Below are 111,898 nucleotides of genomic sequence, written 5' to 3'. Positions count from 1 at the left end.
GGAGCAGCTTGCTGGTGCGCGCCGCCTCCGCCGGGTCCGACAGATGCTCGTCCTCGTACGCCGTCAGCTCGCCGCCGGTGTAGCCGAATCGGCGGCGCAGCGCGATGTCCATCGGGTCCTTCTTGGACGCCCGGTAGAACGGCTGCGACACCGGTGCGCGCCAGTCGATGACCATCGGATCGCCCTTGGCGTCGTGGACATGCCGTCGCCCGATGTAGAACCGCTCGCCCGCCGCGCTCTCGGCCCGGTCCGCGCCCGGCGGGTGCAGGTGGTCGAGCCGGCCGAAGAACAGCGGGGTGTCGCTGAGGTCGGCCAGCGCCTTGATGCGCTCGTCGATCTGCCGGGTCAGCACCTCGGCGTTGACCCAGTTCGCGGTGACGTCCCTGATGTCGAGGGACTCGACGTCCTCGCGCATGGCGCGCAGCGCGGCGCGGGACCCGGCGAGGTGGGAGCGTTCCCGCGCGAGCGGGTCGGCCAGGGGGTCGTCCAACGGGTCGTTCAGCGGGTCGAGGGCGGGCGTGGACAAGGCGGTGCCTCCGGGTCGGACTGCTGCGTGAGCGGGCGCACGGACAGTGCGCGCACGGGCGCGTCTGCGTGACGGGGGCCGTCCGGTTTCCGGCCGGACGGCAGCACTCCGGGAGGGAGGCGGGCAAGAGCGGAGATTCTAATGACGAGGCCCACGCGGAAGCCAATGCTTTTCCGTCCCCTAGGGGACGCCTCCACCTGGCCTAGGGGAAGCGGGTCCCTCCCGAGGGGTACGCGAGGGCGTCCGGGATTGGCTCCGTAGACCGATGACGTCCTGTGCCCGGCGTTCCACCATGGAGACATGAGCGCTGCAACCATCCACCCAGCCCCCTCCGGCCCGGCCGGTGCCACGGCCGTCGTCGGCAACCACCACCACCGCCTCGGCAACGCCCTGCGTGCCGTCAAGGTGTTCGCGGAGGCGGCGTTCGGCGTCGTCATCCTCGGCGAGTACGGCGAGGAAGCGGGCGTTCGCCGTAAGTAACCCCTAGGTTCACCTCCGTGGCACAACGGACGGTGACGCCCTACCTCCTTCTGACCCTGTCCCTCCTCTCCTTCGCCGCCCTCTGTGTCCTGCAACGCGCCCCGATGGCCGACGCGCTGGTCTACCGGGCCGAGGGCGCGGCCGTCGCCCACGGCGGCGACCTGTACGGCCTCACCGTCACCGAGTGGCGGCTCCCGGCGACCTACCCGCCGTTCGCGGCGGTCCTGTTCGTGCCGGCGACCTGGATCCCCGTCCCGGCCATGAAGGCGGCCTTCGTCGCGGGCAACGCGCTCCTGCTCGCCGCTCTCGTCGTCCTCTCGGCCCGTCTCGCGGGCCGCACGGCCCGGCCACCGCTGGTGTGCGCGGCCACCGCCCTGGCCCTGTGGCTCGAACCGGTCTTCCAGACGGTCCTGTTCGGCCAGATCAACCTGGCGCTCGTCTGCCTCGTCCTGTGGGACCTCACCCGCCCGGCGGGCGCCCGCGCCAAGGGGCTCGCCCTGGGCGTGGCGGCCGGGATCAAACTGACCCCGGCCGTCTTCGTCGTCCATCTGCTGCTGACCGGGCGCCGACGGGAGGCGGCGACGGCCACGGCAGGCTTCGCCGGGACCCTCGCCGTCGGCGCGGTCCTGCTCCCGGCGGCCAGCGTCGACTTCTGGACCGGCCGGCTCTTCGAGACCGACCGCGTGGGCAAGGTCTGGATCGTCGACAACCAGTCGCTGCCCGGCCTGATCGCACGGGCGGCCGGCGATCCGGCACCGGGTCTCGCATGGGCGCTCCCGGTCGCCGCCGTGGCCGTGGCGGGCCTGTGGGCGGCGGCCCGGGCGACGCGAGAACGGCACGGCATCCTGCTGGCGGCGGGCACCGCCCTGCTGGTCTCGCCGATCAGCTGGTCCCACCACTGGGTGTGGTGCGTCCCGCTGATCGCCGTACTCCTCGCGGAGGGCCGGATCCGTCTCGCGGCGCTGACAGCGGCCGTGTTCACCGCCCGCACCATATGGCTGCTGCCGCACGAGGGCGATCTGGATCTGCGCCTCGCCTGGTGGCAGCAGCCCCTCGCCTCGCCCTACCCGCTGCTCGCCCTCGCCCTGCTGACCGGAGCCGTCGCCCTGCGGCGGCTCAGCTCCCGGCCAGGATCTCGTCCGCGTCCATGATGCGGTAGGCGTAGCCCTGTTCCGCCAGGAAGCGCTGGCGGTGCGCGGCGAAGTCCTGGTCGATGGTGTCGCGGGCGACCACGGAGTAGAAGTGGGCCTGGTGCCCGTCCGCCTTGGGGCGCAGCACCCGCCCGAGGCGCTGGGCCTCCTCCTGCCGGGAGCCGAAGGTGCCCGACACCTGGATGGCGACCGTCGCCTCCGGCAGGTCGATGGAGAAGTTGGCGACCTTGGACACGACGAGCACGCTGATCTCACCCTCGCGGAACGCGTCGAACAGTTTCTCGCGCTGCGCGTTGGACGTCTCGCCCTTGATCACCGGCGCGTCCAAGTGTTCGCCCAGCTCGTCGAGTTGGTCGATGTACTGGCCGATGACGAGGATCTGCTGCCCGGCGAACCGGCGCACCAGCGCCTCGGTGACCCGGCGCTTGGTGTCGGTCGTCGCGCAGAAGCGGTACTTCTCCTCCGTCTCCGCGGTCGCGTACGCGAGCCGTTCGGAGTCGGTCAGGTTCACCCGCACCTCGACACAGTCGGCGGGCGCGATATAGCCCTGCGCCTCGATCTCCTTCCACGGCGCGTCGAACCGCTTGGGCCCGATCAGCGAGAACACGTCCGACTCGCGGCCGTCCTCGCGCACCAGCGTCGCGGTCAGCCCGAGCCGGCGGCGCGCCTGCAGATCGGCCGTGAACTTGAAGACGGGGGCCGGCAGCAGATGCACCTCGTCATAGACGATGAGCCCCCAGTCACGGGAGTCGAACAGCTCCAGATGCGGGTAGACGCCCTTCCGCTTCGTGGTCAGCACCTGGTACGTGGCGATGGTGACCGGCCGGATCTCCTTCTTCGTACCGCTGTACTCCCCGATCTCGTCCTCGGTCAGCGAGGTCCGCTTCACCAGCTCGTGCTTCCACTGCCGGGCCGAGACCGTGTTGGTGACCAGGATCAGGGTGGTGGACTTGGCCTGCGCCATCGACCCGGCGCCGACCAGCGTCTTGCCCGCGCCGCAGGGCAGCACCACGACCCCGCTCCCGCCGTGCCAGAAGTTCTCCACGGCCTGCTTCTGGTAGGCCCGCAGCGCCCAGCCGTCCTCGCGCAGCTCGATCGGGTGCGCCTCCCCGTCCACGTACCCGGCGAGGTCCTCGGCCGGCCAGCCCAGCTTCAGCAGCACCTGCTTGATCTGGCCGCGCTCGGAGGGGTGCACGGCGACCGTGTCCGGGTCGAGCCGGGCCCCGACCAGCGGCGCGATCCGCTTGGACCTGAGCACCTCCTCCAGGACCGGCCGGTCGCTGCTGGTGAGCACCAGACCGTGGGCCGGGTGCTTGGACAGCGTCAGCCGCCCGTAGCGGTCCATGGTCTCGGCGATGTCCACGAGCAGCGCGTGCGGCACGGGGTAGCGGCTGTACTGCACGAGCGCGTCGACGACCTGCTCCGCGTCGTGCCCGGCCGCCCGCGCGTTCCACAGCCCGAGCGGGGTCACCCGGTAGGTGTGGATGTGCTCCGGCGCCCGCTCCAGCTCGGCGAACGGCGCGATGGCCCGACGGCAGTCATCGGCCCGCTCGTGGTCGACTTCCAGGAGCAGGGTCTTGTCGGACTGGACGATCAGGCAGGACACGCATACCTCCGAAAGTAGGATCGTCCCGTGACAGACGGCACACCCGTTACGGCTCGGGCGCTGCCCCGTGCCCGACGTTCCAAGGGCGTCTCGGCCGATGCGCCGGGGATGCGAGCGGCCATCTATGTCTGCCTTTCGCGGGAAACAGGAGAGTCTACCTCGCCGGAGCGCCAGCGGGCCGCGTGCGAGGCGTTGTGCCAGGCCAGGGGCTGGGACGTCGTCGCAGTGGAAGAAGACAGCGACATCTCCGGCTATTCCCGGGGCCTGGCCGCCCAGGCCTCCAGCGGGTCCTTTCCCGTCTCGCCGAGTTCGACGTGATCGTCTTCTTCAAGATCGACTGCTTGGCCCGCTCCACGGTGGATTTCGCCGTGATCATGAAGATCGCGCAGAGCGAGAATAGAGCGGATTGCCCACCAGGGATCTCGAACCTTTTGGGTCTGCCTCGGCACCGTCCCTGCCGTCCACGGATGACCAAGTGCTGCGGCCACTTCCGCAGATAGGGCGGCGGTCACTGTCCGGGACGCTGGTGTCCGCCCTTGGCCCCGAACACTGCCATTCGGCGCCGCAGGTCAGCTTGGCCCCTCCCCGCTGTTGGATGGGAGGGGGCCCGGTTGTCGCGGGCAGTTGCCGGGTCACTGGGCCATACGGAGGGCTCCCGGACACCCAGGGCCATGACGGGCTCAGCTACGGAGCCTGCCACCGACCACCGCATTTATCGTGGTCGTGCTCACGCGACCGTTGCCGCTGTCTCCGCGCGGTCTTGTTGCAGCAGGTCCAGCAGCTGATCCATCACTCCGTCCGGGTCTTGGGTGCGGTCGATCCAGTTGAGAACGATCCCCCAGATTTTCCGCATACCTGCCTCTTGCGTCTCGTAGTAGGCGTCTCGGACACCCTCACGGATCGGGTCCTCGGTGAAGGTGTCGTAAATGCCGAGGAATTGGCGCACCGTGAGCCCGCTGGTCTGACGCGGGTCGTAGACGATGAAGTGGCCATGGCTGTCGAGCCGGTGAGTGAAGTACTCATCCGGGCCGAGTGGGGTCTGTTCGATGTGGAGGTGTTGCGTGCCGAGCCCGTCGGGCAGCTGTCCGAAGTGTTCGCACATGCGGTCCCGGAAGGCATCGAAGCCCGCGCGCGTGGTCAGCGTCCTCATGCGGTCACCTCTGCCGGCTCGCTGCGGAGGTTGCGCATCGCCGTTTCGAACTCCTCCACATCGGCGATGGCGCGTTCGGAAATGGACGGGGTCTTCATGCCGCTGCCCCCGGAAGGTATGCGGCCCGGACGTTGACCGGCTGAGAGTGGGCCTGACGCAGGGAATCGACCTGCTTCTGCCGGTGACTGATGATCAACTGCAGGGCGTCCGGGCCGAGGAGGGGCAGCTCGCCTGCTGTGCTGGGAATGCTGCAGCGGAGTCGTGCGGGTGCGTGGGCGTGTCGCTGTCTGCTTTGTGGCTGATCGTGCAGCCAGGCATGCAGGTCACGGTCCGCTGTTAGGTCTCTCATGCTGAATCTCCTCCGCTGCACGTGTCGGGCCATGGCCTTGCCCGGTGCTGACCTGTCGGCAAGGGGTCCTCTCTTTGGCGATATGCGCCCTGTCGAATGAAGGTCGAGCGAGCTGTCTCATTCGAGGGATTCAGATTCAGAGTGGGGTTATTTTGCGGTGGCTGATGAGTACAATGCGCCGTTTTGGTCGGCGGGGCATGAGCCACGCCAGGCTACGGAGGGCGTCGCGTCCCGGGCTCGCGGCTGCTTGATGAGCTACTTCGTGGCGACGACGTACACACTGCCCCAGTGGCGCTTCTGGTTGGCCATTGTGGGGTCGAACCTCCAGGGAGCGACGGTGGTGAAGCCGGCCTCGGTGAAGAGCTGGGCGAGCTTGTCGTAGTCGTAGGCCCACAGGTGCGGGGTGTACGTGGGGTCGTCGTCCTGGTCGCGGAAGACGAGATTGACGAGGTCGAGGCGGGTGTTGATGTCGCCGAGGCAGTTGCGCTTGGCGTACCAGCGCGCGAGCGTCTCGTCGTCGGCGTCCAGGGGCTTCGGATAGTTGCTCAGGACGAAGGCGGCGTCGGGGACGCCGGTGATGATCCAGCCGCCGGGTTCGAGGACGCGGTGGGCCTCGTGGACGTAGTGCTTGGCGGAGCGCGGGTAGTCGATGTGCTCCAGGAAGTGCTCGGAGAAGATCTCCGTGACGCTGCTGTCCTGGAGCGGGATGCCTTGGCGGATGTCCCAGAGCAGGTCGGCCGGCGGGACGAGGTCGATGTTGAAGAAGCCGTCGATGCGGTGGGCGCCGCCGCCGATCTGCACCTTGGCGGGCTTGTCGTCGATGCGGCCGTTGGGGCAGGCGCGGCGGCTGGCGTGGTGGTGGCGGTGGAGTTCGATCTCCTTGGCGGCGGCGCGGAGGGTGCGGGCGAGGCCGTGGGTGGTCGCGGGATCGGCCAGGACGGCGGTGATCTGGGAGCTGAGGAGGTCGAGGGAGGGCATGGCGGAGGAACTCATCGCGGTCTCCTGCGGATGAGGCTGCTGGGCGTGGGGAGCGGGCCGAGCCGGAGGCGCGCTGGTCAGGCGGGGCTGGGCGCGGGGGCGGCCCACTGGTTGTTGCGCATGAGGGTGTACTTGATGTCCACCAGGCGCGGGGCGATCGTCAGGGACAGTTCCTCGGCCGGGCGGAGGTGGCCGGTGTCGTCCTGTTCGGCGCGCCATACGCGATAGGCGAGGTCGGGGTAGGCGGGATTGATACCGGCCTCTCCCTTGGGCATCGTGCCGTTGAACGGGGCGACGATGTCCATGTGGTTCCAGTAGTTCCAGGCTTGTAAGGCCTTGTGCTGGTCGTAGTAGAAGTAGAAGTCGGGGTAGCGGCCGAAGGTGCGCAGCTCCCGGTGAATGAGGTGACCGAGGAGTGGGCCGAGCCGGGTGGCGAGGACGCCGAACTCCCAGCGGGTGTGGTGCCAGGCTTCGGGGGCGTCGCCTCCGATGAAGAGGCGGGCGGCGACGAGGTAGCTGATCCGGTCGACCAGGTAGGTGCACGCGTGGCCGGTGTCGATCGTCGGGTCGAGTTGGTGGATGAGCGTGGTGAGCTGCTCGGGGTCGAGGCGGAACCTGGCGAGGTCGAACTTGCCCGCTCCGCCGGGGAGGGAGGCGAAGAGCAGCTCCTTGTAGAGCCAGTTGTTCAGCTCGCCCAGGTCGGCCAGGTGGCGGGTGTGCGGGGAGGTCGAGTGGAGCATCAGGTACTCGGCGACGGCCTCGAAGTAGAGGTAGCCGAGGATGGGCAGGCGGGGAACTGTGTCGTCGAGCAGCCGGAGGAACGCTCCGGCCTCGACTCTGGCGCCCTGGTAGGCGACCGCGGTGGCGGTGGCGAGGAACGCGGCCGAGTTCTTCACGCGGCCGACGACGGTCTCCCGGAGCTGGTGGCGCTCGGCCTTGCTCAACAGGTATTCGAGGTGACTGTAGATCTGGAGGTGGATGAGGCCCAGCCGCAGGTAGTCCACCCCGGCGAGTCCTCGGTACGCCTGGGGAGGCATGTCGATTTCGAAGATCAGCGGCGTCGGGACGCGACCGGCGATGCCGAGCTTGGCCAGGAACGCCGGCGCTTCCTTGGTCAGGATGTAGGCGCCCAGGTTATGCATGCGCAGGCCCTGGTCGGTCGGGGTGAGCGGTGTGCAGTAGACGCTGCCGACGAGGCAGCCACCGGAGGGATAGAGCACCCCCTGTCGGCTGATCTCCTCCAGGGCGTGGGTGACGTGGAGGAGGTGGAGCTTGCCACCGCTGTTCAGCGCCTCGAAGAGGGTGTTGTGCCGGAGCAGGTGTCCGTTCGGCGTCTCCTCGGCGAGTTGCCTGTCCCAGGCGTTGGCCCGCTGGGCGAGGGCGTCGGTGTGGTCCGTCGGACCGGGGACGAGGGCGGTGCCGTAGAAGGCGTGGGCGTCGGCCCACGCGTGGTAAGCGTCGAGGAAGTCCATGCTCAGAGCACGCTCTTCTCGGCGAGCGCATAGCGAACGGCGGCAGCGCCGTCGGCTCCGGCCAGGGCGGTTCGCTCCGAGACCAGCACCAGGTCGAAGGCGAGGGCACGGGTCTGGTCGAAGGCAGGCTCGCGGACGTAGCGGGAGGCGGGCCACCACTTCAGTTTCGGCAGGCGGTAGCGGTCCAGGGCGTCGGCGGCCTTCACGATGTCGGTGACGCGTTCGGCCTGGGCATGGTCGGACTGGTCGGCGGTGGTGAAGGCGTCGTACGGGATGTCGTGCAGGCGGACGGCCGTGGCCGCCTGCACGATCCGGCGCGGGGTGGCGGTGAGGCCGTAGTGGTTGCAGACGGTGTCGGCGTTCGTGGCGAGCCAGATGGCCGCGCGGGCGCCGTGACCGGGGTCGTCCTTGTCGTCGTGGCGCCGGCAGTCGTGGACGGCTGCGGCGAGGACGGCCGTCGCTGCGTCGGTGTCGTCGAGGTTGTTCGCCTCGGCCAGTACGGCTGCCAGCGCCGCGGTCCTCATGGCGTGCCGTACGCCGTGGAGCGAGATGTGGAGGCGGGTTTCAGCCCACCAGATTGCCGGCGGCCCGTCGCACGAGAGGAGTGCCCTCAGCAGGGGCCGCAGGTGCGGCATGGGCGGGGGCTGGAGGTCGGGCCGGTTGGCACCGATCCACGTGACGGTGGCGTGGTCCATGTACTGGTGGACCGGCAGCCGCCCTTGGGCAGCCAGGTCGATCAGGCTTCCGGCTAACGGGGTCGTGCTCATCCGTGCCCACCCCCCTTGGTGGTCTCCGCGGCTTGAGGTCCCTACCGGATCTGTGTGGCCCGCTTGCGCTCCTTGCGCGCCTGCTCGGCGGTCTCGAAGGCAGCGGTGAAGTCGGCCAGTTCCTGCTCGGTCATGAGGCTGACGCCGAGGGACGCGGCGACGTCCGTGATCGCGGCCTCCGCCTCCGTGCGATCGGCGTCCGAGGCTCCGTCGGTGAGCAGGACCTCGAACTCGGCGTGGTGACCCCACGCCTCGCTCCACTTGACCGCGATCTCGACCCCGCCGAAGCGGAAGTTGTGCCGGAAGTTGACCGCCTCGTGCATCGTGGGCTCGAATCCGAGGGCGTTGAAAACCTTCACGGCGGCCGGCACGTCGTTGCGCGAGATGGGGAACTCGGTCTCCGTGAAGGCGGCTCCCTGTCCGATTTTGCTGCCCTTGAGGGTGATCTTCGCGGTGCCGGCGGTGGTGTTGTCGGTGACCTTCAGAAGCTGGTCGGGCAGCACGTAGAAGTAGATGTGTTTGTCGTCCTGGCCCAGATCCTCACCGTCGGTCCGCAGACGGGCGACGAGCTGGTCTCGGACATCCTTCGCGAAGCGGGCGCGCATCTCGATCTCGACGGCCATGAGGCCGCTCCCTTCCATTTCAGGCATGGCGAAGCCGCCCGGACCCTGCTGAAGGGGGCCTGTCCGGTGAGGGCGGTCGCGCTATGTGATGGGTGTCGGGGCTCGGGGTGATGCGGTCAGACGCTGCCTGCCGCACCACCCCAGTGGATCCGTGGGGGTCAGCCGAGGTCGCCGAAGCGTGCCTGGACGACGCCCGCGTGTAGGTAGTTCGGCAGCTGGACCCCGCCCACCGACGTACGGCGGGTGGCGACCTGCTCCTCCGCCTCGGCAGGGAAGCCTTCCAGCAAGCGCAGGCACTGCTGGACCCACTCACGCGACGCGGACCAGTCGGTCAGGTCGCGGTGGCGCGACGCCAGGGCGAAGGCGGTCTCCGCAGCCGCCCAGCGGTCGGTCACCAGCTCCCGCTGGAAGACCGCCTCCAACTCGTCGGTGGAGGCGGAGCGGGTCGGGTTGCTCATGATGTCCTCTCGGATCGGACGGACGTGCCCAGTGGTGATCAACGCCTCGGCGGCCCTGCGGTGACGCCATGCCCCGCTGTCAGTACGTGTACATCTCGGCGAGCGTCTTGTAGTCCTGCAGTTCGTCCTTGCCGAACCACAGCTCCACCTCCTGTTTGGCCTCCTCCGCATTGCCGGAGGCGTGCACCAGGTTCGCGACCGCCTTGCCGGAGGCCTTGCTGGCGGCGGCGCTGTAGTGAGAGAAATCGCCTCGCACGGTGCCGGCCGGAGCCTGGTTCGGGTAGGTGCTGCCCACGATCTTGCGAACGGTCGCGATGGCGTCGAAGCCCTCCAGTACCAGGGCGATCACCGGACCCTGCTGCATGAACGTGGCGGTGACGTCGTAGACCTCTGACCCGAGACGCTCCTCCAGGTCGAAGTAGTGCCGGCGGGTGAATTCGGAGTCCATCCATTTCATCTTGGTGCCGACGATCTTCAGCGCGGCGTCTTCGAACCGCGTGATGATCCTTCCCGCCAGGCCACGGGCCAGCGCGTCAGGCTTGAGCAGAACGAGCGTGCGCTCCGCGGACTGTGCCTGGTTCTCGACCATTGACTCCCTTTCACCTTGTCATAAAACACACATGACGACCCATCAGTCTTCTCGCGCAGAGGTTACCGGCGTTACCCAAGTGGTACGTACGTGCGGGTAACACACTGGTGACCGAGTGCGCCGTGAAGGTGATGTCAGGTTCTCGAGAGGTCTGATTCGGTCAACTTTCCTACGCCCACTATCCGAAGGTGGTATGCCTCTAGAATTTCTCCTGGCTTGCCTGGTGTTTCGCATGACACACGTCGCCCCGGGCTGGATCTTGAATGGGTCGGACGTACGCCGTTGCTGACGATTTTGATCCTTCCGGGTTTTCTGTCGCTCGGCCATGAAGCAGCAGTGCAGCGAGGATGCAGTTTCGGCGGGTGTGTTCATGCATCCGAATGACGGTGAAGGGGGCGGACTTGTGGACGTGGTCGAGCGATGGAGCGGCCGTTACGCCTGTCTGCTCCAGTCCGCCCTTCGGCTCGGGAACGAACAGTTCGCCGCTCACCTGGGCGTTGCCGTGCGGACAGTGGCCGCCTGGCATGCGGACGCCTCGGTCGTGCCGCGCAGAGAGATACAGCAACTCCTGGACACGGCCTATGAGCAGGCCCCGACGGGGGCACGACAGCGCTTCGCCCTGTTGCTGGCAAAGGAACGGATTTCTGCGGAGCCGTCCCCCGTCGGCCCACAGGTCCTACGGGTTGCCATCGCGGTGGTCGTCCGTGACAGTGATGTCCTGCTCGTGTGTCGGCGTGACGGTGACGCCGCCGGAATCACGTGGCAGTTTCCGGCAGGCGTCATCAAGCCGGGGGACAAAGCGCAGACCATAACGATCAGAGAGACCCTGGCCGAGACCGGTGTGCACTGCGCGGTACGGCAACGCCTGGGCGACCGGCTACACCCCCTGACCGGAGTGCTGTGCGAGTACTTCCTGTGCGAATACCTCGCCGGTGAAGCGACCAATAGCGACGCGGCCGAGAACATCGATGTGATGTGGGTCCCAATGAACGCGGTGTCCCGGTTCATTCCCGTCCACACGATCTTTCCAGCCGTCCTGGCCGTCCTGGAGGAGCAGACGTGACCGAACACCACAGGAACGTGCGGCCGGGCATCGCCGCCGCCATTGTCGTTCACGAGGGCCGCGTTCTGATGGTGCGCCGCCGCGTCAGCGAAGGTCAGCTCTCCTGGCAGTTCCCCGCCGGGGAAGTCGAACCCGGTGAATCCCGCGAGGACGCCGCCGTACGGGAAACCCAGGAGGAAACCGGCCTGACCGTGACCGCCGTGAAGCTGCTCGGCGAGCGGGTCCATCCGAAGACGGGGCGGCAGATGTCGTACACGGCCTGCGAGGTGCTGAGCGGCACGGCTCATGTCGCGGACACGGAGGAACTGGCTGAACTGTCCTGGGTCGCGCATTCCGAGATCCCGCAGTTCGTGCCGTACGGGCTGTTCGAGCCGGTGCAGGACTACCTCGACGCGGCTCTGTCCTCCTGACCGTTCCAGAGCCAAGCTGGTCGTCGGCTGACACTAGGGGCGTCGGCGCAGCGAAGTTGCCGGTCGGAGGGTGGCGCTCGACAGCGACCTTGGGGGTCCGCGCCGCGTGCAGCCGGGCGGCCTCGGCGATGGCGCCTGCAGTCTCGGGGCGCCGTCGCGCTGCTGGCCCAGGGGCCTTCCGGTCTTGGATCAAACGGCACACCACTGGATTCCGCCTCGTCCATGACTGCGGTGGCGAAGTGCGGTAGCGGCAACGGAACTTTCCGCCGAGCCAAACGTCCAGTGTGCCCTACCGCCCGGTGATCACGACGGGTCCCGGTTCAGTCGTCCGCCAGCTCCGCGACCCCCGTGACCCGGTGCAGCGGATAGGTCCGCACCTCGTCCGCCGTGTGGTCGTACGCCGTCACGAAGCCGCCCTCGACCCGGATGGGCGCGATGACGCGCTGGCTGGCGGCGCCCTCGGGGTTCACATACCCGATCCACAGGGTCTCGCCCGTCAGGACGGCGGCCTGCATGGTGGCCAGGGTCTCGGCGGAACTGGTGCGCGGCAGGTCGCCGGCCGGGGCGGGGACGCCCGCGGGCTTGCGCGGGGTCGTGGCGGCCAGGTCACCGGCGCGGATCGCACGGATCGCCGCGGACAGCAGGGTCGCGTCGGGGGCGGGCGGGCCGTCCGGGACCGGCTCGGGGGCCGCGCGGGGCGGGGTGCGGTGGGCGTGGGCGCGGGCGATCAGCACATCACCCTCGGCGGACTCGGCGGCGGGCGCGTAGCCCATCGCGCGCAGGCCCTCCAGGAGCGCCGCCGGGTCGGCCTGCGCCGCGAGCACGGTCGGCGCCAGCCGGCGCAGCCGCAGGGCGGCCGACCGCCGGTCGGCGAGGATCTCGTTCAGCAGCGTGTCGTCGTCGCAGCGCACGTACGCGGACGCCGCGCCCACCCGCAGCCGGCCGTGCTTGCGGGCCACGTCGTCGATCAGGTACGCCAACGGTTGCGGGACCGGGGTGCGGGAGTGCGCGGTGAGGAAGGCGTGCAGGTCGGCGGCGGTCCGGCCGGCGTCAAGGGCGCGCCGCACGGAGGCGGGCGTGAAGCGGTAGACCGTCGCGCCGCCCTTCGACTCGACGTCCGCGAGCACGCCCAGCGTCTCGGCCAGCGACCGCTCCAGCGGCCCCGGTGCCACCGCCGTCAGGTCCGCCTGGAGCAGGACGTGGTCCAGCGGCTCGGGCAGCAGCGGCGCGAGCAGCCCGGCAGCGGCGGCGGAGGCCGCCACCAGCTCGCCCGGCGAGAGGGGCGCACGGGGCGCGGGCGGACGCCGGCGGTGGTGCGCGGGCAGCTTGTCCCCCGGCCCGTCGGCCGGGCCGCCGCCGGTCCGGCGACCGCCGCCCGGCGCGGGCGCGGACGCGGCGGAGGCCGCGGGGGCGGAGGCGCCGAGCAGCGCGCGGCCGTGGGCCGACAGGGCGCCGCGGCCGGTGATGCCCAGCAGCTCCGCCTCCGTCGGCGTCCAGCGCGCGATCCGGGAGCGCAGGTCCTCGTCGCCGCCCCGCGGCCGGCCGCCCTCGCGCGCCGGGCCGCCCACCGGGGTGGCCACCGGGGTGGCCACCGGGGTGGCCACCGGGCCGCGCAGCGGACGCTCCCAGCGCAGCCGGGCCAGCAGGGAACCGAGGTCGGGCGCGGCGCCCTCCGGCAGCGCGGCCAGCAGCCCCAGCACCCGGTGCCGCACCTCGGGCGCCACGGAGCGGTCGAGTCCCGGCCCCAGCGCCGCCAACGTACGGTCCTTGGTGTCCCGCCCGCCGACGAGCCCCGCCGTCCGGGTCGCCGTCAGCCACGCCTCCGCGAGCCGCGCCCACCGCTCGGCCGGAGGCAGCTCCAGCCACGTGTCGTACGCCGGGGTCGCCGCGTACCGCTCGTCCGCCTCACCGTCGGAGGCCAGCAGGCCCGCCGCGTAGGCCAGTTCGACCCAGAACGCGGCGACCGGTTCGGACACGTCGAGGGCGACCGCCGTCCGCTTCAGGTCCCGGACGCTGAGCCCGCCGGCCCGCAGCACCGTCGGACCGCCCTCGTCCCATTCCTTCAGCAGCTCCTCCACGGCCGCCAGCGCGGTGTACGCCTGCCCGGCCGCCGTCGCGTCCACGATCTGCGCGGGATGCGTCGCCGCCGTCCCGACCGGCGGCGGCACCGCCTCGGGCGCACGGTGGGCGCGGCCCTCGCGCAGATGCAGGGCGACCTCGCGCGGGAGCACGACCGTGCCGGGCGCCGTCGGCAGCAGCAGACCGCGGTCGAGCAGCCAGCGCAGATGGGCGGCCGGCTCCGGGGTGACCTGGCCGTACGGCGGCCCCCAGACGAGCCGGGTCAGCACCTCACGGGACTCCGCCGGGGCCCCGGCGAGCAGCGCGGCCATCCGCCCGCGGTCGGTGAACAGGGCGGAGAGCGCCGCCGCGGCGGAGACCGGGTCATGGGTCGAGGGCAGGCCCGCGGCCGTGACGATCTCCTGGATCCGGCCCGGCGACATGCCCGCGGTGGTCTCCTGCACGGTCGGGCCGAGGCCGGTCGGAGACGGATGCTGCGGCGTCGGGGCGAGCACCTCGCGGGCCGTGCGGACCAGCCGCAGCCGGTCGTCGCCGCCCCACACCAGGGCCTGCTCGCGCAGGGTGGCGAGGGCGTCCGGCAGCGCGGCCACGACGGCCCGGTCGCCGGCGTCGCCCGCCAGCAGGCCGCGCAACTCGTCGTAGGACGCCGGGTCCGCGGCCACGGCCAGGGCCTGGGCCGTCTGCAGGGCGAAGAGGTCGAGGCGCTCCAGGGCGCGCAGCACCGAGGCCCGGGTGCCCGCACGGGTGGCGAGCTGGGTGAGGTCGGTGGGCACCGGGGTGATGAGGTCGGGTCGGCTGCGCAGCAGCACGGCCAGGGAGGCGTCGTCCCTGGCGCGGAGCGCCTCCGCGAGGGAACGCGGCGGTGGTGCCGGGTTGCTCATCCGACCCACGGTAGCGGGTGCGGGGTCGGCACCGGGAGGAAGTGCCCCCCGGTCCGGGGCTCCTCCGTGCCGGGGGAGCGGCGACCGCCGGGAGAACGGAACGCTGCGCATACCTCGGCGATGGTCAGGCAGTGCGAGCAGGACCGAGCCGTGGCCTGCGCTACCGTCGTCCCGACGGGGTATCGAACGCACCGGCCCCGGAGGGGACTTCGTGGGTATCGAGAGCGACCAGGTCGTCTACGAGTATCTGAGCCGCGTCGGCGACATCGCGCAGCAGCGCCAGTTGCCGTCGGCCGACCGCATGCGCCTGGTGTCCGGGCTGCGCAACGAGATCGACCGGCACCGGGCCAGGGCCGCCGTGGACAGTCCCGCCGCCGTACGCCGCATCCTCGACGGGCTGGGCACACCGGACGAGGTCGTCACGGCGGCGGGCGGGGGGAGCGGGGGGCCGCAGCCGCCGCCCGCCGCCGTGCCCGCGCAGCCCGCACCGCGCGAGCCCGAGCCGAAGGGACTGCTGGGTCCCAAGCGGTTGCTGGGGCCCAACGGGCTGCTGGGGCAGAAGGGCCCGGGGCTCCGCCGGGGCGTGCCCCGCCCGCGGCCGGCCGAGCCGGAGGCGCCCGCGCGGTCCGACGCACCGTCGCCGCCCCACCTCGCCGGGGAGGACGAACTCGGCGACAGCGCTCTGCAGCCCGACTGGTGGCGGGTGGACGACAGCCCGTTCGGGGTCGGGGACAGCGTGCCGGGGTTCGTCGGGGGCGTGGAGATCCCCGAACTCCTCAAGCCACCACCGAAGGAATCCGAGGCCGAGGAGAAAACGGCCGCGAAGGGGGAGCCGGCCAAGGGGGAGCCCGCCAAGGGCGAGGCGGAACCCGGACCGCCCCTCGGGCCCGCCGATCCGCCCCCGCGCCGCCGGCTGCCGCTGCCCCGCCCCGCCGCGGGCTGGACCAACCCGCTGCTCCTGCTCGCCGCCGCGGCCCTGGTCGCCGGGGCGGTGCTCGGCAACTGGTTCGCACTGATCGTCGGCTGGCTCATCGCCTACGGCTCCCGTCGCCTCACCGCGGCGGAGAGCAAGTGGGCCGTCATGGGCCTGCCCGGACTGGCGCTCACGGGCGGCCTGGTCTGGCTGTGGGGCCGGAGCGAGGGCCGCTGGGGCGACCCCATCGCCCAGGGCCACATGAGCGACGCCCTGACCGAAACCTGGCCCTGGGCGGTCCGAGCCGCGGCCCTGACCTCAGCCGCGTACATCCTCTGGCGCTCCCAACGCCACCACTAACCGCGCCTACTGGGTTCCGAGTGACCGACGTCGCCTTGTCCCGCCGCGCACCCAGGCGGAGCGCAGACCACGGCGGCCCGTCGGTGAGGGGGCGCGGTTTCGGCGCGAGGACGGGCGTCGACCTTCGCCATGCGCCCCGGCGCGACCCGCTCCGCTTGGGTACGTCGGTGTGGGGGCGGTTCTTGGGCTGTCTGGCCCGTCGTGGGGCCCGGGTGGAAAGCGGCGCCCTCTCTTGCCGCGTGCCCTGGAGGAGTGCCCGCGCGGGGCGGCCCGGTTGCCCCGGAGCGGGGGCGGGTCTCGGCCTGGGCCGTCCGCCGCTGGATCCCGTGGGACCCCGGGTGGACGGCGATGCCTTGTCCCGCCGTATGCCCTGGCGGCGTGCCGGGCGCGGCGGCCCGCGCAGCTGGTTGCATCGGCAGCGCCGGCGTGACCCGTTTCGCTCGGGTACGTCGGTCGTGGTGGCCCGCCCCGCCCGCTGCCGAGCCGGCGAGAGGGAGGTCGTGGTTCCGGTGTGAGGACAGGTGTTGCCCTTTGTCATGCGCTGCGGATCCCGTGGGGCCCCGGGTGGAAGGCGTCGTCTTGTGCTGCCGTGCGCCCGGGTGGGGCGGTTGGACCCTGCTGAGGCCCCGGAGGGGGGCGTGGGCACAATGGCGGATATGAGTTCTCGTGCGCTGACCGTCGGGTTCGACCTCGACATGACCCTGATCGACTCCCGGCCCGGCATCCACGCCTGCTACACGGCGCTGGCGGAGCGGACGGGGACCTACATCGACGCCGATCTGGCCATCACCCGGCTCGGGCCGCCGCTCGCCGACGAGCTGGTCAACTGGTTCCCGGCCGAGCAGGTCGCCCCGATGGCCGACCTGTACCGCGAGATGTACCCGGCGATCGCCATCGCGGCGACCCCCGCGATGCCCGGCGCCCGCGAGGCCATCGCGGCGGTGCGTGAGTCAGGCGGCCGGGCGATCGTGGTCACCGCGAAGTACGAGCCGAACGCGAAGCTGCACCTCAGCCACCTCGGCATAGAGCCCGACGCGGTCGTCGGCGACCTGTGGGCGGAGCGCAAGGCGGAGGCGCTGCGCGAACACAGCGCGAGCGTCTACGTCGGCGACCACGTCGGAGACGTACGCGGCGCCCGCACCGCCGGCGCCCTCTCCGTGGCCGTGGCCACCGGCCCGTGCGCCCCGGCGGAACTGCACACCGCGGGCGCGGACGTCGTCCTCGACGACCTGTCCGCCTTCCCGCGCTGGCTGGCCGGCTACCGCGAGGCGCCCCGCGCCTGACGCCGGCCGGCCGCGGCCGATCGCAGGACCCCCGCGCCGGCCACGAGGAATCCGACCCCCATGAGCATGCTCAGACCGAACATGTAGGTCGGAAAAGGCTTCGCGCCCAGGAACAGCGGGGCCACGGTGACGAGAGTGGCCACGGCACCGAGGAAGAAGACCACGGCACCGGCACGGATGAGTCCGTCACCGGGCGCGGCGGAATTCGCTTGGGTTTTGTCACGCACCGGACCAGGGTAGTTCCCTGCGCGAAGGAACAACCGGGCAACGTCTTGTCACCCGCCCCAAGACCATTAGCCTTGGTACCGGCGGGTCACGGACAGACCCGCCCGAGTGCTATCAAGAGCCGTTTTCAGAAGCAGTTTTCCGACGAGTACGAGGACGAGGACAGACGTGCCTACCGGCAAAGTCAAGTGGTTCAACAGTGAGAAGGGCTTCGGCTTTCTCTCCCGTGACGACGGCGGTGACGTCTTCGTCCACTCCTCGGTTCTCCCCGCCGGAGTCGATGCGCTCAAGCCGGGACAGCGCGTGGAGTTCGGCGTGGTCGCCGGTCAACGGGGCGACCAGGCCCTGTCGGTGGTCATCCTCGACCCGACCCCGTCGGTCGCCGCGGCCCAGCGCAAGAAGCCGGACGAGCTGGCCTCCATCGTGCAGGACCTGACGACCCTTCTCGAGAACATCACACCGATGCTGGAGAAGGGCCGTTACCCCGACAAGGCCTCCGGCAAGAAGATCGCCGGTCTGCTGCGCGCGGTCGCCGACCAACTGGACGTGTAGCCCACCCGCCGGGACGCGCCCGGTCAGGGGAAGTCGAGCGCGGTCGGGCCGAGGGGCGGGACGAGCCCTTCGGCCGCCGCACGGGTGAGCAGGCCGCGGACCGCCGCGTAACCGTCCTCGCCGAGGTTCGACGTGAACTCGTTGACGTACAGCCCGATGTGCTGGTCGGCGACGGCCGGGTCCATCTCCTGGGCGTGCTCCATGACGTACGGCCGGGAGGCCTCAGGGTCGTCCCAGGCGGCGTGCACGGACGTATGGATCGACTCGGCGAGCAGCCGCAGCGTGTCCGCGCCCAGCGACCGCTTGGCGACGATCGCGCCCAGCGGGATCGGCAGCCCGGTCGTGGCCTCCCAGTGCTCGCCCATGTCCGCGAGTCTGTGCAGCCCGTAGTTCTGATAGGTGAACCGCGCCTCGTGGATCACCAGCCCCGCGTCGATCTTCCCGTCCCGCACGGCCGGCATGATCTCGTGGAACGGCATGACGACGATCTCCCCGACGCCCCCCGGCAGGGTGTCCGCGGCCCACAGCCGGAACAGCAGATAGGCGGTCGACCGCTCGCTCGGCACGGCCACCGTTCGGCCGGTGAGGTCCGTGTCCGCCTCCCGGGTGAGCACGAGCGGCCCGCAGCCCCGGCCCAGCGCGCCGCCGCAGGGCAGCAGCGCGTACGCGTCGAGGACGTACGGCAGCACCGCGTACGACACCTTCAGCACGTCGAACTCGCCGCGTTCGGCCATGCCGTTGGTGATGTCGATGTCCGCGAAGGTGACGTCGAGCGCGGGCGCGCCGGGGACACGGCCGTGGGCGAGGGCGTCGAAGACGAAGGTGTCGTTCGGGCAGGGGGAGTAGGCGATCTGCAGCGGTCGGCTCTCAGGGCTCATGTGGGTTCCAACTCTCCAGTGCGGGCGCGAGCTTCCCGAAGCCCTCGGTGAGGGCCGCGAGGGCGTCGCCGACGCGCCAGGCGGCGCGGTCGCGCGGGCCGACGGGGTTGGACACCGCGCGTACTTCGAGGACGGGCACCCGGTGTGCGGCGGCGGCCTCGGCCACCCCGAAGCCTTCCATGGCCTCGGCCAGCGCCCGGGGGTGGCGGGCGCGCAGCGCGTCGGCGCGGGTCTCGGTCCCGGTCACGGTCGAGACGGTGAGCACGGTGCCGGAGGGTGCCCCGGTCGCCGCGGTGACCTCTCGTACGAGTGTTTCCGGCGGACGGTGGCTGACGGTTCCGAAGCCGAGTTCGGTGACCGGGAGAAAGCCCTCGGCGGTCTCGGCGCCCAGGTCGGCCGCGGTGATCTCGTCGGCGACGACGAGCGATCCGACGGGTGCGGCGGGCCGGAGGCCGCCGGCGATCCCGGCGCTGACGACGAGGGCGTACGGGGAGCCGTCCAGGGCCGCGGCGGTGAGGGCGGCGGCGGTGGAGGCGGCGGCGCGGGCGGGGCCGACGCCGGCGGCGAGCAGGTCGTAGGTGTGCGGGCCGGCGACCTGGTGGAGCGTGCCGCCCGGCAGGCGCACCTCGCGCGCGGTGCCGGGGAGCGCTCGTGCCACCGCGTCGCGCTCGGCGGGGACCGCGGTGGCCACGAGGAAACGCATCCCGGACGTGGTCAGGAGGCCTTCTTGAGCTTGAAGGACCACAGGCCCTTGACGGTCTTGTCGCCCTCCTTGACCGACACCAGGGTCGAGTTGCCCTGGGCGCCGTACTGGGCGTTGAAGAAGACGCTGCCGGGGATGGTGCGGTACGTCTTGGTGCTGGAGTCGGTGAGCGGCTGGCCGTTCATCAGGATCGTCCAGCCGTTGTCCGCGATCTCCGGGTCGACACCGAAGCGGACGGTCTCGTCCGGGTCCACCGTGATGGACTCGATGCCGGTGTCCTTGAGGCAGTTCGCGAGGGCGGCCGTGTCCAGGGCCTTGCCGTCGTTGTAGCAGGTGGCTTCGGAGTTGACCGAGCTGGTGCCGACGGTGACCGTCGCGATCGGGGTCGGCTTTTCGCAGGCTGTGAGGACGAGCAGTCCGGCGAGAACGACGCCGGCGGCGGCGACGGCGCGGCGGCGTCGCGAGGCGGATTGCATGGTCATGGCCGAAGGTTATCGGGCACCCCTGCCGGACCCCCCATCTGGGGGGCGGCGTGCCCGGTTCGTTACGCCACTCGCGGCCGCGTGGCCCCGCCGTGCCGGGCCGCGCTGAGCAGGCCGCGCAGGGTGGTCAGCCAGCCGGCGGCGACGAGGGCGGCGGCGACGGCCAGGCCCAGGGCGCCGTTGAGCGGCATCACGATGCCGACCGCGCCGCCGAACACCCATGCCATCTGCAGCAGCGTCTCCGACCGTGCGAACGCCGAGGTGCGGACCGGCTCCGGCACGTCCCGCTGGATCAGCGCGTCCAGGGACAGCTTGGCCAGCGCCTGCGCGAACCCGGCGACCGCGGCCAGGCACGCCACCAGGAACGCGCCGAAGAACACCGCGGCGACGACCGCCGTGCCCAGCGCCACCGCGACCACGGTCACGATGATGATCTCCGGCGCCCGGGAGCGCAGCCAGGCCCCGACCGCCGTGCCGAGCGCGTTGCCCGCGCCGGCCGCGACGCCCACTATCCCCAGCGAGACCGCCGCGCTCTCGCCGGTCAGCGGGTGCTCGCGCAGCAGAAAGGCCAGGAAGAAGATCAGGAAGCCGGAGAGGCAGCGCAGGGCGGCGTTCGCGCCCAGCGCGTAGGTGACGGCCGGGCCGACCGTGCGCAGCCCCGGGCGTCTGGCCCCGTTGCGGCGCGGGCCGCGCAGATGCTCGGCGTCGGCGGCGAGCAGCGCGACGTCCTCGCCCTTGGCGGAGTCGACCTTCCGCGGCAGCGAGAACGACAGGAACGTACCCGCCCCGAAGATCACGAAGGCGCCGTACAGCGGCCAGGGGTCGCCGATGGCGTGCAGTCCCGCCGCGATCGGGGCGGCCACCCCGGTGGCCAGCAGTCCGGCGAGGGTGACCCGGGAGTTCGCCTTCACCAGTGAGAAGCGGGGCGGCAGCAGCCGGGGCACGACCGCGCTGCGGACCACGCCGTACGCCTTCGACGCCACGAGCACGCCGAGGGCCGCGGGATACAGCTGCAGGCTGCCGCTCGCCACCGCCCCGGAGATGATCAGCGCCAGCAGGGCGCGGGCCAGCATCGCGGCAGCCATCGCGGCGCGCCGGCCGTGCGGCAGCCGGTCCAGCAGCGGGCCGATCACCGGGGCGAGGACCGTGAACGGGGCCATGGTGATCGCCAGATAGAGCGCGACCCGGCCGCGGGCCTCGTCCGTCGGCACCGAGAAGAACACGGTGGAGGCGAGCGCCACGGTGATCATCACATCGCCGGCGCCGTTGACGGCGTGCAGTTCGATCAGTTTTCCGAGCCCGGACTCCCCGGCGCCGTGCGCGTGCGTGGCCCGCCTGATCCCGCGGGCCGCGCCGGCCACCGGGAGATGCAGGGCACGGCCGACCGTGCGGACGGCCGTGCCCATCCGGCCCGCACCGCCGCCTCGACTGCTGCCCCTGACCCCGCCGGCGCGGGCGGTGCCCTGGGGCGACCTCGCGGCTGCCACGACGTTCATAGTGCCCTGAGAATCCTTTTCGTAGCGCACTTGTCGCCGCGCGAGTCGGTGACGTCACAGCGGATCGGGCCGCTTCGGGCGGGCCGGAAACGGCGCCGGGAGGCGGTGAAGCGGCCGTCGGTGTAGGCCGAGCGCACATGAACAGGTAGCGTGCGTATCTCAGCCATCCCGCAGAATGGATGGCAGAGGTGCGCCCGAGCGCGATCGGACGCGGACGTCGATGCGGCCCACAGGTCCGCTCCGTCCGCCCCACCGCCTTCAGGCATGCGCACCCGTGAGACGGCGTAGGAGAGAAGCGATACCTGTGAGCGCAGCGACAACGCGAAGCCGCACCCCCGACCGCCTGTGCGCCGAGGCCGTCGACCTCGCCCGCGCCGCAGCCGAGGAGGCGGCCGCGCCCGGTGTGGTCGGCGAGCACACCGGACTGGTATCCGAGGGCGACCGTGTTGTCACGCACTTCTTCCAGTGCAAGGAACTGGGCTACCGGGGCTGGCGCTGGGCGGTGACGGTGGCCCGCGCCTCCCGCGCCAAGGTGGTCACCCTCGACGAGGCGGTCCTGCTGCCCGGCCCCGACGCGCTGCTCGCCCCCGAGTGGGTGCCGTGGAGCGAGCGGCTGCGCCCGGGCGACCTGGGTCCCGGCGATCTCCTGCCCACCGAGTCCGAGGATCTGCGCCTGGAGCCGGGCTACTCCGCCGAGGAGGAGCCACCGGTGCACTCCGCCGTCTCCGCGGAGATGGCGGAACTGGCCGAGGCGGAGGACGCGGAGGTCACGGCGGGCGCCCCCGCGACACTCCCGACGTCGCCGTCCCGGGGCTCGATCGCCGCGGTGGCGGAGGAACTCGGCATGCGCCGCGCCCGGGTCCTGTCCCGCTACGGCCTGCATCTGGCCGCCGATCGCTGGGAGGAGGCGTTCGGCGCCGGGACGCCGATGGCCCAGGCGGCGCCCGCGCCCTGTGTCAGCTGCGGCTTCCTGCTGCCCCTCGGCGGCTCCCTCGGCCAGGCCTTCGGCGTCTGCGCGAACGAGTTCGCGCCGGCCGACGGCCGCGTGGTCTCCCTGGCCTACGGCTGCGGCGGCCACTCCGAAGCGGCTGTCATGCCCAAGCCCCCCCAGCCGGCGGCGCCGGTGATCGACGAGACGCGGGTGGATCCCTTCCCGCTGCGCCCGGCGCCGGACTCCGGTTCGGTACCGGCGATCACCGACGAGGCGACGGCGGAACTCGGCCACTCCTAGGGCCTCTCGTTTGGATCATGCCGGGCTCGCGGGCCCTGGCACCGCGCCTCGCGGCGTTGTCGTCGGTTGTCAGGGCTCCGCCCTGCCGCCCTCCTCCGCCTTGCGATCCACGGCACCAGACCCCGCTCCCTGATCCGGCCTGATCCAAACGAAAGACCCTAGGTCCTGTCGCCGGGCTCCCTCCTCGTCCGCCCGGCCGGAGGCTGGGGAGGGAGTCCGGCGACTGGGCCCAGGCCCGCTCCCGGGGCGCCGGCCCGTGCCTGTCGCGCGCTCGCGGCTCTGCGGTGCGTCCGCGGTGTCGGGACGTGCTCCTACGGCTTCGCGGCGGGCCCGCGCCGCTGCGGCGCCCCCGTGCCGGAGCGTGCCCGCGCCGCCGGGCCCGCACATCCGCTCGCCGCGCTGCCCGGACCGCCCGCGTACGCCCGCCAGGGGGCCGTGTGCGGGCGCTCGGAGCTACGTTGGCAGCACACCGCGGCGTGGGTCCCCCGTTCACCCGGACGGCCCCGGCACCCCGGTGCCGCAGGAGCGGTACCTTCGTCGTCACCCCAGACGAGGAGAGTGAACGTGAGCAAGTTCGTGCGGCCCGCGGCCGAGGGCGCCGACCCCTTCGGCACGGCCCGTCTGCGCCGCGGTGTCCTCGACGCCTGGGCCACCAGTCCCGCCCGCTTCCGCGAGGACGCCAACGCGGAGGAGGACTTGGTCCTCGGCGGCTACCGCGACCGGCTCGTGATCGAACTGGCGCAGAACGCCGCCGACGCGGCGGCCCGCGCCCAGGTGCGCGGCCGGCTCCGCCTCACCCTCCGCGACGGCGTCCTGTTCGCCGCCAACACCGGCGCCCCGCTCGACGCGGCCGGTGTCGAATCGCTCGCCACTCTCCGCGCCTCCGCCAAACGCGACGACACCGACGACACCGGAGCGGGCCACGGCGCTGTCGGCCGCTTCGGCATCGGCTTCTCCGCCGTGCTCTCCGTCACCGACGAGCCCGCCGTCGTCGGCCGGCACGGCGGCGTCCGCTGGTCGCTTGCCGAGGCCCGCGAACTCGCCGCCGACGCCGCCGGGCGCAGCCCCGGCCTCGGCGACGAGATCCGGCGCCGCGACGGGCATGTGCCGCTGCTGCGCCTGCCGTTCGCCGCCGAGGGCACCGCCCCCGACCCGTACGACACGGTCGTCATCCTGCCGCTGCGCGACGCGGCCGCCGCCGACCTCGCCGAACGCCTCCTGCACGCCGTCGACGACGCCCTGCTGCTCGCCCTGCCCGGCCTGGCGGAGGTCGTCGTCGAGATCGACGGCGCCGAGCCGCGCACCCTGCGCCGCAGCACGGACGGCGGCGGCACGGTCGTGGCGGACTCGCGGGACGGCACGACCCGCTGGCGCACCGTCGCCGCGCACGGCCCGCTCACCCCCGGTCTGCTCGCCGACCGCCCGGTCGAGGAACGCCTGCGCCCGCACTGGTCGGTCACCTGGGCGGTGCCCGTGGGCCCCGACGGCGCCCCGGCCCGCCCCCGCACCGCGCCCGTCGTGCACGCGCCGACCCCCAGCGACGAGCCCCTCGGCGTCCCCGCGCTGCTGATCGCCTCCTTCCCGCTGGACCCCACCCGCCGGCACGCCGCGCCGGGCCCGCTGACCGGCTTCCTGGTCCAGCGCGCGGCGGACGCGTACACCGAACTCCTCGCCGGCTGGCGGCCGGTGACCGAGGGCATCATCGATCTGGTGCCAGGGCCGCTCGGCAAGGGCGAACTCGACGGCGCGCTGCGCCAGGCGATCCTGGAGCGCCTCCCGCGCACCGCGTTCCTGCCCCCGGCCGTCGAGGCCAAGGAGGACGACGCCGAGGACCTTCCCGAGACGCTGCGCCCCCGGGACGCCGAGATCGCCGAGGGCGCGGGCGCCGACACCGTGCACGTGCTCGCCGAGGTGCTGCCCACGCTGCTGCCCGCGGGCCTCGAACGCCGCGTGGAGCTGCGCACGTTGGGCATCGCCCGGCTGCCGCTCGCCGACGCGATCGACCGGCTGGCCGGGCTGGAGCGGGAGCCCGGCTGGTGGCGGCGGCTGTACGACAGCCTGGCCGGGGTCGACCCGGACCGGCTCTCCGGACTGCCCGTCCCGCTCGCCGGGGGCCCCGCCCAGGGCTTCGGCGCCGGGGCAGGGGCGGGGCGTACCACGATCGGCCCCCGGCAGGTGCTGCTGCCCACGCCGGACGCCGTCCGCATCGATCCGGGGACGCTCGCCCGGCTCGGCCTGAAGGTCGCGCACCCGGACGCCGCGCATCCGATCCTGGAGAAGCTCGGCGCGCTGCCCGCGACCCCGCGCGCCGTGCTGACCACGCCCCAGGTGCGCGCCGCGGTCGCCGCCTCCCTCGACGAGGAGGGCGCCACCGGCTGGGAGGAGGACGCGCTGGACGCCGAGGAACTGGCGGACACCGTCCTCGCCCTGGTCCGGGACGCGGGCCTGGAACCCGGCGACGAGCCCTGGCTGGGCGCTCTCGCGCTGCCCGACGAGGACGGCGAACTCGCCCCCGCCGGTGAACTGGTCCTGCCCGGCAGCCCGTTCGCCCGGGTCATCCGCGAGGACGAACTGGCCGCCGTGGACGCCGAACTGGCGGAGAAGTGGGGTGAACAGCCGCTGGCCGCCTGCGGTGTGCTGGCCGACTTCGCGCTGGTGCGGGCCACCGACGTGGTCCTCGACCCGGACGAACTGGAGCCCCGCGAAGGCGACTTCGCCGAACCGGACGACGCGGGCCTGCTGGATGCCGTGGACGTGTGGTGCGAGGACGTCCTCGACCGCTTCCCGGACACCCCGGTGCCGCCGGTCGCCACCGAACTGGTCGCCGTGCGCGACCTCGACCTCGTCGACGACGACCACTGGCCCGAGGCCCTGGCCCTGCTCGCCCGCCCGCCGCTGCGCGACGCGCTCACCCAGCCGGTGCGCATCCTGCTGCCGGACGGCACCCACGAGGTGGTACGGCCCTACACGGCGTGGTGGCTGCGCGGGCACCCGGTGCTGGACGGCCGGCGGCCCGCCGGGCTGCTCGCGGCGGGCGGCGATCCGCTGCTGCGCGGGCTGTACGACGAGGCCGACGCGACCGGTTTCGCGGACGAGCAGGTGCTGCGGGCCCTCGGCGTGCGCACCTCGGTCGCCGCGCTGCTCGACGAACCGGGCGGGGCGGCCGAGCTGCTGGACCGGCTCGCCGACCCGGAGCGGTCCGTCACCCCCGCCCAGCTGCACGGGCTGTACGGCGCGCTGGCCGAGCTCGACCCGGACCAGGTGACCCTGCCGGACGAGCTGCGGGCCGTCGTGGACGGCCGGGTCGAGGTGGTGGACGCGGCCGACACCGTGGTCGTCGACTCGCCCGATCTGCTGCCCTTCACCGCGGGTGTCCCGCTGCTGCCGGTGCGGCCCGCCCGGGCCGCGGAGCTGGCGGACCTCTTCCAGGTGCGGCGGCTGAGCGAGTCCGTCACCGGGCGGGTGGACTCGGCGGGCACCGAGCACGGGGTGCCGGACGCGGTGCGGGTGCTGCTCGGCCCGCGCACCCCCGGCAGCTATGTCGAGCACGAGGAACTCGTCGTCGACGGCGTCGAGATCGACTGGCGGCTGACGGCCGACGGCGTCCTGCACGCCGCGACCCTGGAGGGCGTCGCCGCCGGACTCGCCTGGGCGGCCGGCCAGTGGCCGCGCCGCTTCGAGGTCGCGGCCCTGCTGGAGGACCCGTCCCGCACGGAGGAACTGGCCCGCGACCGCTGGTTCGACTGAACCCGCACACCGATCGCTCCACCCTGGCCTCCGGCAACCGTCCCATGCCGACGTGTGGTTGCCGGGTCGCTCTGGCTTCCGGCGGCCCGGCCCGGGCCGGATGCGGTCGGGCCGCGCGGGGCAGGGAGCCGTGTCCCTGGGTGGGCCCACCGGATGTGGCCGGGCCGTGCGTCCGCGGGTGCGTTCCGCCGTGGCCGGTGGCAGCCGTGCCGTTCGGGCGGGCCGGGCGCGGCGCCGCGACCTTGGCAAGTCGCGCACATTTTCCTCGGTTTCCGTACAACCATCGCCTGTCGTCGTGGATCAGATCATCTGAGTCAACAGACTCCACGATCACTGGGCCCCGTGGCGACGAGCCGTGTGCGACGACCGCCGGCGGGGCCCCTCTCTCCATGCAGGGGAACGCATGCGCATTCGTGCCACCGTGGCCGCCGTCACCGGTGCCCTGGCCCTGTCCGCCCTCGCCGTTCCGGCGGCGCACGCCGCCGGCGGCTCCTCGTACGACCGCGACGACGTCGTGAAGGCCGCACAGGCCGCCCACCGGGCCGCCGCCGGCAAGTCCGCGTTCAGCACCGCGGGCGCCCAGGACACCGGCGTGCCCTACGCGCTGGACCTCTCCTTCTCCAATGTGAAGATCAACAAGGGCAAGCCGATCGTCGTCGGGACCACCAACAAGGTCCGGGTGCCGGTCACCTACACCGTCACGCACGCCGCCGACATCGACCTCAACGCGCCCGACTTCGTGCTGGACGTCGAGATCTACCGCGGCTCGTACACCGACCCGAAGAACATCCTGATCGGCGACGACTGGCCGACCTGCGTCGACAGCTCGGCGACCAAGGCCACCTGCAAGGGCACCATCGACGTCTACCCGGACTTCGAGCTGACCAACGCGGACGCCACCAGCTGGAAGGCGATCGGCCACGCGCTCGACTTCAACGACCAGGACCCGACCTCCGACGACATCGACCTGAGCAAGGTCGGTTACGCCGAGCAGGACGCCCTGGCCACCACCAGGCTCCAGCGCTACTCCAAGCTGACCGTCGACGCCTCGCCGGAGCCGGTCAAGAAGGGCAAGACCCTCACGGTCACCGGCAAGCTGTCCCGGGCCAGCTGGGACGACGGCAAGTACCACGGCTACGCCGGCCAGTCGGTCAAGCTCCAGTTCCGCAAGAAGAGCTCCAGCACCTACACCACGCTGAAGACCATCAAGACGAACTCGACCGGCAACCTGAAGACCACGACCAAGGCCACGGTCGACGGCTACTACCGCTACAGCTTCGCGGGCACCTCGACCACGCCGGCGGTCAACGCCGCGGGTGACTTCGTCGACGTGAAGTAACCGGCACGGCAGTCGACACGCACTTCGGCCCCGGGAAGATCCCGGGGCCGAAACGTTTCCACCTGCCCTCCGCCAAGACGACCGGCACCCGCGCGGAAGCCGCCGGGCATCGCCGTACGTCTAGACCGGGAAGCGGCGGTCGACCCATTTCCAGAGGAGCTCCAGGGCCGCCGCTCCGATCACGGCGATGCCCACCGCCGTCCACGGCATCGTGACCCCGACCAGCTTCAGGGCGAAGAAGCTCTGCAGGGCGGGCACGGCCAGGACGAAGAGGAAGGCCACGCCCATCGCGGCGACCAGGGCCACCCGCCACCAGGTGTAGGGGCGGGCGATGATCGCCAGCACCCACATGGAGATCAGGAACAGCGTGAGGGTGGCCGCGCTCGTCTGCGCGGGCAGCGCGTCCGGGCCCGTGTACTGGTGCCGGGCGATCAGATACGTCACGAAGGTGGCGACGCCGGCCACCACCCCGCCCGGGATCGAGTAGCGCATCACCCGCCGTACGAAGTGGGGCCGCGCGCGCTCCGTGTTGGGGGCGAGCGCCAGGAAGAAGGCCGGGACGCCGATGGTCAGCGTGGACAGCAGGGTCAGATGCCGGGGCAGGAAGGGGTACTCGACCTGCCAGCACACCACCAGCAGGGCAAGCAGCACCGAGTAGACGGTCTTCACCAGGAACAGCGTGGCCACCCGGGTGATGTTGCCGATGACCCGGCGGCCCTCGGCGACCACCGACGGCAGCGTGGCGAAGCTGTTGTTGAGCAGCACGATCTGGGCGACCGCGCGGGTGGCCTCGGAGCCGGAGCCCATCGAGACGCCGATGTCGGCGTCCTTGAGGGCCAGGACGTCGTTCACACCGTCGCCGGTCATCGCGACCGTGTGCCCGCGGGACTGGAGCGCGCCGACCATGTCCCGCTTCTGCTGCGGGGTGACCCGGCCGAAGACGGTCGCCTTGTCGAGCGCGTCCGCCATCTCGGTCCGCTCGACGGGCAGCCGGCGCGCGTCCACCGCCGAGCCGTTCAGCCCCAGCTTGGCGGCGACCGCCCCGACCGACACCGCGTTGTCGCCGGAGATGACCTTGGCGCGGACGTTCTGGTCGGCGAAGTAGCGCAGGGTGTCGGCGGCGTCGGGGCGCAGCCGCTGCTCCAGGACGACCAGGGCGCTGGCGTGGGCGCCCTTGGCGACGTCGGCGTCGTCCAGGTCGCGGACGGCGCGGGCGAGCAGCAGGACCCGCAGCCCCTGTTCGTTGAGCCGCTCGGTCTCGGCCAGGGCCGGGTCGCCGTCGGTGAGCAGCACGTCCGGGGCGCCGAGCAGCCAGGTGCTGTTCTCGCCGTCGCCCTCGCTGAAGGTGGCGCCGCTGTACTTGCGGGCGGAGGAGAAGGGCAGCGACTCCACGCAGCGCCACTCCTCGCTGTCCGGGTAGGCGTCGATGATCGCCTGGAGGGAGGCGTTGGGCCGGGGGTCCGACTCGCCGAGCGCGCCGAGGACCTTGCGTACGTACGTCTCGTCGCTGCCGCCGAGCGGGCGCAGCTCGGTGATGTCCATGCCGCCCTCGGTGAGCGTGCCGGTCTTGTCGAGGCAGACGGTGTCGATGCGGGCGAGGCCCTCGATGGCCGGCAGCTCCTGGACGAGGCACTGCTTGCGGCCGAGCCGGATCACGCCGATCGCGAAGGCGACGGAGGTGAGCAGGACCAGTCCCTCCGGGACCATCGGGACGATGCCGCCGACGGTGCGGGCGACGGCGTCCTTCAGGTTGTTGTCCTTGACGACGAGCTGGGTGATCACCAGGCCGATGGCGGCCGGGACCATCATCCAGGTCACGTACTTGAGGATGGTGGAGATGCCGGTGCGCAGCTCGGAGTGGACGAGGGTGAAGCGGGACGCCTCCTCGGCGAGCTGGGCGGCGTAGGCCTCGCGGCCGACCTTGGTGGCGACGAAGGCGCCGCCGCCGGCGACGACGAAGCTGCCGGACATGACCCGGTCGCCGGGGTGCTTGACGACGGGGTCGGCCTCGCCGGTGAGCAGCGACTCGTCGATCTCCAGACCGTCGGACTCGGCGCACACGCCGTCCACGACGATCTTGTCCCCGGGCCCGGTCTCGATGAGGTCGTCGAGGACGAGTTCGGAGGTGCTGACCTCGACGGCGGCGCCGTCGCGGCGGACGGTCGGCCGGGCCTCGCCGATCACGGCGAGCGAGTCGAGGGTCTTCTTCGCGCGCCATTCCTGGATGATGCCGATGCCGGTGTTGGCGAGGATCACAAAGCCGAAGAGACTGTCCTGGATCGGCGCGACGGCCAGCATGACCAGCCACAGGACGCCGATGATCGCGTTGAAGCGGGTGAAGACGTTCGCCCGGACGATCTCGGCGAGGGATCGGCTGGAGCGGACCGGGACGTCGTTGACCTGGCCGCGGGCGACTCGCTCGGCGACGTCGGCGGCGGTCAGACCGGTCGCGGGGGTCGACGGGACGGGTACCGGCTGCACAGGGCCGACTTCGGCGCCCGCGTCGATGTGCGTCATGCCATCGACGGTACGTGCGGTTCTACCGCTTCACCCGCCGAGTGGACAGAAGATCCGACCTGGGGAGGAGACGGGTCGTGCGGTGGTAGTACGGGCCCCGCCCTCCGCGTCATTCCGTCGTCGTCGGATGCCCGGCCGTTCGGTCGGCCGCCGCCCGCTTGAGCGCCGCGTCCCGCTTGCGGACGTACCAGATGCCGATCAGGCCCAGGCCGCCGCCGGCCAGGCAGGTCCACAGCCACCAGGTGTGGCCGTGCTCGTCGAACCAGCCGTAGAAGGGGAGCTGGACGAGGAAGAGGACGAACCAGACGATCGTGCCGCCGGTGATGGTGGCGACGACGGGGCCTTCCAGGGGCTCCGGTGCCTCGTGCTTGGGGGATCCCGAAGAGAGAGCGGCCATGCGCACAGCTTACGAGGCCCGGCGCCGACGCCTGCCGCCCCGGTGGTCTACGCGCGGAGATAGCCATCTCGACCTTATACATTCATACTGAAACGGTTTGTCTCTGGCCGCTTCTGTTCGTATGAAACTCCAACGCGGGGAATCCCGTTGGTGATGAGGTCTCGCATGTCCACCTCGGCACCCGCCAAGGTTCCCGCCCCGGATCAGCCGGGCGGGGCGCCCGTCTTCGGCGCCCTCGACCGCTACTTCAAGATCTCCGAGCGCGGCAGCACCCTGGCGCGCGAGGTCCGTGGCGGCTTCGCCACGTTCTTTGCGATGGCGTACATCATCGTGCTGAACCCGATCATCCTCAGCAGCGCGAAGGACATGTACGGGCATCAGCTCGATCACGGCCAGCTGGTGACGGCCACCGCTGTGACGGCCGCCTTCACCACCCTGCTGATGGGCGTCATCGGCAATGTGCCGATCGCGCTCGCCGCCGGCCTCGGGGTGAACTCCGTCGTCGCGCTCCAGCTCGCGCCCCGGATGTCCTGGCCCGACGCCATGGGCATGGTCGTCCTGGCCGGCTTCGTCGTCATGCTGCTCGTCGCCACCGGACTGCGCGAGCGCGTCATGAACGCCGTGCCCCACGGCCTGCGCAAGTCCATCTCCATCGGCATCGGCCTGTTCATCATGCTGATCGGGCTCGTCGACTCCGGTTTCGTCAGCCGCATCCCGGACGCCGCCCACACCACCGTCCCGCTCCAGCTCGGCGGCGACGGGCACCTCGACGGCTGGCCGGTCCTCGTCTTCGTGCTCGGCGCGCTGCTCACCCTGGTGCTGCTCGTGCGCAAGGTCTCCGGGGCGATCCTCATCTCGATCGTCTCGATGACCGTGCTCGCGCTGATCATCAACGCCGTCGCCACCGTGCCCTCCTGGGGCCTGACCACCCCGAAGTGGCCCGGCAACCCGGTCGCCACCCCGGACTTCGGGCTGCTCGGCAAGGTCAGCCTCTTCGGCGGGTTCGACAAGGTCGGCGTCCTGACCGGCGTCCTCTTCGTCTTCACCGTCCTGCTGTCCTGCTTCTTCGACGCCATGGGCACGATCATGGGCGTCGGCGACGAGGCCAGGCTGACCGACGCCCAGGGGCAGCTGCCCGGCATCAACAAGGTTCTCTTCGTGGACGGCATCGCCGTCGCCGCCGGCGGCGCCAGCTCCTCCTCGGCCACCACCTGCTTCGTGGAGTCCACGGCCGGCGTCGGCGAGGGGGCCCGCACCGGCTTCGCCAACCTCGTCACCGGCGCGCTGTTCGCGCTGGCCCTGTTCCTGACGCCGGTCGCCACGATGGTGCCGTCCCAGGCGGCCACCCCGGCGCTGCTCGCGGTCGGCTTCCTGATCCTGGCGGGCTCGGTCAAGGAGATCGACTGGTCCGACTACACGATCGCGATCCCGGCCTTCGTCACCATGCTGATGATGCCGTTCACCTACTCGATCACCAACGGCATCGGCATGGGCTTCATCACCTTCGTGGTGCTGCGCCTCGCGGCCGGCCGCGCTCGGGAGATCCCCGTACCGATGTACGTCGTCTCCGCGGTCTTCGCCTTCTACTACCTGATGCCGGCCCTCGGCCTGACCTGAGCCGGGGTCGCGTGGCCCCCGCTCACGTGACCCCGTAGAACTTCTCCGTCTCCTCGACGGCGGTCTGGAACCGCTCGTCGAAGTCGTCCCGAATGAGCGTCCGGACCACATAGTCCTGGACGCTCATTCCTCTTCGGGCGGCGTGGTGCCGGAGCCGTTCGAGCAGGTCGTGGTCTATCCGCAGGCTGAGCACACTGGTCCCCATGGAGACGAGGGTCGCGGCAGCCGTCCATGTGGTGTGTCACGTTCCGCATCCACATCACCCATATGAGTGAGGTCTGGAATTCGTGGCCGGAGTCACGGGCATCCTGCGCACCCGGAGTGGTCTTTAGCGAGAGTAATGAGTTACTCTAACAAACATGTCGGACCTCACCCATGGCGACGATGCCGCCGCCGTGAACTCCCTGCGCTCCGCCGTGATGCGGCTGTCCCGTCGGCTCAAGCACCAGCGGGTCGACGAGTCGCTGAGCCCCACCGAGATGTCGGTGCTCGGCACTCTCTCCATCTGCGGTCAGGCCACCCCGGGCGAACTCGCCCGCAAGGAGCACGTCCAGCCGCCGTCGATGACCCGCATCGTGGCGCTGCTCGAAGCCAAGGGACTGGTCCGGCTGGAGCCGCACCCCGAGGACCGGCGCCAGAAGGTCGTCACCAGGACCGAGCAGGCCGAGGCGATGCTCGAGGAGAGCCGCCGCAAGCGCAACGCGTTCCTGGCCGGCCTGGTCGACGGCCTCGACGAGGACGAGTGGGCGAAACTCCGCGCCGCCGCCCCCGTACTGGAGAAGCTCGCACACCTGTGAGAAGCCGTTGTCAGAGGAGTGAGCCGTAGGGCGCGCCGGTATCGGGAGGGCGAGCACGCCCGGCCTCTCGACACCGGCTGACAGCGCCCGGAGGCGAACAACCGGAATAACCGGAATAAGAGGAGGCGAACCCCTTTGAGTACGGGATCCGGAGCAGCTTCCGCCCCCGCACCGACCACTTCCACCACCCCCCGCGCCGCCCGGTCCTCGATGTTCAGTTCGCTGAGGATCAGGAACTACCGGCTCTTCTTCCTCGGCCAGGTCGTCTCCAACACCGGCACCTGGATGCAGCGCATCGCCCAGGACTGGCTGGTGCTCAGCCTCACCGGCTCCTCCACCGCCGTCGGCGTCACGACGGCCCTCCAGTTCCTGCCGATGCTCCTGTTCGGCCTCTACGGCGGTGTCCTCGTCGACCGGCTGCCCAAGCGGCCCGCCCTCCTCGTCACCCAGACGTCGATGGCCGTCACCGGCCTCGCGCTCGCCGCACTGACCCTCACCGGCCACGTCCAGGTGTGGCACGTCTACCTCGCCGCCTTCGCCGTCGGACTCGCCACGGTCGTCGACAACCCGGCCCGCCAGTCCTTCGTCTCCGAGATGGTCGGCCCGGACCAGCTGCAGAACGCGGTCAGCCTGAACTCCGCGAACTTCCAGTCGGCCCGGCTGGTCGGCCCCGCCGTCGCGGGCGTCCTGATCACCGGCGTCGGCACCGGCTGGGCGTTCCTGTTCAACGGCCTGTCCTTCGTCGCCCCCATCGCCGGACTGCTGCTGATGCGCGGACGTGAGCTGCACGTCGTAGAGCCGACGCCACGCGGCAAGGGCCAGCTGCGCGAGGGCCTGCGCTATGTCGCCGGCCGTCCCGAGCTGACCTGGCCGATCGTCCTGGTCGGCTTCATCGGCACCTTCGGCTTCAACTTCCCGGTCTGGCTGTCGGCCTACGCGGACGACGTCTTCCACGCCGGCGCCGGCGCCTACAGCCTCTTCAACACCCTGATGGCGGTCGGCTCGGTGGCGGGCGCGCTGCTCGCCGCCCGCCGGGGTACCGCACGGCTGCGGATCCTGATCGCCGCCGCGGTGGCCTTCGGCACCCTGGAGACCGTCGCCGCGTTCGCTCCCTCCTACTGGCTGTTCGCGCTGCTCATGGTCCCGATCGGGATCTTCGGCCTGACGGTCAACGTGACCGCGAACACCGCGGTCCAGATGGCCACCGACCCGGCGATGCGCGGCCGGGTGATGGCCCTGTTCATGATGGTCTTCATGGGCGGCGCGCCGCTGGGCGCCCCCGTCGTCGGCTGGATCACCGACGCCTACGGCCCCCGGGCCGGCTTCGCCGTCGGCGGCGTCGTCTCGGCTGTGGCCGCCGCCGCCATCGGCCTGGTCCTGGCCCGCATCGGCGGACTGCGGCTGTCGGTGGGCTGGCACCACGGCCATCCGCACGTCCGGTTCGTACGGCGCGAGCCGGAACCCGAGCCGGAGCTGGCGGAGGTCTGACCTCCCGCGGGGGGTGAGCCGGGGCGGCACCCGTCCCGGGTCACACCCTGCGGGCCGGCACCTGTCCCGGCCGGGCGTGCTCGCCGACCGTGAAGGACTCGGTCGGCGTGAAGCCGTTGCGCTCGTAGCGCTCGGGCTCGTTCGCGGGCCGCAGATGGGGCGCGGGCGCGTCGGTGAGGGTGAGCGTGGCCGCCGGGACCCCCTCGTACCCGGCGATGAACGGGGCGCCCTCGGCGACGTACCGCGACGCCGGCGGTACCCGCCGCCCTGATCGTGATCTTCCCGCTCCGCTCCATGTCCGTCATGATGCCCCGGCCCGCGCCTCTGGGAAGGTGGGGTCATGAGACTCTTCGCCGCCGTGCTGCCCCCTGAGGACGTCGCCGGCGAACTCGCCGCCGAGATCGCCCGGTTGCGGCAGCTGCCCGGCGCGGACGGGCTGCGCTGGACCGGCCGCCCCGGCTGGCACCTCACCCTCGCCTTCTACAGCGAGGTCGACGACGCGCTCGTACCGGACCTGTCGGCCCGCCTGGCGCGCGCGGCCCGGCGCAGCGACCCCTTCCCGCTCGCGCTCTGCGGCGGTGGGCAGTTCGGCCACGGGCGGGCCCTGTGGACGGGCGCCGCGGGCGACCTGGAGGCGCTGCGCCGGCTGGCCGGGCGGGCGGAGGCTGCGGGGCGCAGAGCGGGCGTGCCGATGGGGGAGCACCGGCGCTACACGGCCCACCTGACCGTGGCCCGCAGCCGGGACGCGGTGGACACCCGGCCGTACGTCCAGGCTCTCGCCGCCTTCACGAGCCGCACCTGGACCGTGGCCGGCCTCGCCCTGGTGCGCAGCAACCTGCCGAGGTCCGGGGTCCCCGGCGAGCAGCCCCGTTACGAGTCGGTCGCCCGCTGGGCGCTCGGCGGCGCCGGTTAACCTCGGACACGTGGACCCGAAAACCCGGAACCGGATCATGGCCGGTGCGCTTGTGTTGATGTTTGTCGTGGTGGCGTTGGCGGCGGCGGTCGGTCGCTAGGCGCTCCGCTGGGGCTGCCGCGATGTGTCGTCGGTTGGCTGCGGCGCCGTTGTGGCTGGTCGCGCCCGCGCGGCGGAGCCGCATATCGATACAGCCCCGCGCGCCTTCAGGGCGCTGTCCGGCACGCGGCCTGCCTCGGTGGCGGCGGTCGGCTGCTGAGCGTTCTGCTGGGGCTGCCGCGATGTGTCGTCGGTTGGCTGCGGCACCATCGTGGCTGGTCGCGCAGTTCCCCGCGCCCCTTCAGGGCGCTGTCCGGCACGTTGCCTGCAACGGTGGCGGTTGGCTGCGGCGCCGTTGTGGCTGGTCGCGCCCGCGCGGCGGAGCCGCATATCGATACAGCCTCGCGCCCCTTCAGGGCGCTGCCCGGCGCGTGGGCTGCCATGGTGGCTGCGGTCGGTCGCTCCCTCAAGTTCTCGGCTTCGCTCGAACAGGGGACCCCCATCGCGGCGGAGCCGCATATTGATACAGCCTTGCGCCCCTTTAGGGCGCTGGTTCGGCGGGCGGTCGGCCGTATGGCGCGGCCGGCCGCCCGCCGTTGCCCATCCGGGGCCTGCTTCTGGTCGGCTACCAGGCGAAGGCCTCCGGGGAGGGGCCCGGGCCGGGGAAGATCTCGTCCAGCCCGTCCAGCAGCTCCTGGGACAGCTCCAGCTCCACGGCCCGCAGGGCCGACTCCAGCTGCTCGGCGGTGCGCGGGCCGACGATCGGGCCGGTCACGCCGGGCCGGGTCAGCAGCCAGGCCAGAGCGGTCTCGCCCGGGTCGACGCCGTGCTTGTCGAGCAGGTCCTCGTACGCCTGGATCTGCGCCCGCGCGGCGGTGTTGGCGAGGGTCTCCGCCGCCCGGCCCGAGGCCCGCCTGCCGCCCTCCGCCTGCTTCTTGAGCACGCCGCCGAGCAGCCCGCCCTGCAGCGGCGACCACGGGATGACGCCCAGGCCGTACTCCTGCGCGGCCGGGATGATCTCCATCTCGGCGCGGCGCTCGGCGAGGTTGTACAGACACTGCTCGCTGACCAGGCCGATGGTCCCGCCCCGCCGCTCGGCGATCTCGTTGGCCTGGGCGATCTTGTAGCCGGGGAAGTTGCTTGACCCGACGTAGAGGATCTTGCCCTGCTGGACGAGGACGTCGATCGCCTGCCAGATCTCCTCGAAGGGGGTGCTGCGGTCGACGTGGTGGAACTGGTACAGGTCGATGTGGTCGGTCTGCAGCCGCTTGAGGCTGGCGTCCACCGCCCGCCGGATGTTCACCGCGGAGAGCTTGTCGTGGTTGGGCCAGGCGTCGCCGTCCCCGGCCATGTTGCCGTACACCTTGGTGGCGAGCACCACCTTGTCGCGCCGCTCGCCGCCCTTCGCGAACCAGTTCCCGATGATCTCCTCGGTTCGGCCCTTGTTCTCACCCCACCCGTAGACGTTCGCGGTGTCGAAGAAGTTGATGCCCGCGTCCAGCGCCACGTCCATGATCGCGTGACTGTCCGCTTCATCCGTCAGCGGGCCGAAGTTCATGGTGCCGAGGACGAGTCGGCTGACCTTGAGACCCGTGCGTCCTAGCTGCGTGTACCTCATGGTCCCCCAGCCAACGACTTGGAGTGCGCTCGATGCAAGCGCATGGACAACCCGTCCTCGGCCGGATCAGCGGCCCGTCGGCCGTATCGCCCCGTAGGCTCACCGGACGTGATTGACACCGTTGTGCTCGACATCGGCGAGACCATCACCCGGGACGACCGGTACTGGGCGTCCTGGGCCGACTGGCTCGGGGTCCCCCGGCATACCCTGTCCGCGCTCGTCGGAGCCGTCGTGGCCCAGGGCCTGGACAACACCGAGGCGCTGCGACTCGTCCGCCCCGGCATCGACGTGGCCGCGGAGCACCGGGCGCGCGAAGCGGCCGGCCGTGGCGAGTTCCTCGGTGAGTCGGACCTCTACGAGGAGGTGCGCCCCGCGCTCGCCGCGCTCCGGCAGAACGGAGTGCGCGTGGTCATCGCCGGCAACCAGTCCGCCCGTGCGGGCCGGCTCCTGCGTGGCCTGAATCTTCCGGCGGACGCCATCGCCACCTCGGAGGAGTGGGGTGTCGCCAAGCCGCAGCGCGCGTTCTTCGAACGGGTCCTGGGCATGGCCGGGTCACCTGCCGAGCGGACCCTCTATGTCGGCGACCACCCGGTGAACGACGTGTTCCCCGCGAAGGACGCCGGGCTCAAGGTGGCCCATCTGAGGCGCGGACCATGGGGGCATCTGTGGGCCGACGCACCGGACACCGTCGTGGCAGCCGACTGGCGCATCGCCAGCCTCATGGAACTGGTCCCCCTCGTGACCGGCGCGTCGGGATCGTCCTAGTCCAGCGGGAACTCGTCCGTCCTGAGGGTGAGGTCGACCACCGTTCCGGTCAGGTCGATGTCGGTGCCGAAGTCCACCCTCGTCCGGACGGCGTAGGACCTCGGCGACGAACTCGACGTCCGCGGTACAACGATATGCACCAGGTTCAGGAACCGCCGGAATTCGGTCAGCTTCTTCCGGGTGCGTACGGGTGTCCGATTCCCCACGCCCCCCACATCGCCCCCGCGAACGCCCCCGCCAGTTTGTGTTCGCCGCTCGGGTTCGGGTGTGTGCCGTCGTAGGTGTCCGTGTGGATGTCGTACGACTCGGGTATCGAGGCCAACAGCAGCGGGGAGGCGGGCTCGTCCAGGTCCGCCACCGCCTTCGCCAGCAGGTCGTTGAACCGGGCCACCTGGTGGGCGAAGAGCTCGTCCGCCGCGGCGCGGATGTTCGGTATGACCGGGAGCACCACCATGCGGACGGCCGGGTCGGCCTCGCGTGCGGCGGCGACGAAGGCACGGGCGTTGCGGGCCGTCTGCTCGGCGTCCGTGTAGAAGCCGAGGTCGATCAGGCCCAGCGACACCAGCAGCACGTCCGGCCGCCGCTCGCGCATCGCCTCGCCGATCAGCGGAGCCATGTGCAGCCAGCCCTCGCCCCAGCCGGCCAGATGGCCGCAGGGGAAGTCGGGGTCGGCGTAGGCGTGGGAGGTCGGCGCGTCCGCGGCCTTGTCGTACAGGGTCTCCCGCGGGCCGACGAGCGTGAAGGGGCCGCCGTACGTCGCGCACAGGTGCTGCCAGAGCCGGTAACGCCATGTGTGGTCGCCGGTGCTTCCGATCGTCATGGAGTCACCGACGGGCATCAACCTGAGCATCCGCTCATGATGGACGATCACGGCGACGGGTGGGATGTGAGGCCCACCACGTCGGGCCGACCGCGGGCCGGGATGGCAGGCTTGGGTCATGCGTCGATCGTTGGCCCTCATCGCCGGGGCCCTGCTCACGGGTGCCCTCGCCGTGCCGCCCGCCGCCGCGGCCGATGGTGACGAGGGGTTCACGATCAAGGACCCGCGGATCACCGAGTCCAGTGGCCTGGCCGCCTCCCGCCGCCATCCGGGCATCTACTGGACGCACAACGACAGCGACGACGGGCCGTACCTCTACGCCGTGGACGGCGCCACGGGCCGGACCGTCGCCACGGTGACGCTGAGCGGCATCGGTTCCCCGCGCGACGTCGAGGCGATCTCCATCGGGCCCGGCAACCAGATCTACGTCGGTGACATCGGCGACAACCTTGACGGCTCATGGCCGTACGTCTGGATCTACCGGCTGCCCGAGCCCGCGGAGCTGACGGACCGGACGATCCGCGCGACGCAGTACGTGGTGAAGTACGCGGACGGCGCCCGGAACGCCGAGTCGCTGGCCGTGCACCCCAAGACGGGGCGCGTGTACCTCATCGACAAGAAGGAGGACGGCGGGCACCTGTACGAGGGACCCGAGCAGCTGTCCGCGTCCGGCACCAACGTCTTCGAGCCGATCGCGCCCGTCGACCTGTGGGCCACCGACGCCGCCTTCTCACCGGACGGCCGGCAGCTCGCGGTGCGCGGCTACTTCGGCGGGATCCTGTACGACTGGAACGGCTCCGACATCCGGCGCCGGGACCGGCTCGACGTGCCCCTCCAGCGCCAGGGCGAGTCCGTGACCTACTCCGCCGACGGGACCAAGCTCCTGTACGGCAGTGAGGGCGAGGAAAGTTCGGTGACGGCCGAGGACGCGCCCGAGGCCGACGAGGGGACCGCCACGCCGTCCACCGGGAACGGGAACGCCGCGGTCGGCGGGGCGGGCGCCAGCTCCGGCCTGAAGGTCGCCGCCGTCGTCGCGGTGGCCGCCGCGGCCCTGCTCTGGCTCCGCCGGCTGCGGCGCCCCGACTGAACGCGGGCCCGCGCGGGCGCCGGCCGAGCGGCCGGACGGGCGAAGGGCGCCCGGCCTGACACCGGGCGCCCTTGCGATGTACGGGAAGCGGCGGGATCACCGCCGTACGGAAGCGGTCAGAGCTTCTCGATGACGTAGTCCACGCAGCGGGTCAGCGCCTCGACGTCCGCCGGGTCGACGGCCGGGAACATCGCGACGCGCAGCTGGTTGCGGCCGAGCTTGCGGTACGGCTCGGTGTCGACGATGCCGTTGGCGCGCAGCACCTTGGCCACGGCCGCCGCGTCGATCTCGTCGGCGAAGTCGATCGTGCCGATGACCTGGGAGCGCTTGGCCGGGTCGGAGACGAACGGGGCGGCGTACTTGGCCTCCTCCGCCCACGAGTACAGGCGGGTCGAGGAGTCCTTGGTGCGGGCCGTGGACCAGGCGAGGCCGCCCTGGCCGTTCAGCCACTCCAGCTGCTGGTTCAGCAGGAAGAGGGTGGCCAGCGCCGGGGTGTTGTACGTCTGGTTCTTGCGCGAGTTGTCGATCGCCGTCGGGAGCGAGAAGAACTCGGGGACGTGCCGGCCGCTCGCGTGGATCCGCTCGGCGCGCTCGATCGCGGCCGGGGAGAAGACGCCGATCCACAGGCCGCCGTCGGAGGCGAAGGACTTCTGCGGGGCGAAGTAGTAGACGTCCGTCTCGGCGACGTCGACCGGGAGGCCGCCGGCGCCGCTGGTCGCGTCCACCAGCACCAGCGCGCCCTCGTCGGCGCCCGCCACTCGCTTGATCGGCATGGCGACGCCGGTCGAGGTCTCGTTGTGCGTGAAGGCGTAGACGTCGGCGCCCGCCTCGGCCCGCGGGTCCGGGTGGGTGCCGGGGTCGGCGGCGATGACCGTGGGTTCGGCCAGCCACGGCGCCAGCTTGGCGGCCTTGGCGAACTTGGACGAGAACTCGCCGAACGTGAGGTGCTGCGACTTGTTCTCGATCAGCCCGTGGGTGGCGATGTCCCAGAACGCGGTGGAGCCGCCGTTGCCGAGGACGACCTCGTAGCCGTCCGGGAGCGAGAACAGGGCGCCGATGCCTTCGCGCACCTGGCCGACCAGGTTCTTCACCGGGGCCTGGCGGTGGGAGGTGCCCATGAGGGACGTACCGGTGGCGGCCAGCGCGTCCAGCGCCTCCACCCTGACCTTGGAGGGACCCGCGCCGAACCGACCGTCCGCGGGCTTGATGTCAGCAGGAATCTGGATCTCAGCCACGAGGTGAGGTTAGCGGCGGAAGAAACCCAGGCGAAACCTGGTCCGTCGGCTGAGACGGCGTTTCGGGTGACGCGCCCTCACGGGCTGACACCCACGACGCCCTACACCTGGGGCTCCGACGCCGACACGCGCGGCCTCCGGCTCCCGGCCGTGCGAGGGGCTCGGCGCCCGCGCGCACGGCTGCCTGCTCAGGGCAGACCCGGCGCCCCGTCCGCGCCCGGAGGTCTCAGCGCCCTTGTGCGAGGCCCTGGCTGCCGTGCGCGCGGGCTTTTGTGTCCGTGCCCGAAGGCCCCGGCTCCGGTGCGTACAAGCCACGCCCGTGCGCGCGGCCCCTTGCCGTCCGCGCCCGCGCGCCTCGCTGTCCTGCGGGTGGGCCGGACCCCCGTGCGGCTCATTCCGGTGCCCCTTGCGCCCCCGGGAAGTGCTCAGCGCCAGCTGTGCGGGCCCCGGGGGCAAGCGCATGCGTTCCGTGGGTGCTGTTCTCGGGGTGCGGCTGGTTTGCTGGGCGTATGACGGATCTTGCGGCCGAGCTGCGTGGGGCCGTCCGGGGTGACGTCGGCTTCGATGTCACGTCCCGGGCGCTGACGACCATGGACGCGTCCAACTACCGGCGTGTCCCGCTGGGGGTGGTGGCCCCGCGGGACGCCGACGACGTCGCCGCGGTCCTCGACGTGTGCCGGGCGCACGGCGTGCCCGTGGTGGCCCGCGGCGGTGGTACCTCGATCGCCGGGCAGGCGACCGGCACCGGCGTGGTGCTGGACTTCACCCGGCACCTGAACCGGGTCCTGGAGATCGACCCCGGTTCGCGCACCGCCGTCGTCCAGCCGGGCCTGGTCCTCGACCGGCTCCAGGAGGCCGCGGCGCCGCACGGCCTGCGCTTCGGGCCGGACCCGGCCACTCACGGCCGGTGCACGCTCGGCGGGATGATCGGCAACAACTCCTGCGGCGCGCACTCGGTGGCCTGGGGGACCACGGCGGACAACGTCATCGAACTGGACGTCCGCACCGCGCGCGGTCGACGGCTGCGCCCGGGACCGGGCTGGGCGGGCGCACCGGAGGGTCTGCGCGCCCTCGTGGAGGGCGAGTTGGCGCTGTTGCGCACCGGCTTCCCCGAGCTGCCCCGCCGTATCTCCGGGTACGCGCTGGACGCGCTGCTGCCGGAGCGCGGCGCCGACGTCGCCCGTTCCTTCTGCGGCTCGGAGGGCACGCTGGGCGTGCTGACCCAGGCGGTCGTACGTCTCGTCGAGGACCCACGCGCGCGTGCCCTGGCCGTGCTCGGCTACCCCGACGAGAGCGCCGCGGCCGACGCCGCCGCGGGCCTGCTGGCGTACGGGCCGCTCACCGTCGAGGGCATGGCGGCCGACCTGGTGCCGTCGGCGGCCGGGCTGCCCCGGGGCGGGGCCTGGCTGTTCGTGGAGACCGGCGGGGAGTCGGCGGGGCAGGCACGCGCGCGTGCCGAGGAGATCGTCCGCGCCGCCGACGTCGTCGACGCGCTCGTCGTCACCGACCCCGGCGCCCAGCGGGCCCTGTGGCGGGTCCGGGAGGACGCGAGCGGCACGGCGACCCGGATGCCGGACGGCAGGGAGGCCTGGCCCGGCTGGGAGGACTGCGCGGTGCCGCCCGCCCGGCTCGGCGCCTACCTGCGGGACTTCCGCGCGCTGCTGGCCGCGCACGGGCTGCGCGGCACGCCCTACGGGCACTTCGGCGACGGCTGCATCCACGTCCGTATCGACTTCGACCTGCTGACCGAGGCCGGCATCGGCCGCTTCCGGCGGTTCTCCGAGGAGATCGCCGACCTGGTGGTGGCGCACGGCGGCGCGCTGTCCGGGGAGCACGGGGACGGTCAGGCGCGGGCCGAACTCCTCCCGAAGATGTACGGCCCGCGGCTCGTCGGCCTCTTCGAGCGGGCCAAGGCGGTATGGGACCCCGACGGCCTGCTCAACCCCGGCATGCTGGTCCGCCCCGCCCCCCTCGACGCGAACCTCCGCTTCTCCGTCCTGCCCCGCGAACCCGTCCCGGTCGCCTTCGGCTACCCCGGCGACGGCGGCGACTTCTCGGCGGCCGTCCGCCGCTGCGTCGGCGTCGCCAAGTGCCGTACGACGACGGCGTCCGGCTCCTCCGTCATGTGCCCCTCCTTCCGGGCGACGGGCGAGGAGGCGCACTCCACGCGCGGGCGCGCCCGGCTGCTGCACGAGATGCTCGCCGGCGAACTGGTGACGGACGGCTGGCGCTCGACCGAGGTCCGGGACGCGCTGGACCTGTGTCTGTCCTGCAAGGGCTGCCGCTCCGACTGTCCGGTCGAGGTCGACATGGCCACCTACAAGGCCGAGTTCCTGCACCACCACTACGCGGGGCGGCGGCGCCCGGCGGCCCACTACACGATGGGCCGGCTGCCGGTGTGGCTGCGCTGGGTGGCGCGCACCCGTACGGCCGCCGCGGTCAACGCGCTCGCCGCCGTACGGCCCCTGGCGCGCCTGGCGAAGCGGGCGGCCGGGGTCGCACCCGAGCGGGAGCTGCCGCGGCTGGCCGGGGAGACGTTCGGACGCTGGTGGCGGCGGCACGAGCAGCCCCCGGCGGACGGCGGAGACCTCGTCGTGCTGTGGCCGGACACCTTCACCGAGCACTTCTCGCCCTCGGTGGGGCGGGCGGCCGTCCGCGTACTGGAGGCCGCCGGACTCCGCGTGGCCCTCCCGCCGACTCTGCACCTGGCGGCGCCCCCGGTGGGCGGCGGCAGCTCGGCCTTCCTGAACCCGCTCGCGATCCTCCGGGGCCGCGGCCGGGTCTGCTGCGGGCTCACCTATGTCTCCACGGGCCAGCTCGACCGGGCCCGCGCGGTGCTGCGCCGCACCCTGGACCTGATGGAGCCGGTCCTGCGGGCCGGGGTCCCCGTCGTCGTCCTGGAACCCAGCTGTGCCGCCGCCCTCCGTACCGATCTGCCCGAACTGCTCCACGACGACCCGCGCGCGGCCCGGCTGGCGGCGGCGGTCGTCACCTTCGCCGAGGCACTGGAGCGGTACGCGCCCCACTGGACCCCGCCCGCGGTGGACCGGCCCGTGGCCGGCCAGACCCACTGCCACCAGCATGCGGTGCTCGGCGACGCGGCCGAGCGGCGGCTGCGCGCGGCCGCCGGCCTGACCGGGGAACTCAGCGGCGGCTGCTGCGGTCTGGCGGGCAACTTCGGCTTCGAGAAGGGCCATTACCCGATCTCCGTCGCCTGCGCGGAGGAACAGCTGCTGCCCTCCGTACGCGAGGCCCCCGAGGGAACGGTGATCCTGGCCGACGGCTTCTCCTGCCGCACCCAGTTGGAGCAACTGGCCGGGGTCAGGGGCCGACACCTGGCGGAGACACTGGCGGAGGCGCTGACGGAGGCACTAGGAGACTGAACGCATGCCGTTCGACCGAATTGCCGTGCTCTCGGACATCCACGGGGTGCTCCCGGCCCTGGAAGCCGTCCTCGCCGAGCCCGATGTGGCCGCCGCCGACCGGATCGTGCTCACCGGCGACATCGCGGCGGGACCGCAGCCGGCCGAGGTGATCGACCTGCTGCGGGCGCAGGGCGACCGGGTGCTGTGGGTGGCGGGCAACGCGGACCGCGAACTGGTCGAGTTCCGGCGGGGCGAACGCGACGGCATCCCGGACCCCATCGCCCCGTTCGCGGCCGGAGCCCTCCGCGCCGACCAGGTCGACCTGCTGGCCTCCCTGCCGAAGTCCCTGACCCTCGACGTCACCGGCCTCGGCCCGGTGCTGTTCTGCCATGCCACGCCCCGCGACGACGAGGAGGTCGTGCTCGTCGACTCCCGGCCCGGCCGCTGGGCGGAGGTCTTCACCGGCCTCGACCCCGGCGTCCGTACCGTCGTCTGCGGCCACACCCATATGCCCTACGTCCGGCTGGCCCACGGCCGCCTCGTCGTCAACCCCGGCAGCGTCGGCATGCCGTACGGACGGCCCGGCGCCCACTGGTGCCTCCTCGGCCCCGGCGCCGACCTGCGCGTCACGCCGTACGACATCCCGGCCGCCGTCGCCTGCCTCGTCGCGGAGTGCGCCTACCCGGACATCGCCGCATGGGCCGACTACTTCCTGCACGCGCGGGCCACGGACGCCGAGGTACTGGAGCAATTCGGACCGCGGGACGGGCGGAGCTGAAACCGCCGACGGGTTCGGCCGTACGGCGAGCACGGTGTGTCTCAGGATCCAGGACAGTGGTGTAGGGGGTTCACACCCCTGACGGGAGTCAATTACTCTGGACTTGGAAGTACATCGTGATGAACGCCCCCTGATCGATCCCCTGGACCGCCCGTGACCACCCGCAGTGCCTCCACGCCGTCGCCCTCCTCGACCACCGCCCCGCCCGGTGCCACGCCCGCGCAGGGCGCCGCACCGCGCCGGTTCGGCGGGCTTGGGCCGGTCGGGCTCGTCCTGTCCGGCGGCATCTCGGTCCAGTTCGGCGCGGCGCTCGCCGTGACCCTGATGCCACGCGCGGGCGCCCTCGGCGTCGTGACGCTGCGGCTGTTCGCGGCGGCCGTGGTCCTGCTCCTGGTGTGCCGGCCCCGGCTGCGCGGCCACTCGCGCACCGACTGGGGCACGGTGATCGTCTTCGGTGTCACCATGGCCGCGATGAACGGCCTGTTCTACCAGGCGGCCGACCGCATCCCGCTGGGCGCCGCGGTCACACTGGAGGTGCTGGGCCCGCTCGCGCTGTCGGTGCTGGCCTCCCGCCGGGCGGTCAACGCCGTCTGGGCGGCCCTCGCGCTGGCCGGTGTCTTCCTGCTGGGCGGCGGGGGCTTCACCGACCTCGACCCGGCGGGCGTCGCCTTTGCGCTCGGGGCGGGGGCGATGTGGGCGACGTACATCGTCTTCAGCGCCCGTACGGGGCGCCGCTTCCCGCAGGCCGACGGGCTGGCGCTGGCCATGGCGGTGGCGGCGCTGGTGTTCCTGCCGCTCGGGATCGCCGAGTCGGGCGGCAAGCTGCTGGACCCGACCACCGTGGCGCTGGGCTCGGCAGTGGCGGTGCTCTCCTCCGTCCTGCCCTACACCCTCGAACTCCTCGCCCTGCGCCGCATGCCCGCCTCCACCTTCGCCGTCCTCATGAGCCTGGAACCGGCCCTCGCCGCCACCGCGGGCTTCCTGATCCTCGGCCAGGCCCTGTCGCTGACGCAGTCCCTGGCCATCGCCCTGGTCATCGCGGCCAGCATGGGCGCGGTACGCACCCAGGTGGGCCGCGGCAAGGCAAAACCAGAACTCCCACCGGCCTGACGCGCGATCACTGCGTGGCGTGGTCGAGAAAGTCGCCCCAGGCGGCGGGGGAGAAGACCACGTGGGGCCCGGCGGCCTGCTTGGAGTCACGGACGGCTATGCGGGGGGCGAGGTCGGCGACCTCTACACAATCACCGCCGGTGTCGCCGCTGTATCCGGGGCGGCGCTTCCCCCGCCTGGCCCTGTGACGGCAGGATCGGGGCCATGCGCATTCTGGTGATCGGCGGAACATGGTTCCTGGGCAAGGCCATTGCAGAGCAAGCGCTCGCGAGGGAGTGGGCCGTCACCACGTTCAACCGTGGACGATCCGGCCCGGACGTCGAAGGAGTCCGACCGGTCCACGGTGACCGTACGGTCCGGGAGGACCTGGACCGGCTCGCCGCACACGGCCCGTGGGATGCCGTGATCGACACGTCCAGCTCCGACTTGGCGCCGCGTGACGTCCTGCTCTCCACCACCGCCCTCCGGGGCGCGGCACAGCGATGGGTTCACATCTCCACCGTGTCCGTCTACGAGGGCTGGCCTCACCGGCAGTTGACGGATGCCTCGTCGCTGCTGGTGTGTCCGGCGGACGCGGACGAGACGTACGGGTACACGGGCGTGGACGGCAGTCCCACCGTCTACGGGTTCCAGAAGGCCGGCGGCGAACGCGCGGTGACGGAGGTGTTCGGGAAGGCTGCGGTCTTCCTGCGGCCCGGCGTGATCCTCGGCCCCGGGGAGTACGTCGGCCGCCTTCCTTGGTGGCTGAGCCGTGCCGAACGCGGCGGGCGCATCGTGGCCCCGGCCCCGGCGGGGCAGCACATCCAGCCCGTAGACGTGCGGGACGTCGCGGAGTTCGCGCTGGACCAGGCCGCGAGCTCGACGAGCGGCGGCTACAACGTCACCCACCCGGAGGGGATCACCTTCGACGGCTTCCTCGGCGAGTGCTTGGCGGTGACGGACAGCACCGGAACGCCGGTGTGGGTGACGCCCGAGGTCCTGATCGAACAGGGCGTGAAGCAGTGGACGGAACTGCCGCTGTGGCGCACGCACGCCGGCGTCTGGTCGGTGGACTCGGCGAGGGCTGTTGCGGCGGGCCTGCGGTGCCGGCCGATCGCTGAGACGATCAGGGACACGTGGGCGTGGCTGGCCCGGGACGCCCTGGCCGCCCTGTGATCAGGCTTCGAGGGCGAGCAGCCCGACGTGCGGGCCGATCTGATGCGGCGGGGAGACCCGGTTGAAGTCCTCGATCCGTTCCCGGATCTGCCCGGCGAGCTGCGCGCCGTGGTACGCCGGGCGCGACAGGTGGCGGTGGACGCGGGCGGTACGGACCACGATGCCCGTCATCCGCTGGTCGCTCGGGATCTCCCACACCGGGGCGAGCGCTTCCGCGGCGCCCTCCACGTCATCGGCCAGGAGGCGGGCCATGGCCAAGTCGGCCGAGGCGCCGCCCCGGACATGCGCGGACTGTGCATCCGGTGTCCGCCGGCCGAGGAGGGCGAGGGCCTGGTGGGCGGCGGCCTCGGCCTGATCGCTGTCGCCGACGATGAGCGCGGTGGTGCTGTTGGACATGGCCAGTCGCTCGGCGGTGAAACCGAACTCGCCGCCCACCGTGTCGTGGATCGTGCTGCCTCCGGGGCTTGCCGACAGCTTCCCCGAAGGCGTCCCTCGTTCAGGCCTTGGCCGCTGCGACTTCTCGCACTCGGCCGGCGAGTTCTTTCACCGCACGGGACTTGGCGTAAGGGGCGAGGTCCGTGCGCAGGGTGGCGAAGTGGTCGTCACCGCGGATGGACGAGACGTGTTCGTACTCGTCGAGGAAGCGGCTCCAGGACTGGCATGCGGCGTCCAGGTGCCCGTACCGGAGCTGCCGTTGGGCGAGTACCGCGTAGGCGTGAACGCGGCCCTGTCGCTCCTGGGCCGGCTGGAGCCGGATGGACTGCTTCATCGCGTTGATGCTGCCGGAGAGATCACCCTCTTCCACCAGCACGTGGGAGACGTGGAAGAGATAGGCGGTCCGGTCGTAACCGCCGATTGCGTCGCGCCGGTTGTCGGCTTTGCTCAGCGCTGTCTCGGCTTCGCGTAGGCGGGTGTGGGCCCGGTGCCGGTCGCCGACCATGGATGCCGCGTGGGCCTGCTGTCCACGCAGGAACGCGACCAGACGAGGACCGGCGGTCGGCGCCGCCTCGGCCGCAGAGTTCGCCAGATCGAGCGCCGTCTGCCCGCGTCCGAGATTCGACGCTTGCAGGGACATGCCGCGCAGCGTGCGGCAGTAGGTGACGTGATCGCCGGCTTCGTCAGCGAGTTTGAGTGCCTTGACGTAGTAGGTCTGTCCCAGACCGTGAGCCTTCTCGTACATGGCCATCCAGCCCGTCAGGTACGTGAGGTCGGACGCGGCGGCGAGCATGTCCCGCTTGACCGGCTCGGAGGCCTGCGCCCGCAGCCACGGGCCCACGGTGTTGACGAGGAAGGCGGCGGCCATGGGGCGGGCGTGGCCTGCGCCGAACTCGTCGAGAATGTCCGCGATTCTCGCTGTCATGGACCGCACGGAGGCGACTTGGGATGCACCGATCCGGATCGTCGCCTTGCCCGGCGTGACCGGACTTTCGGCGGCCCGTGCGGTCTGCTGGAACGCCGGCACGGACAGCGCTGCTGAGAAGAGAGTCGCGGCCAGGACTCCGCGACGGGATGGATCCATATCCGCCCTTCCTAGGTCGATCAACTCCTCAACAGTGTCGACTGGTTGAGAACCGTCGCTGGACCCGGCGGGCTGGAGACCGGCCTCCTCGTGGGTCACCGGTCGCCCTAGACGAGCGGACAGGGCTTCGAGGATCAGGGGCCTGACCTGAGGCTTTGGCGGCGTACCGGCAATCCAGTGTGCGACGGCAGTCCGGTCGTAGGTGAGATGCAGCCCGGCTTGCGGACCAAGTCGGTTGACTTGTTGTGCCAGTTGTGTGCGCGTCCATCGTGCCTGCTCAAGCAGCTTGTCCAAGGCAAGGTTGGGCGTGCGGTTTCTCGTGGCCATGTACTCACTCCCGACAGCTCCATGGCGTTCACGGTGTTCACGGTCGCACCTGTCTCCAACGGTACCCGCAGTGCGTAGTTGGGCGATTACCTCTTACGAGTAATCCGAATCGTCTCGGCCCTGGGGAGCAAAGGTGGCCAGCGCACAAGCACTGAAACGAGACGTCTCCGTGTTGGAGGCTGACCTATGACGGGCCTGGAGAGACACCCAAGGGCGCGAGCCGGGGTGCTGGTGCCCAGGCGGCGGATGTCCGTGCAGGCCGTGGCTTCCTGGCTGCTGGTCTCTGCCGTGGAGAGCGTTGACCGGGCCTGGAACGACTGGACTACGAGCGGTATCGCGCTCTTGCGGTGCGGTGGGTTGTTCGCCGCGGTACGCATGTCCGCCGGGATCGTCCACGCCGCGGCTACCTCGCTTCAGTCGAGGCGGCTCGGGAGGAGCGGCGGCGATGCATATGAGGCCGGACAGCCCGAAGGGCCAGTTCTTCTATGCGCTGGTCCTGGCCGTCCTCATGTCCTCCCTCGTGGTCGGCATCGGCCGTTGACCCCGTGACCGGCTCCGGTCGCTCGCGTCCCAGGGGGCAGCCGGAGCTCCCAGGTGCCCGCCGGTTTCCTGCTCCCGGCTCTCCCCGTGGGGGCCGGCGGGCCCGGCCCGGCACACCCGATCCCGTGATGCCTCTGGGTGTGCCGGGCCGTCACCCTCGTCTCGACATAGGAAGGTTCTCGATCGTGTTGCCTCCGGCTCCGCCAGGCCTCGTCCCGTATATCGCCGGATGGAGCGAGGAAAGACTCCTGTCGTGTCCGATCACCCGCCGCCGCGGCTTCCCGGGGATCGCTTACGCGGATGAGACGCCGTACGACCGGGACAGCTTCGGTGTGCTCTGGGTCCGGTACGTCCTCCGGCCGAAGCAGCGCCGGGGCAACCCAGTGTTCCGGAACGTTCACCCGTATCGGCAGCGCCGGGCCATGCTCAACATGATGTGCCAGGTCTGCGCTCGCATGCCGCCGGACCCGCACGGTCCTCACCTCTTTCTCCTGAAGGACTCCGGCGGTCCGATCCGGGAGGGGGAGCTCACGACGAGTCCGCCGGTGTGCGTGCCGTGCGCCGGGATCTCGATCCAGCTGTGCCGTGCCCTGCGTGGTGGGCGATTCGTGGCGGCGTGGGCGAGGCGCGTACCCGCGTGGGGTGTTGTGGGTCCCCTCCATCATCCGCGGACGCTCCAGCCCATTCCGGGGTGCGCCATGGAGCAGGTGAAGTACGGCTCGGAGTGGGCGCCGTGGGTCCGGGCCGCTCGCACGATGGTGGAACTCCGTGGAGTGACACCGGCGGACCTGGACCGCGAGTTCGCGGCCCTCGGACGAGACCGCCTGGAGGAGGAGTTCGCCCGGATCGCAGCGCTGATGGCTGTCGCCTGACGGCCCGACCCGCACCTCATCGCACGGCACTCATCCGCGGCCAGCACCCAGACTCCCGCCCCCGACAAGGGCGGACGACCCTCTCCGGCCCTCCAGCTGGGGGTACGGCAAAGCGAGTTGGGAGGTCAACCTGGGCTGCAACTACAAGTGCAAGCACTGTTACCTGGGGCTCAAGGTCAACTCCGGGATGCCGTGGGAGGACAAGCGGCGCTGCCTGGACGTCATGGCCGAGGCCGGCGTGCTCTTCCTCCAGGTCACCGGCGGTTGTCGCCGCAGAGACTGTGTCCCATGCAGGTCGTGTCGTTTTAGGAGGCGGCTGCCGCTCCGGCCCGCGTCTCGTAGAGACGGTGCATCGTGTCGCTTTCCATGGCAACGATCACCGTATCAGGTGACGAAGGCCACTCTTGGTGGCCTGTCGCTGGGCGGGCTGGGAGGCCGCCCCCGCGCGCGTCGGGGGTCGCGGACGCAGGGGCCGCCGGTCTTGGGGTCAACGCAGTGCTTGGGCGACGCGCTGACCCAACCTCTCGTCGTGGAGGGCGCCGACCGTTCGCCAGGCAGCGTCGGAGACTTCTTCGGCCTGGAGTTCGCCGATGTCGGCGGTGGTGCGGAAGAGGAAGCGGAAGTCGAAGTGCTGGTGGGCGGGCTCGCCCTTGGCGAGGTTGGCGTCGATGGGGTGGATGTCGATGTGGAGCGGAGTCTCGCCGTGCGGGGTGACGACGTGGGGCGGGATGCCGGTCTCCTCGGCGAGTTCGCGGCCGGCGGCCTGCAGGAGCGTCTCATCCGAGGGCTCCAGATGACCGCCGGGCAAAAGCCATTTCTGGGTCACGTTGTGGAGAATGTGCAGGATGCGGCCGTCGGGGCCGACGAGGATGGCCCCTGCGGTGACGTGGCCGGGCAGGGTCTTACGGCTGGTGAGGTCGTCGCCGTCGTCCAGGAGGCTGAGGACGACGCCGAGTTCGCGCTTTTCCTCGGGGTGTTCGTCGAGGTAGGCGGCGATGGTGGTGCGGATGTGGTGGGCCGTGATGGCCATGGTGATCACCTGTTGAAGTAGGAGAGCCAGGTCGCCGCGATGGCTTCGCGGTCGGGTGCGGGGACCTCATGGAAGCCGGGGGCGAGGTCGCCGCGGGTGAGCATCCTGATCGCGGCGAGGATCTCGGCCTGGACCAGGAAGATGAACGGCCCAACGCTGGCGCCGTGGATGAAGTTGACGGCGTTGCCGCCGTTCGCCAGATAGAAGTAGTGGCCGGTGGTCTGGTAGCGGGTGACGTGGTCGCCGACCTGGGTGCGGGTGTAGACGTCAGGGAGTCCGGCGAGGTCGAGTTCGTCCTCGCTGCTGGTGACGGTGGCGACGTAGGCGCCGTTGCGCAGGTGGGAGAAGTCCTCGCCGCACAGGGAGACGGCGCCGGTCGCGCAGAGCACCAGGCCGGCCCCGGTCAGGGCGGCTTCACGGTCGCGGGCGACGGTGAAGCCCTGGGAGAGTGCCTGGGTGCGGCGGACTGGGTCGATGTCGAAGACGGTGACATGGACGCCCTTGGCATGCAGGAGGCGGGCGATCGAGCTGCCGAGCTTGCCGAAGCCGATCACCAGGGCGGGGCGGCCGTGGAGGATGTCACCGCGATCGCGCATGACGGCCTCGGTGGAGAAGACTACGGACTGGCCGACGAGGAAGTCTTCGGGGTTCTTCAGTGGTGAGCGGGCGACGGAGATGACGGGGCAGGGCAGTTTGTCGAGGTCCTCGTAGCGGTGGTGCCCGTTCTCGGTGTCCTCGATCACCCCGGCGAGCCGGCCGGTAAAGCGGTTGTGGACGTCGGCGAGGCTGGGGGCGAAGTAGCCGCCGACGTCCAGCAGGGTGACCGTCTGGTCGGCGGCACGGGATTCGAGGTAGTCCAGAGCGTCGTCGGCCTGGGCGAACATTTCGCGGGTGAGGGTGTCGACCATGTGCGTCTGCTCGACCTCGCGCTTCGCGGCCGGGTGGACGGACTTCGGCTTGGGCAGCACCGCAGTGAGCCGGGTCATCGCGGCGACCGCGCGGACGAACGCGGGACGCTCGGCCAGCAGGTGCGTGATGAGGAACGACGCCGTCTGCTCACCCGGGGCGAACTGGGCGGCGATCCTGGCGAAGTAGGCGTCCAGCCGGGCGCGTTCGAAGGTTTCCATGGCAGTTCCCTCTCATCCGTTCCGTCCGGGGGCCGTGCGAGGAGATGCGGGTTCAACGGGTGCGGGCGCGTCCGAACAGCAGCCGGTCGGCTACGAGCGCTGCATCCAGGTAGGCGTCGACCTTGGCGGCGTCAGCGGACTGCGGCAGGGGGTCCAGCCCGAGTAGGAGGATTGCCTCACCGCTGCGGGCGACCTGTTCGGTCCAGGACCGACGGGTGGGCAGCCGCAGCCGCCGGGAGGCGCCGGGGAAGCGCACCAGCACCTGGTCGCCGACGATCTGCAGGCAGCGCTCCAGCACCGGAACGACCTCCCGGGCGCCGACCAGGCCACCCAGGCTGGCGGACAGCCGCCGCATCCTGGCCTCGGCCGTCTCAGCGGTGCCCGAGCCGGTCAGGGCCGGGGTGTGGGTGATCAGGATGTGCGCGATCTCGCGGCCGTCCGGGCGGGTGCCGGGCCAGGTCCAGGCGGCGAGCGACACCAGCAGCCGCAGCTCAGGGCCGGGCGGAGTGAGTAGGACGCTCATGCTGTCGTGCCTCCCGTGGCCTTGAAGCAGGACCAGACGATCTTCCCGACCGGAGTGCGGTCCTCGACTCCCCAGCCGTCGGCGAGCGCGTTCACCAGGATCAGCCCGCGTCCGGAGGTGTCCGTGCCGGCGGCCTGCCGAGCTTCCGGGTGCTGGCGGCGGCTGTCGTGCACTTCCAGGCGTACGACATCCTCGTCGGCGTCGAGCTTGACCAGGAAGCCGTGTCCGGGGGCAGTCCCGTGGACCAGGGCGTTGGTGGCGAGTTCGGAGACGCAGAGCCGGACGTCCTCGGCGCGGTCCGGCAGACCCCAGTCGGCCAGGGCCTCAGAGGTGAAGGACCGTGCCTGGCTGACCGACTCGGGCCGCGCGTCGAAGAACTGCTGGGTCGTCTTGGTCATCACGGTGGTCCTCATGACTCGGCGTCCAGGACTCGGGTGGTGCCGGGGTGACGGCGGCGGACGGGACCGCTGCGGGAGATGGAGTGGTGGGCCGTGCGGGGCTTGCGGACCAGCAGCAGCCGCGAGCCGACCGCCTCGATCCACCGCCCGCGTTCAGCGGCTATGGCCTTCGGCCCCAGGTGCGACATGGCCGGGGCGATGACGCCGTAGACGTCCGGCAGCGCGAGCACGTACAGTAGCCCGGTGAACGCCGCTGAGGCGGGCCCGGCGGACGCGTCGCGGTCGGTGAAGACGCCGGACAACTGCAGTTCGTGGCTGCGGCAGTACTCGGTGAGCGAGGCGACCAGCGCGTCCTGCCGCGCTTGGGAGACCCGCACCAGCCGCAGGAAGCCGTAAACGACCAGGCCGCTGACCGGGCGATGCTCCGTGAGGGTTTCCATGCTCAGGACCGTCCCAAAGGCTCGACAAATGGTGACGCTCTGAGCGTGGCGTCCCGCCAACTCGCGGCCAATCACCAGCCGTTCTACTTCCGTTCCACTTCCGTCCCGCCGACTGCACGGATCTGCTTCGATGACCGGTGGAAGGGAGTGACGCGTGGCGACCGTGCACCACTGGACCGGCCTGGAGGCCAGGGCCCTGCGGCTCGCCCTGCGACTGAGCGTGCGGGCCTTCGCCCAGCAGCTCGGCCTGGCCGTCGCGACCGTGTCCAAGTGGGAGAGCAAGCTCGCCGACACCGAGCCCAGACCCGACACTCAGGCCATCCTCGACACCGCCCTCGGTCGCGCGGACGCCGCTGTCCACCTGCGGTTCGAAACGCTCCTGTCCGAGATGACGAGCTCGGTGCAGAACGCTGGCCGACGCCGCGTAACCGCCTCCGGCCCCAGAACCTGGGAATACGAGTCCTGGGCCGATGACCTCGACCGCGTCGTGGTCGCCCTGTCCCGGCAAACTTCGCCTTCGCCGACAGCCTCCTCACCCGGTGGCTGGGCCGGTTCAAGGCCCCCGAGCTGGACGAGAAGGGCCTATATCTCTTCGCCCGCTCCACCGCCCTGCTCGGCGACCTCAAGCGCGACCAGGGCGTTGTCCTGGGCCCGCTGTCCGCCCAGCACTCCTATGCCGGCGCTCGCGCGGTCTTCACCCAGCTCGACATCCCCCGCCGCGTCGCCCAGCTCGACCTGTCCCTCGCGGTCGTCACCGAGATGTCCGGGAAGCTGGAGATCGCCGCCCGCAACTACGAGACCCTCGCCGTCGATGACCGGCTCTCCCGCCGCGACCGGGCCCGCGCGAGGCTGTGGGTGGGGACCGCGCTGAGCAAGGACGGCCAGCACGACTATGCGACCCGCGTCATGCAGGTGGCGACCCGCGACTTCGAGGACCTCACCGAACCGGACGACTGGTCGGTGGCCCACCAAAAACTCGCCCTCGCCCGCCGCGGCGCCGGCGACCTTACCCAGGCCCTGCACTTCATCGACATCGCCCGCAGCAGCGGGACGCCCGACTCACCGATGCAACGCGTGCGACTGGACACCGCTCATGGCCACATCCTGCTCTCCGATGCGGCGACCCGGGATGATGGACACCTCGTCCTCGACCAGGCCGCCAAGGTGGCCGCGCAGTACGGACTTGTGCACCAACTGCGCAGTATCGAGGGCATCAAGGCCATGGGCGAGGGGCCGACCGGCCCCCGGCAACGGTGACCAGGGAGAAACGCGTGAGCAACGACCAGCAGGGCATCACCGCTGACCAGTGGCGCCAGGCCAAGCTGATCTGGAACTACCACCAGATGCAGCACGAGCTGCGGCCCGTCGACGTGGCGATCGGGTTGGGCAGCCACGACCTCGGCGTCGCAGCCCATGCCGCCGAGCTGTACCGCTCCGGGCTCTTCCCGACCCTGGTCTTCACCGGCGGCAACAGCCCCACCACCGCCAAGGTCTTCCCGCGTGGTGAGGCCGTCCACTTCCGCGAGCACGCCATCGACCTCGGCGTCCCCGCCGAGGCGATCCTGCTGGAACCGAACGCGGGCAACACCGGGCAGAACATCACCCTCTCGCGTGAGGTCCTCGTCGCCGCAGGCATCACCCCGGCGTCGGTGCTGCTGGTCTCCAAGCCCTATATGGAAAGGCGGTCGTTCGCGACCGCCCGCGAGCTGTGGCCCGACGTCGAGATCCTCTGCGCGTCGGAGCCGCTGGAGTTCGACGACTATCTGAAGTCCATCGGCGACGAGAAACTCGTCCTGGACATGCTCGTCGGCGACCTCCAGCGGGTCATCGAGTATCCAAAGCTCGGATTCGCCATTGAGCAGGAGGTCCCGGAGGACGTGCATGCAGCGTACGAGTCCCTCATCCGCGGCGGCTTCACCAGCCGCCTCATCAACCCCTGACCTGCCCGAGCCAGGCGGGTTGTGTGCCATCCACCAGCCGAATTTCCTGCCCCGGCTGACCACGCTGGCCAAGCTGTTCGCGGCGGACTACTGGATCGTCCCGGACAACGTGCAGTTCACCCGCCGCGACTACCAGCACCGAGCCCGCCTCGCGAACCTCCACGACCCCGCCGGTCAGCAGTGGCTTACCATCCCCACCCGCCTGCCGGGCGGACGGCCCACCCTCATCCGCGACGCCGTGATCGACGACTCGGACCTGGCCCGCCGCAAGGACCGCGGGGATGCTGCGGCAACACTATGGGGCCAGCCCTCACTGGCCCGCCCTCGCCGAGGCCCTGGATCCGGTGCTGGATGCCTTCGGCACCGGCAAGACCGCGAAGGTGGCCGAGACCTCCACCCGCGTCCTGCTGGACCTGCTGGGCTGGAAGGGCCAGGTCGTCACCAGCAGCCGTCTGCCAACCCGGCCGGGCCGCTCCGTCCGGCTCGCGGACCTTTCCGCGGCGACCGGCGCCCGCGCGTATCTGTGCGGGACCGGTGGCATGACCTATCTCGACCCCGCCCCGTTCACGGTTCAGAACATCGCCGTGGCCTCGTTCCGGCCGCCGACCACCGGCATCTGGTCCTCCGGCCGCCGCTTCAGTGCCCTGTGGGCCTTGGCCACCCTGGGCCCGGACGCCGTGGCAGCCCACCTCCGGGCTCTCCCGGCCCACCGCGGCTGGCTCCAGACGGCAGCCTGAACGAGCCGCCCCCTCCTCGTGGAGGGGGACGTGCCACGGAACGTGGCCCTGACAAGGATGCGCTGGCGTTCCAGCCGAGCGGCCACCCTGCCGTCGATATTGCCGTCGTTCCGGGTGCCGAGCACTGCCCGTGCGTACGCCTCGGTCTGGAGAAGCCCGTGGACCAACTGGGCCTGATAGGTGGAGATGTACGCCGCCCTCGCCTCCATCTCCGCATAAGGCTGGAACCAACTCGGCAACTGGCTCCGTAGCACCAGCCCCGCCAGCCGTGAGAACAACCCGTCCGTTCCCAGCGCCGCGTCCACCCGTTCGGAGAACTCCCGTTGGGGCACCTTCGCCGCGCACTCGATCTGGCCGATCAGTGACCCGGTACAGAAGACGATCGAGCCCAGTTGCGCCAGCGTGAGCCCCGCCGCCTCCCGTGCCCGGCGCAGCTCGTAGCCGTAGTAGTCCAAGGGTGATGCGCTGGGGTCCAGTTCACGGCTTCGCATGCCGACCACCTCCAGTCACCGAGAGTAGCGATACCGAGCACACGGGGAGCGGGGTTGTGGGAAACCTATTCATGCAAGCGTGCTTGATTGTTTCTGGGGGTGCTGCCATGCTCCTCGCCATGGCCGATCCCACGCCCGTGTTCGGCGACCTGCGTGCTGAGAGTCATGAACTGGACCGCCTCGTCGCGAAGTCGGGGCCGCCGGGCGCCGGGCAGGGGGAGCGGTCGTGAGTGAACCGCTGCGGATAGGCAACGCCTCCGGGTTCTACGGCGACCGGTTCGACGCCATGCGCGAGATGCTCACCGGCGGCGAACTGGACATCCTGACCGGTGACTACCTCGCCGAGCTGACCATGCTGATCCTGGCCCGGGACCGGCTGAAGGACCCGGACGCCGGGTACGCCCGTACCTTTCTGCGGCAGCTGGAGGACTGCCTCGGGCTCGCGCACGAGCGGTCCGTCCGGATCGTGACCAATGCCGGCGGCCGCCATCCCGCCGGACTCGCCGATGCCGTGCGGACGATGGCGGACCGGCTCGGTGTCCCGGTACGCGTCGCGCATGTCGAGGGCGACGACCTCACCGCCGCCCACCCGGGCCTCGCCGCCCACGCCTATCTCGGCGGCTTCGGCATCGCGGAGTGTCTGCGGGCCGGTGCCGACATCGTGGTCACCGGGCGGGTGACCGACGCGGCGCTGGTCACCGGTCCTGCCGCCGCGCACTTCGGCTGGGCGCCCGGGGCGTACGACCGGCTCGCGGGCGCTGTCGTCGCCGGACATGTGCTGGAGTGCGGGGCGCAGGCCACTGGCGGCAACTACGCCTTCTTCACCGAGGGCGACGTCCGCCGTCCCGGCTTCCCGCTCGCCGAGATCCACGAGGACGGCACCGCCGTCGTCACCAAGCACCCCGGCACCGGCGGCTTCGTCGACGTCGGCACGGTCACGGCCCAGCTGCTGTACGAGACGGCCGGCGCCCGCTATCCGGGCCCGGACGTGACCGCCCGGCTCGACACGGTCCGGCTCACCCGGGAAGGACCCGACCGGGTGCGGATCGAGGGCGTACGCGGGGAGGCCCCGCCGCCGACCCTCAAGGTCGGCCTGAACCGGCTCGGCGGCTTCCGCAACGAGGTCGTCTTCGTCCTGACCGGGCTCGGCATCGAGGCCAAGGCGGCGCTGGTGCGGGAGCAGATGGCCGCCGCGCTCGCCAAGTCCCCGCCCGCGGAGGTGCGGTGGGATCTCGTCCGCACCGACCGGGCGGACGCGGACACGGAGGAGGCCGCGAGCGCGCTGCTGCGGCTCGTCGTCAGGGACGGCGATCAGGCCGTCGTCGGGCGGGCGCTCAGCGGTGCCGCCGTCGAGCTGGCGCTGGCCAGTTACCCCGGCTTCCATGTGCTCGCGCCCCCGGGGAAGGGCGCGGCCTATGGGGTCTTCGAGGAGGTGTACGTCCCCCATAGGTCCGTCGACCATGTGGCGGTCCTCCATGACGGGCGCCGCATCCCCGTGCCGGGACCCCAGGACACCCGTGTGCTCGACGCCGTACCGGAACCGGACCTGCCGGCGCCGCCGCCCGCCGGACCGACCCGCCGGGCCCCGCTGGGGCTGGTCGCCGGGGCCCGCAGCGGCGACAAGGGCGGGGACGCCAACGTCGGCGTCTGGGTCCGTACGGACGACGCCTGGCGGTGGCTCGTGCACGAGCTGACCACCGACAGATTCCAGCAGCTGATACCCGAGAGCCGGTCGCTGACCGTGACCCGTCACGTCCTGCCCGCTCTGCGCGCCCTCAACTTCACCGTGGCCGGAATTCTCGGCGCGGGCGTAGCCGCCCAGCACCGTTTCGACCCGCAGGCCAAGGCCCTCGGCGAATGGCTGCGCTCCCGGCACCTGGACATCCCGGAGGCATTGCTATGACGGTCCTCACCTCCGCCGTCGACGTGCGCGGCGCCGACCACCGGGCGAACCGCGAGGCCATGCTCGGCAAGCTCGCCGAGCTGGCCGCCGAGCACGCGAAGGCCCTCGCGGGCGGCGGGCCGAAGTACGTCGAACGGCACCGGCGGCGCGGCAAGCTGCTCGCCCGCGAGCGCGTCGAACTGCTGCTGGACCCGGACACGCCGTTCCTGGAGCTGTCGCCGCTGGCCGCCTGGGGCAGCGACCACACCGTCGGCGCGTCCCTCGTCACCGGCATCGGCGTCGTCGAGGGCGTCGAGTGCCTCATCACCGCGAACGACCCGACCGTGCGCGGCGGTGCCAGCAACCCCTGGAGCCTGAAGAAGGCGCTGCGCGCCAACGACATCGCGCTCGCCAACCGGCTGCCCTGCATCAGCCTGGTGGAGTCGGGCGGCGCCGATCTGCCCTCGCAGAAGGAGATCTTCATCCCCGGCGGTGCCGTCTTCCGGGACCTCACCCGGCTGTCCGCCGCCGGAATCCCCACCGTCGCCGTCGTCTTCGGGAACTCCACCGCCGGCGGCGCCTACATCCCCGGCATGTCCGACCACGTGATCATGGTCAAGGAGCGGGCGAAGGTGTTCCTCGGCGGTCCGCCGCTGGTGAAGATGGCGACCGGGGAGGAGAGCGACGACGAGTCCCTGGGCGGCGCGGAGATGCACGCGCGCGTGTCGGGGCTCGCCGACCACTTCGCCGTGGACGAGCGGGACGCCCTGCGGCAGGCGCGGCGCGTGGTCGCCCGCCTCAACCACCGCAAGGCGTACGGCGATCCGGGCCCGGCCGAGCCGCCGAAGTACGACCCGGAGGACCTGCTCGGCATCGTCCCGGGCGACCTGAGGACCCCCTTCGATCCGCGCGAGGTGATCGCCCGGATCGTCGACGGCTCCGACTTCGACGAGTTCAAACCGCTGTACGGGACGAGCCTGACGACCGGCTGGGCCGCTCTGCACGGCTACCCGGTGGGCATCCTCGCCAACGCGCAGGGCGTGCTGTTCAGCGCGGAGTCGCAGAAGGCCGCCCAGTTCATCCAGCTCGCCAACCAGCGCGACATACCGCTGCTGTTCCTGCACAACACCACCGGCTACATGGTCGGCAGGGAGTACGAGCAGGGCGGCATCATCAAGCACGGCGCGATGATGATCAACGCGGTCAGCAACTCCACGGTGCCGCACCTGTCGGTCCTCATGGGCGCCTCCTACGGCGCCGGGCACTACGGCATGTGCGGACGCGCCTACGACCCGCGGTTCCTGTTCGCCTGGCCCAGCGCCAAGTCGGCCGTCATGGGCCCGCAGCAGCTCGCCGGGGTGCTGTCGATCGTGGCCCGCCAGTCGGCCGCCGCCAAGGGGCAGCCGTACGACGAGGACGCCGACGCCGCGCTGCGCGCCATGGTGGAGCAGCAGATCGAGGCGGAGTCGCTGCCGATGTTCCTGTCCGGGCGGCTGTACGACGACGGCGTCATCGACCCGCGCGACACCCGCACCGTCCTCGGCCTGTGCCTGTCCGCCCTCCACACCGCGCCCTACAAGGGCGCGCGGGGCGGCTTCGGCGTCTTCCGGATGTGAGGGACCACCCGTGATCACTTCTGTCCTTGCGGCCAACCGGGGCGAGATCGCCTGCCGGATCTTCCGCACCTGCCGTGACCTGGGCATCCGTACCGTCGCCGTGCACTCGGACGCCGACGAGGACGCCCTGCACACGCGCGTGGCCGACACTTCGGTACGGCTGCCCGGCGCGGCGCCCGCCGAGACGTATCTGCGCGGCGACCTGATCGTGAAGGCCGCCGTGGCCGCCGGCGCGGACGCCGTGCACCCCGGCTACGGCTTCCTGGCCGAGAACGCCGGCTTCGCGCGCGCCGTGCTGGCCGCAGGCCTGGTCTGGATCGGGCCGCCCCCGGAGGCGATCGAGGCGATGGCGTCCAAGACCCGCGCCAAGGAGCTGATGGGGCTCGCGCCGCTGCGCGAGGTCACGGAGGCCGACCTGCCGGTGCTGGTGAAGGCGGCGGCGGGCGGCGGGGGCCGCGGCATGCGGATCGTGCGCAGCCTGGCACAGCTGGACGCCGCCCTGGAGAGCGCGCGGGCGGAGGCGGCGAGCGCGTTCGGGGACGGCGAGGTCTTCGTCGAGCCGTACCTGGGAGGCGAGGCGCACGGCCGCCACGTCGAGGTGCAGATCCTCGCCGACGCGCACGGCACGGTGTGGACGCTCGGCACCCGCGACTGCTCGCTCCAGCGCCGCCACCAGAAGGTGATCGAGGAGGCCCCCGCGCCGGGCCTGGAGCCGGCACTCACCGACGAGCTGTACGCGCTGGCCGAGCGCGCCGCCCGCCGCGTCGACTACGTGGGCGCCGGCACCGTCGAGTTCCTCGTCGCCGGCGAGAAGGCCCACTTCCTGGAGATGAACACCCGCCTCCAGGTCGAACACCCCGTCACGGAGGCCGTGTTCGGCATCGACCTGGTGGCCGAGCAGATCCGGATCGCCGAGGGGCACGCCCTGGCGGACCGGCCGCCACGCGCGCGTGGGCATGCGATCGAGGCCCGCCTGTACGCCGAGGACCCGGCCCGCGACTGGGCCCCGCAGACCGGTACCCTGCACCGTCTCGCCGTACCGGACGGCGTCCGCCTCGACACCGGCTACACCGACGGCGACGTCATCGGTGTGCACTACGACCCGATGCTCGCCAAGGCGGTCGCTCACGCCGCCACGCGCGCGGAGGCGATCCGCAGACTGTCCGGTGCCCTGGAGCGTGCGGCCGTCCACGGCCCGGTCACCAACCGCGACCTGCTCGTACGGTCGCTGCGCCACCCGCGGTTCACGGCGGCCCGCATGGACACCGGCTTCTACGACCGCCACCTCGCGGACCTCACCGCCCCGGCCCCCGACCCGTACGCGCCGCTGGCCGCCGCGCTCGCCGACGCGCACGGCCGCTCCCGGTTCGGCGGCTGGCGCAACCTGCCCTCGCAGCCGCAGACCAAGCGCTACCTGAGGGCGGGCGAGGAGCACGAGGTCCACTACCGGCACACTCGCCAGGGCCTCGCGGCCGACGGCGTACGGGTCGTCCACGCCGACGTGTGTCTGGTCGTACTCGACATCGACGGCGTACGACGACGCTTCGAGATCGCCCGCTACGGCGAGCATGTCCATGTCAATGCGACCGCCCTCACGGCGCTGCCCCGCTTCCCGGAGCCGACGGCCGCACTGGCCCCCGGCTCCCTGCTGGCCCCGATGCCGGGCACGGTCGTACGCGTCGCCGAGGACCTGGCCGAGGGCGCCTCCGTAGAGGCCGGTCAGCCCCTGATCTGGCTGGAGGCGATGAAGATGCGGCACGAGATCTGCGCACCGGCGTCGGGGACCCTGAGCGCCCTGCACGCCGTTCCCGGCCGCCAGGTCGAGGTCGGCGCGCTGCTCGCCGTCGTGACGGAAGCCGACAAGGAGGACCGGGACCAGTGAGCGCCCCTGTGGAAACCGAAGAGCACAAGGCACTGCGCGCCGCCGTGGCCGCCCTCGGCACACGCTACGGCCGCGGCTACCTCACCCGCACCGTCGCCGAGGGCCGCCACCCGACCGAACTCTGGTCCGACGCGGGCAGACTCGGCTACCTCGGCGTCAACCTTCCGCAGGAGTACGGCGGCGGGGGCGGTGGCATCACCGAACTCTCCATCGTCCTGGAGGAGTTGGGTGCCGCCGGCTGTCCGCTGCTGATGCTGGTCGTGTCGCCCGCGATCTGCGGCACGGTCATCGCCCGGTTCGGCACCGAGGAGCAGAAACGCGCCTGGCTCCCCGGCATCGCCGACGGCACCCGCACCATGGCCTTCGGCATCACCGAGCCCGACGCCGGCTCCAACTCGCACCGCGTCACCACCACCGCCCGCCGCGACCCCGACAGCGGCGACTGGCTGCTGACCGGCCGCAAGGTGTTCATCTCCGGGGTGGACATCGCCGACGCGGTACTGATCGTCGCCCGCACCGAGGACACGAGCCAGACGAGCGGCCGCCTGAAGCCGTGTCTGTTCATCGTCCCGCGGGACGCCGAGGGCTTCGCGCGGCGGCCCATCGACATGGAACTCAGCGCCGCCGAGAAGCAGTTCGAACTCACTCTGGACGACGTGCGGCTGCCCGCCGACGCGCTCGTCGGCGACGCGGACGCGGGCCTGCTGCAGCTGTTCGCCGGGCTCAACCCGGAACGGATCATGACGGCCGCGTTCGCGATCGGCATGGGCCGGCACGCGCTGTCCAAGGCGGTCGAGTACGCCCGCGACCGCACCGTCTGGAAGACCCCCATCGGCGCCCACCAGGCCATCGCGCACCCCCTCGCGCAGGCGCACATCGACCTCGAACTGGCCCGGCTGATGATGCAGAAGGCCGCCCGTCTCTACGACGCCGGGGACGACATCGGCGCCGGCGAGGCCGCCAACATGGCCAAGTACGCGGCCGGCGAGGCCTGTGTGAAGGCCGTCGACCAGGCCGTGCACACCCTCGGCGGCAACGGGCTCACCCGCGAGTTCGGGCTCGCCTCGCTGATCACCGCCGCGCGCGTGGCCCGTATCGCACCGGTGAGCCGGGAAATGATCCTCAACTACGTCTCCCACCAGACCCTGGGCCTGCCCAAGTCTTACTAGGCCGTTCCGCGCACCCCGTCGCGAGGAGGAACCGTGTTCCGCAGCCAGTACGCAGACGTCCCGGTGGTGGACCGGTTCCGCCGCCGCGATCTGCCGGCACCCGGGAGGCAGGCGTGACGCCGATCGGACGTACACGCGCGCGTGGCGTCGAGACGCTCAGCCTGGACTCGGCCGAGACCCGCAACGCCCTGTCGGCCGCGCTGGTCGGCGGCCTCGTGGACGCGCTGGCCGAGTGCGCCGCCGACACCGGCGTCCGGGCCGTCGTCCTCACCCACACCGGCGGCACCTTCTGCGCCGGCGCCGATCTGCGCGACCCGCCCCGGCCCGACGCCGTCGTCGGCCTGCTCCGGCAGCTCGTCGCACTCGACAAACCCGTGGTCGCCCGGGTCACCGGGCACGTCCGCGCGGGCGGCCTCGGCCTGCTGTCCGCCTGCGACATCGCGGCCGCCGCGAGCGAGGCCACGTTCGCCTTCACCGAGGTGCGGATCGGGGTGGCGCCGGCCGTCATCTCGCTGCCGGTGATCCCGCGCGCCGACCCGCGCGCCCTCGCCCGCTACTACCTCACCGGCGAGCGTTTCGACGCCGCCGAGGCCACCCGTATCGGCCTGCTGACGCTCGCCGGGGACGATGTCGACGCGGCGCTCGCCCCCGTCCTCGACGGCCTGCGCAGAGCCTCGCCCCAGGGCCTGGCCGCGGCGAAGCGCCTGCTCACGGCTAGGGTGCTGGAGACATTCGACCGTGAGGCGGCCGACCTGACCGCGCTCTCGGCCCGGCTGTTCTCCTCCGCCCAGGCCCGGGACGGGATGACGGCCTTCCTCGAACGACGGGATGCCCCATGGGTGCTGTGACCGCAGTCGACCGCCACCCCAAACAGGACCGCAGCCGGGCCACCCGGCAGCGGCTGCTCGAGGCCGCCGTGGCCTGCCTCGCCGAGCACGGCTGGGCGGGCTCCACGGTCACGGTCGTCGCCGAACGCGCGGGCGTCTCCCGGGGCGCCGCCCAGCATCACTTCCGCACCCGCGAGGACCTGTTCACGGCGGCCGTCGAGTACGTCGCCGAGCAGCGCTCCGCCGCCCTGCGCGCCCTGTTCCCGGACGGCGCCGCGGCACGCCCCGCCGTCGTCGCCGCCCTCGTCGACCTGTACACGGGACCGCTCTTCCGCGCGGCCCTGCATCTGTGGGTCGCGGCCGGCGACGAGGAGCAGTTGCGCCCCCGGGTGACCGAGCTGGAGGCCCGCATAGGCCGTGAGACCCACCGGGCAGCGGTGGACCTGCTCGGCGCCGACGAGTCCCGGCCCGGCGTCCGGGAGACCGTGCAGGGCCTGCTCGACATGGCCCGCGGCCTGGGCCTGGCCAACCTCCTCACCGACGACACACCCCGCCGCGACCGCGTGGTCGCCCAGTGGACGGTCCTCCTGGACGAGGCACTGGGCTGAGGCAGCCCGCGGTGTCTCCTCAGCGGGCGATGTCCGCGTAGCCCGCGACCTCCCGAGGGCTGCGTGGCCCGGGCCCCACATACCGCGCCGAAGGCCGCACCAGGCGCCCCGTCCGCTTCTGCTCCAGGATGTGCGCCGACCAGCCCGCGGTCCGGGCGCAGGAGAACATGGACGTGAACATCTGCGCGGGAACCTCGGCGAAGTCCAGCATGATCGCCGCCCAGAACTCGACGTTCGTGGCGAGGACCCGGTCCGGGCGGCGGCTGTGCAGCTCCTCCAGGGCCGCCTTCTCCAGCGCCTCGGCGATCTCGTAGCGCGGCGCGCCCAGTTCACGGGCGGTGCGCCGCAGCACCCGCGCGCGGGGGTCCTCGGCCCGGTACACCCGGTGCCCGAAGCCCATCAGCCGTTCGCCCCGGTCCAGGGCCTGCTTGACGTACGCCTCCGCGTCGCCGGTCCGCTCGATCTCCTCGATCATCCCGAGGACCCGGGACGGGGCGCCGCCGTGCAGCGGGCCCGACATGGCGCCCACCGCGCCGGACAGCGCGGCGGCCACGTCGGCACCGGTCGAGGCGATGACGCGGGCGGTGAAGGTGGAGGCGTTCATGCCGTGTTCGGCGGCGGAGGTCCAGTAGGCGTCGACGGCCGCGACATGCTTCGGGTCCGGCTCGCCGCGCCAGCGGATCATGAACCGCTCGACGATCGTCCGCGCCTTGTCGATCTCCCGCTGGGGCACCATCGGCAGCGTCTGGCCGCGCGCCGACTGGGCGACGTACGACAGGGCCATCACCGCCGCCCGGGCGAGGTCGTCGCGGGCCTGTTCCTCGTCGATGTCGAGCAGCGGTTTCAGCCCCCACACCGGGGCGAGCATGGCGAGCGCCGACTGCACGTCGACCCGGATGTCGCCGGAGTGGACGGGGATCGGGAACGGCTCGGCGGGCGGCAGGCCGGGGTTGAAGGCGCCGTCCACGAGCAGACCCCACACGTTCCCGAACGAGACGTGCCCCACGAGTTCCTCGATGTCGACACCCCGGTAGCGCAGGGCGCCGCCCTCCTTGTCCGGTTCGGCGATCTCCGTCTCGAACGCGACGACTCCTTCGAGCCCGGGTACGAAATCGGACATGGGGCGGCTCCTCGTGGTGTGTGCGGCACAGGCCGGGACGCGGATACCACCACGGTTCCACGGTCGCTCTCAGGACTCGCGGTCCGGGCGGTCACCCCGGTGATGCCCCGACCGGCCGACGCTCACCCAGTCGTTGGGGCACCAGCACCATAACCCCGGGCCCCGGCGGTGGGGAGGGTCCGCGGCACTCGGTGCCACACGCGTGCGTACACGCATACGGCAAGATGACCGCGTGACCGACCGCGACCCCATCCTCGATCCCGCCGCCATGCGCAAGCACTACCGGGTGGAAGGTCTCGACGAGACCGGCCTGGCCGCGCACCCGATGGACCAGTTCGCCCGCTGGTTCGAGCACGCCGCACTGGCCGCGGCGCACGGCACGCTCTACGAGCCGAACGCGATGGTCGTCTCCACGGCGGACGCCGAGGGCCGCCCCAGCTCCCGTACGGTCCTGCTGAAGCAGTACGACGAACGGGGCTTCGTCTTCTACACCAACTACGACTCCCGCAAGGCCCGTGAGCTGGCCGGCAACCCGTACGTGTCCGTGGTCTTCCCCTGGCACCCGATCGCCCGTCAGATCGTCGTCACGGGCACCGCCCGGCGCACCGGCCGCGACGAGACCGCCGCCTATTTCCGCACCCGCCCGCACGGCTCCCAGCTCGGCGCCTGGGCCAGCGCCCAGTCGTCGGTGATCCCGTCCCGGGCCGGTCTCGAGGCGTCCTACGCCGAGCTGGCCGCCCGCTATCCGGAGGGCGAGCAGGTGCCGGTGCCGCCGAACTGGGGCGGCTTCCGCATCGCCCCGCGGACCGTCGAGTTCTGGCAGGGCCGCGAGAACCGGCTGCACGACCGGCTGCGCTACGTCGCCGAGGCGGACGGCACGTGGCGGCTGGAACGGCTCAGCCCCTGACCGGTTCGACGGATCTCCGGGCCCGCGGGACCCGTCCGCACACGCAGACGACCCGCGGGCTCAGGTCCTGCGCCGGATGGCGGAGGAGCCGGCCGGACGTACCGGCGAGCCCGCGGGTCGGGTGACTGCGTTGGATTGGCCGGCTGCGTGTCGCTTGCCCACGCCGGTCCGGCACCGCACTGGGTGTGGTGGCAGGCCGCTAGCCCGCAGCCACCTCGCGCGTCCGGGTTTCACTCATGTACCCGATCACCTCCTTTCCGACGTAACAGCCACCCTAAGAAGGGGGCGACCGGTGTTCAAGGGATTTATGGCGGCGTCGGTTGTGCCACGGTGCGCGGCCGAGTGGGTACCCGGGTGTCTACAACGATTCCTTCAATCTTGCGGGAACCAAGTGTGCGTTGTGTCACGTTCGAGTTGAATGAGAGGCAGAGAACGAACCTTCGCGCCGTGTGTGCGGACGCAGCCTGCAGGGGGTCCAGGTGAGTGCTTCCCGGCGTAGTGGGACCACCGACGAACTGGGGCCGGACGAGCCCGAGCGGGACGGTGGCGCGGGCGCGTCCGGCCCGGACGACCCGGGCGGCTCCGACCTTCTCGCCGCGCTGCTGGACGGGATGGACGCGGCGCTGTGCGCCTTCGACGCGGACGGCGTGGTCACCCACTGGAACCGGGAGGCGGAGCGGATCCTCGGCTGGACCGCCGCCGAGGCCGTGGGGCGGCGGGGGTTCGCGGGCTGGGCGGTGCGCAGTGCCGACGCCGAGGAGGTCGAGGGCCGGCTGCTCTCCGCGATGCATGCGCCCGGTCGGCAGGTGCATGAGTTCGCGCTGGTCACCAAGGACGGCGGCCGGGTCCTGGTACGGACCCAGTCCGCGGCGGTGCGCGGACCGGACGGCAAGCCGGCCGGCGTGTACTGCGCCTTCAGCGAGGTGCACGCGCAGATCGACCTGGAGCGGTCGATCGCGCTGAGCGAGGCGCTGTTCGAGGACGCGGCGTGGGGCGTCGTGCTCGTCGACGCCGACCTGCGGCCCGCGGTCGTGAACGCGCACGCGGCGCGGGCGCTGGGCATCGGGCGTACGTCCGCGCTGGGACGGCCCCTGGGCGAACTGCTCGCCCAGGGCGTGGAGGAGCTGGAGGGCGCGCTCACCCATGTGCTGGCCGAGGGTCCGCCGCCCGCTCCGGCCGAGATGTGGGTGGCGGTGCGGACCGCCGAGGGCGAGCAGCGGCGGTGCTGGCGCAGTGGCTTCCTGCGGCTCGCCTCGCCGCTCGCGGAGGAGCCGGTGCCGCTCGGGGTCGGCTGGCTGTTCCAGGACGTGACCGAGGCCAAGCAGGGCGAGCAGGAGGCGTCGCTGCTGCGCTTCCGCGCCAACCAGCTGCACCGGGCGGCCCGTGCGGCGGCCGAGTGCGAGGATCCGGCGGAGGCGGCCACCGTCCATCTCGACTTCGCGCTCGCCGGTTTCGCCGACCACGCGCTGATCGACCGGGTGGCGGGCCCGCCGCCGGCGGACGCCGGTGCGGCGCCGGTGCGGTTGGTGCGGATAGCCGCGACTCCTTCCGGTGCGCCGGGGCCCAGCCTGCTCACCGGCGCGGCCGGGCTGCCGGTGCGCTACGAGGACGGCCACCCCGCGCTGCAGTGCGCCGAGCGGGCCGGGACGGTGCGGGCCGACGCGGGCACCATGTCCGCGGACCGGGCCCGGGAGTGGGCGCTGGCCCGGCAGTGGCCCGCGGACTGCGTGCACGCGCTGTGCGCGGTGCTGCGCAGCCGGGGACGTACGCTGGGCGTCGTGACGTTCCTGCGCGGCGCGGCCCGCGCCCGCTTCGAACGCATCGACGCGACCTACGCGGAGGACGTGGCCGCCCGCATAGCAACGGCCCTGGACCTGGCGGAGACGACGCGGGACCGCTGAGCGCCGCGTCCCGCTCGCGCGGCCTATGCGGAGGGCGGGCTGCCGGTGTGGCCGACGATCACGCGGGCCGAGGGGGCGTGCCGGTGACGTCTTGCCGGCGTCCGGGGTGCCGCGGTCGCCGCTGAGCGCTCCGCTGGAGCTGCCGCGATGCGCCGTCGGTCGGCTGCGGCACCATCGTGGCTGGTCGCGCAGTTCCCCGCGGCCCCTTCAGGGCGTCTCGCCGGGGCGGTCAGTGGCGGTAGAAGATCCGGTCCCCGTACTCGTCCATGATCCGGCTGTTCCACTCGTGGCCGCCGTCGACGTTCCCGGAGCGCAGCAGCGGCGGTTCGGTGCCGCGGGCGGCGAGGGTCTCCGCCGTCACGGCCATCACCGCCTGGAGAAGCGCGCTGGTGACGACCGTGGAGGCGGGGGCGAAGGGGGCCGGGATGGTGTCGAGGGTGAGTTCCGCGTCGCCGACCGCGATCTTCGAGTCCAGGACGATGTCGCAGTGGTCCTTCAGATAGGTGCCGGAGGAGTGCCGGGACGACGTCTCCGTGGCGTACGCCACCGAGGTCACGCCGATGACCCTGACCCCCAGGGCGCGGGCGTGCATCGCCATCTCCACGGGGAGTGCGTTGCGGCCGGAGAGCGAGATGATCACGAGGGCGTCGCCGGCCCGGAGCGGCGAGGTGTCCAGGACGGCGGCGGCCAGACCGTCGACGCGTTCGAGCGCGGAGCCGAGGGTGGCGGGGACGACATCGACGCCGACGGTTCCGGGGACGGTGAGCAGATTCATCAGGGCGAGACCGCCGGCGCGGTACACGATGTCCTGGGCGGCGAGGGAGGAGTGACCGGCGCCGAAGGCGAACAGCCGGCCGCCGGCCTCGACGGTGTCGGCGAGGAGCGTGCCGGCGGCGGCGACGGCCGCGGACTCCTCGTCACGGACCCGTTGCAGCAGGCCGATGGCGGCGTCGAAGAACTGGTCGGCCGATGTGCCGTCGCTCATGCGGTGCCCCTTCGCAGCGTCTGTGTCGCGGATCACCGTGCGGTCTGGACCAGCGCGCTGTCAATACGGGAGGTACGGTCCAGGACGCGCCCCGCGTACGTACTCGTAACCCCGTGGTTTCGGCGGCGCGGCACGCTTGTCGGTGGTATGCGTCAGAATTGAGGCCAGGGCCAGCGCACGCCGGGGAGCGGTGAGCTTCCGGCAGAGGTAATCGAGGGGCACGTATGTCCGGACTGATCGACACCACGGAGATGTATCTCCGCACCATCCTCGAACTGGAAGAGGAAGGCGTGGTCCCGATGCGCGCCCGCATCGCCGAGCGGCTGGACCAGAGCGGGCCGACGGTGAGCCAGACGGTCGCGCGGATGGAGCGCGACGGTCTGGTCTCGGTCGCGAGCGACCGGCACCTGGAGCTGACGGAGGAGGGCCGCAGGCTGGCCACGCGCGTGATGCGCAAGCACCGGCTCGCGGAGTGCCTGCTCGTCGACGTGATCGGCCTGGAGTGGGAGCAGGTGCACGCCGAGGCGTGCCGCTGGGAGCACGTGATGAGCGAGGCGGTGGAGCGCCGCGTCCTGGAGCTGCTGCGCCACCCGACCGAGTCGCCGTACGGCAACCCCATCCCGGGCCTGGAGGAACTGGGCGAGAAGGACGGGGCCGACCCGTTCCTGGACGAGGGCATGGTGTCGCTGGCGGATCTCGACCCGGGCGCGGACGGCAAGACGGTCGTCGTCCGCCGCATCGGCGAGCCGATCCAGACCGACGCGCAGCTGATGTACACGCTGCGCCGGGCGGGCGTGCAGCCCGGTTCGGTGGTGAGCGTGACCGAGTCGGCGGCCGGTGTGCTCGTGGGCAGCAGCGGCGAGGCGGCCGAGCTGGACGCGGACGTGGCCTCCCATGTGTTCGTCGCCAAGCGTTGAGCGCACGGCGCCCGGGCACCGTCAGGTCCGTCAACTCCGGTGGCCGGCGGGCCGGTCGGGGCGCAGCGTCGAAGGGGGCCGAGTCCAGGATTCGGCGCGCTGAACGGCAGCGCTCGGACGCTTCCCGTGCGAGGCTGTCGCGAGAGGCATATGACCGCTGGGGGGTGGGGAGGATGTGCCGCAGACAGGGGGAGGGCCCCGGCGCCGTGCGGCGCCGGGGCCTGTCCTCCCCTGTGCTGACCCGGAGCCCCGAGCTCCCAGGGTCATCCCCGCGGACCGTTTTCCCCGAGCGGTCCGCCTCCCGCGTAAGAACTCCCCTCGGTGGCGACGATCATTCCTCGCCGGGGGTCACTCGAATGAGGGGTGTTGCCCGCAGAGGCAGTAGTTTCGAATAGTCATTCGATAATCTAGGGCAGCGTTCGGCAGTATCTGCGCAACGCAGCGGTACGACGGCAGGACAGCGGTACGGTCCGAGCGGAGCTAGGGGGGTGCCAGCGCATGGCACGGCGTATCGATGTGAGGGGAGCGGGCGGCGTGGGCCTGGCCGCCTGGGAGTTCGCAGATCCTCCCAAGACGGACCCGGAGCACGAGCCCGGGGTGCTGTTACTGCATGGTCTGATGGGCCGCGCCTCGCACTGGGCGGCCACCGCCCGCTGGCTCTCCGAGCGCCATCGAGCCGTCGCGCTCGATCAGCGCGGCCACGGTCAGAGCGAGCAGCCCCCGCAGGTCGCCTACACCCGTGATGCCTATATCGACGATGCCGAGGCGGCCGTCGAGCAGCTCGGTCTCGGCCCGGCCGTGCTCATCGGCCACGCCATGGGCGCGCTCACCGCCTGGCAGCTGGCCGCCAAGCGCCCCGACCTGGTGCGCGCCCTGATCATCTGCGACATGCGGGCCTCCGCGCTCGGCGGGGCGTCGCAGCGCGAGTGGGCCGACTGGTTCAAGACCTGGCCGGTGCCCTTCGCCACCCTGGCCGACGTGCGCAAGTGGTTCGGCGAGGACGACCCCTGGGTGGACCGCCCGAACCCGGCACGCGGCGCGTTCTTCGCCGAGGTCATGCACGAGTCCGCCGACGGCTGGCGGCCCGTCTTCGAGCCCGAGCGGATGCTGAAGTCCCGCGAGACGTGGGTCTACGACGCGCACTGGGAGGAGCTGGCCCAGGTCCGCTGCCCCGCCCTGGTGGTCCGCGGTCTCGACGGCGAGCTGGGCCGCGCCGAGGCCCAGGAGATGGTCCGGGTCCTGCCCCGCGGCCAGTACGCGGAGGTCACCGATGCCGGCCACTTTGTCCACTACGACCAGCCGGATGCCTGGCGCGCGGTGATCGAACCGTTCCTGGACGCGGTCCTCATGGGGTGAGAGCGGTCCGCACAGGGCGCGGGCCGGGCGCCCGTCGCCTCCGCGCGGTCCCGTCAGCCGGCGGCTGCGGACCGTCGTGCGCCGGCGCAGCGGATGCCGTCAGTCAGCCCTTGCTGACCGCTGCCAGTATCTCCGGCAGGCGGGCCGCCGTCCGCGGGGCTGCAAGCCGCAGGCCCAGCAGGGTGACCGCCGTGCCGTAGACGGCGCCGACCGGCAGCAGCAGCCAGGTGAAGGCGTCGCCGTCCGCGCTCACGTTCAGCCAGATGGTGAGCGCGATGACGGGCGCGCACAGCAGGGCCGCCGAGACCATGCCGCCGAAGATCGCGATCCAGGCGAGGCCGGCCTGCCCGGGTGCCACGTTCTTGTAGCCCTCCTGCGGGATGGAGTACGGGAAGCGGGCCGAGGTCCACGCGCCGGTCGCCAGCATCGCCCCGAGCAGCGCGAAGGACAGGCCGAGCGCCTCGGGTAGCCGGGGCCAGTCGCCCAGTACGGCCGCGGTCAGCACGGTCACGAGGGCGGCGTACGGCAGGGTGATCACCAGCAGCGCCAGGGCCCGCGCGCGCAGCTCGACATACGCGTCCCGGCTGGACGAGATGGTCATGGCCACCATCCAGAACGCGGACGTGTCCTGCCCGAACTGGTTGTACATCTGGATGCCGAGCATCCCGGCGGCGAAGCAGGCGAAGTAGATCGACCCCGTGCCCTGCAACGCGTTGAACACCGGCACGATCAGGCCGATGGCCAGCGAGGTCACCCACGCGGCCTTGGTCTTGGGATCGCGCCAGACATAGCGCAGGGAGCGCTCCATGACCGTGCCGGTGCGGCCCGCGGGCAGCAGCCGCCCGAGTCCCCCGGCCGAGGCGCGTTCGCGGGCGCCGCTGTCGGCGGCCTGCAGGGTGGAGCCGTCGGGCGCGGTCATCAGCCGGGTCAGGCTGCGCGCCCACACGGCGACCAGCAGCGCCAACGCCGCCGCGGTCAGCAGCAGTTGGGCGGCGGCCAGGCCGTAGGACCGCTCGCTCACCGCGTGCACCGCGCCCACCGCGGAGGCGGGCGGCAGCCAGCGCAGTACATCCGCGGCCGGGGACAGCTGGCCGAGCCCGCCCGATCCCAGCCGCTGCGCGCCGAAGTTGACGAGTTGCGCGCCGATCGCGATGACCAGCCCGCTGAGCACCGCGAGATCGCGGCCCTTTCGGCTGGTCAGCAGCCGCACGTTGGCGGCGGCCACGGCCCGGGCGAGGGCCACGCACACCAGCAGTGCGAGGACGACCGCGACGACGGCGGTGACGTAGGCGGCGGCGCCCCGCGCGACCGACAGCGCGCAGCCGACCAGCAGGAGCAGCGTGAACAGCGGGCCGATGCCGACCAGCGAGGCCGCCAGCAGGGCCCGCACCAGCGGGCGCGGGCGCAGCGGCAGCATCACCAGCCGGGTCGGGTCCAGCGTCTCGTCCCCGCTGGGGAAGAACAGCGGCAGCACGGCCCAGCCCAGCGCCAGCACGGCCGTCCCCAGCACCGCGACGGCGTCGGCGTGGGCATGCCCGCGCAGCGCGAGCAGGCCGAGCAGTTGCAGCGCGGCGAACAGGAGCGCGACGACGGCCGAGGCGATGAACGCGGCCCGCCGGCCGCCGGACTGTCTGAGCCCGTTGCGCAGCAGGGACAGTTTCAGCCGTACGACGGTGGCGGTGACGTCGGTCATCGGGCCCCGCCGCCCAGCCAGTCCAGATCGGACCCGGCGTCGCGGCCCTGCGCGCCGACCAGTTCCAGGAACGCCCCCTGGAGGGTGGTGTGCTCCCCGCGCACCTCGGACAGCGGGCCGGTCGCGCGGATGCGGCCCGCCGCCATCACGGCCACCCAGTCGCACAGCGACTCGACGAGTTCCATGACGTGGGAGGAGAAGACGACGGTGGCGCCGGAGGCCGTGTACCGCTCCAGGACACCCCGGATGGTCTGCGCGGACACCGGGTCGACGCCCTCGAACGGCTCGTCGAGGAAGAGGACTTCGGGGTTGTGGAGGAGGGCCGCGGCGAGCCCGATCTTCTTGCGCATGCCGGTGGAGTAGTCGACGACGAGCTTGTGCTGGGCCCCGGTGAGATCGAGCACGTCCAGCAGCTGGCCGGCCCGCTTGTCCACCTCGGCCCCGGGCAGGCCCCGCAACCGCCCGGAGTAGCCGAGCAGCTCTCGCCCCGACAGCCGCTCGAACAGCCGCAGCCCCTCCGGGAGCACCCCGATCCGCGCCTTGACGGCCACCGGGTCCCGCCACACGTCGTGGCCGACCACCTCGACGCTTCCCTGGTCGGGCCGGAGCAGCCCGGTCACCATCGACAGGGTGGTGGTCTTCCCGGCGCCGTTGGGTCCCACCAGCCCGATGAACTTCCCCGCGGGCAGCTCCAGATCGACCCCGGCAACGGCAACCTGCTGCCCGAACCGCTTCCACAACCCACGCACACACACAGCAGCTGACCCCACCACAACTCCCTCCATCACCCACCAACCCTATGGCGAAGCAGCACGACAACGCCCCCGAAGGGGCGCGGGGAACTGCGCGAGAACCCCCACTACGCCGCACTCGCCACAGAACCTGAACTAGACATGGCGACTAGGCGACCGAAAACCAATCCCGCGCAGATGAAATCCCAACGGTGACACAACCGCCCCGAAGGGGCGCGGGGAACTGCGCGAGCCCCCCCCCCACCACGCCGCACTCGCCACAGAACCCCACGCACCCACGGCGAACAGGCGCCCCCCACCGACACCACGCCGCACTCGCCACAGAACCCCAACGCACCCACGGCGAACAGGCGCCCCCTACCGATCCCTCCCGCACGCATACGCCAAAGCCGAGATCAACTCCTCCACATCCGGCAACCACCGATTCGAGGCAGTCGGCCGGCAGGCCCACTGCACGGCCCCCCGCGACCCGATCCGCGTAGGCGGCGCAGCCACCCACGCCCCCTCGCCCAGCACGACGAGATCGAGCGACCCCACCGACCAGCCCAGCCTGGGCACCAGATCCGGCAGCTTCTGCGCCGCGCCCGGCAGCACGAAGAAGTTCATCCGCCGGTCCGGGGTGAGCGTCACCGGCCCGAGCGTCAGCTCCATCCGCTCCATCCGGGCCAGCGCCAGGAACCCGGCGGACTCCGACACGGACAGCGCGTCGAAGGTGCGGCCCGTCGGCAGCAGGATCGAGGCCTTCGGCTGCTTGTGCCACATCCGGCGGGCGACCGCCGCACTCCCGGTCGCCTGGGCCGCCCAGTCCGCGCGCCCCGGGTGTGCGCCGGGGGCGGCGCACATGGCGTTGCCGCAGGAGCAGCGCTGCTTCCCGCCGGCGGCTTCCAGCCAGGTGCCGGGGAACACGTCCCAGTGACGCTCCTCTGCGTAGCGAACGGCGGTCTCCAGCAGCGATTCCCCGCGCTGTTTCGGAATATGGGCGGCTTCGGGGCCGGCGATCGTCTTTTCCACGCCCCACTCAACTCCCGCGCCCACCTCGGGTTACGGCCGACCCGATGACGGGACCGCGCGCGGGGAGGAGCATCGATTCCTCAACTGGGGCGCATGGGTGCATCGGTGGGGGCGCGCGGGAGGAAGCGGGGCGTGACCGGGGTAGCCACTCGTGGGGGTCGGCACCAGCCTTTACTCCGGTACTCCGGCAATCCTCGCATGTCCTGCATTTTCGGCATGACGCGGGGCATCGATCTTCACAGCCGGAACTTTCGCTCCAGGGGTTCGCAGGGGGTATGCCATGGCCGCAAGGCCTCTCGTCGCGCGGCAGCCGAACGAACGGCTGCAGGCGCTCATCCAGGAGGCGGGGTGCTCGAACGCCGGGCTGGCCCGCCGGGTCAACATGTGCGGCGCCGAGCACGGCCTCGACCTGCGCTACGACAAGACGTCCGTGGCCCGTTGGCTGCGCGGACAGCAGCCGCGCGGACGTGCCCCGGCGATCATCGCGGAGGCGCTGGGCCGCAAGCTGGGCCGTACGGTCACCATCGACGAGATCGGGATGGCCAACGGCAAGAACCTGGCCTCGGGCGTCGGTCTCCAGTTCTCGCCGACGGTGCTGGGGGCGATCGAGCAGGTCTGCGAGCTGTGGCGCAGCGACGTGGGCCGCAGGGACTTCCTGTCCGGCTCGTCGGTCGCCGCGTCCGCGTTGGTCGAGCCGAGCCGCGACTGGCTGATCTCGGCGCCGGACGCGCAGGTGGCGCGCCAGGCGGGCGCGCGCGTGGGGCAGTCGGACGTGGCGGCCGTGCGCGCGATGACCCAGGCACTCGTGGACCTCGACCACCAGTACGGCAGCGGGCATGTGCGCCCGGTGGTCGTGCACTATCTCAACAGCGTCGTCTCCGGGCTGCTGGCCGGCTCCTACCGGGAGGCGGTCGGCCGCGATCTGTTCGCCGCGGTGGCCCGACTGACCGAACTGGCCGGGTACATGGCCATCGACACCGGCCAACCCGGGCTGGCCCAGCGGTACTACATCCAGTCGCTGCGCCTTGCGCAGGCGGCCGGTGACCGTGGGTACGGCGGCTATGTGCTCGCCGCGTCCATGAGTCATCTGGCCGCGCAGCTCGGGAACCCGCGCGAGATCGCGCAGTTGGCGCGGGCGGCCCAGGAGGGGGCGCGGGGCCGGGTCACCCCGCGCGCGGAGGCGATGTTCCACGCGGCCGAGGCGCGCGGGCACGCGCTGCTGGGCGACGTACGGGCGGCGGAGGTGTCGTCCGGGCGGGCGATCACGGCCATGGAGTCGGCCGACGCGGACTCCGGGGACGACCCGGCGTGGATCGCGCACTACGACGAGGCCTATCTGGCGGACGAGTTGGCGCACTGCCACCGCGACCTCGGGCAGGCCGAGGCGGCGGCGCGGTGTGCGGAGCAGTCGCTGGCCGGGCATCCCGCAGGGCGGGCGCGCAGGCGGGCCATCGGCTATGTGCTGCTCGCCACGGCACAGGTGCAGCAGCGCGAGATCGAACAGGCCTGCCACACCGGTCTGCAGGCGGTCGAACTGCTGGAGACGCTCCGGTCCAACCGTGGCGCCGAGTATCTGGACGACTTCCAGCAGCGGCTTGAGCCGTACCGGGACGAGCCGGTGGTGCGGGAGTTCGGGGCGCGGCTGGGCCTTCAGCAGGCCGCGTGAGGCGGTTACCCGCCGTGGCGTGAACGACGGCCGGTTGAGCGGGTGAACACGCGGGAAACGGCGCGTTGCCGCACAGATGTGCCCATTAACAGCGTGCCGCGGCGTGGTTTTGTTACAGGCGTCACAGGGAAAAGGGCCACGCCCTGAGCTGCGTAGCACCCGGCTCGGGGGACCCGGTAGCGTGAGCCGACGATTCCGAAGGTCCCCCATTCGTAGGAGTCCCGGTGACGCAGAGTGGACAGGGCGAGCCCGCGCGCGAAGGCATCGTGCTGCCCTCCGACGGCGGCGAGCCCCTGCTGCCGGGCATGACGGGCGATTCCGCCCCGCAGCCGGCCGCGAACCGGCCGGCCGCCCCGAGCGCGGGCCTCCCGGCCGCCACGCCGGCCGGCGGCCAGGCGTGGGGCCGGTCCTGGGGCCCCGACCAGCAGCAGACCGCAGCCCCCCAGGCCGGCCAGGGCTGGGCTCCGGCCGCCGCGCAGGAGTGGGGCACCCCGAACCAGCAGCACGCCGCGTGGACGCCCCAGGAGCCGTCCGCCCCCGGTGCGGGCCCGCTTCCCCCGGAGGGCGCCCCGGCACCGTCGTACGGCGGCGGAACCCCGCAGGAACCGGCGTACGGCTCCGGCGCACACGGCGCGCTGCACCAGGCGTACGGCCCCGGCGACGCGGCGCAGCAGCCGTACGGGGGCGGTGGTGCCCCGCAGCAGCAGTCGTACGCGGCCCCGCTCCCCCCGGCCGTGGACCACGCGAGCCCGTACATACCCTCGCCCGCCGTCCCGGCTTCCGTGGACGAGGGGGCCACCCAGTACATACCGCCCGTCGTCGCGGGCGGTCCCGCGCCCGCTCCCCTGGACGAGGGCGCCACCCAGTACATACCGCCCGTGGCGTCGGGCGCGCTGCCGCCCGAGGCCTCGGGCGAGGACACCCGCTTCCTGGGGCGGGCGGCCCAGCCGCAGCCCGTGACGCCCCACCCCGACGCCGAGGCCACGCAGTACATCGCCCCGGTGACCGCGCCGTACGGCGGCGCTCCGGGCGGGGACCGGCAGCCGCCCGCCGAGTTCGACAACCTCTTCCGCAGCGCCGCGGGCGATCCGGGACCGGCCCCGGCCACCCAGCTGCTGCCGCCCGTCCAGCAGGCGCAGGACCCCTACCCCGGGCAGCCGCAGCCCGCGTACGCCCCGCAGGGGCCGGGCGGCGGACGGCGCGGCGGGCAGGACGGCGGCGGGCGCGGACGCGGCGGCCGGACCGGCTCGCGCGTGCCGCTGATCGCCGCCGCCGGCGTCGGCATCATCGTCCTCGGGTTCGGCGCCGGCGCCCTGCTCAGCGGCGGGGGCGACGACCAGAGCGACCACAACAAGACCGTCGCCGCCTCGGCCCCCGCCGAGGCGGAGTCGCCGTCGCCGTCCGCCGACCCCGTCGAGCAGCAGGCCGTCGCCCTGGACAAGCTGCTCGCCGACAGCGGCAGCAGCCGCGCCTCGGTGATCAAGGCGGTGTCCGACGTGAAGACCTGCCAGAACCTGGACCAGGCCGCCTCGGACCTGCGGGACGCGGCCAAGCAGCGCACCGAGCTGGTCACCCGCCTGTCGGAGCTGACCGTGGACAAGCTGCCGAACCACGCCGAGCTGACCACCGCGCTCACCAAGGCGTGGCACGCCTCGGCGTCGGCCGACGACCACTACGCGGCCTGGGCGGACCAGACCGCCGGGAAGCACGGCTGCAAGAAGGGACAGGCCCGCACCACCGGGCAGACCCAGGCGGGCAACCGGGACAGCGGCACCGCGAGCGCCGAGAAGACCAAGGCGGCGCCGCTGTGGAACGCGATCGCGAAGACGTACGGCCTCACCGAGCGCCAGCCGACCCAGCTGTGAGCCGGGGCGGTGGGCGTGACCGGCTCAGCTGAGGTTCGCGTTCAGCAGCGTCTTGGTGACGTCCACGACGCCTCCGTCCTTGGCCGCGGCCAGTTGCCCCTCGCGCACGACCTGGAGGGTCACATCGGTGTTGACCAGGCGGGCCAGTCCGACGGACGCGAGCTTGCCCTGGCCCTGTTGGGGCCAGCTGAGGGTCGGGGTGAGGCCGCCCGTGCCGACCTTGAACCCGGAGTTCAGGGTCCGGCGCACGGAGTCGGCGCTCACCTCACCGTCGCCGATCTTCTCCAGGACGGCCCGCAGCACGGTGTAGGCGATCCATGTGGTCTGCACTCCGGCGTCCGCGGGGTCGATGCGGTTGTCGCCGAAGGCCTCCTTGTTGATCACCTTCTTCATCGGGTCCCAGCGCTTGTCGGAGGTCACCGGGTACCAGCCGGTGATGTACGAGCCCTCGTACGGCCCGTTCGCGCCGCCCGTCGCGTTGATCACGCTCTGGTCGACGCTGCCGAGCACGGTGGCGGCCCGCACCGCCGGGTAGTCCCCGCGGGCGCGCCGGAAGGAGTCCATGAAGGTGTCCGTGCGGCCGCCGAGCGCGGGCACCACGCACCCCTTCTCCAGCGGGTCGGCGGTCGCCGCCCGCAGCGCCTGCTCGGACTGCTTGCCGTACTCGGTGGCGTCCTCGGGCGCGAGCTGGTCCTTCGCCGCGTCGTGCCCGCCCGAGGCCAGCCCGGAGTCGATCAGTTCGGGCAGCTGGTCACCGGCGACGCTGTCGGGGCGGACCAGGGCGACGGGGCCGCAGCTGTCGGCGAGCGCCTTGCCGAGGCCCGCCAGCAGGGTGGGCTGGCCGCCGTTGACCGGGTAGGACACGGCGCTGGTGAACTCCTTGTTCGTCACGCCGTAGCCGCCTATGTACGCGATGCCGGCGCCCTCCAGCGGTGCGAAGTAGGAATCGCCGAACTGGCTGTAGGAGCCGACGACCGCGACGACGTTCTCGTCCACCGCGCGCCGGGCGCACTTCGCCGCGCCCACCGCGTTGTTGTGGTCGTTGCAGGTCAGGACCTTCAGCTTGCGGCCGTTGAGGCCGCCCTGGGAGTTGAGCCAGCGGGCGTAGGCCGCGGCCATGGCGGGCACGCCGGCCTTGTTGGTGGCACTGGTGTCCTGCGGCGCCCAGGTCATCACCTTGATCGGGTCGTCCCCGGAGCCGCTCGCGGTTCCCGGGATGACTCCGCATCCGGCGGCGAGCGAGACACAGGCCACGAGCGCGCCCGCGGACAGCGCGGTGGCACGGACGGGCCGGGGGAGGGCGGGGAGGAGGGTCCTGCGGATGCGTCGCCTGCCGGTCATGCTCACGCACGATTCCGTCACATCGCTAACCGGCGAGTGATCCTCGGTCAACCAAAGGTGACATAGAGGTGAATTACGGGGGGCGGTAAGGCGCCGCGGCCGGGGAACGTACGATCGGTGACCGTGCAAGGTTCGGAGAACTCTTCCCGTCGCGGCCGTCGCTCCTCCACCATGGGCGGCATGCCACTGAATGACATGCCGTGGTGGCGCTGGCGCAGCAATGTGCGTTCCGCGCTGCACATGCTCTCCGATCCGGTGTTCCAGCGGGACGTCTGGCTGGCCGGCGTCGACGGGTACGGGGACGTGACCGATGCCGTGTACCGGCTGGTGGAGGACACCTGGCTGGACAACTGGTCCGCCGAGAAGTACGTCGGCACGATCTTCCGGGACTCCCAGGAGGCGGCGCTCATCGACACCGCCGTCCTGCGGGTGCTGCGGATCATGCACCAGGTGGGCCCGGACGCGCCGGTCGCCGCGTACCTCGAGCACCAGGGCTGGCCGGAGGCGGTGCGGGCGGCGCGGGACGCGCACGTCCGGATGTCCATGAGCGACGGCGACGACCCCGAGACGCCGCCGCGGAGCCTTGAGGTGCTGCGCATCGTGACCCGGTCCGGGTAGCGGACCGTCCCTCGCGGGCCGGGGCGGATGTGCGACGCTGTCCTGCATGAACGAGCAGTCCACCCGGGCCGCGGCCCCGTCCGACCAGTATGTCCTGACCCTCTCGTGCCCGGACAAGAAGGGCATCGTGCACGCGGTGTCCAGCTATCTGTTCATGACCGGGTGCAACATCGAGGACAGCCAGCAGTTCGGCGACCACGACACGGGACTGTTCTTCATGCGGGTCCACTTCTCGGCGGAGGCTCCGGTCACCGTGGACAAGCTGCGGGCGAGCTTCGCGGCGATCGGTGACTCGTTCCAGATGGACTGGCAGATCAACCGGGCCGACGAGAAGATGCGCATCGTCCTGATGGTCAGCAAGTTCGGCCACTGCCTCAACGACCTGCTCTTCAGGGCCCGGATCGGCGCGCTGCCGGTGGAGATCGCGGCTGTGGTCTCCAACCACACAGAATTCGCCGAACTGGTGGAGTCGTACCATGTGCCCTTCCACCACATTCCGGTGACGAAGGAGACCAAGGCGCAGGCCGAGGAGCGGCTGCTGAAGATCGTCCGCGAGCGGAACGTCGAGCTGGTCGTCCTCGCCCGCTATATGCAGGTTCTCTCGGACGACCTGTGCAAGCAGCTCAGCGGCCGGATCATCAACATCCACCACTCCTTCCTGCCGAGCTTCAAGGGCGCGAAGCCGTACCACCAGGCGCACGCCCGCGGTGTGAAGCTGATCGGCGCCACGGCCCACTATGTGACGGCCGACCTCGACGAGGGCCCGATCATCGAGCAGGAGGTCGAGCGGGTGGGGCACGACGTCACCCCGGACCAACTGGTGGCGATCGGCCGGGACGTGGAGTGCCAGGCGCTGGCGCGGGCCGTGAAGTGGCATGCGGAGCGGCGCATTCTGCTCAACGGGCGTCGCACGGTGGTCTTCGCCTAGCGGCTCGGGACGTCAGGTCGTCGGCGGCTGCGGGGCGTGGGGGGTGCTCGCGCAGTTTCCCGTGCCCCTGGCGGGGCTACATGCGGCTCAGCCCTGCCGCGGCGAACAGGACGTCGCGGATCGCCTCCCGGTCCCCGAGCTGTCCCGCCGCGGCCTCCTGCGGCGGCACATGGCCCGCGGCCAGCCGGCAGAACTCCACGCCGTCCAGGGCGACATGGGCCACCTCCAGCTCGGCTGAGCCCTCCGCGCCAGGGGAGTCGAGCGGGATCAGCCACTGGCCGCCGCCCGCGCCCTCGATCTCCAGCCGGAGGCTGCGGCCCGGCTGCCCGGCCGCGACCAGGTGCGGGGTGCCGCTCATGGTGGCCAGCCCCGCCTGCCGCCGGGCCGCCAGCGCCCCGGGCAGCATCCGGGCGGCCAGGTCGATCATGCGGTGCAGATGGCGCGGCGCGGGCGGTTCGTACGGGTAGTCCACCGCGTCGGCGATGTCCTCCGCGTGCACCCAGCACTCGAAGGCCCGGTCCAGCATCGCGTCGTGCAGCGGCAGGGTGAAGCCGCCGTAGGGGACGGACAGCTTCCCGGCGCCGCTCCCGGTGAAGGACACCGTCCGCACCAGGTTGTGGCTCTGCTCCCGCCAGGGCGCCCGCACGGAACGGGTCGGCGGGAAGTGCGAGGCCCGCCAGTACGCCTCGGTGCGCGCGGCCGGACCCGTCGCGCCCTCCCCGGCCACCGGGTCGTCCAGGCCGAGCGCCACCGCGACCAGTCCGTCCACCGACAGCAGATGCGCGATCACCCCGGCGACGGTGGTACGGCGGCTCGTCGCCGCGTCGCCCTCGAACCAGCGCAGCCGCACCGGCGCGTGCCACTCGGCGTCCCGGATGTCCTGGAGCAGCGCGTCGAGCCGGGCGGTCTCGGCGTCGTACGGCGTCGCCCACTCGGGCAGCGGGATGCGCGGCGGACGCCGGTCAAGGCAGGTCGCGAGGACCCGGGTGCGCAGCGCCGGGTCCAGGTCGAGGCTCTCGGGCTGGTGCAGCAGGCCGACCGCCTCGCGCAGCCGCCGCGCCTCGTCGGCGCAACTGCCGCACTCGCCCAGGTGCTCCTCGACGGCGGCGGTCTCGGCGGCCGAGCAGGCGGCCAGCGCCCATGCGCCGAGCAGTGATCTCAGCACGCCGTGCGGCAGCGCGGGCGGGGCGGGCACCACCGGGTCGAGGTCGGGCAGCGGCCGCCCGGTGTCCTCGACGGAGGAGCGGGGCATCGGGATGCGCGGCGGCCGGTCCGGCCCGGGTCCCGGCCCGGCGCCGGGCCGCGGGTCGTCGGGTCCGCCTGTCCCGGGTGGACGTCCGGCACCGCTTCCGGCGTCCGCGCCGCCCGGTCCCTCGTGGCCGTGATGTGCATCGAACCACTCCGCTTCGCTCACACCGCGCCCCCGTATCCCGGCGGTGTGCCGGCATCGTGGGCTGTGGACAGCAGTTGCAGGCCGAGGCGGAGCCGGCGGCGGGCCTCGTCCTCGGTGACGCCGAGGTCGGCGGCGGCCTGCCGGTAGTCGCGGCGCTGCACGTAGGCCAGGTCCAGGGCGGCGCGCAGCGGGGCGGGCATGGAGTGGACGATGTAGTCGGCGCGGGCGGCGACCGAGGCGTGGCGCACCTTGCGCTCCAGTTCCTCGGCGCGGGTCTCGGCGTCGGTGCCTTGGGTGAGGGCGGCGGTCTCGGTGGCGCGCAGCCGTTGCACGGCGAGCCGGTGGGTCAGCGCGGCCATCCAGGAGCGCAGGGGACCCTGCCTGGGGTCGTAGGCGTCGGGGTGTTCCCAGACGTGGGCGAAGACCTCGCGGGTGATGCCGTCGGCCGCCTCCTCGTCGCCGAGCACGCGGTGGGCGAGGCCGTGCACCAGCGAGGCGAACCGGTCGTAGAGCTCGCCGAGGGCCGCGGCCTCGCCGCGTGCGAGCCGCTGCTGCATCTTGCGGTCCCAGCGGGGCGGTGCGCTCTTCGTCGCCATGCGGCCCCCTCCCTGTGCCCGTGTCCCGTGTGTGTCCACCGTCTCCTCGAATGTAGTCGGCGCGTCCTGCGGAGCACGCTCATTTGCGGCATTGTGCGCCCCCGGCGGACGGCGGGTGGTAAGGGGCCGCCGCGGACGTGGGTCCACATCCGATCGAACAGGATCGAAGACGACTGGAACAAGTCTCTTCTGACCGCTTTCCGTTTCTGCTTCCGTGTTTCAGGGAACGGCCGCTGGGCAGCCGCGCTGCAAGGAAGCGTAGGGGGAACTTCCGTTTCCAGGCGGTTCCGGGAGGTCCCGGCGAGCGAAAGGCGTGGTGGTGGCGTTCACAGTGACCGAGGACGAGCGCGGCGGCTGGGCCGTGCTCCGGGTGTCGGGCGAACTGGACCTGGTGACCTCGCCGGTGCTGCGCCAGCGGGTGCACGACGCGGTGGCCGAGGGCCACCGCCGGCTCGTGGTGGACCTCTCCGAGGTCTTCTTCTGCGACTCCAGCGGGGTCGGCGTGCTGATAGCCACGCGTCGCCTCATCCGCTCCTGCCGCGGCCGGCTGCGGCTCATCCTGCCCGCCCAGGGTGCCGACGACGGCTCGCACGTCAACCGGGTCCTCGGCGCCCTCGGGGTGCGCCGCCTCTTCGACATCCACCCCGATCTCGCCGCGGCCACCGAGGAGGAGGCCGGCCCCCTGTCGGCATGACACCGCCGCGCCCCTCTCGGCATGACGCCGTTGTCGCAGAATTCCCCCGGTCTTGGCACAAGCGTCGTTTTCCCGCTCCGTGAGAGGCGCCGGCGTCGTACGCTCCGTGCGAGAGGTACCCCATGTGACGTAAGGCGGCCCGAAAGACATGGTCAGCAGCGAGTACGAGCGCCGGATCGCAGCCCGGTTCGCCACCTTCGACCAGGACGGCAACGGCTGGATCGACCGGGAGGACTTCAGTGTGGCGGCCAAGGCGCTGCTCGCCGAGTTCGGCACGGCGGCCCGCTCCGACAAGGGCCAGGCGCTGTACGCGGGCGCCGAGGCGTTCTGGCAGGGCATGGCGGGGATAGCGGACCGGGACGGCGACCAGCGCATCACCCGGGAGGAGTTCGTGACCGGCGCGGTCAAGCGCCTGCGCGACAACCCCGAGCGGTTCGTCGAGATCGCCCGCCCCTTCCTGCACGCGGCCCTGGCCGTCGCGGACACCGACGGCGACGGGTCGGCCACGGTCGACGACACCGCGCGCGTGCTGCGGATCCTCGGCGTCCGGGAGGACGTCGCCGGACCGGTGGCCGCGGCGCTGGACGCCGACGGCGACGGCCGGGTGGGGGAGCCGGAGATCGTCCCCGCGTTCGCCCGCTACTTCACCGTCCCGGAGTGAGCCGCACCACCCAGGTGTACTGACCCGGAGCGTCGTTCGCCCGGAGCTGGGGGAGGGAGTCCGCCGACAGGGCCTGACCGCCCGCACACCCGGTGGCGGTCAGCCGCCGGTGTCCGAGAAGCGTTCCCGCAGCTCGTACTTGAGTACCTTGCGCAGTGTCTCGCCGCGTGGGAGGGCGTCCACCACCTCCAGCTGCTCCGGGAGCTTGTGCACCGACAGCCCTTCCGCGCGCGGTAGGCCGTCACCCTCCAGGGTCAGCTCCCGTCGCCTGGCGGCCGGATGCCGGAGTGAGACACACCGCCGGGTGGCTCGCACGCCCGGTGGCGTTCATCGGTCGGTGTCCGAGAAGCGTTCCCGCAGCTTGTATTTGAGTATCTTGCGTAGTGTCTCGCCGCGTGGGAGGGCGTCCACCACCTCCAGCTGCTCCGGGAGCTTGTGCACCGACAGCCCTTCCGCGCGCAGGTAGGCCGTCACCGCCTCCAGGGTCAACTCCCCGTCCCGCGGCGGCGGTACGGCCGCCTCGACCACCGCGCACACCCGCTCCCCGCGCTCCGCGTCCGGCAGCCCGATCACCGCCACGTCCCCGACGGCCGGATGCCGGTGCAGCAGGTCCTCGATCTCCCTGGCCGAGATGTTCTCGCCCTTGCGGATGATCACGTCCTTGCGCCGGCCGGTCAGCACCAGGTGGCCGCCGCCGGTGACGTACCCGAGGTCGCCGGTGCGCAGGAACCCGTCCTCGTCGAAGGCCTCCGCGGTCTGCGCCGGGTCCAGATAGCCCCGGCAGACGGCCTCCCCGCGCAGCCGCACCTCCCCGTCGACGATCCGTATCTCCATCCCCGCGGGCGGCCGGCCCTCCGTCGTCGCCAGGTTCTCGGCGATGTCGTCCGGATCCCCCATGGTGATCATCGGCACCTCGGTCATCCCGTAGCCGTGGGCGAGCTGCACGCCCATCTCGCGGACCACGGCGTGGTACATCTCGGGCGGCTTCGGCGCCCCGCCGCCCGCGAGCAGCCGCAGCGTCGGGACGACCTTCTCGCCCGGCCGCCTGCGCTGCTCGGCGAGGAACATCGAGTAGAAGGCCGTCGAGCCGCCCGCCACCGTCACCCGGTGCCTGCGGTACCCCGCGAGCGCCTCCGGCAGCGCGAACTGCTCGAACAGCACCGCAGGGAACCCGTACAGCAGCAGCATCACCGTGTAGTCCGGGCCCGCGATGTGCGCGTACGGGAAGGCCATCGAGCCCACGTCGTCCGGGGTGAGACGCAGCGCGTGGGCGAGGCAGGAGCCGCCCGCGATCAGCGAACGGTCCGTGTGCAGCACGCCCTTCGGGGCCGAGGTGGTCCCCGAGGTCCAGTAGATCCAGCGCACCGAGGCGCCCTCGGCGGGCGGGGCCGGCAGCCGCGCGGGATCGCCGTCGGGGAGTGCGTCGTACGCCTCGAAGATCCCCTTCGCACCCAGCCGCCGCGCCATCTCCGTGTGGTCGTGGCCGCGCCAGGTGCCCGGTACGGCGAAGAACTCCGCCCGGGACTCACGCAGCGCGAAGCCGACCTCCCGGTCCCGGTAGAACGGGATGACCGGCGACTGCACGGCGCCGAGCCGGGCCAGCGCGAAGGACAGCAGGGCCGTCTCGATGCGGGTGGGCAGCTGCCAGGCGACGACCGTGCCGGGCCGTACGCCCATGCCGTACAGGCCCGCCGCCACCCGCTCCGCGCCCGCGCGCAGCTCGCCGAAGGTCAGCCGCCGGTCGTCCTGGAGGAACACCGGGCGGTCGGGGGTGAGCGCGGCGCGGCGTTCGAGCAGCTCCCAGAGCGTGCGGGACGTGCCCAGTTCGTGTGCGGCGGTGTCCATCCCCGACCCCCTTGGGCTGACGGTGCGTCAGATAGTGCGCAGAGCGTAGGGCCGTGCGCCTTGTCGGTCCAGGGGTGCGGGACTAGTCTCCTGGTCGGAGAATATCTGACGGACCATCAGATGAGACTGCCGTCAGCACCACGTCAGGCGGAGGGGACCCATGCCCGAACTGCCCCGCATCATCAGCGTCGACGACCATGTGATCGAGCCCGCCCACCTCTTCGAGACCTGGCTGCCGGCGAAGTACCGGGACCGCGGGCCCAAGCCGCTCACCGCCGGGATCGGCGAGCTGGCCTACATCGGCGGCAAGTACCGCATCACCATGGACCCGGACGGCCCGCCCACCGACTGGTGGATCTACGAGGACCTGAAGTTCCCGTACAAGCGCAACATCGCCGCCGTCGGCTTCGACCGCGACGAGATGACCCTGGAGGGGATCACCCGGGAGCAGATGCGGCCCGGCTGCTGGGACCCCGTCGAGCGGCTCAGGGACATGGACCTCAACCACGTCGAGGCCAGCCTCTGCTTCCCGACCTTCCCGCGCTTCTGCGGGCAGACCTTCGCCGAGGCCCACGACAAGGAGGTCGCCCTCGCCTGTGTGCGCGCCTACAACGACTGGATGGTGGAGGAGTGGTGCGCGGGCAGCGCCGGCCGGCTCATCCCGCTGTGCCTGATCCCGCTGTGGGACGTGGACCTCGCGGTCGCCGAGATCCGGCGTAACGCCGAGCGCGGGGTGCGGGCGGTGACCTTCTCCGAGATTCCCACCCACCTCGGGCTGCCCTCCATCCACTCCGGCCACTGGGACCCGTTCTTCGCCGCATGCCAGGAGACCGGGACCGTCGTCAACATGCACATCGGCTCGTCCTCGCAGATGCCGGCCGCCTCGCCGGACGCGCCGCCCGCCGTCCAGGCCTCGCTCAGCTTCAACAACGCGATGGCCTCGATGATGGACTTCCTGTTCAGCGGCGTGCTGGTGAAGTTCCCGCGGCTCAAGCTGGCCTACTCCGAGGGCCAGATGGGCTGGGTCCCGTACGCCCTGGAACGCGCCGACGACGTCTGGGAGGAGCACCGCGCCTGGGGCGGGGTCCGCGACCTGATCCCGGAACCGCCGTCGACGTACTACTACCGGCAGATCTTCTGCTGCTTCTTCCGCGACAAGCACGGCGTCGCGTCCCTGGACACCGTGGGCCGCGACAACGCCACCTTCGAGACCGACTACCCGCACGTCGACTCGACCTTCCCGCACACCAAGGAGGTCGCCCTCGACCATGTGAAGGGCCTCGACGACGAGACCGTGTACAAGCTGATGCGGGGCAACGCGATCCGCATGCTCGGCCTCGACCTGGACCGCTAGTGGACCTGTCGTACACACCGGAGGAGGAGGACTTCCGGGCGCGGCTGCGTGCGTGGCTGGCCGAGGCGCTGCCCACCCTGCCGGCCAGGCCGTCACCCGAGGACTGGCCCGGGCGCCGCGCCTACGACCTCGGCTGGCAGCGGATGCTGTACGACGCCGGGTACGCCGACGTGCACTGGGACGCGCCGCCGACGCTGCGGCTGATCTTCCTGGAGGAGACGGAGCGCGCGGGCGCCCCCTATGTGGGCGCGGGCTTCGTCGGGCTGCTGCACGCGGGCCCGACGATCGCCGCCGAGGGGACGGCCGCGCAGCGGGCGCGCTGGCTGCCGCCGATCCTGCGCGGCGACGAGGTGTGGTGCCAGGGCTTCAGCGAGCCGGACGCCGGATCGGACCTCGCCGCGCTGCGCACGCGCGCGTGGCGGGACGGCGACGACTACGTGGTGAGCGGAGCCAAGATCTGGACGTCGCACGCCGAGGTCGCCGACTGGTGCGAGCTGCTCGTCCGCACCGACCCCGACGCGCCGCGGCACCGGGGCATCACCTGGCTGGCGATGCCCATGGACGCCCCCGGCATCACCGTACGGCCGCTGCGCACGCTCGCCGGGTCGGCGGAGTTCGCCGAGGTCTTCCTCGACGAGGTGCGGGTGCCGGTGGCCCACCGGGTCGGCGCGGAGAACGACGGCTGGCGGGTGACCATGGTGACGCTCTCCTTCGAACGCGGCACTGCCTTCGTCGGGGAGGTGGTCGCCTGCCGCCGGGTGCTGGGCGAACTCGCCCGCGAGGCCCGCGCCAACGGCCGCTGGGACGATCCGGCGCTGCGCCGCCGGCTCGGCGCGCTCAACGCGGAGTTCCGGGCCCTGTGGCGGCTGACGCAGTGGAACGTGAGCGAGGCCGAACAGGGCGGCGGGGTGCCAGGGACCGGCGGTTCGGTCTTCAAGCTGAGGTACTCGCACGCCCGTCAGGAGCTGTACGACGCGGCGGCCGAGGTCCTCGGCGCGGACTGCCTCGACCTCGACCGGCCGTGGGTCCTCGACCGGCTGTCCTCGCTGTCGTACACGATCGCCGCCGGCACCTCGCAGATCCAGCGGAACATTGTGGCCGAGCGGATCCTCGGCCTGCCGAAGGGGCGGTGAGCGGCCGGATGCGCTTCCAACTCACCCGGGAGCAGCGGGCGTTGCGGGACGGTGTACGGCAGTTGCTGGCCCGGCGACGGGACGCCCGGGAGCCGCGGGCCGCGCTCGAACCGCCCCGGCTGGACCGCGCGCTGTGGCGGGAGTTGGGCGCGGCGGGCCTCTTCGCGCTGCGGCTGCCCGAGGCGGACGGCGGGGCGGGGGCCGGGCTGCCGGAGGCGGTGCTGGCCTTCGAGGAGGCCGGCCGGGCGCTGCTGCCCGGCCCGCTGGTGGCCACCCACCTCGCGGCCGGCACCGTGCCCGGGGCGGCCACCGGGGAGGCGGTGGTGACGGCCGTGGACGGCGGGCTGGTGGAGTGGCTGGCGGCGGCCGACGTGGTGCGCGGGGACGCCTCCGGCGCGATGCCGGTGCGGTCGGTGGACCCGCTGACCCCGCTGCACCGGGTGCCCGCGGCCGGGGCCGGGGCGGCGACCGTGGCGCCGGAGCCCGTGGCGGTCCTCCTCACCGCGGCCGAACAACTCGGCACGGCCACGCGCGTGTGCGAACTGGCCGTGCAACACGCCCGGACGCGTGAGCAGTTCGGACAGCCCGTAGGGGCGTTCCAGGCGGTCAAACACCTGTGCGCGGACATGCTGGTGCGGGCCGAGACGGCGCGTGCGGCGGTGTACGCGGCGGCCGTCACCGGCGACCCGGTGGACATCGCGACGGCCCGGCTGCTCGCCGACGAGGCGGCCGTGCGCGGTGCCCGCGACTGCCTCCAGGTGCACGGCGGCATGGGCTTCACCTGGGAGTCCGAGGTCCATCTCCAGCTGAAACGGGCATGGCTGCGGGCCCGGCGCGGCGGGGGCGGCACGGAGGGCGCGGAGCTGCTCGCCGCCGATCTGGCCGGCTGACGCCCGGGGAGCCCGCCGGGTCGCGGGAGCGCCGCGCCGCCCGCCGCGGATGTCGCGGATCGTGGCATTCCCGGATCACGGAGCGTCGATATCGGCTTGTGTCCTATGCGTGACTTGTCACGGCCCGGAGTCGGCTGTCCCCTCCGGTACCTTGTGTGGGATGCGAGCGGTTCCGAGCACGAGCCCTGCCGGTGTTGCCCTTGAGGCGGCTCCGCATCCGGCGGTGCGCGCCGCTGCTCGCAAGGCGATCAGGGCTTTCGCCCCCGCCCGTTCGACCCCCCGCCGCGAGCGTCGCACAGTATGCCGCACGCGTAATCCTTCGCGCTGGAATATGCCCGAAGCGCTTGTTGGGGTGACTGTACGTCAACCATGCTGTCTCGTAAGGGAGTCACGTTCCGTGACCCTTGCTGTGGGTCTTGTCCTGGCCATGCAGAAAATGGCTACGATCGTGGCCTTCGTCGTGGTGCTCGTCGCGGCCCTCGTCGTGGCGTTCGCTTGGCGTCGGGTCATGTGTCCGCCGGTTCGGATGGTGTGAGCGGTGCAGGTGCTTCAAGTGCAGCTGGAGATCCGACCCGACCCCGCGGAGGTGGGGCGGGCCCGGAGATGGGCCCGCTCGCGGCTCGCCGGGTCCGGGATAGGGGCTGACGAGCAGTTGGCCGAGATCCTGATCCTGCTCGTCTCCGAGCTGGTGACCAACGCCGTGGTGCACACCGGCTGTCCCGCCGTTCTCCGGCTCTCGCTGCCCGGTGCGGCGGCGGAGTCGGCCACGGTGCGCCTGGAGGTGGCCGACACCAGCGCCCGGGCGCCGGTGCCGCGGTGCGCCGGCGGCGAGGCGACCGGCGGCCGGGGTCTCGCGCTCGTCGACGGCCTCGCCGACCGCTGGGGCTGGCACCCGGAGGGCGCGGGCAAGCGCATCTGGTGCGAACTCGACCGGTGCGACCGGTCCCGGGGGAGCGCGGCGATGGCGTACGGAAGCGGCATGTCCGCGTACGAGGGGCTGGCGTTCGAGGCGGTGTAGCCCGGGTGCACGGCGATGCGCCGGTGCATGCATCCGTGCGCACCCTGTATGAAGAGGGCATAAACAATAAATCCTCGTAAGGGTGTTGACGCCTCGTGAGCGTTTGATCACGCTTGTGGTCTGCGATTCGCCGCGAGGGGACGGCGAGGGCTTGTGACGGAAGCCCTCGTCGAGCGTGGGTCGGGCCGGAGCCCCGGAAGCAGCCTCAGAGGATGGCCACCGGGGCGACCGGCGTACCCGTGGCCCCGGTGAACGGTTCGGGCATCGCCGACAGCAGGAAGGCATACCGGCCTGCTTCTCCACAGGCTGTGGACAACTCTTCGAGATTCCAGTTCTGGCCCTGGAGCATCCCCATCTCCACCAGGTCGAGGGCGTGCACGGGCAGCCACAGGCCGTCGATCTCGGGCGGGAAGACCTCGAAGGTGAGCGTGTCGTTCGCGACGGCCGCGACATCGCGCGCGTGGAACCACTCCGGGGTGCGCACCGACAGCCCCGGCGAGGGATGGGCGTAACCGTGCTTGTCGCCCGCGAGGTACACCCGCATCTGCCCCGTCCGCACCAGTACGACGTCGCCGGCCCGCACCCGGGTCCCGGCGAACTCCTCGGCCGCTTCGAGGTCCTCCGGGGTGACCGCGTGCCCGCCCGCCAGCCGGTCCGTGCCACGCACGCGTGCCACGTCCAGCAGCACCCCGCGCGAGACCAGGTGCCGGACCTTGTCGATGCCGCCGAACGCCGCGCCGGCGTGCGCCGACACTGTACGGGCGGGCCGCCCGTTGTAGAGCTTCCCGGAGTGCGAGACATGGCTCAGCGCGTCCCAGTGCGTGCCGGCCTGCAGGCCCATGGTCACGGCGTCGTCGCTGCACGCGACCGTGCCCGGTCCGAACATCTCCTGGTTGATCTGCACCATCGCGTGCAGCGGATTGACCCGCCCGGGGATCATTCCGGTCTGCACGCCGTCCTCCCGCAGCGGCAGCGCCAGCGGGACCCGGCGCCCGGAGCGGACGCCGGCCGCGGCCTCCCGTACCACCTCGTCGGTGATCAGGTTCAGGGTGCCGATCTCGTCGTCCGCCCCCCAACGGCCCCAGTTGTTCACGCGCTTGGCGATGGCGTGGAACTCGTCGGGCAAGGACATCGGGGCCTCCCGGGGCTTGTCTCCGGCTGTCGGTCGCGCCATAAAATCTAACGGTCCGTCAGAAACCATCGGAAGGGGCCGGGCGTGGGGAACTTCTTGGCAGGCAAGGCCGTCGCCGTGACGGGCGCCGGCCGTGGCATCGGCCGCGCGGTCGCCCTCGCGGCGGCGGCCGAGGGAGCGCGGGTCGTCGTCAACGACTACGGCGTGGCGACCGACGGCACCTCCCCGACCAGCGAGGTCGCCGACTCCGTGGTCAAGGAGATCGAGGCGGCGGGCGGCACGGCGGTCGCGGTGGCCGACGACGTCTCCACGATGGCCGGCGGCCGGCGGGTCGTCGAGACGGCCCTGTCGGCGTACGGGCGCCTTGACGGGGTCGTCTGCGTCGCCGGGATCCTGCGCGAACGGATGCTGTTCAACATGTCCGAGCAGGAGTGGGACCCCGTGGTCGCCACCCATCTCAAGGGCACGTTCACCGTGTTCCGCGCCGCCGCCGAGGTCATGCGCGCGCAGCGGTCCGGCACGCTGATCGGCTTCACCAGCGGCAACCACCAGGGCTCGGTGTCCCAGGCCAACTACAGCGCCGCGAAGGGCGGGATCATCTCCCTGGTCCGCAGCGCGGCGCTCGGCCTGCACAAGTACGGGGTGACCGCCAACGCCGTGGCACCCGTGGCCCGTACCCGGATGTCGGCCGGCGTCCCGATGGAGCTGACGGAGATCGGCGAACCGGAGGATGTCGCCGCGCTCGTGGTCTACCTGCTCTCCGACCGCGCCCGCGAACTGCCCGTCACCGGCCAGGTGTACACGATCGCCGGCCCCAAGATCGCCGTCTGGGCCCAGCCACGCGAACTCCGCGCCGCCTACGCGGAGGGCACCTGGACCCCGGAACGCATCGCCGACTTCCTCCCCGGAACGGTGGGCACGGACCCCATGCCGATGCTGCAACACCTCAAAACAATGGAACAAGCGGCCCACACCCAATCCCGCCCGAACACATAACCCCGAGCACATGGGCCCGCGTCCGCTGAACCGCCCGAGCGCATGGGCTCGCGCCCGGACAACGCCCAGAAGGGGCGCGGGGAACGGCGCGATCAGCCCCAACGCACCGGCAGTCAACAACGCACCACGCCTGCTGAACCGCCCGAGCGCATGGGCTCGCGCCCGGGCAGCACCCTGAAGGGGCGCGGGGAACGGCGCGATCAGCCCCAACGCACCGGCAGTCAACAACGCACCAGGCCTGCTGAACCGCCCGAGCGCATGGGTTCGCGTCCGGGCAACGCCCTGAAGGGGCGCGGGGAACGGCGCGCCCAGCCACGAAGCACCGTCAGTCAACAACGCACCACGTCCACTGAACCGCCCGAGCGCATGGGCCCGCGCCCGGACAACGCCCTGAAGGGGCGCGGGGAACGGCGCGCCCAGCCACGAAGCACCGCCAGTCAACAACGCACCAGTCCTGCTGATCAGCCACGAAGCACCCGCAGCCAACAACGCACCGCTCCTGCTGATCAGCCCCACCGCACCCGCAGCCAACAACGCCCCCCGCCAAACCACCCGAACGCATAGGCCCACGGTTCAACAACACCCCAAAGCGGCCAAAAAACCGGAGACACCATGGAGTTCGGCTTCACCCCAGAGGACACCGCATTCCGCACCGAGGCCCGCAACTGGCTCACGGCGCACGGCGGAGCCGCCCAGGACCGCCGCTCCTGGGAACGCACACTCGGCAAGGCCGGATGGATAGGCCTCGGCTGGCCGGAGCCGGGCTACGGCAACCGCACCGCCGGCCTCACCCAACAGGTCGCCTGGGCCGAGGAATACGCACGCTCGGGCGCGCCCCCGCGCTCCGGGCACATCGGCGAGAACCTGCTCGCCCCCACCCTCATCGCGCACGGCACCGAAGAGCAGAAGGCCCGCTTCCTGCCACCCGTAGCGGCCGGCGAGGAGCTGTGGTGCCAGGGCTACAGCGAACCCGGCGCGGGCTCCGACCTGGCCGGCGTGCGCACCACCGCCGTACGCGAGCCGCACGGCTACCGCATCACCGGCCAGAAGATCTGGACCTCCCTCGCCCACGAGGCCGACTGGTGCTTCGTGCTGGCCCGCACCGACCCGGACTCCCGCCGGCACCACGGTCTCAGCTTCCTGCTCGTGCCCATGGACCAGCCGGGCCGGATCGAGGTCCGCCCGATCCGTCAGCTGACCGGCACGAGCGACTTCAACGAGGTCTTCTTCGACGGGGCGCACGCGCGCGTGGAGCACGTCGTCGGCGGCGAGGGTGCGGGCTGGCGGGTCGCGATGAGCCTGCTCGGCTTCGAACGCGGGGTGTCCACGCTCGCCCAGCAGATCGGCTTCGCGCAGGAACTGGAGCAGGTCGTGCGGACGGCCGTGCGGACCGGCGCGGCAGCGGACCCGGTCCTGCGCGCCGCACTCGTCCGGCAGTGGGCCGAACTGCGCACCATGCGCTGGAACGCCCTGCGCACCCTGGGCGGGGACGACCCGGGCGCCCCGAGCGTGGCCAAGCTGCTGTGGGCGGGCTGGCACCAGCGGCTGGGCGAGCTGGCGGTGCGGGTGCGGGGCGCGGCGGCCACCGCGGGCCCGGCGGACTGGTCCCCGCGGGAGCCGTACGCGCTGGACCCCGCGCAGCACCTGTTCCTGTTCTCCCGGGCCGACACCATCTACGGCGGCTCCGACCAGGTCCAGCGCACCATCATCGCCGAGCGTGTGCTCGGCCTGCCGAGGGAGCCGAAGGGGTCGAGGGGGGTCATGTGATGCGCGGTGTGGTGTTCGACGGCGAGCGGGTGCGGGTCGTCGACGACCTTCAGGTACGGGATCCGGGCCCCGGCGAGGTGCTGGTCGCCATCGCGGCGGCCGGGCTGTGCCACAGCGATCTGTCGGTGGTGGACGGGACCATACCCTTCCCGGTTCCGGTGGTGCTGGGCCATGAGGGCGCCGGCGTGGTGGAGGCGGTCGGCGCCGGGGTGACGCATGTGGCGCCCGGTGACCACGTGGCGCTGTCCACGCTCGCGAACTGCGGTACGTGCGCGGACTGCGACCGCGGCCGGCCGACCATGTGCCGCCGAGCGATCGGGCGCCCCGGGCGGCCGTTCACCCGCGGCGGGGAGCCGCTGTTCCAGTTCGCGTCCAACTCGGCCTTCGCCGAACGCACGGTCGTCAAGGCGGTGCAGGCGGTCCGCATCCCGAAGGACGTCCCGCTGCCGTGCGCCGCGCTGATCGGCTGCGGGGTGCTGACCGGGGTGGGCGCCGTGCTCAACCGGGCCCGGGTGGAGCGCGGGGACAGCGTGCTGGTGATCGGTGCCGGCGGGATCGGCCTGAACGTCATCCAGGGCGCGCGGATCGCGGGCGCGCTGCGGATCGTGGCGGTGGACGCCAATCCGGCGAAGGAGGCGGTGGCCCGGCAGTTCGGCGCGACCGACTTCCTGACCTCCGCCGACGGGGTGCGGGACGTCCTGCCGGCCGGAGCCGACCACGCCTTCGAGTGCGTCGGCCGCACCGAGCTGATCCGCCGGGCGGTCGACCTGCTCGACCGGCACGGGCAGGCGGTCCTGCTCGGCGTGCCGCCGGCCACGGCCGAGGCGTCCTTCCTGGTCTCCGCCATGTACCTCGACAAGTCCATCCTCGGCTGCCGCTACGGCTCCGCCCGCCCCCAGCGCGACATCGCCCTGTACGCCGAGCTGTACCGCCAAGGGCGGCTGCTGCTGGACGAGTTGGTGACCAGGACCTACCCGGTCGAGGACTTCGCCGAGGCACGGGCGGACGCGGCGGCGGGACGGCTGGCCCGGGCGGTGCTGACCTTCTGACCGTCCGCCCGGAAGGTGCGCCGGTACGCGGTGGGCGTGACGCCGAGCGCCGTCTGGAGGTGCTGGCGCATCGACTGGGCCGTGCCGAAGCCCGCGTTCCGGGCGACCTGGTCGACGGAGAGACCGGTGGACTCCAGTAGCTGCCGGGCGCGTTCGACGCGCTGCTGGGTGAGCCACTGGCCGGGGCTGACGCCGACCTCCTCGCGGAAGCGGCGGGTGAAGGTGCGTACCGACATGGCCTCCTGCTCGGCCAGGTCGCGCAGTTGGATCGGCTCGTGGAGGCGGCCCAGCGCCCAGGTGCGGGCGGCGGTGGTGGTGGCCAGCTGCGGGTCCGGCACCGGCCGGTGGATGTACTGCGCCTGGCCGCCGTCGCGGTGTGGCGGTACGACCGTACGGCGGGCCACCTCGTTGGCGACGGCGGTGCCGTGGTCGCGGCGCACCATGTGCAGGCACAGGTCGATCCCGGCGGCGACCCCCGCCGAGGTCAGCACGTCGCCGTCGTCGATGAACAGCACGTCGGCGTCCACCTTGACCTTCGGGAACATCCGCTGGAAGCGCTCCGCGTCGGCCCAGTGCGTGGTCGCCGGGCGGCCGTCGAGGTGTCCGGCGGCGGCGAGCACGTACGCGCCGGTGCAGATGGAGGCGAGCCGGGTCCCGGGGCGGATGCGGGCGAGCGCGGCGGTCAGCTCCTCGGTGAGCACGCCCTGCCCGTAGACGGGGCCCAGCTCGTACGAGGCCGGGACGACGACGGTGTCGGCGGTGGCCAGGGCCTCCGGGCCGTGCGCGACATGGATGGCGAAGTCGGCGTCGGTCTCCACCGGGCCCGGCGGCCGGATCGAGCAGGTGACGACCTCGTACAGGTGCCGCCTCCGGGCGTCCCTGGGGCGGCCGAAGATCCGGTGCGGGATGCCCAGCTCGAAGGGGAGCAGGCCGTCCAGGGCGAGGACGACGACGCGATGCGGGCGGAAGTCCGGGTCGGCGGTCATGGCCCGATCGTAACGAATGCTGTCCTTCGGGCCACTCGTCGGCGGTGTCCCGGCATCGGAAGCTCTATGACGTGACTCAGACAAGCGATGCCGCAGCGGGCGTACGGCGGCCGGACGGGCCCGGAGCGAAGCGTCCGTGGCGGGGCCGCCGCATGCGGGTGCACCGCGCGTGGTTCGTCGCCGCCGTCACCTTCGTCACGATCATCGGCGCGGCGGCCTTCCGCTCGCTGCCCGGCCTGCTCATCGACCCGCTGCACGCGGAGTACGGCTGGTCGCGTGGCACGATCGGGGCGGCGGTCTCCGTCAACCTCGCGCTGTACGGGCTCACCGCGCCGTTCGCCGCCGCGCTGATGGACCGCTTCGGCATCCGCAAGGTGGTCGCGGTCGCGCTGACCGTGATCGCGCTGGGCTCGGGCCTGACCGTGTGGATGACGACGGCCTGGCAACTGCTGCTGTGCTGGGGCCTGCTGGTCGGGCTCGGCTCCGGCTCCATGGCCCTCGCCTTCGCCGCGACCGTCACCAACCGCTGGTTCACCGAGCGCCGCGGCCTGGTCACCGGCATCCTCACCGCCGCCTCCGCCTCCGGGCAGCTGATCTTCCTGCCGGTGCTGTCCTGGACGGTCGAGACGTACGACTGGCGCCCGGCCGCCGTCACGGTCGCCCTTGCCGCCCTCGCGGTCGTCCCGTTCGTGTGGCTGCTGCTCCGCGACCATCCGGCCGACGTGGGTCTCAAGCCGTACGGCGCACGGGAGTTCGTGCCCAAGCCGGCCCCGGTCACCGGTGCCGCCCGGCGCGCGCTCACCGTCCTGGCCGCCGCCGCCCGCACCGGGCCCTTCTGGCTGCTCGCCGGCACCTTCGCGATCTGCGGCGCCTCCACCAACGGCCTGATCCAGACCCACTTCGTGCCCGCCGCCCACGACCACGGGATGCCCATCACGGCGGCGGCCTCGCTGCTCGCGGTGATCGGCGTGTTCGACGTGGTCGGTACGATCGCCTCCGGCTGGTTCACCGACCGCTTCGAGTCGCGCCGGCTGCTCGCCGTGTACTACGCCCTGCGCGGGATCTCCCTGCTCTTCCTGCCCATGCTGCTCGGGCCGAGCGTCCATCCGCCGATGATCTTCTTCATCGTCTTCTACGGCCTCGACTGGGTCGCCACCGTCCCGCCCACCCTCGCGCTGTGCCGCGAGCAGTACGGCGCGGACAGCGCGATCGTCTTCGGCTGGGTACTCGCCTCGCACCAGGTCGGCGCGGCCCTCGTCGCCTACGTGGGCGGTGTCTCGCGTGACGTCTTCGGCTCCTACGACATGGTCTGGTACGCCTCCGGCACCCTGTGCGCGGCAGCGGCCCTGATGGCCCTGGTGATCCGCCGCCCGACGCTCCCACCGCCCGCCACCCGATCGCCCCGGACCGCGTAAGCGCTCCGCTGGAACTGCCGCGATGTGCCGTCGGTCGTCTGCGGCACCATCGTGGCTGGTCGCGCAGTTCCCCGCGCCCCTTCGGGGCGCTGCCGAACCGCAGCGGACTTCACCGGACCTGCTTAGATCTACGCACATGGACGCGGCGACGTGCCCACCATCACGGCACTCACGCTACCGACAGCCGGTGACAGCGCCGGGGGTGTTGCGGAACGGCGTTGCGGAACGGTGCGGCGACTCTACCTGTCGGTGCAGCGGTCGGTCAGGGGGGCGGTGTGGTCGGGTCCGAGCCGTGTACGGCCAGTCGCGCGTCGACAGCACGTGCGCTGCCGGACCATCGGCGGTGGTCGCGGGGGTCGTTCGGGTGTCTGGTGTACATCTCTCGCAGGGCGGGGGCCAGTTCGAGTATTGCGGTGTGGTCGGACAGGTGTCGCCATTCGGTGAAGGCGTGTTCCAGGCAGAGCCGGGTCCGGGCGGTGTCGGCCTCGGGCAGGTCGGCGTGGAAGCGGGCTGCGCTCAGCCACAGGTGGACGGCGAGGCGGCCGTCGCCGCTGAGGTGTGCGGCGTGGGCGCGTACCTCGATCCAGTGGGTCGCTTCGGCGGACCTGGCGCCGTGCGACCGGACGGCATGGTTCTCCAGCCGCCGGATGGTGTTCTCCGCCTCGTTCAGTCTGCCCAGCCGGGCGTCGCACCAGATCCGGTCGTAGACGTCCTCACCCGGGGGCGGTGCCGTCGCGAGGATCGGGTGTTGGAGCAGCGTGTGGAGGCCGGTTCTGTCCTGACCGGGCAGGCCCGTCGGAGACGGTGTTCGGCGTACGTCGCCGATCACCACGACGGCCACGCCGAGCATGATCATCACAAGGCCGGGCCATGCGGAGGCCGCCGGGATCTGCCCCAGCCAGAGCCAGGCGACCAGCGCCGCCACCGGCGCCTCCAGCAGCAGAAGCACGCTCACCGCGGTGGCGGGTGCCCGGCCGAGGGCGAAGTTCAGCGAGAAGAGACCGAGAAGCTGTGGCAGCAGGAGCAGGCCCAACAGGGCCAGCCAGGCCTGTGCGCTGAAGGTGACCGGTGGGGTGCCGGTGACCAGGCAGAGCAGCAGCATCTCGACGGTGCACACCGAGAAGCACAGCACCGAGTACATCGATGTGCTGACATCGGGCCGGGCCTCCTCGCTCAGCGCGGTGTACGCGGCCAGCGCGATGGCGCCGACGAGGGCGAGGACGTCTCCGGCCACCGCGTCCGCACCGGTGCCGAGGTCGGCACCGCCGGCGGCCATGGCACCGGCCACCGATATCGCCAAGCCCGTCCACGCCGGCCGGGACAGGCGTCTGCCCTGTGCGGTCGCGATGAGCGCCTGCCACACCGGCTGAGTCGCCACCAGCGCCGTCGCCATCGCCACACCGGTCATCTGCGCGCCGGTCATGAACGTGGCGAAATGCACGGCCAGCGCCGTTCCCGCGGCCAGCCCGAACAAGACCGCCCGGCGCTGTTCCCTGCGGACCAGGCCGCGCTCCCCGCTGAGTACCCGGCGCACTTCACGGCGCCGCGCCAGCAGGAAGGCCGGTCCCAACGTGAACAGGCCCAGAGCGTTACGGCCGAACGCCAGCGCGAATGCGGGAGCCGCGGCATAGGCGGTCAGCGGGGCGGTCGCGGAAAAGGCGAGGACAGTGACCAGGACGGCGCCTGCGGAGACGGCGTCCAGTTTCGTGCGCATGATGGCGGATGGACCTCAGGTGCGGTGACGGGACATGGCGGCCGGGACATGGCGGCAGGGCGCGGCGGCCGCCCCGGCGGAGGGGACACGCGGCAGTGAGCGGCTGGGGTGGTGACCGTGATCGCGGCCCGGCACCCCGGGAAGGGAGGGTTCGGTGGTCACCGGCGGGGCTCCGGCCATTGCACCGTCACGTCCCGGGGCAGGTGTCTCACCCGCGGTGCCGGTGCCGGTGTTCGTCGCCGACCAGGTGATGGGTGTTCACGGGAGTTCCTTCACATGAGCCGGTGTGCGGATCCAGCACACCAGCGCCACGTGCAGGGATCATTGCCGTACGCGCCCCGACCCAGGTGCAGCAGGCTGTACCCCACCTGCTGCGCGCGGGACTTCGGGCCACGGACTGCGGCCGATCCCGGCGAGCCCGAGGCGGCTAGGGTCTTTCGTTTGGATCAGGCCGGATCAGGGAGCGGGGTCTGGTGCCGTGGATCGCAAGGCGGAGGAGGGCGGCAGGGCGGAGCCCTGACAACCGACGACAACGCCGCGAGGCGCGGTGCCAGGGCCCGCGAGCCCGGCATGATCCAAACGAGAGGCCCTAGAGGAACCGTCCCCGGTGGAACAGCAGAGGCGCGGCCTCCTGTGCGGGGGTGCCCAGGGCGGTCACTCGGCCCACCACGATCAGATGGTCGCCGCCCGTGTGCACCGCGTGGATCGTGCAGTCGATCCATGCGGCGGCGCCGGTCAGCCGGGGGGAGCCGGAGACCGGTGCCGCGTCGTGGTGGACGTTCGTGAACTTGTCCGCGCCGCTCACCGCGAAGCCGCGGCACAGCTCGCCCTGGTCCGCGGCGAGGACGTTGACGCAGAAGACGCCCGCTCGGGCGATGCGCGGCCAGGTCGTCGACGTACGGCCCACCATGAAGGCGACCAGCGGGGGATCGAGGGAGAGGGAGGAGAAGGACTGGCAGGCGAAGCCGGCCGGGGAGGTGTCGCCTTCGGCGGCCGGTGCCGTGATCACCGTCACGCCGGTCGCGAAGTGCCCGAGCACCCGGCGGAACTCCGTCCGGTCCACCGGCGCCCGCTCGTCCTTGCGGACGCACCGCAGGTCGGGGCGGGGCAGCGGCTCGACGGAGCGCGGCACGGATCCGAGGTAGCGGACGGCGGCGGCCGCCATCCCAGCGTGTCCCATCACCCCACCATTGAAACTGACGGTCCATCAGATGTGAAGGCCGGCGGCCGGGGAGCTTGGCGGTCCGGGAGCTGGGCGCTCCTGGACATGACGGCGGCGACACCAGGGCGATCACCGCCCTGGCCGGCCGCATCCGGGATCCGATCCGGGGCCTCGGCCTCGCCCCCGACCACTCCGTGCGCACGCTGTCGGAGGCCCGGAAGACGGCGGGGCGACGACCTCAAGGTCCGAGCCGAGCGGTCCCGGGGCTGGGCGGTCCTGGACCCAGACGGCTTCGGAGCCGGGCGGCCGCGGACCTCGGCGGTATCGGGGCTTCGTGGTTCCGGGGCTGGTCGGCCCGGGAGTTGGCGGCGCCGGGTCTCGGCGGCTTCGGCGTTGGTCGGCCTCGGAGCTTGGCGGTTCCAGGGCTGGTCGGTCTTGGATCTCGGCGGTCCCGGAACTCCGCGGCCTCGGAGTCGGTCGGCCCGGGAGATCGGCGGCGCCGGAACTCGGCGGCCTCGGTCCTGGTCGGCCTTGGAGTTGGACGGGGTCGGAGTCAGCGGCCGGTGAACTCGGGTTTGTGGTGGTTGGTGAAGGCTGTCAGGCCCTCCTGGGCGTCCCGTGTTGTCATGTTGATCTCCTGGGCCGTTGCCTCGGCGGCGAACGCCGTGGCCCGGTCTGCGTCGAGCGAGGCGTTGACGAGCTGCTTGGTGAGCGCGAGCGCCCGGGTCGGCCCGGCGGCCAGCCGCGCCGCCCACCGGTCGGCCGTCGCCGCCAACTCCCCATCCGGCACGACCCGGTTGACGAGCCCCAGCCGTGCGGCGTCCGCGGCGCCCAGCGCGTCGCCGAAGAACATCAGCTCCTTGGCGCGCTGCGGGCCGACCAGGCGGGGCAGGAGATAGGCACCGCCGCCGTCCGGTACCAGGCCGCGTCGCACGAACACCTCGATGAAGCGGGCCGATTCGGCGGCCAGGACCAGATCGCAGGCGAGCGCGAGATGCGCGCCGAGCCCGGCCGCCGTGCCGTTCACGGCGGCCAGCACCGGCTTCTCGCAGTCCAGCACGGCCGCGATCAGCCGCTGCGCCCCGAGCCGCAGCAGTCGCGCCACGTCACCGGCGACCCGCTCGCCCCCCGCCGCCCCGCCCCGCAGATCCGCCCCGGCGCAGAAGCCGCGCCCGGTCCCGGTGAGCACCACGGCCCGTACGTCCGGGTCGGCGGACGCCTCCGCCAACAGTGCGACGACACGGTCACGCAGCTCGGGGGTGAGCGCGTTCAGTACCTCGGGCCGGTCGAGCGTGATGCGCGAGACGCCGTCGCGCACCTCGTGCCGTATCCCTTGCACCGCGGTCACCGGCACACCGCCAGCGCGTCCAGTGCCACCGCGCCCTGCCCCTGGGGCAGCACCATCAGCGGGTTGATGTCCAGCTCGGCCAGTTCGCCGCCGAGTTCCAGGGCCATGCGCTGCACCCGCAGGACGACTTCGACGAGCGCGTCGAGATCGGCCGGCGGCCGTCCCCGTACCCCGTCGAGCAGGGCCCGCCCGCGCAGTTCGCCGAGCATGTCCCGGGCCTGCTCCTCGCCGAACGGCGGCACCCGCACGGCCGCGTCCCGCAACACCTCGACCAGCACCCCGCCGAGCCCCACGGTCACGGTCGGCCCGAACAGGTCGTCGTGGGTGACGCCGACGACCATCTCCACGCCCCGCTCGACCATCTGGCACACCAGGACGCCGTCCAGCGAGACCCCCTCGTACCGCGCGGTGTCCGTCAACTCGCGGTAGGCGTCCCGTACCTGGCTCGCCGACGTCAGCCCGATCCGCACCAGGCCCAGCTCGGTCTTGTGGGCGATCCGCGCCCCGGACGCCTTCATCACCACCGGGTAGCCGACCTGCGCTGCCGCGCGTACGGCACCCGCCGCGCTGGTCACCAGCTGTTCGCGCGGCACCCGGATGCCGTACGCGCGCAGCAGCTGCTTCGCCGCGTGCTCGCTCAGCTGCTGTCCTGGCCGCAGCAGCGCCCGCGCCTTGCGGAAGGAGGGCGATGGGGAGCGCGGCGCCTCGTCGAAGGGGGAGCGGTAGGTGTGCACGAAGCGGTGGTGGTCGAGGTAGGCGCGGACCGCGGTGAGGCAGTTGCCGACCGTGCGGAAGGTGGCCACCCGGGAGGAGCCGAGCAGGACCTCGCGGTAGGCCGGCTCGGTGCCGACCGGCGACCCCCACACCACGCACACCAGCTTGTCGGTGGTCTCCGCCGCGGCCACCAGGTCCCGTACCAGCCGGTCGCTCAGCGGTGGGAACGGTCCGGTGATCGGGCAGATCAGCACCCCCACCTCCGGGTCGGCGAGCAGCGCGTCGATGATCTTCCGGCCGCGCTCGTCGCCGACCGGATGGCCGCCGTTGTCGACGGGGTTGGCCACGCTCAGGTACTCCGGTATCCACCGGTGCAGCTCGGCCTGCCGGTCCGCGGACAGTTCCGGCAGGCGCAGTCCCGCCCCGGCCGCGAGGTCGGCGACGTGCGCGCCCGTGCCGCCCGAGATCGAGTAGACGACGACCCCGTCGGCGCGCGGTGCCTGGGCCCGGGCCAGCAGGGCGGCGGTGTCCTGGAGTTCGTCGAGCCCGTCGACCCGGATCACCCCGTACTGCCGCATCGCCGCGTCGATCACGTCGTCCGCGCCGGTCAGCTTGCCGGTGTGGGAGGCGGCGGTGCGGGCGCCCGCCTCCGTGCGGCCCACCTTGACCGCGACCACCGGCACCCGGCGCCGGGCGGCCCGGTCGGCGGCCAGCAGGAAGGAGCGGCCGTCCTTGAGGCCCTCCAGGTAGCAGGCGATGGCGCCGACCTCGGGGCGCTCGGCGAAGTAGGAGATGAAGTCGGCGGTCTCCAGGTCGGCCTCGTTGCCGGTGGGCGCCCAGTGGGAGAGCCGGACGCCCAGTTCCTGGAGGGCGAAGACCGGCCGCCCCTGGTGCCCGGACTGGGTGATGAGGGCGATCGCGGGCCCCTGGAGGTCGTTCCGGAACCGTTCGAAGGCGTTGAGGTTGGTGTTCGGGCCGAGCAGCCGCAGCCCGGATTCCCTTACGGCGGCGGCGAGTTCGGCCTGGGCCGCGGCGCCCGCCGCGCCGGTCTCCGCGAACCCGGAGGCGAAGGCGACCGCGAACCGCACCTTGGCCTCGGCGAGTTCCGCGACCAGCGGCAGCGGGTCGGCGACCAGCAGCACCGCGAGATCGACCGGTTCGGGCAGGTCGGCGACGGAGGCGGCGCAGGGGAGGCCGAAGACGGCCGGCCGGGTCGGGTGCACCGGGTGCACCCGTGCGCCCACCCGCTCGGCCCAGGACAGGAGTTGCCGGGTGATGCCGGTGTTCGGCCGGCCCTCCGTGTCCGAGGCGCCGACCACGGCGACGGACCGGGGCCGGAAGAACCGGTCCAGGTCCGGTACGTCCGTGTACAGCGGCCGGCCGCTGACGTCGAGGTCGTCCGTGTCGGCCGCCCGGCCGTGGACGGCGGCTCCGGGCCGCTGCTCGCCGCAGGCGATGATCCGGGCCCGGCGGGAGTCGGTGGTGAGGGTGCCGTGGGTCGATCCAAGCATCGGTCCGCCCGCTCCTGTGTGACAGCACAATTAACTGACGCCCTGTCAGGTTACTGAACTGACACAGCGTCAGGAACGCCTGTGCAGGCAAAGTCACCAACTGGCATGGCGGGAGTGACTCGGCTCAGTGACGTTCTGCCTCCGTCACCGAGCCGCCTCGCCAAGACTTCACCGGCGGTCCCTGCCGGTGTCGGTCACAGCCCCGGACCGTCGTAATACCCGGGACGGGCCAGGAGGACTGAGCTGAAGTGGTAGCCCTGCTCCTCGTCGGGGTCATCGTCCGCCGCGAAGGGGCGCCAGAAGCTCAGCAGCAGGTCAGGTGCAACGAATGACGCTGGGTCCTCTGCGTCGGCAAGGATTGTCGTCTGCCCGCGCATGCGGCGAACGACCTCACGCGCGGGCAGGCCGAATACGTCGACATCACCGAACCGCACGCTGTCGCTTGCGTTTGATGGGCGTCCCAACTCGACTGCCTCCAAGAGACCGCGAGTGCAGCTGATGCTGATCATCAAGCCGCTCGGGCGAAAGATGTGTTGCCCAGGCCGGTCCGAGTCGGAGAGCACTGACGGATCGCGCAGCGACAGCAGTGCTGCGTCTGCTTCCCGCTGCGGCATGCCGATCACCAGAGGACCGACATCGTTGGGCGGGACGAGTTCGAAGTCCATGGGGGCATGATCGCAAAGGCTCCTTCGGCACTCGGCCGAGGGCGAGCCAGCGAGCCGGCGTGGTCAAACTTCGATGAGACGAACTGGCCGGTCGTCAATCTCCGGTGAGACCAGTGCATCTTCGCTGAGGCAGGACAGCGTTATGCGCGCTGTGCCGCCCGCCTCACGTTCCCCGTGCCGCCTGCGGCATGCTCGCCATGCCGCCCGTTGTCGCGCTTGCCGCGCGGCCCGTGTCACGCGCGCCGTGTCGCCCGCGTCACGCGCGCTGCGCGGCCCCCCACGTCCCCCGTGCCGCCTGTCTTACGCGCGCCGTGCAGCCCGCCTTGCGTTCCCCATGCCGTCCGCGTCACGTTCCCCGCGTCGCCCGCGTCACGCGCGCCGTGCCGCCCGCCTCACGTTCCCCGTGCCGCCTGCGGCATGCTCCCCGTGTTGGTCGCCTCACGTGTGGCGTGCTGCCCTTTTCGCCACCGTCTTCGCTATTTTCTCCGCGTCGATTGCCAGTTCGCGGAGCATGCCGCTGATGGGGTTGGTGAATCCGGTGAAGTACAGGCCGGGGGCGTTGCGTGGGCTGCGTCCGCCGCGTACGACCGGCCTGCCGTGTCCGTCGAGCACGTCGAGATGGCCGACCAGCCCCTCCAGGGCACGTGTGTACCCGGTGGCGGCGATCATCACGTCCGGCGACAGCCGGCCGCCGTCGGCGAGGGCCACCTTCCCGTCCTCGAAGCCCTCGACGGCGGCCACGACCTCGATCCGGCCCGCCCGTACGGCGGCTATCAGGCCCACGTCCTGCACCGGGATCGCCCCCGCGGTGACCCGGCTGTACAGCCCGGTCTCCGGCCGCGGCAGCCCGTACGCGGACAGGTCGGGCACGCTCATCCGCACCATCGCCCTGGCGAGCCGGTCGACGAGCGTGACGGGCAGGCGCCGTACCAGCACGGCCGAGTACTGGGCGGCCCAGCCCGCCGTGGACCGCCGCATGACGTGCGGGACGGTGCGCACGGACAGCCGCACCCGCGAGGCGCCCCCCTCCACCAGGTCCACGGCTATCTCCGCGCCGGTGTTGCCCACCCCGACGACGAGCACGTCACGCCCGGCGTACGGCTGGGCGTTGCGGTACTCGCCGGCGTGCAGGAACTCGCCGGTGTACGCGTCGCGCCCCGGCCAGCCGGGCACGTGCGGGGTGTGGTTGTAGCCGGTGGCGACGACCACCGCGCTGCCGGTCAGCTCCCGGCCGCCGGAGGCGCGCAGCAGCCAGCCCGTGCCGTCGGCCGACCGCTCGATGCGGGACACCTCGACCCCGGTGACGATCTCCAGTTCGTGGAACTCGGCGTACTTCTCCAGGTACCGCACCATGTTGTCGCGTGTCACCCAGCGCCCGAACCGGCGCGGGATCGGCAGTCCGGGCAGCGCCGACAGACCGCGGGTGGTGTGCAGACGGAGCCGGTCGTAGTGGCGCCGCCAGGACGACCCGACCCGGTCGGCCCGCTCCAGGACGACGGCCCGTACGCCCCGGGCCCGCAGCGCATGGGCGGCGGCCAGGCCGCCGGGTCCGGCGCCGATCACATAGACGGGGCGGTCGGTGGGTGTCGTGAGGGGCTGCGCAAGGGCGCGGGAGACGGCCATGAGCGGGAGCGTAATCACGCTCCTCGTTGATGGGTCTCGGTCAAGACCGGAATTGGTTGCGGATTGATCACAGGTGTAGGAGGTGTGGGTGGGCTCTGTGACGTAGCCCACTCGGATGTGGATGAATCCGGGCGGCCACCCCGCCCGGTTCCGCCCGGTTGCGCTGCCGGTCTTGCGCGAGCGCCGGACGTCCGCTGAACTGACGTACCGTCAGATTCGAGCGGCGGGCGGGGAGGGTCCATGGACACGATCTGGCTCAGCGGCGCCGAATGGCTGGCGGTGCTGCGCGTCGGGCTCGGGCTGTGGTGGCTGGAGAGCTGGCGGCACAAGGACCGCAAGGCCTGGCTCCGGCGCGGCACCGGCATCGCGTGGGCGGCGGACATCGCGGCGAAACACCGCTGGACCCTGGTCCGCTCCGGCTTCGCGACCGTGGTGGAACCCCGGCCGAGGACGATGGCGTACGTCGTCCTGTACGCCGAACTGGCCCTGGGCGTCGGCCTGGTGCTGGGCTTTCTGACCCCCGTCGCGCTGGTCGGCGGAGCGCTGCTGAACCTCGTCTACTTCGTCCTCATGATCCACGACTGGGCCGAGCAGGGGCAGAACTCGATGATGGCCCTCATCTCGCTGGTCGGGCTGTTCGGCATGGCGGGCCAGACATGGTCCCTCGACGCCGCGCTGGGGTGGTTCTGATGCCCACGGAGGGCTTCGACCGGCCGCAGGCCGACGCCTTCACCAGGCCCTACTGGGACGCGGCGGCCGACGGCCTGCTCCTGCTGCGCCGCTGCGCGGCCTGCGGCCGGGCCCATCACTACCCCCGGGAGTTCTGCCCGCACTGCTGGAGCGAGGACGTCGGCTGGGAGCGGGCGAGCGGCCGGGCGACGCTGTACACCTGGTCCGTCGTCCACCGCAACGACCTGCCGCCCTTCGGCGCGCGCACGCCGTACGTCGCCGCCGTCGTGGATCTCGCGGAGGGGCCGCGGATGATGACGGAGGTGGTGGACTGCGCCGCCGGGACGCTGCGGGCCGGCGCGGAGCTGGCGGTGGCGTTCCGGGACGGGGTGCCGGTGTTCCGGCCCGTGCGCGGGTGACCGGACCCCGGGGCCGCGGGCGGCGGCCGACGGGCTTCAATGAATCCCATGGCCCCGACGCACGAGCACCACTCGGTCTCCGTCCGCACCCCCGCCCCGCTCGCCGCCCCGCGGAACCCGGAGCCGCACGGCCACGGCCTGCGGCTGCGCCTGTGGGACGCGGGGTCGGACGCCGACGTGGCGGCCTGGTTCCGGGGCCGGGCCGATCCCGACTTCCGGCGCTGGAACACCCCTCTGCGCATCGCCGCCGACCTCGACGGCGCACGCGCGTCACTGCGCGCGCAGCTGCAGAGCGCCGCCGACGTGTCCTGTGTGCCCTTCTGCGTCATGGACGCGGCCACGGGCGCGACGCTCGGCCACGTCGGCGTCAACGCGATCGACCACGCGCTGCGCCTGGCCCGCGTCGGCTACTGGGTGCTGCCCGAGGCGCGCGGACAGCGGGTCGCCACCCGGGCGCTCGCCGTCGCCGCCCGCTGGGCGTTCACGGACCTGGGGTTGCACCGCCTGGAACTCGGCCATGCGCTCGGCCACGACGCCTCGTGCCGGATCGCGCAGACGTGCGGGTTCCCGTACGAGGGGACGCTGCGGGACGCGATGTTCGCCGCGGGAGAGCACGACGCGTTCCGGGACGTGCACCTGCACGCCCGGCTCGCCACGGACGCGGAGCCGGACCTCGACCCGGCCGGGCCGGACCGAGGCCCGGCCGGGACCGGGAAGGGGGCCGGCGTGCCGCGGACACCGGGCGCGTCGGCATCATGAGGCATGCCCTCCGAGCACACCTGGTACCTGACCGAAGACCTTGACGACTTCCTCGCCCGGGCCGGGGACTTCCCGCGTTCCCGCCCGACCCTGCACACGGTGCTCCTGACGGTGACCGACACCCTGCGCAGCCGCGGACCGCACGCCTACGGCCCGCGGAACCCGCTGTACGGCGTGCTCGGCGCGCAGTCCGGCGGGGTCCGGGCGGCCCTGCTCCACACGCCTCCGCACCCGCTGAACCTGACGCCGCTCGCGCCCGGGGCGGCAGCGGAGCTCGCGGCCTGTCTGCTCGCGCGCGGCCACTCCGTACCGGGGGTGTCGGCCGAGCAGGAGACGGCCGCGGCGTTCACGGCGGCCTGGGAACGGGCTACCGGCGTCTCCGGCAGCCTCCGCCAGCGGCAACGGCTGTACCGGCTGGGTGAGTTGACGGTGCCGGAGCCGGTGCCGCAGGGCCGGGCGAGGGCGGCAGGAGCGCCGGACCGGGAACTGGTGCGGCGCTGGTACGAGGAGTTCGCCGCGGCGGTCGGCCAGCGCGCCTCCGCCGCCTTCGCCGCCGAGTGGGCCGACAGCCGCGTCGCCGACGGCGGCGTCACCCTCTGGGAGACCCCCGACGGCACCCCCGTCGCCATGGCCGGCGTCACCCCGAAGAGCGCGGGCCAGATCCGGGTGACCACCGTCTACACCCCGGCCCGGCTGCGCGGACGCGGCTACGCGGGGGCGGTCACCGCGACGGTGAGCCGAGCCGCACAGCAGGCCGGCGCCCAGGAGGTCCTGCTGTTCACGGACCTCGCCAACCCGACGAGCAACGGCCTGTACCAGAGGATCGGATACCGGCCCGTCGCCGACTTCGCGGTGTACGGATTCGCCGCGGGGGAGTAGGCAAGGCCGGGTGCCGGGCGGGGGCTACGGCCACAGCAGGTCCCGTACCCAACGCCCTTCCCTGTACGTGTAGTCGAGGCGCACATGGCGGCGGTCGGCATCCCCCTGGAAGAACTCGACCTCCTGCGGGCGGAGCCGGTACAGCGTCCAGGTCGGCGCCGGGGCCGTCGGGTCCTCCCGTGCCCGCTGCCAGGCGGCCTCCGACGCGTGCCGCAGCTCCTCGGGCGACGGCAGTACGTCGCTCTGGCGGCCGGTGAGCGCCGCGGCCAGCGCCCCCGTCGAACGCGCGTGCAGATCCGCCTGGCCCTGTTCCGGCGGGGCCGCGGTGACCGGCCCCCGCACCCGGACCTGACGGCCCAGCACCGGCCAGTAGAAGGCGAGGGCCGCATACGGCCGTTCGGCCAGCTGGCGGCCCTTGCGGCTGGTGGCGTGCGTGGCGAACGACCAGCCCGCCGCGTCCGCGCCGTGCAGCATCACGATCCGCACGTCCGGCCTGCCGTCCTCGCCCGCCGTCGCCAGCGACATCGTGTGCGGCTCGGGCTGACCGGCCGCGACCGCCTCCGCGAACCACGCGGTGAACAGGGGCAGCGGGGTGTCGGGGGCGGCGGCCGGGTCGAAGGGCGGCAGTTCCGTGACCGCCGGGTCCCAGACCCGCAGCGACCGCAACAGCTCATGAAGATCCGTTCCCATGGGCCCGAGTATGGCCCCGCCGCCGGGACCGCCACCGTCTCGCCGGGCACGATCCGCCCCACGAGGTCGCCCCGGGGGCCACGTGCGGCTTCGGCTTCGTCCTGCCGTGACCGCCGCGGTGCGGGGCTCACCGGCCCAGTACCACCGTCCCCGACGAGCAGAACCAGCCGCCCGTCCCGGACGCCACCCCGAGCCGGGGCAACCGCCCGGCCGGGGAGCGTACCTGCCGTTCCCCGGCCTCGCCGCGCAGCTGCCGTACCGCCTCCACCAGCAGGAACAGCCCGCGCATCCCGGGGTGTTGGGCGGAAAGACCGCCGCCGTCCGTGTTCACCGGCA

The 111,898-nt window shown here is 72.2% G+C and carries 102 protein-coding genes and 4 pseudogenes (2 of these 106 running past the window's edge); 55 read left to right on the top strand and 51 right to left on the bottom strand.

Features of this window, described 5'->3' with window-relative positions:
* Positions 1 to 526, bottom strand: the start of a protein-coding gene (locus CTZ28_RS25445; protein WP_398656693.1) for a HelD family protein. The gene continues 1,550 nt to the left of window position 1, outside the view; the window shows 526 of its 2,076 coding nt (coding positions 1-526); its start codon is at positions 524 to 526; its stop codon lies off the left edge, out of view.
* A gap of 300 nt (positions 527 to 826) precedes the next feature.
* Here CTZ28_RS25445 and CTZ28_RS25440 point away from each other — a divergent pair, with 300 nt between their 5' ends.
* On the top strand, positions 827 to 1,006 hold the full coding sequence (locus tag CTZ28_RS25440; protein ID WP_121892011.1) for a hypothetical protein: 180 nt from the start codon (positions 827 to 829) through the stop codon (positions 1,004 to 1,006).
* A 104-nt stretch (positions 1,007 to 1,110) separates the two neighbouring features.
* The gene (locus CTZ28_RS25435; RefSeq protein WP_121892049.1) at positions 1,111 to 2,157 is read left to right on the top strand and encodes a glycosyltransferase 87 family protein; all 1,047 of its coding nucleotides are present in this window, start codon (positions 1,111 to 1,113) and stop codon (positions 2,155 to 2,157) included.
* Here the strand turns inward: CTZ28_RS25435 and CTZ28_RS25430 are convergent.
* Positions 2,123 to 3,763, bottom strand: coding sequence for a DNA repair helicase XPB (locus CTZ28_RS25430; protein ID WP_121892010.1), 1,641 nt, complete (start codon positions 3,761 to 3,763; stop codon positions 2,123 to 2,125). The genes CTZ28_RS25435 and CTZ28_RS25430 overlap by 35 nt on opposite strands.
* Positions 3,764 to 3,871: 108 nt before the next feature.
* Between CTZ28_RS25430 and CTZ28_RS49640 the strand changes: the two genes are divergently transcribed.
* Entirely contained in the window at positions 3,872 to 4,081 is a 210-nt protein-coding gene (locus CTZ28_RS49640) for a recombinase family protein (protein WP_121892009.1), read from the top strand.
* A gap of 409 nt (positions 4,082 to 4,490) precedes the next feature.
* On the opposite strand, the gene CTZ28_RS25420 is transcribed toward CTZ28_RS49640, so the two are convergent.
* The 7 genes from CTZ28_RS25420 to CTZ28_RS25385 form a co-directional block, all read right to left on the bottom strand.
* Positions 4,491 to 4,913, bottom strand: coding sequence for a hypothetical protein (locus CTZ28_RS25420; RefSeq protein WP_121892008.1), 423 nt, complete (start codon positions 4,911 to 4,913; stop codon positions 4,491 to 4,493).
* Between the two features lie 604 nt (positions 4,914 to 5,517).
* Complete coding sequence (locus tag CTZ28_RS25410) at positions 5,518 to 6,255, bottom strand: class I SAM-dependent methyltransferase (protein WP_121892006.1); 738 nt, start codon at positions 6,253 to 6,255, stop codon at positions 5,518 to 5,520.
* 62 nt (positions 6,256 to 6,317) lie between these two features.
* On the bottom strand, positions 6,318 to 7,712 hold the full coding sequence (locus tag CTZ28_RS25405) for a hypothetical protein (protein ID WP_121892005.1): 1,395 nt from the start codon (positions 7,710 to 7,712) through the stop codon (positions 6,318 to 6,320).
* Positions 7,713 to 7,714: 2 nt separating this feature from the next.
* Positions 7,715 to 8,479: a hypothetical protein gene (locus CTZ28_RS25400; protein ID WP_121892004.1), complete on the bottom strand. Its 765-nt coding sequence runs from the start codon at positions 8,477 to 8,479 to the stop codon at positions 7,715 to 7,717.
* Positions 8,480 to 8,520: 41 nt separating this feature from the next.
* Positions 8,521 to 9,102 (bottom strand): hypothetical protein, encoded by a 582-nt coding sequence (locus CTZ28_RS25395; RefSeq protein WP_121892003.1) that lies wholly within the window; start codon positions 9,100 to 9,102, stop codon positions 8,521 to 8,523.
* A 158-nt stretch (positions 9,103 to 9,260) separates the two neighbouring features.
* Positions 9,261 to 9,560, bottom strand: coding sequence for a hypothetical protein (locus CTZ28_RS25390; RefSeq protein ID WP_121892002.1), 300 nt, complete (start codon positions 9,558 to 9,560; stop codon positions 9,261 to 9,263).
* 79 nt (positions 9,561 to 9,639) lie between these two features.
* Positions 9,640 to 10,149, bottom strand: coding sequence for a nucleoside-diphosphate kinase (locus CTZ28_RS25385; protein ID WP_121892001.1), 510 nt, complete (start codon positions 10,147 to 10,149; stop codon positions 9,640 to 9,642).
* 403 nt (positions 10,150 to 10,552) lie between these two features.
* On the opposite strand from CTZ28_RS25385, the gene CTZ28_RS25380 reads away from it, so the two are divergent.
* Both CTZ28_RS25380 and CTZ28_RS25375 read left to right on the top strand, forming a co-directional pair.
* Positions 10,553 to 11,212 (top strand): NUDIX hydrolase, encoded by a 660-nt coding sequence (locus CTZ28_RS25380; protein WP_121892000.1) that lies wholly within the window; start codon positions 10,553 to 10,555, stop codon positions 11,210 to 11,212.
* A complete protein-coding gene (locus tag CTZ28_RS25375) occupies positions 11,209 to 11,622 on the top strand; it encodes an NUDIX hydrolase (RefSeq protein ID WP_121891999.1) in 414 nt (137 codons plus the stop codon). The genes CTZ28_RS25380 and CTZ28_RS25375 overlap by 4 nt, the downstream gene beginning before the upstream one ends.
* Positions 11,623 to 11,942: 320 nt before the next feature.
* On the opposite strand, the gene CTZ28_RS25370 is transcribed toward CTZ28_RS25375, so the two are convergent.
* Complete coding sequence (locus CTZ28_RS25370) at positions 11,943 to 14,582, bottom strand: helicase C-terminal domain-containing protein (protein ID WP_121891998.1); 2,640 nt, start codon at positions 14,580 to 14,582, stop codon at positions 11,943 to 11,945.
* Positions 14,583 to 14,793: 211 nt separating this feature from the next.
* Here CTZ28_RS25370 and CTZ28_RS25365 point away from each other — a divergent pair, with 211 nt between their 5' ends.
* Both CTZ28_RS25365 and CTZ28_RS25360 read left to right on the top strand, forming a co-directional pair.
* On the top strand, positions 14,794 to 15,855 hold the full coding sequence (locus tag CTZ28_RS25365) for a hypothetical protein (protein ID WP_121891997.1): 1,062 nt from the start codon (positions 14,794 to 14,796) through the stop codon (positions 15,853 to 15,855).
* 647 nt (positions 15,856 to 16,502) lie between these two features.
* The gene (locus tag CTZ28_RS25360) at positions 16,503 to 17,138 is read left to right on the top strand and encodes an HAD family hydrolase (protein WP_121891996.1); all 636 of its coding nucleotides are present in this window, start codon (positions 16,503 to 16,505) and stop codon (positions 17,136 to 17,138) included.
* On the opposite strand, the gene CTZ28_RS25355 is transcribed toward CTZ28_RS25360, so the two are convergent.
* Positions 17,114 to 17,365 (bottom strand): hypothetical protein, encoded by a 252-nt coding sequence (locus tag CTZ28_RS25355; RefSeq protein ID WP_121891995.1) that lies wholly within the window; start codon positions 17,363 to 17,365, stop codon positions 17,114 to 17,116. The genes CTZ28_RS25360 and CTZ28_RS25355 overlap by 25 nt on opposite strands.
* A 166-nt stretch (positions 17,366 to 17,531) precedes the next feature.
* Here CTZ28_RS25355 and CTZ28_RS49345 point away from each other — a divergent pair, with 166 nt between their 5' ends.
* On the top strand, positions 17,532 to 17,915 hold the full coding sequence (locus CTZ28_RS49345; protein WP_121891994.1) for a cold-shock protein: 384 nt from the start codon (positions 17,532 to 17,534) through the stop codon (positions 17,913 to 17,915).
* Positions 17,916 to 17,938: 23 nt separating this feature from the next.
* Here the strand turns inward: CTZ28_RS49345 and CTZ28_RS25345 are convergent, their stop codons facing one another.
* The 4 genes from CTZ28_RS25345 to CTZ28_RS25330 form a co-directional block, all read right to left on the bottom strand.
* A complete protein-coding gene (locus CTZ28_RS25345; protein ID WP_121891993.1) occupies positions 17,939 to 18,793 on the bottom strand; it encodes a 1,4-dihydroxy-6-naphtoate synthase in 855 nt (284 codons plus the stop codon).
* A complete protein-coding gene (locus tag CTZ28_RS25340) occupies positions 18,783 to 19,496 on the bottom strand; it encodes a futalosine hydrolase (protein WP_121891992.1) in 714 nt (237 codons plus the stop codon). The genes CTZ28_RS25345 and CTZ28_RS25340 overlap by 11 nt, the downstream gene beginning before the upstream one ends.
* A gap of 11 nt (positions 19,497 to 19,507) precedes the next feature.
* Positions 19,508 to 19,978, bottom strand: coding sequence for a DUF2771 domain-containing protein (locus CTZ28_RS25335; RefSeq protein ID WP_121891991.1), 471 nt, complete (start codon positions 19,976 to 19,978; stop codon positions 19,508 to 19,510).
* Positions 19,979 to 20,040: 62 nt separating this feature from the next.
* Complete coding sequence (locus tag CTZ28_RS25330; protein WP_121892048.1) at positions 20,041 to 21,465, bottom strand: MFS transporter; 1,425 nt, start codon at positions 21,463 to 21,465, stop codon at positions 20,041 to 20,043.
* A 313-nt stretch (positions 21,466 to 21,778) separates the two neighbouring features.
* On the opposite strand from CTZ28_RS25330, the gene CTZ28_RS25325 reads away from it, so the two are divergent.
* The 3 genes from CTZ28_RS25325 to CTZ28_RS25315 all read left to right on the top strand — a co-directional run bounded on the left by CTZ28_RS25325 (position 21,779) and on the right by CTZ28_RS25315 (position 27,791).
* Entirely contained in the window at positions 21,779 to 22,705 is a 927-nt protein-coding gene (locus CTZ28_RS25325; protein WP_121891990.1) for a DUF3027 domain-containing protein, read from the top strand.
* 564 nt (positions 22,706 to 23,269) lie between these two features.
* Positions 23,270 to 26,452: a sacsin N-terminal ATP-binding-like domain-containing protein gene (locus tag CTZ28_RS25320; RefSeq protein ID WP_121892047.1), complete on the top strand. Its 3,183-nt coding sequence runs from the start codon at positions 23,270 to 23,272 to the stop codon at positions 26,450 to 26,452.
* A gap of 403 nt (positions 26,453 to 26,855) precedes the next feature.
* Positions 26,856 to 27,791 (top strand): hypothetical protein, encoded by a 936-nt coding sequence (locus tag CTZ28_RS25315; protein WP_121891989.1) that lies wholly within the window; start codon positions 26,856 to 26,858, stop codon positions 27,789 to 27,791.
* Positions 27,792 to 27,911: 120 nt separating this feature from the next.
* Here CTZ28_RS25315 and CTZ28_RS25310 read toward each other — a convergent pair whose 3' ends face one another.
* Together CTZ28_RS25310 and CTZ28_RS25305 are read right to left on the bottom strand one after the other, a co-directional pair.
* On the bottom strand, positions 27,912 to 30,308 hold the full coding sequence (locus CTZ28_RS25310) for a cation-translocating P-type ATPase (protein ID WP_121891988.1): 2,397 nt from the start codon (positions 30,306 to 30,308) through the stop codon (positions 27,912 to 27,914).
* A 109-nt stretch (positions 30,309 to 30,417) separates the two neighbouring features.
* Positions 30,418 to 30,705: a DUF2530 domain-containing protein gene (locus CTZ28_RS25305; RefSeq protein ID WP_121891987.1), complete on the bottom strand. Its 288-nt coding sequence runs from the start codon at positions 30,703 to 30,705 to the stop codon at positions 30,418 to 30,420.
* A 165-nt stretch (positions 30,706 to 30,870) separates the two neighbouring features.
* Between CTZ28_RS25305 and CTZ28_RS25300 the strand changes: the two genes are divergently transcribed.
* Positions 30,871 to 32,322: an NCS2 family permease gene (locus CTZ28_RS25300; RefSeq protein ID WP_121891986.1), complete on the top strand. Its 1,452-nt coding sequence runs from the start codon at positions 30,871 to 30,873 to the stop codon at positions 32,320 to 32,322.
* Between the two features lie 22 nt (positions 32,323 to 32,344).
* On the opposite strand, the gene CTZ28_RS25295 is transcribed toward CTZ28_RS25300, so the two are convergent.
* Positions 32,345 to 32,527 (bottom strand): ribbon-helix-helix protein, CopG family, encoded by a 183-nt coding sequence (locus CTZ28_RS25295; protein ID WP_121891985.1) that lies wholly within the window; start codon positions 32,525 to 32,527, stop codon positions 32,345 to 32,347.
* Positions 32,528 to 32,681: 154 nt separating this feature from the next.
* Here CTZ28_RS25295 and CTZ28_RS25290 point away from each other — a divergent pair, with 154 nt between their 5' ends.
* The 3 genes from CTZ28_RS25290 (at position 32,682) to thpR (ending at position 35,520) form a co-directional block, all read left to right on the top strand.
* Entirely contained in the window at positions 32,682 to 33,119 is a 438-nt protein-coding gene (locus CTZ28_RS25290; protein WP_121891984.1) for a MarR family winged helix-turn-helix transcriptional regulator, read from the top strand.
* A 135-nt stretch (positions 33,120 to 33,254) separates the two neighbouring features.
* Entirely contained in the window at positions 33,255 to 34,607 is a 1,353-nt protein-coding gene (locus CTZ28_RS25285) for an MFS transporter (protein ID WP_121891983.1), read from the top strand.
* Positions 34,608 to 34,947: 340 nt separating this feature from the next.
* Positions 34,948 to 35,520 (top strand): RNA 2',3'-cyclic phosphodiesterase, encoded by a 573-nt coding sequence (gene thpR / locus CTZ28_RS25280; protein ID WP_121891982.1) that lies wholly within the window; start codon positions 34,948 to 34,950, stop codon positions 35,518 to 35,520.
* A 664-nt stretch (positions 35,521 to 36,184) separates the two neighbouring features.
* Here the strand turns inward: thpR and CTZ28_RS25275 are convergent.
* Positions 36,185 to 37,177 carry an aldo/keto reductase gene (locus CTZ28_RS25275; RefSeq protein WP_121891981.1) on the bottom strand — a complete coding sequence of 331 codons (993 nt, stop codon included), beginning with the start codon at positions 37,175 to 37,177 and terminating at the stop codon, positions 36,185 to 36,187.
* 108 nt (positions 37,178 to 37,285) lie between these two features.
* Between CTZ28_RS25275 and CTZ28_RS25270 the strand changes: the two genes are divergently transcribed.
* Positions 37,286 to 37,942, top strand: a complete 657-nt coding sequence (locus CTZ28_RS25270) for an HAD family hydrolase (RefSeq protein ID WP_183154574.1) — start codon at positions 37,286 to 37,288, stop codon at positions 37,940 to 37,942.
* Here CTZ28_RS25270 and CTZ28_RS47190 read toward each other — a convergent pair.
* Both CTZ28_RS47190 and CTZ28_RS25265 read right to left on the bottom strand, forming a co-directional pair.
* Positions 37,939 to 38,082, bottom strand: a complete 144-nt coding sequence (locus tag CTZ28_RS47190; RefSeq protein WP_183154581.1) for a hypothetical protein — start codon at positions 38,080 to 38,082, stop codon at positions 37,939 to 37,941. The genes CTZ28_RS25270 and CTZ28_RS47190 overlap by 4 nt on opposite strands.
* A 26-nt stretch (positions 38,083 to 38,108) precedes the next feature.
* A complete protein-coding gene (locus tag CTZ28_RS25265; RefSeq protein ID WP_121891980.1) occupies positions 38,109 to 38,792 on the bottom strand; it encodes a GDSL-type esterase/lipase family protein in 684 nt (227 codons plus the stop codon).
* Positions 38,793 to 38,880: 88 nt separating this feature from the next.
* Between CTZ28_RS25265 and CTZ28_RS25260 the strand changes: the two genes are divergently transcribed.
* A complete protein-coding gene (locus CTZ28_RS25260) occupies positions 38,881 to 39,849 on the top strand; it encodes a TolB-like translocation protein (RefSeq protein WP_121891979.1) in 969 nt (322 codons plus the stop codon).
* Between the two features lie 116 nt (positions 39,850 to 39,965).
* On the opposite strand, the gene serC is transcribed toward CTZ28_RS25260, so the two are convergent.
* Positions 39,966 to 41,084 (bottom strand): phosphoserine transaminase, encoded by a 1,119-nt coding sequence (serC, locus tag CTZ28_RS25255; protein WP_121891978.1) that lies wholly within the window; start codon positions 41,082 to 41,084, stop codon positions 39,966 to 39,968.
* A gap of 509 nt (positions 41,085 to 41,593) precedes the next feature.
* Between serC and CTZ28_RS25250 the strand changes: the two genes are divergently transcribed.
* From CTZ28_RS25250 to CTZ28_RS25240, 3 genes are all read left to right on the top strand, one after another.
* A complete protein-coding gene (locus CTZ28_RS25250; protein WP_121891977.1) occupies positions 41,594 to 44,467 on the top strand; it encodes an FAD-binding and (Fe-S)-binding domain-containing protein in 2,874 nt (957 codons plus the stop codon).
* Positions 44,468 to 44,471: 4 nt separating this feature from the next.
* Entirely contained in the window at positions 44,472 to 45,227 is a 756-nt protein-coding gene (locus tag CTZ28_RS25245; protein ID WP_121891976.1) for a metallophosphoesterase family protein, read from the top strand.
* A gap of 153 nt (positions 45,228 to 45,380) precedes the next feature.
* On the top strand, positions 45,381 to 46,337 hold the full coding sequence (locus CTZ28_RS25240; RefSeq protein ID WP_121891975.1) for an EamA family transporter: 957 nt from the start codon (positions 45,381 to 45,383) through the stop codon (positions 46,335 to 46,337).
* Positions 46,338 to 46,344: 7 nt separating this feature from the next.
* Here CTZ28_RS25240 and CTZ28_RS25235 read toward each other — a convergent pair whose 3' ends face one another.
* Positions 46,345 to 46,569, bottom strand: coding sequence for a DUF397 domain-containing protein (locus tag CTZ28_RS25235; RefSeq protein WP_121892045.1), 225 nt, complete (start codon positions 46,567 to 46,569; stop codon positions 46,345 to 46,347).
* Between CTZ28_RS25235 and CTZ28_RS25230 the strand changes: the two genes are divergently transcribed.
* Complete coding sequence (locus tag CTZ28_RS25230; protein WP_183154573.1) at positions 46,542 to 47,492, top strand: NAD-dependent epimerase/dehydratase family protein; 951 nt, start codon at positions 46,542 to 46,544, stop codon at positions 47,490 to 47,492. The two genes, CTZ28_RS25235 and CTZ28_RS25230, sit on opposite strands and share 28 nt — an antisense overlap.
* Here the strand turns inward: CTZ28_RS25230 and CTZ28_RS25225 are convergent, their stop codons facing one another.
* Both CTZ28_RS25225 and CTZ28_RS25220 read right to left on the bottom strand, forming a co-directional pair.
* Positions 47,493 to 47,927 carry a hypothetical protein gene (locus CTZ28_RS25225; protein ID WP_121891974.1) on the bottom strand — a complete coding sequence of 145 codons (435 nt, stop codon included), beginning with the start codon at positions 47,925 to 47,927 and terminating at the stop codon, positions 47,493 to 47,495.
* 61 nt (positions 47,928 to 47,988) lie between these two features.
* Positions 47,989 to 49,338, bottom strand: a complete 1,350-nt coding sequence (locus CTZ28_RS25220; protein WP_121891973.1) for an NsdA family TPR-like regulatory protein — start codon at positions 49,336 to 49,338, stop codon at positions 47,989 to 47,991.
* A 1,238-nt stretch (positions 49,339 to 50,576) separates the two neighbouring features.
* On the opposite strand from CTZ28_RS25220, the gene CTZ28_RS48600 reads away from it, so the two are divergent.
* Entirely contained in the window at positions 50,577 to 50,750 is a 174-nt protein-coding gene (locus CTZ28_RS48600) for a hypothetical protein (RefSeq protein WP_259471797.1), read from the top strand.
* A gap of 487 nt (positions 50,751 to 51,237) precedes the next feature.
* Here the strand turns inward: CTZ28_RS48600 and CTZ28_RS25205 are convergent, their stop codons facing one another.
* Genes CTZ28_RS25205 through CTZ28_RS25185 form a run of 5 tightly spaced genes read right to left on the bottom strand, consistent with a single transcriptional unit; the run spans position 51,238 to position 54,268 of the window.
* Entirely contained in the window at positions 51,238 to 51,780 is a 543-nt protein-coding gene (locus CTZ28_RS25205; protein ID WP_121891971.1) for an NUDIX hydrolase, read from the bottom strand.
* A gap of 5 nt (positions 51,781 to 51,785) precedes the next feature.
* The gene (locus CTZ28_RS25200; RefSeq protein WP_121891970.1) at positions 51,786 to 52,907 is read right to left on the bottom strand and encodes an NAD-binding protein; all 1,122 of its coding nucleotides are present in this window, start codon (positions 52,905 to 52,907) and stop codon (positions 51,786 to 51,788) included.
* 52 nt (positions 52,908 to 52,959) lie between these two features.
* Positions 52,960 to 53,430, bottom strand: coding sequence for a DUF5949 family protein (locus tag CTZ28_RS25195; RefSeq protein ID WP_121891969.1), 471 nt, complete (start codon positions 53,428 to 53,430; stop codon positions 52,960 to 52,962).
* On the bottom strand, positions 53,427 to 53,828 hold the full coding sequence (locus tag CTZ28_RS25190) for an ATP-binding protein (protein ID WP_121891968.1): 402 nt from the start codon (positions 53,826 to 53,828) through the stop codon (positions 53,427 to 53,429). Before CTZ28_RS25190 ends, CTZ28_RS25195 begins: the two co-directional genes overlap by 4 nt.
* An 11-nt stretch (positions 53,829 to 53,839) precedes the next feature.
* On the bottom strand, positions 53,840 to 54,268 hold the full coding sequence (locus tag CTZ28_RS25185) for a hypothetical protein (protein WP_121891967.1): 429 nt from the start codon (positions 54,266 to 54,268) through the stop codon (positions 53,840 to 53,842).
* A 154-nt stretch (positions 54,269 to 54,422) separates the two neighbouring features.
* Here CTZ28_RS25185 and CTZ28_RS25180 point away from each other — a divergent pair.
* The 4 genes and pseudogenes from CTZ28_RS25180 (at position 54,423) to CTZ28_RS25170 (ending at position 56,945) form a co-directional block, all read left to right on the top strand.
* Positions 54,423 to 55,525: pseudogene (locus tag CTZ28_RS25180) on the top strand (hypothetical protein).
* Between the two features lie 14 nt (positions 55,526 to 55,539).
* On the top strand, positions 55,540 to 56,208 hold the full coding sequence (locus CTZ28_RS25175; RefSeq protein ID WP_121891966.1) for a YdcF family protein: 669 nt from the start codon (positions 55,540 to 55,542) through the stop codon (positions 56,206 to 56,208).
* Positions 56,150 to 56,419 (top strand): annotated as a pseudogene (locus tag CTZ28_RS49635) (WbqC family protein); the annotation flags it as partial. The gene CTZ28_RS25175 and the pseudogene CTZ28_RS49635, both read left to right, overlap by 59 nt.
* Positions 56,420 to 56,489: 70 nt before the next feature.
* Complete coding sequence (locus CTZ28_RS25170; RefSeq protein ID WP_398656679.1) at positions 56,490 to 56,945, top strand: WbqC family protein; 456 nt, start codon at positions 56,490 to 56,492, stop codon at positions 56,943 to 56,945.
* Positions 56,946 to 56,992: 47 nt separating this feature from the next.
* On the opposite strand, the pseudogene CTZ28_RS25165 reads toward CTZ28_RS25170, so the two are convergent.
* Positions 56,993 to 57,436, bottom strand: a pseudogene (locus tag CTZ28_RS25165) (helix-turn-helix domain-containing protein); the annotation flags it as partial.
* Between the two features lie 226 nt (positions 57,437 to 57,662).
* Here CTZ28_RS25165 and CTZ28_RS25160 point away from each other — a divergent pair.
* The 6 genes from CTZ28_RS25160 to CTZ28_RS25135 all read left to right on the top strand — a co-directional run bounded on the left by CTZ28_RS25160 (position 57,663) and on the right by CTZ28_RS25135 (position 65,420).
* The gene (locus CTZ28_RS25160) at positions 57,663 to 59,339 is read left to right on the top strand and encodes an acyclic terpene utilization AtuA family protein (RefSeq protein ID WP_121891965.1); all 1,677 of its coding nucleotides are present in this window, start codon (positions 57,663 to 57,665) and stop codon (positions 59,337 to 59,339) included.
* Positions 59,336 to 60,934 carry an acyl-CoA carboxylase subunit beta gene (locus CTZ28_RS25155; RefSeq protein ID WP_121891964.1) on the top strand — a complete coding sequence of 533 codons (1,599 nt, stop codon included), beginning with the start codon at positions 59,336 to 59,338 and terminating at the stop codon, positions 60,932 to 60,934. The genes CTZ28_RS25160 and CTZ28_RS25155 overlap by 4 nt, the downstream gene beginning before the upstream one ends.
* Positions 60,935 to 60,944: 10 nt before the next feature.
* Positions 60,945 to 62,816, top strand: a complete 1,872-nt coding sequence (locus CTZ28_RS25150) for an acetyl/propionyl/methylcrotonyl-CoA carboxylase subunit alpha (RefSeq protein ID WP_121891963.1) — start codon at positions 60,945 to 60,947, stop codon at positions 62,814 to 62,816.
* Positions 62,813 to 63,985, top strand: coding sequence for an acyl-CoA dehydrogenase family protein (locus CTZ28_RS25145; RefSeq protein ID WP_121891962.1), 1,173 nt, complete (start codon positions 62,813 to 62,815; stop codon positions 63,983 to 63,985). Before CTZ28_RS25150 ends, CTZ28_RS25145 begins: the two co-directional genes overlap by 4 nt.
* Positions 63,986 to 64,098: 113 nt before the next feature.
* Entirely contained in the window at positions 64,099 to 64,833 is a 735-nt protein-coding gene (locus tag CTZ28_RS25140) for an enoyl-CoA hydratase family protein (RefSeq protein WP_121891961.1), read from the top strand.
* Positions 64,821 to 65,420: a TetR/AcrR family transcriptional regulator gene (locus CTZ28_RS25135; RefSeq protein WP_121891960.1), complete on the top strand. Its 600-nt coding sequence runs from the start codon at positions 64,821 to 64,823 to the stop codon at positions 65,418 to 65,420. The genes CTZ28_RS25140 and CTZ28_RS25135 overlap by 13 nt, the downstream gene beginning before the upstream one ends.
* Positions 65,421 to 65,439: 19 nt before the next feature.
* Here the strand turns inward: CTZ28_RS25135 and CTZ28_RS25130 are convergent, their stop codons facing one another.
* Positions 65,440 to 66,540, bottom strand: coding sequence for a citrate synthase 2 (locus CTZ28_RS25130; RefSeq protein ID WP_121891959.1), 1,101 nt, complete (start codon positions 66,538 to 66,540; stop codon positions 65,440 to 65,442).
* Positions 66,541 to 66,772: 232 nt separating this feature from the next.
* Here CTZ28_RS25130 and pdxH point away from each other — a divergent pair, with 232 nt between their 5' ends.
* Complete coding sequence (gene pdxH, locus CTZ28_RS25125; RefSeq protein WP_121891958.1) at positions 66,773 to 67,447, top strand: pyridoxamine 5'-phosphate oxidase; 675 nt, start codon at positions 66,773 to 66,775, stop codon at positions 67,445 to 67,447.
* A 479-nt stretch (positions 67,448 to 67,926) separates the two neighbouring features.
* A complete protein-coding gene (locus CTZ28_RS25120) occupies positions 67,927 to 69,348 on the top strand; it encodes a PAS domain-containing protein (RefSeq protein ID WP_121892043.1) in 1,422 nt (473 codons plus the stop codon).
* 229 nt (positions 69,349 to 69,577) lie between these two features.
* On the opposite strand, the gene CTZ28_RS25115 is transcribed toward CTZ28_RS25120, so the two are convergent.
* The gene (locus CTZ28_RS25115; protein ID WP_121891957.1) at positions 69,578 to 70,333 is read right to left on the bottom strand and encodes an SIS domain-containing protein; all 756 of its coding nucleotides are present in this window, start codon (positions 70,331 to 70,333) and stop codon (positions 69,578 to 69,580) included.
* Between the two features lie 224 nt (positions 70,334 to 70,557).
* Here CTZ28_RS25115 and CTZ28_RS25110 point away from each other — a divergent pair, with 224 nt between their 5' ends.
* Together CTZ28_RS25110 and CTZ28_RS25105 are read left to right on the top strand one after the other, a co-directional pair.
* On the top strand, positions 70,558 to 71,250 hold the full coding sequence (locus CTZ28_RS25110; RefSeq protein ID WP_121891956.1) for an iron-dependent transcriptional repressor DtxR: 693 nt from the start codon (positions 70,558 to 70,560) through the stop codon (positions 71,248 to 71,250).
* Between the two features lie 498 nt (positions 71,251 to 71,748).
* Positions 71,749 to 72,606: an alpha/beta fold hydrolase gene (locus CTZ28_RS25105; protein ID WP_121891955.1), complete on the top strand. Its 858-nt coding sequence runs from the start codon at positions 71,749 to 71,751 to the stop codon at positions 72,604 to 72,606.
* Between the two features lie 103 nt (positions 72,607 to 72,709).
* On the opposite strand, the gene CTZ28_RS25100 is transcribed toward CTZ28_RS25105, so the two are convergent.
* The 3 genes from CTZ28_RS25100 to CTZ28_RS25090 all read right to left on the bottom strand — a co-directional run bounded on the left by CTZ28_RS25100 (position 72,710) and on the right by CTZ28_RS25090 (position 76,062).
* Positions 72,710 to 74,299 carry a transporter gene (locus CTZ28_RS25100; RefSeq protein WP_121891954.1) on the bottom strand — a complete coding sequence of 530 codons (1,590 nt, stop codon included), beginning with the start codon at positions 74,297 to 74,299 and terminating at the stop codon, positions 72,710 to 72,712.
* Complete coding sequence (locus CTZ28_RS25095) at positions 74,296 to 75,087, bottom strand: ABC transporter ATP-binding protein (protein ID WP_121891953.1); 792 nt, start codon at positions 75,085 to 75,087, stop codon at positions 74,296 to 74,298. Before CTZ28_RS25095 ends, CTZ28_RS25100 begins: the two co-directional genes overlap by 4 nt.
* Before the next feature lie 321 nt (positions 75,088 to 75,408).
* A complete protein-coding gene (locus tag CTZ28_RS25090; RefSeq protein WP_121891952.1) occupies positions 75,409 to 76,062 on the bottom strand; it encodes a bifunctional DNA primase/polymerase in 654 nt (217 codons plus the stop codon).
* Positions 76,063 to 76,342: 280 nt separating this feature from the next.
* Between CTZ28_RS25090 and CTZ28_RS25085 the strand changes: the two genes are divergently transcribed.
* Positions 76,343 to 77,728: an NsdA family TPR-like regulatory protein gene (locus CTZ28_RS25085; RefSeq protein ID WP_121891951.1), complete on the top strand. Its 1,386-nt coding sequence runs from the start codon at positions 76,343 to 76,345 to the stop codon at positions 77,726 to 77,728.
* A gap of 224 nt (positions 77,729 to 77,952) precedes the next feature.
* Positions 77,953 to 79,593 (top strand): hypothetical protein, encoded by a 1,641-nt coding sequence (locus CTZ28_RS25080; protein WP_121891950.1) that lies wholly within the window; start codon positions 77,953 to 77,955, stop codon positions 79,591 to 79,593.
* A 24-nt stretch (positions 79,594 to 79,617) separates the two neighbouring features.
* Here the strand turns inward: CTZ28_RS25080 and CTZ28_RS25075 are convergent, their stop codons facing one another.
* Positions 79,618 to 80,934, bottom strand: coding sequence for an ABC transporter substrate-binding protein (locus CTZ28_RS25075; RefSeq protein ID WP_183154572.1), 1,317 nt, complete (start codon positions 80,932 to 80,934; stop codon positions 79,618 to 79,620).
* A 117-nt stretch (positions 80,935 to 81,051) separates the two neighbouring features.
* Between CTZ28_RS25075 and CTZ28_RS25070 the strand changes: the two genes are divergently transcribed.
* Both CTZ28_RS25070 and purU read left to right on the top strand, forming a co-directional pair.
* Complete coding sequence (locus CTZ28_RS25070; RefSeq protein ID WP_121891949.1) at positions 81,052 to 81,552, top strand: SCO4402 family protein; 501 nt, start codon at positions 81,052 to 81,054, stop codon at positions 81,550 to 81,552.
* 46 nt (positions 81,553 to 81,598) lie between these two features.
* Positions 81,599 to 82,480, top strand: a complete 882-nt coding sequence (gene purU / locus CTZ28_RS25065; RefSeq protein ID WP_121891948.1) for a formyltetrahydrofolate deformylase — start codon at positions 81,599 to 81,601, stop codon at positions 82,478 to 82,480.
* Positions 82,481 to 82,556: 76 nt separating this feature from the next.
* Here the strand turns inward: purU and CTZ28_RS25060 are convergent, their stop codons facing one another.
* Positions 82,557 to 83,894: a maleylpyruvate isomerase N-terminal domain-containing protein gene (locus CTZ28_RS25060; protein WP_183154571.1), complete on the bottom strand. Its 1,338-nt coding sequence runs from the start codon at positions 83,892 to 83,894 to the stop codon at positions 82,557 to 82,559.
* Positions 83,891 to 84,469, bottom strand: a complete 579-nt coding sequence (locus tag CTZ28_RS25055) for a sigma-70 family RNA polymerase sigma factor (RefSeq protein WP_121891946.1) — start codon at positions 84,467 to 84,469, stop codon at positions 83,891 to 83,893. Before CTZ28_RS25055 ends, CTZ28_RS25060 begins: the two co-directional genes overlap by 4 nt.
* A 313-nt stretch (positions 84,470 to 84,782) precedes the next feature.
* Here CTZ28_RS25055 and CTZ28_RS25050 point away from each other — a divergent pair, with 313 nt between their 5' ends.
* The gene (locus CTZ28_RS25050) at positions 84,783 to 85,163 is read left to right on the top strand and encodes an STAS domain-containing protein (protein WP_121891945.1); all 381 of its coding nucleotides are present in this window, start codon (positions 84,783 to 84,785) and stop codon (positions 85,161 to 85,163) included.
* 148 nt (positions 85,164 to 85,311) lie between these two features.
* The gene (locus CTZ28_RS25045) at positions 85,312 to 85,824 is read left to right on the top strand and encodes an EF-hand domain-containing protein (RefSeq protein WP_121891944.1); all 513 of its coding nucleotides are present in this window, start codon (positions 85,312 to 85,314) and stop codon (positions 85,822 to 85,824) included.
* A 99-nt stretch (positions 85,825 to 85,923) separates the two neighbouring features.
* Here CTZ28_RS25045 and CTZ28_RS49985 read toward each other — a convergent pair.
* Positions 85,924 to 86,088 (bottom strand): annotated as a pseudogene (locus CTZ28_RS49985) (cyclohexanecarboxylate-CoA ligase); the annotation flags it as partial.
* A gap of 63 nt (positions 86,089 to 86,151) precedes the next feature.
* Positions 86,152 to 87,669, bottom strand: a complete 1,518-nt coding sequence (locus tag CTZ28_RS25035; RefSeq protein WP_121891942.1) for a class I adenylate-forming enzyme family protein — start codon at positions 87,667 to 87,669, stop codon at positions 86,152 to 86,154.
* 160 nt (positions 87,670 to 87,829) lie between these two features.
* Between CTZ28_RS25035 and CTZ28_RS25030 the strand changes: the two genes are divergently transcribed.
* The 5 genes from CTZ28_RS25030 (at position 87,830) to CTZ28_RS25010 (ending at position 92,064) form a co-directional block, all read left to right on the top strand.
* Positions 87,830 to 89,023, top strand: a complete 1,194-nt coding sequence (locus CTZ28_RS25030; RefSeq protein ID WP_121891941.1) for an amidohydrolase family protein — start codon at positions 87,830 to 87,832, stop codon at positions 89,021 to 89,023.
* Positions 89,023 to 90,156, top strand: coding sequence for an acyl-CoA dehydrogenase family protein (locus tag CTZ28_RS25025; RefSeq protein ID WP_121891940.1), 1,134 nt, complete (start codon positions 89,023 to 89,025; stop codon positions 90,154 to 90,156). Before CTZ28_RS25030 ends, CTZ28_RS25025 begins: the two co-directional genes overlap by 1 nt.
* Positions 90,157 to 90,164: 8 nt before the next feature.
* Positions 90,165 to 91,046 (top strand): acyl-CoA dehydrogenase family protein, encoded by an 882-nt coding sequence (locus CTZ28_RS25020; protein ID WP_121891939.1) that lies wholly within the window; start codon positions 90,165 to 90,167, stop codon positions 91,044 to 91,046.
* Between the two features lie 397 nt (positions 91,047 to 91,443).
* Positions 91,444 to 91,581 (top strand): hypothetical protein, encoded by a 138-nt coding sequence (locus CTZ28_RS47185; RefSeq protein WP_183154570.1) that lies wholly within the window; start codon positions 91,444 to 91,446, stop codon positions 91,579 to 91,581.
* Positions 91,582 to 91,599: 18 nt separating this feature from the next.
* A complete protein-coding gene (locus CTZ28_RS25010; RefSeq protein WP_121891937.1) occupies positions 91,600 to 92,064 on the top strand; it encodes an ATP-binding protein in 465 nt (154 codons plus the stop codon).
* 205 nt (positions 92,065 to 92,269) lie between these two features.
* Here the strand turns inward: CTZ28_RS25010 and CTZ28_RS25005 are convergent, their stop codons facing one another.
* Positions 92,270 to 93,196: a cyclase family protein gene (locus CTZ28_RS25005; RefSeq protein WP_121891936.1), complete on the bottom strand. Its 927-nt coding sequence runs from the start codon at positions 93,194 to 93,196 to the stop codon at positions 92,270 to 92,272.
* Positions 93,197 to 93,280: 84 nt separating this feature from the next.
* Here CTZ28_RS25005 and CTZ28_RS25000 point away from each other — a divergent pair, with 84 nt between their 5' ends.
* The 3 genes from CTZ28_RS25000 to CTZ28_RS24990 all read left to right on the top strand — a co-directional run bounded on the left by CTZ28_RS25000 (position 93,281) and on the right by CTZ28_RS24990 (position 97,008).
* Positions 93,281 to 94,192, top strand: coding sequence for an SDR family NAD(P)-dependent oxidoreductase (locus tag CTZ28_RS25000; protein WP_121891935.1), 912 nt, complete (start codon positions 93,281 to 93,283; stop codon positions 94,190 to 94,192).
* A 612-nt stretch (positions 94,193 to 94,804) separates the two neighbouring features.
* Entirely contained in the window at positions 94,805 to 95,959 is a 1,155-nt protein-coding gene (locus tag CTZ28_RS24995) for an acyl-CoA dehydrogenase family protein (RefSeq protein WP_121891934.1), read from the top strand.
* Positions 95,959 to 97,008: a Zn-dependent alcohol dehydrogenase gene (locus CTZ28_RS24990; protein ID WP_121891933.1), complete on the top strand. Its 1,050-nt coding sequence runs from the start codon at positions 95,959 to 95,961 to the stop codon at positions 97,006 to 97,008. Before CTZ28_RS24995 ends, CTZ28_RS24990 begins: the two co-directional genes overlap by 1 nt.
* On the opposite strand, the gene CTZ28_RS24985 is transcribed toward CTZ28_RS24990, so the two are convergent.
* Entirely contained in the window at positions 96,930 to 97,994 is a 1,065-nt protein-coding gene (locus tag CTZ28_RS24985; protein ID WP_121891932.1) for a GlxA family transcriptional regulator, read from the bottom strand. The genes CTZ28_RS24990 and CTZ28_RS24985 overlap by 79 nt on opposite strands.
* 71 nt (positions 97,995 to 98,065) lie before the next feature.
* Here CTZ28_RS24985 and CTZ28_RS24980 point away from each other — a divergent pair, with 71 nt between their 5' ends.
* Complete coding sequence (locus CTZ28_RS24980) at positions 98,066 to 99,409, top strand: MFS transporter (protein ID WP_121892041.1); 1,344 nt, start codon at positions 98,066 to 98,068, stop codon at positions 99,407 to 99,409.
* A gap of 262 nt (positions 99,410 to 99,671) precedes the next feature.
* Here the strand turns inward: CTZ28_RS24980 and CTZ28_RS24975 are convergent, their stop codons facing one another.
* From CTZ28_RS24975 to CTZ28_RS24945, 6 genes are all read right to left on the bottom strand, one after another.
* Positions 99,672 to 101,123: a DMT family transporter gene (locus tag CTZ28_RS24975; RefSeq protein WP_121891931.1), complete on the bottom strand. Its 1,452-nt coding sequence runs from the start codon at positions 101,121 to 101,123 to the stop codon at positions 99,672 to 99,674.
* A 589-nt stretch (positions 101,124 to 101,712) separates the two neighbouring features.
* Positions 101,713 to 102,303 carry a flavin reductase family protein gene (locus CTZ28_RS24970; RefSeq protein ID WP_121891930.1) on the bottom strand — a complete coding sequence of 197 codons (591 nt, stop codon included), beginning with the start codon at positions 102,301 to 102,303 and terminating at the stop codon, positions 101,713 to 101,715.
* 535 nt (positions 102,304 to 102,838) lie between these two features.
* Positions 102,839 to 103,639: an enoyl-CoA hydratase/isomerase family protein gene (locus CTZ28_RS24965; protein ID WP_121891929.1), complete on the bottom strand. Its 801-nt coding sequence runs from the start codon at positions 103,637 to 103,639 to the stop codon at positions 102,839 to 102,841.
* On the bottom strand, positions 103,630 to 105,858 hold the full coding sequence (locus tag CTZ28_RS24960) for an acetate--CoA ligase family protein (RefSeq protein WP_121891928.1): 2,229 nt from the start codon (positions 105,856 to 105,858) through the stop codon (positions 103,630 to 103,632). The genes CTZ28_RS24965 and CTZ28_RS24960 overlap by 10 nt, the downstream gene beginning before the upstream one ends.
* Before the next feature lie 194 nt (positions 105,859 to 106,052).
* Positions 106,053 to 106,523: a hypothetical protein gene (locus CTZ28_RS24955; protein WP_121891927.1), complete on the bottom strand. Its 471-nt coding sequence runs from the start codon at positions 106,521 to 106,523 to the stop codon at positions 106,053 to 106,055.
* A 438-nt stretch (positions 106,524 to 106,961) separates the two neighbouring features.
* A complete protein-coding gene (locus tag CTZ28_RS24945) occupies positions 106,962 to 108,146 on the bottom strand; it encodes a flavin-containing monooxygenase (RefSeq protein ID WP_121891926.1) in 1,185 nt (394 codons plus the stop codon).
* 240 nt (positions 108,147 to 108,386) lie between these two features.
* Here CTZ28_RS24945 and CTZ28_RS24940 point away from each other — a divergent pair, with 240 nt between their 5' ends.
* From CTZ28_RS24940 to CTZ28_RS24925, 4 genes are read left to right on the top strand one after another with little or no spacing between them, the layout of a single operon-like run.
* Positions 108,387 to 108,836, top strand: coding sequence for a DoxX family protein (locus CTZ28_RS24940; protein WP_121891925.1), 450 nt, complete (start codon positions 108,387 to 108,389; stop codon positions 108,834 to 108,836).
* Complete coding sequence (locus tag CTZ28_RS24935) at positions 108,836 to 109,234, top strand: Zn-ribbon domain-containing OB-fold protein (protein ID WP_121891924.1); 399 nt, start codon at positions 108,836 to 108,838, stop codon at positions 109,232 to 109,234. Before CTZ28_RS24940 ends, CTZ28_RS24935 begins: the two co-directional genes overlap by 1 nt.
* Positions 109,235 to 109,282: 48 nt before the next feature.
* Positions 109,283 to 109,993, top strand: coding sequence for a GNAT family N-acetyltransferase (locus tag CTZ28_RS24930; protein ID WP_259471796.1), 711 nt, complete (start codon positions 109,283 to 109,285; stop codon positions 109,991 to 109,993).
* A 3-nt stretch (positions 109,994 to 109,996) separates the two neighbouring features.
* Positions 109,997 to 110,872 carry a GNAT family N-acetyltransferase gene (locus tag CTZ28_RS24925; protein WP_121891922.1) on the top strand — a complete coding sequence of 292 codons (876 nt, stop codon included), beginning with the start codon at positions 109,997 to 109,999 and terminating at the stop codon, positions 110,870 to 110,872.
* 24 nt (positions 110,873 to 110,896) lie between these two features.
* On the opposite strand, the gene CTZ28_RS24920 is transcribed toward CTZ28_RS24925, so the two are convergent.
* Both CTZ28_RS24920 and CTZ28_RS24915 read right to left on the bottom strand, forming a co-directional pair.
* Entirely contained in the window at positions 110,897 to 111,562 is a 666-nt protein-coding gene (locus tag CTZ28_RS24920) for a pyridoxine/pyridoxamine 5'-phosphate oxidase (protein ID WP_121891921.1), read from the bottom strand.
* Positions 111,563 to 111,689: 127 nt separating this feature from the next.
* Positions 111,690 to 111,898 carry the 3' end of a thiolase C-terminal domain-containing protein gene (locus CTZ28_RS24915; RefSeq protein WP_121891920.1) on the bottom strand. The gene runs 976 nt beyond the window's last position, so 209 of the gene's 1,185 nt are visible here — the last part of the coding sequence; its start codon lies beyond the right edge, outside the window; its stop codon occupies positions 111,690 to 111,692.

Source organism: Streptomyces shenzhenensis, from assembly GCF_003688995.1.
GTDB lineage: Bacteria > Actinomycetota > Actinomycetes > Streptomycetales > Streptomycetaceae > Streptomyces > Streptomyces shenzhenensis_A.
This window is presented reverse-complemented; position numbering and strand designations above follow the sequence as displayed.

What these genes read in the sequence shown, in the direction of transcription:
- CTZ28_RS25440 (WP_121892011.1), top strand. Translation starts at nt 827, where the DNA reads ATGAGCGCTGCAACCATCCACCCAGCCCCCTCCGGCCCGGCCGGTGCC.
- CTZ28_RS25435 (WP_121892049.1), top strand. Translation starts at nt 1,111, where the DNA reads ATGGCCGACGCGCTGGTCTACCGGGCCGAGGGCGCGGCCGTCGCCCAC.
- CTZ28_RS49640 (WP_121892009.1), top strand. Translation starts at nt 3,872, where the DNA reads ATGCGAGCGGCCATCTATGTCTGCCTTTCGCGGGAAACAGGAGAGTCT.
- CTZ28_RS25420 (WP_121892008.1), bottom strand. Translation starts at nt 4,913, where the DNA reads ATGAGGACGCTGACCACGCGCGCGGGCTTCGATGCCTTCCGGGACCGC.
- CTZ28_RS25410 (WP_121892006.1), bottom strand. Translation starts at nt 6,255, where the DNA reads ATGAGTTCCTCCGCCATGCCCTCCCTCGACCTCCTCAGCTCCCAGATC.
- CTZ28_RS25405 (WP_121892005.1), bottom strand. Translation starts at nt 7,712, where the DNA reads ATGGACTTCCTCGACGCTTACCACGCGTGGGCCGACGCCCACGCCTTC.
- CTZ28_RS25400 (WP_121892004.1), bottom strand. Translation starts at nt 8,479, where the DNA reads ATGAGCACGACCCCGTTAGCCGGAAGCCTGATCGACCTGGCTGCCCAA.
- CTZ28_RS25395 (WP_121892003.1), bottom strand. Translation starts at nt 9,102, where the DNA reads ATGGCCGTCGAGATCGAGATGCGCGCCCGCTTCGCGAAGGATGTCCGA.
- CTZ28_RS25390 (WP_121892002.1), bottom strand. Translation starts at nt 9,560, where the DNA reads ATGAGCAACCCGACCCGCTCCGCCTCCACCGACGAGTTGGAGGCGGTC.
- CTZ28_RS25385 (WP_121892001.1), bottom strand. Translation starts at nt 10,149, where the DNA reads ATGGTCGAGAACCAGGCACAGTCCGCGGAGCGCACGCTCGTTCTGCTC.
- CTZ28_RS25370 (WP_121891998.1), bottom strand. Translation starts at nt 14,582, where the DNA reads ATGAGCAACCCGGCACCACCGCCGCGTTCCCTCGCGGAGGCGCTCCGC.
- CTZ28_RS25360 (WP_121891996.1), top strand. Translation starts at nt 16,503, where the DNA reads ATGGCGGATATGAGTTCTCGTGCGCTGACCGTCGGGTTCGACCTCGAC.
- CTZ28_RS25345 (WP_121891993.1), bottom strand. Translation starts at nt 18,793, where the DNA reads ATGAGCCCTGAGAGCCGACCGCTGCAGATCGCCTACTCCCCCTGCCCG.
- CTZ28_RS25340 (WP_121891992.1), bottom strand. Translation starts at nt 19,496, where the DNA reads ATGCGTTTCCTCGTGGCCACCGCGGTCCCCGCCGAGCGCGACGCGGTG.
- CTZ28_RS25335 (WP_121891991.1), bottom strand. Translation starts at nt 19,978, where the DNA reads ATGACCATGCAATCCGCCTCGCGACGCCGCCGCGCCGTCGCCGCCGCC.
- CTZ28_RS25315 (WP_121891989.1), top strand. Translation starts at nt 26,856, where the DNA reads ATGCGCATTCGTGCCACCGTGGCCGCCGTCACCGGTGCCCTGGCCCTG.
- CTZ28_RS25310 (WP_121891988.1), bottom strand. Translation starts at nt 30,308, where the DNA reads ATGACGCACATCGACGCGGGCGCCGAAGTCGGCCCTGTGCAGCCGGTA.
- CTZ28_RS25305 (WP_121891987.1), bottom strand. Translation starts at nt 30,705, where the DNA reads ATGGCCGCTCTCTCTTCGGGATCCCCCAAGCACGAGGCACCGGAGCCC.
- CTZ28_RS25300 (WP_121891986.1), top strand. Translation starts at nt 30,871, where the DNA reads ATGTCCACCTCGGCACCCGCCAAGGTTCCCGCCCCGGATCAGCCGGGC.
- CTZ28_RS25295 (WP_121891985.1), bottom strand. Translation starts at nt 32,527, where the DNA reads ATGGGGACCAGTGTGCTCAGCCTGCGGATAGACCACGACCTGCTCGAA.
- CTZ28_RS25290 (WP_121891984.1), top strand. Translation starts at nt 32,682, where the DNA reads ATGTCGGACCTCACCCATGGCGACGATGCCGCCGCCGTGAACTCCCTG.
- thpR (WP_121891982.1), top strand. Translation starts at nt 34,948, where the DNA reads ATGAGACTCTTCGCCGCCGTGCTGCCCCCTGAGGACGTCGCCGGCGAA.
- CTZ28_RS25275 (WP_121891981.1), bottom strand. Translation starts at nt 37,177, where the DNA reads ATGAGGTACACGCAGCTAGGACGCACGGGTCTCAAGGTCAGCCGACTC.
- CTZ28_RS25265 (WP_121891980.1), bottom strand. Translation starts at nt 38,792, where the DNA reads ATGCTCAGGTTGATGCCCGTCGGTGACTCCATGACGATCGGAAGCACC.
- CTZ28_RS25260 (WP_121891979.1), top strand. Translation starts at nt 38,881, where the DNA reads ATGCGTCGATCGTTGGCCCTCATCGCCGGGGCCCTGCTCACGGGTGCC.
- CTZ28_RS25250 (WP_121891977.1), top strand. Translation starts at nt 41,594, where the DNA reads ATGACGGATCTTGCGGCCGAGCTGCGTGGGGCCGTCCGGGGTGACGTC.
- CTZ28_RS25245 (WP_121891976.1), top strand. Translation starts at nt 44,472, where the DNA reads ATGCCGTTCGACCGAATTGCCGTGCTCTCGGACATCCACGGGGTGCTC.
- CTZ28_RS25230 (WP_183154573.1), top strand. Translation starts at nt 46,542, where the DNA reads ATGCGCATTCTGGTGATCGGCGGAACATGGTTCCTGGGCAAGGCCATT.
- CTZ28_RS25235 (WP_121892045.1), bottom strand. Translation starts at nt 46,569, where the DNA reads ATGTTCCGCCGATCACCAGAATGCGCATGGCCCCGATCCTGCCGTCAC.
- CTZ28_RS25220 (WP_121891973.1), bottom strand. Translation starts at nt 49,338, where the DNA reads ATGGCCACGAGAAACCGCACGCCCAACCTTGCCTTGGACAAGCTGCTT.
- CTZ28_RS48600 (WP_259471797.1), top strand. Translation starts at nt 50,577, where the DNA reads ATGGAGCAGGTGAAGTACGGCTCGGAGTGGGCGCCGTGGGTCCGGGCC.
- CTZ28_RS25205 (WP_121891971.1), bottom strand. Translation starts at nt 51,780, where the DNA reads ATGGCCATCACGGCCCACCACATCCGCACCACCATCGCCGCCTACCTC.
- CTZ28_RS25200 (WP_121891970.1), bottom strand. Translation starts at nt 52,907, where the DNA reads ATGGAAACCTTCGAACGCGCCCGGCTGGACGCCTACTTCGCCAGGATC.
- CTZ28_RS25195 (WP_121891969.1), bottom strand. Translation starts at nt 53,430, where the DNA reads ATGAGCGTCCTACTCACTCCGCCCGGCCCTGAGCTGCGGCTGCTGGTG.
- CTZ28_RS25190 (WP_121891968.1), bottom strand. Translation starts at nt 53,828, where the DNA reads ATGACCAAGACGACCCAGCAGTTCTTCGACGCGCGGCCCGAGTCGGTC.
- CTZ28_RS25185 (WP_121891967.1), bottom strand. Translation starts at nt 54,268, where the DNA reads ATGGAAACCCTCACGGAGCATCGCCCGGTCAGCGGCCTGGTCGTTTAC.
- CTZ28_RS25170 (WP_398656679.1), top strand. Translation starts at nt 56,490, where the DNA reads ATGCTGCGGCAACACTATGGGGCCAGCCCTCACTGGCCCGCCCTCGCC.
- CTZ28_RS25155 (WP_121891964.1), top strand. Translation starts at nt 59,336, where the DNA reads ATGACGGTCCTCACCTCCGCCGTCGACGTGCGCGGCGCCGACCACCGG.
- CTZ28_RS25135 (WP_121891960.1), top strand. Translation starts at nt 64,821, where the DNA reads ATGGGTGCTGTGACCGCAGTCGACCGCCACCCCAAACAGGACCGCAGC.
- CTZ28_RS25130 (WP_121891959.1), bottom strand. Translation starts at nt 66,540, where the DNA reads ATGTCCGATTTCGTACCCGGGCTCGAAGGAGTCGTCGCGTTCGAGACG.
- CTZ28_RS25115 (WP_121891957.1), bottom strand. Translation starts at nt 70,333, where the DNA reads ATGAGCGACGGCACATCGGCCGACCAGTTCTTCGACGCCGCCATCGGC.
- CTZ28_RS25110 (WP_121891956.1), top strand. Translation starts at nt 70,558, where the DNA reads ATGTCCGGACTGATCGACACCACGGAGATGTATCTCCGCACCATCCTC.
- CTZ28_RS25105 (WP_121891955.1), top strand. Translation starts at nt 71,749, where the DNA reads ATGGCACGGCGTATCGATGTGAGGGGAGCGGGCGGCGTGGGCCTGGCC.
- CTZ28_RS25100 (WP_121891954.1), bottom strand. Translation starts at nt 74,299, where the DNA reads ATGACCGACGTCACCGCCACCGTCGTACGGCTGAAACTGTCCCTGCTG.
- CTZ28_RS25085 (WP_121891951.1), top strand. Translation starts at nt 76,343, where the DNA reads ATGGCCGCAAGGCCTCTCGTCGCGCGGCAGCCGAACGAACGGCTGCAG.
- CTZ28_RS25075 (WP_183154572.1), bottom strand. Translation starts at nt 80,934, where the DNA reads ATGACCGGCAGGCGACGCATCCGCAGGACCCTCCTCCCCGCCCTCCCC.
- purU (WP_121891948.1), top strand. Translation starts at nt 81,599, where the DNA reads ATGAACGAGCAGTCCACCCGGGCCGCGGCCCCGTCCGACCAGTATGTC.
- CTZ28_RS25055 (WP_121891946.1), bottom strand. Translation starts at nt 84,469, where the DNA reads ATGGCGACGAAGAGCGCACCGCCCCGCTGGGACCGCAAGATGCAGCAG.
- CTZ28_RS25045 (WP_121891944.1), top strand. Translation starts at nt 85,312, where the DNA reads ATGGTCAGCAGCGAGTACGAGCGCCGGATCGCAGCCCGGTTCGCCACC.
- CTZ28_RS25035 (WP_121891942.1), bottom strand. Translation starts at nt 87,669, where the DNA reads ATGGACACCGCCGCACACGAACTGGGCACGTCCCGCACGCTCTGGGAG.
- CTZ28_RS25030 (WP_121891941.1), top strand. Translation starts at nt 87,830, where the DNA reads ATGCCCGAACTGCCCCGCATCATCAGCGTCGACGACCATGTGATCGAG.
- CTZ28_RS25020 (WP_121891939.1), top strand. Translation starts at nt 90,165, where the DNA reads ATGCGCTTCCAACTCACCCGGGAGCAGCGGGCGTTGCGGGACGGTGTA.
- CTZ28_RS25005 (WP_121891936.1), bottom strand. Translation starts at nt 93,196, where the DNA reads ATGTCCTTGCCCGACGAGTTCCACGCCATCGCCAAGCGCGTGAACAAC.
- CTZ28_RS24995 (WP_121891934.1), top strand. Translation starts at nt 94,805, where the DNA reads ATGGAGTTCGGCTTCACCCCAGAGGACACCGCATTCCGCACCGAGGCC.
- CTZ28_RS24990 (WP_121891933.1), top strand. Translation starts at nt 95,959, where the DNA reads ATGCGCGGTGTGGTGTTCGACGGCGAGCGGGTGCGGGTCGTCGACGAC.
- CTZ28_RS24985 (WP_121891932.1), bottom strand. Translation starts at nt 97,994, where the DNA reads ATGACCGCCGACCCGGACTTCCGCCCGCATCGCGTCGTCGTCCTCGCC.
- CTZ28_RS24975 (WP_121891931.1), bottom strand. Translation starts at nt 101,123, where the DNA reads ATGCGCACGAAACTGGACGCCGTCTCCGCAGGCGCCGTCCTGGTCACT.
- CTZ28_RS24970 (WP_121891930.1), bottom strand. Translation starts at nt 102,303, where the DNA reads ATGGGACACGCTGGGATGGCGGCCGCCGCCGTCCGCTACCTCGGATCC.
- CTZ28_RS24960 (WP_121891928.1), bottom strand. Translation starts at nt 105,858, where the DNA reads ATGCTTGGATCGACCCACGGCACCCTCACCACCGACTCCCGCCGGGCC.
- CTZ28_RS24955 (WP_121891927.1), bottom strand. Translation starts at nt 106,523, where the DNA reads ATGGACTTCGAACTCGTCCCGCCCAACGATGTCGGTCCTCTGGTGATC.
- CTZ28_RS24945 (WP_121891926.1), bottom strand. Translation starts at nt 108,146, where the DNA reads ATGGCCGTCTCCCGCGCCCTTGCGCAGCCCCTCACGACACCCACCGAC.
- CTZ28_RS24940 (WP_121891925.1), top strand. Translation starts at nt 108,387, where the DNA reads ATGGACACGATCTGGCTCAGCGGCGCCGAATGGCTGGCGGTGCTGCGC.
- CTZ28_RS24935 (WP_121891924.1), top strand. Translation starts at nt 108,836, where the DNA reads ATGCCCACGGAGGGCTTCGACCGGCCGCAGGCCGACGCCTTCACCAGG.
- CTZ28_RS24930 (WP_259471796.1), top strand. Translation starts at nt 109,283, where the DNA reads ATGGCCCCGACGCACGAGCACCACTCGGTCTCCGTCCGCACCCCCGCC.
- CTZ28_RS24925 (WP_121891922.1), top strand. Translation starts at nt 109,997, where the DNA reads ATGCCCTCCGAGCACACCTGGTACCTGACCGAAGACCTTGACGACTTC.
- CTZ28_RS24920 (WP_121891921.1), bottom strand. Translation starts at nt 111,562, where the DNA reads ATGGGAACGGATCTTCATGAGCTGTTGCGGTCGCTGCGGGTCTGGGAC.